Here is a 111,079-nt window from a genome sequence, read left to right on the forward strand (position 1 = left end):
GTGGGCGTCTTGAGGGCTGGGGGCCAGCACTACTGTGGGCTCGATCTGGTCAAACAACGTTTCCAGGTCGCGCTCGAGGTTTTCCCCTGTATAAAAGGCTCCTGGTGATTGGGTGCCGGGGTAGGGCACCCGGTTCACTCCGGTATGAGGAGCCGTAAAAGGCACATAATAATAGTCGAGAAAAAGCCGCAGAAGCCCCTGATCCGGATAGCCTAGAAAGTGCAGGTTGGCCTGGGGAATCCCCAGCACTCGGGCGGCCGCGCGGGCCTCGTTCATGCGCTGCTGGCCCAGCTCGAGCATGGCTTTATCGCCGGGGTCGGGGGTGCGGCGCAAGAGCACTGCGTCCCACTCAAACCCGTCGCCGCTGGTGAGCCAGATGATATAGACCTGGGCTCCGGCGGCCACAGCTTGTTGCAGCATCCCAGCGCAGCACAAGGTTTCGTCGTCGGGGTGGGGGGAGAGCAGGAGTACCCGGTCAGTTGAGCCGAATCCGGGTGCCCTGGGCAAAGCTGCAACATGTGGGGAGTAGTAGAGTCGGTAGCCCAGAGCGATTATGCCTGGTGCATTAATCCACAAGGCCAAAATCAACAACAGTAAAAAAAGGAGCAAGAAGCTTGTATGGCGTCGCCTAGGCCTGGGTTTCTTAATCATTACGGTTCTAGCGTTTGATCGTTTGAATGTGCAGAATGGATGGAGTAGTCGGCTTTACTTTAGCCTGCCCTAACCATTGTACCCCAATGTAGATCAGAGCAATGCTCAACAAGGCCCCCAGGGTGTGTCCTAGATTTAGGCAACTAGGCTGCAGTAGGGAAAGCGCCGTGTCGGACGGCGTGGAAAGGTGTGACGGGGCTGTAGGAGAAGAACCGCGAGCGGACCAGGGCCTTAGCGCTCGCTCCGGATTCGCTCCAGTGGGCCCCGGTGATCTTGAGTCTTTGGCCGATGACGTGCTTGTTGGCGCCTTCGATCTGACCTGAGCCGATGACCTCAATACCTTCCCGCTCGAAGCGGGGATAGTCGGTGTGGTCGAGGTGGGCCTGCTTTTGCAAGAAGCGGAGGGCTTGATGGGCCTCTGGGTTGATGGGCTGATCGCGGAGGTTGAGGTTGAGCCAGCGCTGGATACTTATCTCTCCCCGAAGCAGAGCCTGTCGCTGTTCTTGACGGTGAGCCTCGGAATAACCGAGTCCCGTCATCAGGGTGTCGAGGTAGGTGCTGGCGTGGTAGACATCCAAGATGTGTCGGTGAACCCCCAGTTCGCCAAAGAGTTCGGCGATCCAGGCCGCCCCGTCACTGAGGCCAATCAGGGAGTCGGATTGGCGAACGCCCGCATGGCGGAGCAGGCCATGCACCTGGGGGGCGAACGCTGTGGCGGTGGTTAGGGCACTCACGTAGTACCGCTGGCTTGGGCAGCGCATCGGGTACACTACCGCACTTTTGACCTCCCGCCACTCGATGCCGCCCTCCACCTGGGCCGCCACCAGACAGCCATCCACCTCCACACACCAGCGCCGGCCCCGTTCCCCCTCCCGCCCCCTCAAGGGCTGCTGCGCCAGTTGGGTTAGCCTTTCACGACTCAGCTCTTGCTCGTGCTGCTCCAGCCGAATCCCCAGCACCTGCAACGAACTCTTGCCCACCTTCACCCCCCACTCCCCCAACCACGCCTCAGCCTCTCGGTAGGACATCCGTAGGGTCGTCCCATGTATACGCCGGAGGCACTCCGGCAAGTAGCCGCTCTCATCCAGGCTCTCGTCGCGATACCCCTGGCCCTGATGACCACACCCGCAGCGATACCGATACCGCTGCACCTCCACCTCTCCCCACAGGCTCCCTACCTTCACCCGATGGCTTCGGCTACCCCTCAGCTCCTTCCCGCATCCTCCGCACGTTTTTTTTTGACCCCTTTGCCCTCTCCTCCGCTTCCTGTACCCCGCTCTCCCTTTTCCACCATCTCCTGCATCATCAGCCGCTGGATCTGTTTGCCAAACTCAATCACCAGCAACTCCTGCTCGGCTATACTCTTCCCCTCTCCCAGCCGCTCGTACTCATCCACCAACTGATGCATCCGTTCCCGTATTTCGCTCATTCCAACAGTTTAGGCTGTTTGCCTATTTTTAGGACACACCCCCCAACCAGGGGTTGCTTTTTGGCGCCGAGTGGCTTCTTGTAAAATGGTGTCTAAAGTCACGTCCTCATAGCCCTTGCTCGAGGCGGGAACTACCCCTGGGTGCTCGAGCATCCACAACGCCACTGCATAGGTGGGGTTGATATGTCCTTCTTTAACCATAGCGGGTACAGGTCCCCCGATGGCTTCTGCATCAAAGGCTTTTAGGGTTATCGAGCCCAGCGGATAAAACTTCTCGGCCCAAGTGAAAAGTGCACCGTAGCCCTGCCAGGTGATGTACTGCTCTGGCTTAGGCACCGAACCTACTGCATTAAGGGTGCCGTTGGGGATGGTTTTGATGAACAAGGTTACCCGCCAGATATCCTCAACGGTGAGACGGTTGCCAAAGTTCTCCATCAACGCTCCCGGTATTCCTCGCAGGATACGCCAGTAATAGGCTCCTGGACTGGTATCGGAGCCGTGAGTTTGGTCATCGGCCACATTGAACCCGGGGGGCTGGGGGTTTGCAAAACGGGCTGCAGGGCCCTTGCCATCTCCTTGGGGACCGTGGCAGCCGGTGCACATCTGCAAGAAGAGTGCTTTGCCTCGCAAGAGGTTCTGCTCATTAACCGGCAAAGGGTTTTCATGGAACCAGTAGCCTCGCTCCATGGTCATAAGGTTGTGGATGGCCCCTGGTGTAGGGCCATTCCCAGGAACCCCCGCGGATCCCCGGTTACCCCCCGGTAGATTCCCCACAGCCACGTTGAGGGCCTTCATGTTCTGCTGGTGCAACCTGCGAGCGGCGGCAGCTTTTCCGCCCAGCTCCTGCATAAAGGCGGTTAGGTCGGCCACCTCACCCACGCTCAAAAACTTGAACTGTGGCATCAGCGAGGGAGGGTTGGCGTACCGGGGGTTCCAGAAGTGAACATAATGCCAGTCATCGGGGTGCAGACCTCCTTCTTGCGAGAGATCAGGTCCAGTGCGTACAGTGCCGAACAGGTTGGGTGTCCATTTCTCACCGGGCCAGTCACCTGCTTCAGAGATACGGTTATAGACGTAGTACTGGCCCACCTCATAATCCTGAGGCCGGGAGAAGCCAGAGTGGCAAAGGAAACAACCGTTTCTCTGGAAAATTTGCTTACCCCGCCACGCTCCTAATCCGATACCCCCAACCCTCAGAGGCCGGGAAGACCTCACCTACATCCGTGAGCGCACCGAATACCGGGCCAGACCCGGCTAGGTAAGAAAACTGCCTGGCAGAGGAGCCGGTGGGGCTCCGCCCGGTTGCAGGCCCTTGTTGCCCACAAAGCCTCGATTTATGGCTCGATCACCGCCTGGGTGGACGCGCACTACACCAGCCAGTGCCGACCCCGATGCAGACACGGCACCAGGGCCAACCGTTCGGGTGCTGGCTCTTGTTCGTGAGCGAGGGGTTCATGCTGATCTCGTTTCGGCTAGAAACGTTCCTTTGAGAATGCTCCTCATCCGGCAGAACTGGATAAACACAGGGTTCCGCTCAGCCACCCCCGATGTTCGAGGCATGTACCCGAGCGCAGCTACCGCGGACGAAGAAGCCAAAGCCAGAGGCCTGTAAAGGTATCTGGAACTGCGGTGCAGTCTATAGGCTAGTCCCCGCCGGACTGCGTCGGTATGGTGGGGGGTAGTTGATGAAATCCCCTTAGCATAAGTATCCCCGGGATGTGTAGATGCAGGCTTTGAGATTCACCTTTCCACCGTCTTCCCACACAAAGGGACTACCCTTGTGGACGCCCCTGGGGATGGAAGACCCCAAGGGGCAAAGGAGGAAATATGAAGAAGCAGATGCTCCACTTTCTGACCGCCTCGGCGCTCTTGGCCCTTCCGGTGTTGGCCCAGCCTGCTCCTCCACCCCCTGGTGGCCCGGGGATGGCTCCGCCCCCAACGACCATGCCTTACGGCTACCGCGAGGCGGAGAAGGCCCAGCGGGAGATCAGCCGGGCGCAGTACCTGGCTGGCATCGTGGGCCAGGCGCCCCTCAAGGGGGAGGCCGACGCCCTGTTGCGGCGGGCCCAGCAGGAGTACCAGGCCCAGGCCTACTTCCGCGCCAAGGAGCTGGCCAAAGCCGCCGGGGGAATCTACGAAGCCCTGCGCTTCCAGGAGGTGGCCCCCCGGCAAGCGGCCCCCTATGGCCCTAAGGATCGGAAGAAGGCTTACGAGGCCCCTTACCGCGCCCAGGAGGCCATCGCCCGCGCGGAGTACGAGGCCAGCTACTACCGGGTGAACCAGCCCTTGTTGGGCAGGTTGCTGAGCGAAGCCAAGCGCTTGCTGGCCTCGGGGAGCGACCTGGCGCGGGCGGAGGCGGCCCACCGCCTGGCGCGTGCGACCCAACACCTTATTAAGGCCGAACGCGGGTTCTAGTCCTCTGGCCTCGAGGGGGGGATTCCCCCCCTCGCTTTTTTGGGAGGTCTTATGCGCAAGTTTCTGCTCTTGGGAACGGGGATCTTTGCTCTGGCAGCCTGCGTGCCCTATCCTGACCCCAAACCCCGGTTCTGGGGACCCAAGGAAGCGGAGTTTCTCGCCCACACCCTGGAGGCCCTGCTCCTCCTCGGCCTGGTGGTCGGCCTGGGGGTGCTTGCCGCCTGGTGGCTGGTGGGCCGTGGCCGCCAGGGGAGGGCCGGGGGCACGCTTGGCCTGCCCTCGCGCAAGGAAGGTCTCTTGGCGTCGCGGCTTGTGGCCCTGCGGCAGCAGGCCAGCACCCTGCCCGCGGAAAAGGCCGAACGGGTGATGGCCTTGGTGGTGGAGGCCTGGGAGGCCTGGGGCCAGGGAGAGGTGGCGCGGGCGGAAGCCCTGGCCGCCCGGGCCGAGGCGCTGGTGGACCTGCTACGCGAGGACGCCTAAAATGCCGGGTATGGTGCTTGCCCTCCTCCTCCTCTCCGCCTGGGCCTGGGGGCAAGCGCCCCGCCCCCTCAGCCCCGAAGAGGCCTTCGGTGTGGTCAGGGCGTACCTGGGCCAGGGCAACTTGGAGCAAATCTACAAGTTTGAGTACGGCCTGAAGAAGAAAGAGGGGTGGCTGGTCTACGAGTTTCAACTGGCCGGGGTGGAGGTCTGGCTGGAGGCTGGTAGCCGGCGGGTGGTGCTGTACCGGCCCAAGAAGCCGCCCAAGCACCTGGCCGAGCCCCACATCCCCTTTCCCAAGGCCCTGGGGCTGGTGCGGGCCCGGTACGGGGAGCCCTGGAAGCTGGAGCTGAAGCCCAAGCCCAAGGAGGGGCTCCTGGTCTGGGAGGCCAAGGGGCCTTTCGGCGAGGCCTGGCTGGAGGCGGCCACGGGAAAGGAGGTGTTCCGGCGGTGAGGCTCCTCCTGGTGGAGGACGAGCCGGAGGTGCTCCGCCTCTTGCGGGAGGTCCTGGAGGAAGCGGGCTGGGCCGTGGACGAGGCCACCGGGGTCGCCGAGGCCTTGGGGCTTCTGGAAGCCTTTCCCTACGACCTTCTGATACTGGACCTGGCCCTGCCCGACGGGGACGGCCTCGAGGTCCTCCGCTCCGTCCGCCTGCGGAAGATGCCCCTGCCCGTGCTCATCCTCACCGCCCGGGACGCCCCGGAGGCCCGGGTCCTGGGGCTGGAACAGGGGGCCGACGACTACCTGGTCAAACCCTTCTACCCGCAGGAGGTGGTGGCCCGGGCTCGAGCCCTCCTGCGGCGAAGCCGGGGCCTGGCCGAGAACTGGCTGCGCCTGGGACGCCTGGAGCTGGACATCGAGGGGCGCCAGGCCTTCTGGCAGGGCCAGGAGGTGCGGCTATCCGCCCGCGAGTACGCCCTCCTGGAAGCCCTGGCCCTGCGGGGGGAGGGGTTTTGCCCCCGGGATTACCTGGTGGAAAAGGTCTGGAGCGGGGAGGAGAGCGTGGACCCGCGCACCGTGGACACCTACATCAAGTACCTTCGCCGCAAACTGACCCTCGACGCCATAGAGACCGTGCGCGGGCTGGGGTACCGCTTCCTGGGATGAGCCTGCGCACCCGCTTCGCCCTCTACGCTGCCCTCGCGGTAGCCCTGGCCCTGGGGGTATCGGCCCTGGCCCTGCGCGAGGGTTTGCGGGCCTTTCTCCTGAGCCAGGCCGACCGGGAGCTCAGGGCCCTGCTCCAGGCGGTGGTTCCGCGCCTGCTTCACGACGAGGAAGGGACGCTACGCCTGGACCTGGACGGGGGGCTTTTCTCCTCCCTGAAGCCGGACACCCTCGTGCTGGTGGTGGGCCCGGAGGGAATCCAGGACGCGGCAGGCTTGCTCCCTCCCCCGGCGGAGCTGGAGGCCTTAGCCCAGGGGAAGGCCGAGGGCTACCTCCTGCAGGAACAACCGGTGGGCGGGGTCCGGGTGTTGGCGGCGCTTCGGATGGAAGAGATGCGCCAGGTGGTGGCCCTCCTGGATCGGTTGCTGCCCTGGGTTCTGCTCTTAGGGGGCGGAGTGGCGATGCTCCTGGCCCTGGGGCTCGCCACCCGGGCCCTGGTCCCCCTGGCCCGGACCACCCGGGCCGCCCTGGCCCTGGCGAAAGAGCAAGCCTGGAGTCGCCGGCTGCCCATCCCCCCTAACCCGGACGAGGTGGGGAAGGTGGTGCAGGCCTTCAACCAGGTTCTGGAAGTTCTGGAACAAGCCCTGGCCTCCGAGCGGCGCTTTGCCCAGGAGGCCGCCCACGCCCTGCGCACCCCCCTGACCGTGCTCCTGGGCCACCTGGAGCGGGGGCGCCTGGAGGAGGCCCGAATCCAGGCCCAGCGTCTGCGGGAGCTGGTGGAACAGCTCCTCCTGCTGGCCCGGGCCGAGGTAGACGCCCTGGCGCGGGCCCAAGTAGAACTGGACACCCTGGTTTTTACTGAGGCCGAGGCCCTGCGCCCGGCCTTCCAGGCCAGGGGGTTGCGGCTGATCGTGGATCTCCCTGAAGAACCCACCGGTGTCCTGGCCAACGATCAGGCTCTCCGGGCGATGGTGGTGGCCTTGCTGGAAAACGCCCTGCGGCACACTGCCAAAGGGGGAACCGTGCGGATTGGAGTGAGGGGAACCCACCTTTGGGTATACAACGCACCCAGCCATCCCGAACCGGGCACGGGCCTTGGTCTGCGGTTAGCCAACACCCTGGCGCGGGCCCAGGGGGGGAGCTTACAAGCGGTGGAGGAGGGGAAGGGATTTTTTGTAACACTTCGCTTGGATGGGCCATAGGCCCCTTGGATGCCTGATGAGGAAGTTCCGCTCTAGGCGCTGGGTGCTTGACGGAGTTTTGCGCTCGCCCCCGCCAGTGGCATGGGGTCTACCATCGCTGACGACTTTCCGTTCTTCTAGATCAAGGAGTCGCCACCGCTAGATCACCCGCCAATGGCACACCCGCAAGACCACGATGGTGATTTTTTGATCCTGGATGGGGCAGATCGGGCGATAATCCCCTACCCGGTATTTCCAAAACCTGCCGAGTTCCGGCCCATGCAGCGCCTCCTCGATGCTGCGCGGGTCGTCCAGCACGGCCACAGACTCCTTGGGTAAGCGCAGCGCCAGCATTGATATGCAAGCATGGCAGCTCGAGGCCCTCCTAGCGGGAGAGTTCGTCCGGGGCCCAGGCTCGGTGCGTGAACCCTCGCAAAGCGCAGCCAGGAGTGCTTCAGACGCTTGGTGTTGCAAAAAATGCTCCTATCTAGGCGACCTGATTGGGTCTTATGTACCCACCAAGCCTCCCCTCACGGCCCCACGCCACAGCATTCATCCTTTTTGTTTGGAATGAGTTCCTACCGGTTCAAAGCGTTTGTTGGCAGCAGCCTGAGTAATTCAAAGTTTTCAGAAAAAACCTGTTGACAGAAACAATCAAATACAGTCATAATCAATCACAACCATGCTTGCCTCAGAGCGTCAACAGGCCTTACTGGCCCTGCTAAAGCAAAATGGGGCTTTCCGCACCAAGGATCTGGCCAGGGAGCTGGGTGCTTCTGAAGCCACGATCCGGCGAGATCTTAGAGTACTTTCCGAGCGCGGCGAGCTTCATCGAGAGCATGGAGGTGCTGTCGTTTTGGAGCAGGAACCGCCCTATTCAATCAAAATCGGAAAGAATCAAGCGGTTAAGGAGGCCATTGCCCGGAAGGCTCTTCAGTACGTGGAGGAGGGCATGACCCTGATCCTTGACTCCGGCACCACCACGCTCGCCCTGGCCCGTCTACTTGCAGGCTTGCGGGTACGGGTATTTGCCCTTGATTTGGTGGTGGCCCAAACCCTAGCCCAGGGCCATACCGAGGTATGGCTGCCTGGGGGTCTGGTTCGCAATGGCTTTTACAGCCTGACAAGTCAATGGGTCCTGGAAAGCCTGGCCCAGATCAAGGCCGACTTGTTTTTCCTTGGAGCAGATGCTTTTGATCTTTTCGAAGTCACCAATCACACCCTGGAGGAGGCCTTTGTAAAGAAAAAGGCGCTGGCTGTGGCCGATAGAACTGTATTGCTGGCGGATGGCAGCAAGTTTGGGCACAAAGCGGTGGCTCGAGTAACCCCACTCAGCGCCTTGTTTCGTATGGTGACAGATCTGGAGCATCCTGCGCTGGCCGAAGTCGTTCCTGTGGAGGTCGTCCGTGCATAAGTTTAAGGAGCTTTTTGGCTACAAACCCATTATTGCCATGGTGCATCTGGACGCCCTGCCGGGCACCCCTCTTTATCGAGGCAGCATGGAGGCCATTTTGAATGGAGCTAGGCAGGATCTGCAGATTTTGCAGGAAGCAGGAGTCGATGCCGTAATGTTTGGTAACGAAAATGACCGGCCTTACGAGCTTTCGGTTAATCCCGCCTCGGTGGCAGCCATGGCTTTTGTGATTGGGCGTTTGCGCGATGAGATTCGGGTGCCGTTTGGTGTCAATGTGCTTTGGGATCCCATGGCCAGCATGGCCCTTGCTGCCGCTACAGGGGCTCGATTTGTGCGCGAGGTGTTTACCGGTCTTTACGGCTCAGACATGGGTTTGTGGAGCGGGCGAGCGGCAGAAGCACTCCGTTACAGGCGTCTTTTAGGATGCGACGACGTGTTTTTGCTGTACAACGTGAGTGCAGAGTTCGCCTCGCCGCTGGATAATCGCAGCCTGGTCGAACGAGCCCGTAGTGCGGTCTTTTCCAGTTTGGCCGACGCCATATTGGTCTCTGGGCCCATGACCGGCGAAGGAGCTCGTCTGGAGCATCTACAAGCAGTTAAAGCAGCTTTACCCGACCTACCGGTGCTGGCCAACACGGGCGTGCGGCACGAGACGGTAGCAGACGTCCTCGAGGTGGCCGATGGAGCCATTGTGGGCACGGCCTTCAAACGCGATGGGCACACTTGGAACGAAGTGGATCGCGAGCGTGTTCAGCAATTCATGGCTATTGTGCGAAAGACCAGGGGGTCTTGATGGTCATTGGTTTGGACATTGGCACCAGCTCGGTCAAGGGTGTTCTGCTGGACGAGGCCGCACAGGTTATAGCCCAGTCTGAACATCTGCACCGCCTTCACCATCCGGCTTCCGGTTGGGCCGAGGAGGATCCTGAGGACTGGTGGGCGGGCACTCTGGCCGTCTTGCGACTGTTGAGAGAAGAAGCTCGAGGCGCCCCCATCGATGGGCTGGGCGTTTCTGGCATGGTACCGGCAATGGTGTTGCACGGGAGCAAGGGCCAGGTACTCAGGCCCTCCATCCAGCAAAACGACGCCAGGGCAGTAAGAGAAATTGCGCTTCTTAGAGAATTTTTTGCCGATGAGGCCCTATTTGCTCGTACCGGGGCAACCTGGAACCAGCAGGTCGTAGCTCCCAAACTGCTTTGGATCAAGCGCAACGAGCCCGAAGTGTGGAGCCATTTGGAATGGCTGAGCGGCTCCTATGAGCACATTGTCTACAAGCTGAGCGGATCTCGATACACGGAAGCCAACTGGGCACTAGAGTCCGGGCTATGGGATCCGTATAAGGCGGTCTGGCTAGAGGAGGTTCTGGATTACCTGGAGGTGCCTCCGGGTCTGCTGGCGCCGGTGCGTTTTCCCCAGGAGGTAGTGGGCTACCTTAGGCGAGAAGTAGCGGGGCTAACCGGCCTGCCGGAAGGGCTACCGATTATCGCTGGAAGTGCGGACCACATTGCAGCCGCCCTGGCCGCGGGCTTGCAGCAAGAAGGGCAGGCCGTTATTAAGCTGGGCAGTGCGGGCGACTTTTTGTATGTGAGCCCTACCTTTACCCCGCTGCGCGAACTTTACATTGATTACCACGACCTTCCAGGACTTTATGTGCTCAATGGCTGCATGGCCAGCTCGGGTACGCTGCTGGAGTGGTTTCGGCGCAACTTCCGCCCAGGCGCAAGCTTTTCCGAGTTGGATGCCGAGGCGGCTCGAGTGATCCCGGGGGCTGAAGGGCTGGTGGCGCTACCTTACTTTCTTGGCGAGAAGACGCCTTTCAGCGATCCACTAGCCCGCGGTAGCGTCCTGGGTCTTACTCTTCAACATACCCCTCCCCACCTCTACCGGGCTTTGCTGGAAGCGGTAGCTTACGCATTCAAGCACCACGTGGAGGTGCTGGAGTCTTACGGCCATCGAGTGCACCGTTACACAGTGATGGATGGGGGTGCGCGAAGTCCGCTTTGGCGCAAAATCTTGGCCAGTGTTCTAGGTCAAGAGGTTCATTTTCTGGCCCAGAGTGTGCAAGGTAGCGCTTTCGGTGTGGGGTTTCTGACCGGCATGGCCCTGGGCCGGTGGGATCTGGAGAGCCTGCCGCTCGAGGTTGCTGGCAGCACCGCACCAGAGGAAAGCTGGGTTGATTTATACCAACCCATCTATCGGCTTTACCGAGAGGCCTACCCCAGTTTGCGGGGCTGGTTTGCTCAGTTGGGAGGAATACATGCCTAACGCCCTCGTAACCGGTGCAGGAAGCGGTATTGGTCAGGCCATTGCGGCCCGGCTGGTTCGGGAAGGATTTCGGGTCTGGGTAAGCGACCTCGAGCCCATACGGGCCGAGCAGGTGGGCAAGGCCCTGGGGATGCCCCATCTGGCCGTGGATGTGACCAGCCGGAGCGCCCTGGAGGAAGCTGCGAGGCATATTTTCGCTAGCGACCATCGGCTCGATGTTCTCGTGGCCAATGCCGGGGTCTCTACCATGAACCCCTTCCTGGAGCTGAGCGAAGAGGAGTGGGATTTTAACTTCGCAGTCAATGCGAAAGGCACCTTCCTCACCTTGCAGACCTTTGCCCGCCAGATGGCCCAACAACCCCTAATGACCGGGCGGGAAGTGCGCGGAAAACTCATCGCTACTGCCTCGATGGCTGCCCGCCAGGCCGCGCCCTTGCTGGCGCACTACTCGGCCAGCAAGTTTGCGGTCTTGGGTCTGGTACAGGCTATAGCGAAAGAGCTAGCGCCGCTGCAGCTAACGGTCAATGCGGTTAATCCAGGTTTTGTGCAGACCCAAATGCAGGAAAGAGAGGTGGCCTGGGAGGCCCGCCTGCGTGGGCTTAGTCCCCAAGCAGTATTGAAAGACTATGTGCGACAGACACCCTTGGGCCGTCTACAACGCCCCGAGGACGTGGCGGCTGCTGTGGCTTTTCTGGTGGGTCCCGACTCCGACTTTATTACCGGAGAGGCTATGGAGGTCAATGGTGGGGCCTGGATCTTCTAACCGCTGGCTGGCCCTTGTGGGTCATGTGGGTTTGTGGTTCTTTAGCCTGATCTTCCTTTTGCCTTTGGGCTGGGTGCTCCTGCGGGCGCTGTCCTCGGAAGGGCAGCCCTTCAGCCTGGCCAGCATGACCTTTGATAATTTTGCCAGACTGATTCAAGGGCCCTTCGGCTTGGGTTTGCGCAACAGCTTATGGGTTGGAGCTGGGGTGGTGGCCCTGGGTCTGCCCCTGGCTGCGCCTTTGGGCTATGCCCTGGCGCGTTATAACCTGGGGGGACATGCCTTGCGCTTTGGGGTGCTGGCTACCCAGATGCTGCCGCCTATTGTGCTGGCTCTTCCGCTATTTGCCCTCTTTCGGGCGGTGGGTCTAAGCGGAAGCTTAGGGGGGCTGATAATTGCCTATCTGGCATTCGCCCTGCCCTTTATGACCTGGCTGCTGATGGGCTTCTTCCGAACATTTCCGCGTGAGCTGGAAGAGGCTGCGCGGGTAGACGGAGCCGGTTTTCTCTACATCTTCACTCGCATTGTGTTGCCCCTTTCCGCACCGGGCCTGTTTGCTGCAGGGGTGATGGGTTTTTTGCTTTCTTGGAACGAGTTTCTTTTGGCGCTTTTGCTTAGCGGACGTGAATCGCAGACTGTTCCCGTAGCGCTCTCCACCTTTATCACCCAGCGCGGGGTGCTATTCGCACAGGTGGCTGCTGGGGTCGTGCTGGCGGTGCTTCCGGTGGCCTTACTGGCCAGGATCATAGATCGCTACCTGGTGGAAGGACTGACCCTGGGGGCGGTGAAGTAAAGGAGGTTGGCATGAAGTGGTTGTTGGCTTTAGGTGCGGTGTTCGGCTTAGCAGTGGCCCAAGGGGTTACCCTCCAGGCTTTGATGGAGGATGTTCCCGAAACCCAGATGATCGAAAAACTTTTGCCCGAGTTCGAGCAGAAAACCGGCATCAAGGTGGTCTTCGAGAAGGTGCAGTACGGGGCCATGCACGACAAGCTGGTATCGCAGCTTTTGTCCCCCCAAAGCAGCTACGATTTCCTCCAGGTAGACTTTCTATGGGCGGGGGAGTTCCCCGCTGCCGGTTGGCTGGAGCCGCTCGAGCCCTATGTGCGCAAGAGCAACTTCGATCTCTCGGTCTATTACCCCTCCATGCTCGATCTGGTGGGCTACTACCAGAAGACCCTGTATATGATACCCATGTACAACTATGCCATGGGCCTTATCTACCGAAAGGATCTGCTGGCCCGCAAAGACCTGCAGGACAAGTTTAGGGCCCAGTTCAAAGTGCCGCTGGCGCTACCCAAAAATCTCGATGCATATGCTCAGATCGCAGGCTTTATGCACAAGAATGCAGGGCTTTCAGGGGTAGCCATGCAGGGCCAGCGCGGTGATCCCAACTTCATGGAGTTTTCCAACTACCTCTTTGCGGCAGGCGGACGCTACCTTGACGATAAGAACCGCGTTGTTCTCAACAACCCCATGGGCCAGAAGGCCTTGCAGACCTATGTCCAGATGATTCGCAACTTTGCCCCCCGAGGGGCCCTCAATTTTAACCTTGACGACACCTTCCGGGTTATGTGCCAGGGCCAGGCCTTCAGTATGGTCACCTACTGGTGGATGCTGCCGCAGCTAGATAACCCCCAGCAATGCCCAAAGGTGGCCGGTAAGGTAGCCCTGGCCCCGATGCCGGGCGGAAAGGGTGTCAACGGGGGCTGGGGCTGGGCCATCCCCAAGAACTCTGCAAACAAAGAGGCAGCCTGGCAGTTTATTAGCTGGGTGGAATCAAAGGAAGTGGTGCTCAAGCGGGCGCTGGCCGGGCATGCTCCTACCCGAAGCGACGTATTCCAAAATGCTGAAGTTTTAAGCAAATATCCCTACTACAAGGAAGCTCAGGTCATTATCTCAGGCGCGCAAAAGGTACCCATCTTCGCCTTCACTGCTGAGATGGAAGACGTGGTGGGTCGCGAAATTAGCCTTGCCGCAGGGGGCCAAAAGAGCACTGCAGCCGCTTTGCAGGATGCTGCCAAGGGCCTCGAGGCGCTGCTGCGCAAAGCCGGCCTGCGTTAGGAGATTTGTTTGAAGCGTGTAGAAGGGGTTCTGCTTGGCTTTCCCGGACTGCTGGTGCTAGCCGGAGTGGTTGGCGTGCCGCTCTTCTACACCCTGGGAATCTCACTAACGAACTATACTTTTTTGCGCCCTGGTTGGGAATGGGTGGGCCTCGAGAACTACCTCGAACTGGCTCGAGACGTCTATTTTATTCACGCTTTAGCGCTAAGCGTGCTCTACGTAGTCCTCACAGTGGGCCTTTCCCTGGGGCTGGGGCTGCTGCTAGCTGTGTTACTGCAACAGCCCGTACCTCTTCGAGGCTTTCATTACTTTGCGGTAAGTTTGCCGATGCTCATCGCACCGGTAGGGGTGGGCCTCATTTGGAAAATGTTGCTTCATCCTGAGCTCGGCCCGCTGGGGCGTCTGACCGGTTTGGACTTTCTGGGTGATGTCCGGCTGGCTTTATTAACCTTGATTTGTATTGATGTCTGGCAGCAGGTTTCGCTGGTGGCGCTGATTCTTCTGGCAGGCTTGCGCAGCCTGCCCAAAGAGCCCCTCGAGGCTGCCGTTGTGGATGGGGCTACCCCCTTCCAACGCTTCCGCTACGTTACCCTGCCCCTGTTGCAGCCGGTGTTGGTCATCCTGGTAATCCTGCAGACCGTTGCGGAACTCCGCACCTATGACCTGGTTTATGTGCTCACGCGGGGAGGGCCAGGGAGCGCTACCGAGCTTGTGAGTTACTTTATTTACCGCAAGGCCTTCTTAGGTCTGGATCTTTCGGCTGCTAGCGCCATGGCCTTCGTTCTTTTATTGGCCAGCCTGGGTTTGGTAGCCCTGTATTACCGCTGGCTGATACGCTTGTGACAAAAGGGGTGAAAAGTCTTAGTGGTGGAGCTTCGTACAGTAACCAAGTACTTCGGACGTGCCCTGGCAGTGGATAGGGTAAGCCTCGAGGTTCGAGAAGGGGAGTTCTTCAGCCTCCTGGGGCCTTCGGGTTGTGGTAAAACCACCACCCTCCGCCTCATTGCTGGATTTGAGCGGCCGGAGAAGGGAGAGGTGTTCCTGGCGGGAGAGCTGGTGAACCAACTGCCGCCTGAGCGACGGCCCATCGGCATGGTTTTTCAAAACTACGCCCTCTTCCCAAATATGACTGTCTTTGGCAACGTGGCCTTTCCCATGAAGCTAAAGCGCTTGCCCGACGAGAAGGTAAAAAAGCGGGTGCTGGAACTGCTGGAAATGGTGCATCTTACGGGGCTAGGGGGCCGCTACCCGAGGGAACTCTCTGGAGGACAACAACAGCGGGTAGCCCTGGCCCGGGCCCTGGCTCGGGAGCCCAAGATGCTCCTGCTGGATGAACCCCTCTCGGCTCTGGACGCCAAGATTCGGGAGGAACTCCGGGGCGAGTTCAAGCGCTTACAACGGGAGACGGGCCTTACCACCCTATATGTTACCCACGACCAGGAGGAGGCCCTGGCCCTCTCCGACCGCGTGGCGGTAATGCGGGAGGGCCGGGTAGAGCAGGTGGATACCCCTGAGGGGATCTACGCCCTGCCCAAGACCGCTTTCGTGGCCCGCTTTGTAGGCCAGGGGGTGCTGGTGCCTGGGGAGGCGCAGGGTGGTTTTTTCCATCGAAATCGTCCCTGGCCTGTGCAGGTGGAAGGAGAGGGCAGGGGCCACCTGCTTCTGCGCCCTGAAGCCTTAGCGGTCTCCGAGAAGGGCTTTCTGGATGGAACAGTGCGCCTGGCCACCTACCTGGGAAGCCTGGTGCGACTGGAGGTAGAGGTGGAAGGCGAAGGTCTCTTACTTAAGGTGGACGTGCCCCCAGTGGGGGCCCCTCCCATGGGTGAGCGGGTGCGGCTTTGCTTGCCCGAAAAGGCCCCATTTGTAAAGGAGAAGGTATGACCCTGGGCTTCCGTCCCCCCAAGGATCCCACGAGTTTCCTTGACTACGCCGAGAGGCTCGAGGGACGCTACGGCTTCATAGAGATTCCGGGAAGTGCGGTGGAGAGCTTGGCGCAGGTGTCCCTCGAGGCCCGCGCCATGGGCTACGACCTGACCCTACACGCCCGCTACCAGGATATCTACCCCGCCTCCCCCGAGCCCACCATCCGTGAAACCTCCCTCCGGATACTGGAAGAGGATCTGATTAGAGCGGCCCGTATGGGGGCTATGCTCGTTAATGTCCACGCAGGCAACATCCCCTGGACGGACTATCCTCCCTCAGGCCTCTCCCCGGCCCACCAGGCGCTGAGGGAGGCAGAACAAAAGATGCGGGAGGAGGCCCTAGAGCGCGCACTGGAGGGCTTTTCCCGCCTCACCAAGCTTGCCTCGAGCTTAGGAGTGCGTCTCGCTTTGGAAAACCTTCCTGCCCCGCAGGAGTTCCCGCGTACCCCGGGGGAGATGACCCAGTTTCTGGAGGTGCCAGATCTCTATTTTTGCTTAGACCTAGGCCATGCCCGAATGGCAGGAGAACCCACGGAGGGTTTCCTCGAGGCCCTGGGTGAAAGGCTCGTCCATGTGCATGCTCACACCAACGATGGATACTTCGATCTCCACCTGCCCCCCGCTTCCGAGGAGGTAGTCCCCTTTGCGGGGCGCCACTGTACCCTGCTGGTGGAGCTACCCCCACGGGGCGTAGAGGAGTATCTAGAGCTATACCAGAACTGGGCCTTAGCGGGGCTTGTCCCCGAGGCAATAGGAGGTAAAGTAAGATGAAGAAAACCTGGACGCGTTACGCAGCAACCGCCTTGGCAGTTTTTGCTCTCGGTGCTGGCATTAGGGGATGGGAGGGCTTGGCCCAAGGCACGGCCCAGCTTCCTCCGGAGCTGAACAACGCCTACATTCGCGATCTGGCGGCCAAAGCCCGGGCCGAGGGCGGGGTCATCAACACCTACGGGATGCCCAACGACTGGGCCAACTACGGGGAAATCTTCGCCGAGTTCCAGCGCCTCTTCGGTATCCGCCAGCAGGACATTGACATGGGGAGTGCCGTGGTTCTGGCCCGAATGCGTGAAGAGAAGGCCAGTAAGAACGACATCGCCGACCTCAAGCCTGCCTTTGCCATGAAGCTGGCCGAAGAGGGTCTCACCCTGCCCTACCGGGTCACTTCCTGGGTGGCCATCCCCCAAAGCCAGAAGGGTGAAGGAAAGGATAGCTCCACCTGGTATGCGGGCTACAAGGGTACCCTGGGTTGGATCGTGAACACCCGACTGGTGAAGAAGGTGCCCAAAACCTGGAGGGAACTGGAAAATGCGGAATACAAGGGTCTCATCCAGTATCAGGATCCACGAGCTACGGGTACCGGGGTGGCCACCATTATGACTGCGAGCTACGCCCTCAGTGGGGATCCTTATGGCAAAGCAGGTGTAGACTACTTTGCCCGGCTCCACAAGCTGGGCGTGATTGGTGCAGTAGAGCCTAAGGTGACCACGGCCAAATTTGAACGGGGCGAGGTGGGTATTCTCATTAACTATGACTACAACCTTCTGGCCTGGAAGGAACGCTTTCCCTTTCCCACCGAAGTGGTGATTCCCCAAGACGGCAGCCTGGCCAACGGCGGGGGTATCATCGCCGCCCGCAACGCTCCGCACCCCAACACCGCCAAACTCTTCCTGGAGTTCCTCTTTTCCAAATACGGCCAGGGCCTCTTCGCTAAGGCCTTCGTCTCCCCGGTTCGACCCGATGTAGAGCTTCCCAAAGAGGTGGCCGCTAAGTTCCCGCCAAAGAGCGCCTATGCCAAGGTGAAGTTCGTGGACTACCAGAAAGAGGAGGCCGCCTCCGAGACCCTGCAGAAGTACTACGCAGAGACCATCCGCTAGAATCCCTAGGGGCGGGGATTCCCCTGCCCCTTTTTATCTTATGCGCGGTGAACGTTTCCTCGTACTTCCAGGGTTCCTCTTCTTGGCCCTTTTTTTCGCCTACCCCCTGTGGGCCATCCTGGAGCGCAGTGTCTCGGGCCTCGAGGGGCTGACCCTGGCCCGCTACCTCAAGGCCCTAACGGCCCCCGCTTACCTCGAGGCCTGGCGCAACTCCCTCGTCTTTGCTACCGCCTCTACCCTTATAGCTGCCTTTGGTGGGGTCTTCGTTGCTTACTGGACGGCGGGGTTGCCCCTGAGACCCAAGCGCTTCCTTCTTTCCCTCTATGCTATCCCCATCTCCCTCTCAGGGTTGGTGGTGGCTTTTGGCTTTATCGTACTTCTGGGGCGCAACGGCGTGGTGAACCAGCTTTTCGCGGCTGTGGGCCTTCCGCGCTTTGAACTGTACAGTTGGATAGGGCTTCTTTTGGTCTTTCCCTTCTACAATATTCCCCTGTTTGCCCTTGCCCTCATCCCCCTTTTAGAGAGTCTAGGGCGGGATCTTTTAGAGGCCGCCCGGGCTTCGGGGGCCACGCCCTTGCAGGCCTGGGTGCGGGTGCTTCTCCCGAACCTTATGCCCGGGGTGTTAGCAGGGAGCGCTATCGTCTTTGCGGGAATGATGGGGGCCTTCGGTACCGCCTTGGCCCTCACTGGCTTTGCCAAGAACCTCCTCTCGTTGCAGATCTACAGCCTGGTAGCCGAGAGCACCTTTGATCTGCCCCAAGCTGCGGCCCTGGCAGCGTTGCTTATGGCCAGCACAGGAATTGGGCTGTACCTCCTATCCCTCTGGGAAAGGCGGGTGCGGCGATGAGGCTTTTGGGTTGGTTTTTCTTCACCTTCTTTCTGCTCTACCTGGTGCTGCCCATGCTGGCCACGGTGGTCTACTCCTTCAGCCAGATGTGGCTGGCCATCCTGCCCGAAGGCTTTACCCTGGCCTGGTATCGCAAGATCTTTACCGACCCCAAGTACCTCGAGGGGGCCCTCCTCTCGCTGCGCATTGCACTTCTGGCCGTGGCCCTCAATGTGCTGGTGGGGGTACCCACGGCCTACGCTACCTACACCTGGGCAGGTCGGCTGGGAGATGGGCTCAGGCGACTCGTCCAGATCCTGCCCCTCCTGGTGCCCCCCCTCATTGTAGGCCTGGGCTTCCTCTTGGCCTTTAATCGTCCGCCCCTGGCCTTCTCAGGAACCTTCTGGATCGTAGTTTTTGGTCACGCGGCCTTGGGCTTTCCTTTCTTCTTCCGCACAGTGTATGCAGGTCTTTCGGGCCTCGAGGTGCGGCTTCTAATGGAGGCTGCCCAAGCCTCGGGGGCGGGGCTTTGGGCGCGGATGCGGTATGTCCTTCTCCCCAATCTCCTCCCGGCAGTTCTCTCGGGGGGCTTGGTGGCTTTTGCTATTTCCATGGGGGAGTTCGAGATCACCAGCATGGTGGCGGGCTTCGGCACCGTAACCCTGCCGCTTCTCCTCTTCCAAAGCCTGCGCGAGGACTTTCGGGCAGCTAGCGCCGTGGCGAGCGTGCTACTCTACACCACGCTTCTGGCCCTCATGGGCCTCACCCTACTCCGGCGGCGCTAGGGGCGGTTTATTCTCCCGCCGGGTAGTCGGGTGTGTTGTGTTTCACCAAAACGGGGCCAACCGGTGTGGATAGGGGAGGCAGGGAAGGTGGCCGCCACGTAATACCACGCGCCCGCCCCTCACCGGGCAGGGAAGCCCCTGGAGGTAAACCCCGCTCTCCTGGCGCCTGATAATACCGGATTCAAAAGACAGTTCAAAAACCAAAAACCCATAGGTTGTCTTTTTGAATCCTAGAGCACACCCCTCCCGAACGGTTGGCGAAGAAAGCGTCTCCCTTCCAAAGGGGCTTACGCCCTCCGCTACGCGGATAACTTCCAAGGGGCGGTATCGCCCTCCGCTACGCGGATAACTTCGGCCCTGTTAGTTCGGCGCCGGATGGCGGCGAACTAACCGAATCTGGTATCAGAGGGTAGGCTCGAGCCTCTCCTTACCAAAATAGGGCTGCACGGCTTTCGGCACGTTAACGGTGCCGTCCTCGTTCTGGTGGTTTTCCAGAAGCATCACCAAGATGCGGGGGGTGGCCAGGGCGGTGTTGTTGAGGGTGTAGGCATAGCGCACCTTGCCGTTTTCGTCGCGGTAGCGAAGGTTGGCCCGCCGGGCCTGCCAGTCCAGGAGGGCCGAGCAGGAGTGGGTCTCGCGGTAGCGGTTTTCGCTGGGAACCCAGGTTTCCAGGTCTACCTGTTGGTACTTGCCCAGGCCCATATCGCCCGTGGATACCTCCAGTACCCGGTAAGGCAGCTCGAGGGCTTGCAGGATGCCCTCCGAGATGGAAAGCATGGTGTCGAACCACTTCTTCGACTCTTCCAGGTCGGCCTTACAGAGCACATACTGCTCTACCTTGTTGAACTGGTGCACGCGCATCAGGCCGCGCACATCCTTGCCTGCCGAGCCGGCCTCACTGCGAAAACAGGGGGAAAGGGCGCAGTAAGTTTTGGGTAACTCGCTCTCGGGCAGAATCTCTCCGGCGTGCAGGTAGTTGAGCAGCACCTCGGCCGTGCCAGCCAGGAAGGCATCCTCGCCATCTACCGAGTACACCTGGTCGCGGGCAGTGGGGAACTGCCCGTGCCCATACAGCACCTCTTCTTTGGTCAGGCTGGGCACGCTCATGGGGGTGAAGCCGGCCTGGATCATCCGGTCGAGGGCAAAACGCAGCAGGGCTTGCTCGTAGACCATCAGATCACCCCTCAGGATGTATGAGCGAGAGCCCGAGACCTTGGCGGCCCGTTCAAAATCGCCCCAGCCGTTTTTCTCGATGAGCGTTACATGGTCGAGGGGCTCGAACAGGAAGATGCGGGGGTTGCCGTGGACGCGGGTCTCCACATTAAACGAGTCGTCAGGGCCAACCGGCGCACCCTCCCAGGGAATGGTAGGTGTTAGATAGAGCAGGTTCTTCAGCTTGGCCTCGAGGTCACGTAGCTGGGGCTCGAGAAGGGCGAGCTGCCGCCCAATCTCCTTGCCCTTTTCAATCATGGCCGCGCGCTCCTCGGGCCGGGCCTTGCTGGCGGCTTTGGCGTTGGCGTTGCGCTCGGCCTGGAGAGCCTCGGTTTTTCGTTTGAGCTCCTGCACCTGTGCGTCCAGGGCCAGCAACTCGTCGAGGTCGAGGGTAACGGCTTTCTTTTCGATGGCCTTGCGGACGATTTCGGGGTTTTCACGGATGAATTTGATGTCTAGCATATCGGCGCTCGGGGTCGAGGGCTGGGGCCAGGGCTCGAGGTTTGGAACTCTTGATTCCAGACCCCAGGTGCTCGAGGTTATTCAATGACCCTTGGTACTTTGAACTGGCCTTCTTCCTGTTCGATGGCTACCGACAGGGCTTCCGATTGGCTCAAGGAAGGCCGGATTTCATCAGCCCGCAAGCGGTTGGTAATTTCTACCGGGCGGGCCATTTCGGGTAGGTTTTCGGTATCCAGCTCGCCCAGCTTTTCAAAAAAAACCACAATCGAACGAAGCTCACCCTCGAGCTTCGCCTCTTCTTCCCGGGTGAGCGCCAGCCGTGAAAGCTTGCCCAGATTTTTGACCAGTTCAGGCGTAATCTCCATGGATGCCATTCTAACCCTGGTTGGCCTCTGAACTCCCCATGCTGCAAGTCCTGGGCTTTGGTAGGCTATTTTCATGTCGCCGGAAGAGTTTAAGCGTTTGGGCTACCAACTGATTGACTTCATTGCCGAATACCGTGCCAGCCTCGAGGCCCAGCCGGTGATGGCGCAGGTCCAGCCGGGGGCCATCAAAGCCTTGTTTTCTTCGGCTCCCCCTCAACAAGCACAGGGGTTGGAAGGGGTGCAGGAAGACCTGAAAGCGCTTTTCCCCGGCCTGACCCACTGGCAAAGCCCCAATTTCTTCGCCTGGTTTCCATCGAACGCGCCGCTCTCCTCGGTGCTGGCTGATCTTGTGGCCACCGGGCTGGGTCAGACCGGCATCACCTGGCAGGCCAGCCCGGCCCTGACCGAGGTAGAAGAGGTAATGACCGACTGGTTGCGCCAGATGCTGGGCCTGCCGGTGCAGTTTCAGGGGGTTATTCAAGACACTGCCTCCACCGGTACGCTGGTGGCCCTGCTCACTGCGCGCGAATGGGCCACAGGCCAGTCCCAGGATCGGGGTGGGCTCCAGGCCGAGGCCCGTCCCCTCACGGTGTATGTGTCCGACCAGGCCCACAGCTCGGTGCCCAAAGCCGCACTGCTGGCCGGTTTTGGCCGCGAAAACCTGCGCCTGATCGAAACCGACGAGGCCCACGCCATGCGGCTGGATGCGCTCGAGGCCGCCCTCAAGCGCGACCTGGTCGAAGGGCGCAAGCCCTGCGCGGTGGTGGCTGCCGTGGGCACCACGGCCACCACGGCCATTGACCCGGTGCGAAAAATTGCCGAGCTATGCCAAGAACACGGCATCTGGCTACATGTGGACGCGGCCATGGCCGGTTCGGCCATGATTTTGCCGGAGTGCCGGTGGATGTGGGACGGTATCGAGCAAGCCGACTCCATCGTCTTCAATCCCCACAAGTGGCTGGGGGTGGCCATGGACTGCTCGCTCTACTACGTGCGCGAGCCCGAACACCTGATCCGGGCCATGTCCACCAACCCTTCCTACCTCCACTCGGCTGCCGATGGGCAGGTCAAGAACTACAAAGACTGGGGCATCCCGCTGGGCCGTCGCTTTCGAGCGCTTAAGATCTGGTTCACGCTGCGCGAGCTGGGCGTGGAAGGCTTGCAGACGCGACTGCGACGCGACCTGGCCAACGCGAAGTGGCTCGAGGCCCAGGTCAAGCAGACCCCCGGCTGGGAGCTGCTGGCGCCGGTGCCTTTGCAAACGGTGTGTGTACGCTACAACCCCGGGGGCCTGAGCCCGGAGCAACTCGACCGGCACACCCAGGACTGGGTAGCCCGTATCAACCGCACGGGCCGGGCTTTCTTGACCGCAGCCCTGCTCAAAGGACGCTGGATGGTGCGGGTCTCTATTGGCGCGGAGGCCACCGAACGCCCACATGTGGAAGCGCTGTGGGCCCGCATGCAACAAGAAGCCCAGAGGGTGGAAATTGGCACCTGAGCGTTCCGACATTTACCAGCGGCTACAGACAGAGGACGGCTCACCCACACTGGTGCATCCGGTATTCGGCGAGGCCTATAGCTCCCGGCATGGGGCCTGGATGCAGGCCAATGAGCTCTACCTGAAGCTCACCCAGACCCATCGGCACCCATCCCCCAGGGTGCTGGAGGTAGGCTTTGGGCTGGGGGTTAATTTCCGGGCGACCCTGGAAAACTGCCTGCGACGCGGGGTGTTTTTTGAATACCTCAGCTACGAGGGCTATCCGGTCTCGAGGATGATACTGGCGTCGGTTGGGGTTCCGCTTTCGCCTGCTGCCGAGCAGGTATGGATGGATTTGCTGGCTATTTGGCCTGCCCATCCGCGGGCCCCTTTACGGCTGGAGGGTTTTTGGGGCAGGCTCGAGGTGCGCTTTGAAGATGTTGTCGCGGCCACCATGCCTTCTGGCTGGGCCACAGCCCTTTACTTTGACCCCTTTAGCCCGCAAGTGAACCCCGAGCCCTGGCAACCCGGTGTGCTGCAAAAGCTGTTCAGGGCGGCTGGTGCGGGTGCACGGCTGGCCACCTACTCGGTGGCGGGCCGCTTTCGCCGCAACCTGGCCGCGGCAGGGTTTGCCGTCAGCAGGGTGCCAGGTGTAGGTAAGAAGGCCTGGACGCTGGCCGAACACGCAGGTGAGTAGGGGTTTCAATCGGGCCCGGTCTCGGCGAGCTGGGGGTTTTCGGGTTCCTCTACCAGGTTGAGGCCCAGGGCACGCTCAGCCAGACGCTCTCCGGCCTCGGCGAAGGGATGCGAGATGAGCGTGGCGCCTGCTTCCGCCAGGAGGGGGTCTTCCTCGCGGTGATAGCTGGTGGCAGCGATGAGGCCCGTAAAACCCCGCTGTTTGAGGCCGCGGGCCGCCCGCAGCTTGGCCTCGAGGTCGGGCAGGGTGAGCAGCACCCCGCGCAAGCCGGTGAGATCGAGGCGCTCCCAGAGCTCAGGGTCTTCAGCATCGGCGTAGCGCACCTGTCGTTTTTTGGCCCGGTGAAACTCGAGCTTGCCCTCGTCGGCGTCGAGGCCCAGTACGCGGTAGCCCTGACCGGCCAGCATCTTGTAGGCAGCGCCTCCGGTGCGGCCCATGCCCACCACCAGCCATTCGGCCCCGCCTATGCTGGTCGGCTCGTCGTCGGTGTGGCGCCCTTTGCGCTCGAAGCGCAGCAGGTAGGGCTCGAGCTGCTGGTAGAGGTTGTGCACCGAGCGGTTGAGGGGGGCGGCCAGCGCCAGCGAGACCGCTACTACCAGGCTGACCAGCTGCCCATACGCGGCCGGTACAAGGTTGCCCTCCACCGCGGCCAGGCTTGTAATCAGGGCAAACTCGCTGTAGCTCAAGAGCGAAACACTGGTTACAAAAGCCGTGCGGGCCCGCAGGCCAAAAGCGATAAAGAGTGCAAAGAAGAGTACACCCTTGAGGGGCAGCAAGGCCAGCAACCCCAGAGCCAGTCCCAGGCCATCGCCATTTGGCAGGCCCATCATACCTATTTGCAAAAAGAAGCCCACCAGAAAGGCTTCTTTGAGCCCCCACAGCGTGCGCGAGAGCTCGGAAACCTGGGGGTGTCCGGCCAGCGCGGCGCCCATGAGCAAAGCTCCCAGCTCGGGCGAGACCCCCAGGGTTCGGGCCAGGCTGGCCCCGCCCAGGGCCAGCCCCAGGCCATAAAGCAACAAAAGCTCGTCGTGGCCGCTTTTCTCGAGGATGCGCCCCACCACAGGCCGCAGCATCGGCAGGCCCAGCAGCAGCAAGGCCCAGGGGGTGGGATTCTTGACCCCGGCATAGGCCATCAGGCCAATGGCTACCAGGTCTTGCAAAATCAGAATTCCGACTGCAAGCCTACCGTGAAAGGTGGATAGTTCACGCCGGTCATCCAGAAGCTTGACGGCCAGCACGGTGCTCGAAAAGGCTAGGCCAATCCCCAGGTACAAAGCCGCCTGGGTGCTGAGCCCGGCCCAGAACACCACTGCTCCCAGCAGCAAAGCAAACAAGATCAGGTGCAGCCCCCCCACCCCCAGGACTTCGGGGCGCAACAGGCTGCTAAAGCGCAGTTTTAGCCCAACCGTAAACAGCAGGAGCAAGACGCCAATATCGGCCAGGTTCTCCAGCAGGTTGTTGGGCTGTTGCTGCAGGCCCCACAACACAAAGCCAGCCGCCAGATACCCCACCAAAGGCGGCCAGCCGAATCGATTGGCCAGCCAGCCCAGCCCGTATGCCATGCCTACCCAGAGCCACTCCATGTCTTCATATTAGAGGCCACTGAGGCTTTCTCGAGCCCTTCCGGGCAGCCATCACACCAAAAGGTGGCGTGCCCAGGCGGCGTGCGAGCCGTGGCATAACCACCAGGTCGGGGTTGTGCAGCCAGGCGGCATCCAGCAGGGCCTGGGCGAGCTGGCCGGCATTGCGGTAGCGCCGGAGCGGCACTTTTAGGGCCTCGCGTTCCTTACCAATCAAAACAAGCTGCAGTCCGCCGGCCAGAATGTCACGCAGCCCGTCTGCCGCCTCCAGCCCCTCCAGGGGGTATTCCTGCCAGCGCCCAAAGCTTTGCAGGCGCAAGCAACGGGGGGTGACCTCGAGGCCCGAGAGCCAGCCCTCGTCCACCCCCAGGAATACCATGTAAACCCCCAACAGCCCAAACAAAATGACCGACCAGCGCGGTTCGACGCCTTGAAACCAGGCTGCGAAACACAAGGTTGTCAGGGCCAGGCCCATTACCATCAGCCCCACAGCCACGATATAAGTCTGGGTGCTGCGTTTTGAAACGATCCCGCGAAGCTCCGCCATGGCGGCAAGTCTACGGGGGTGCGGGGGCGGCGCACAAGGGCAGGTCGCTATTTCCCCACGCAAAAGTTGCGAAAGACCCGGTCAATCACTTCTTCTGAAACGTCCTTGCCCAGAATTTCTGCGAGTGCATCCAGGGCCATTTCAATCGAGACCCCGGCTAGGTCTTCGGGGGCCACTAGGGCCTCCAATGCGTGGGTTTTCGCGCGGCGCAGGGCCTCCACGTGGCGCTCGTTGCTGATCCATATTTCGCCTTCGGGGGCCTCCCCCAGCAGCCGGTGATGGATTTGCTGGCGCAAGGCCTCCAGGCCCAGGCCGGTCTGGCTCGAGACCCTCAGAAACGAATGCTCCGTCCAGGCGGGCGGCAGGTCGGCTTTGGTAGCAACCATCAGGGTACGTGCCCAGGGCAACGGGGGCGGGGTAGGGCGGGGCTGGCTCTGGTCGGCCAGGTAGAGCACCAGGTCGGCCTCCTGAGCAATCTGCAAGGCCCGCTCCACCCCGCTTTTCTCGATGAGGTCCTCGGTCTCGCGAACGCCGGCGGTGTCTACGGCCACGATGGGCACCCCGGCTATTTCCAGGGGGGCTTCCAGGTAGTCGCGGGTGGTTCCGGGAATAGGGGTTACGATGGCCCGCTCGTAGCCCAGCAACGCATTGAGCAGGCTGGACTTGCCGGCATTGGGGGCGCCGACCAGGGCGATGCGGGCGCCCTTCTGGGCGATGCGTCCGGCGGGGGCGGTGGCCAGCAGGTGCTCCATCTCGAGCAAAACGGGCTTTAGGGTCTCTTGAATCCGGGCCGGCTCGACCCCTTCCTCGGGGTAGTCCAGCCAGGCCTGGATGTGGGCCAGCAGGGTAAAGAGTTCCTCGGAGATGTGGGCAATCTTCTGCGAAAGCCCCGCACTCAAGCCCCGCAGGGCCTGCCGTCGGGCGGCGTCCGACTCGGCCTCTACCAGGCTCAGCACCGACTCGGCCTGGGCCAGGTCCATTTTGCCGCTGAGGTAAGCCCTTAGGGTGAACTCGCCGGGCTGGGCGGGGCGGGCCCCTTGCTCAAAGAGCGCCTGCAAAACCCGGCGCAGTACTGCCGGGGAGCCGTGGGTATGCAGCTCGGCGCTGTCCTGGCCGGTGTAGGAGTGGGGTTTGCGAAAAACCAGCAAGAGTGCCTCGTCCAGAATTTCCTGGGTCTTCGGATCGGAGATTTTGCCGTAGGTGAACCGTCCCCCCGCGAGCTGGCAGGGGTTCTTGCCCTGCCAGAGCCTCGAGACCAGCTCCAGGCTACCCTCGCCCGAGACCCGCACGATCCCTACCGCCCCTTTGCCCGGGGGGGTGGCGATGGCGGCAATTACGTCTTTGAGTGAAGGCAGGCCCACAGGGATTTAGTTTATGCGTGGCAGAATCCAGTCAATGAGCACCAGGGCAGTTTTGCTGCGGGTGAGGGGGTCGCTGGCAAAGAGTCCGGTCATTAGCTCGAAGTGGGGGAGGGGGGCCTCGAGCTGGGTGATGTGCGCCAGAACCGCCCCAGCGGGGGGCAGGGGCTTGTGGTTAGCCGCCCACAGGCCCTCCAGGATTTTCCAGCCCTGGATGCTGGCCAGGTAGCCCATTTTGAGCTGGGCTTGCTCGCTCAGGGCAGTCTGGAGCTTGCGCCGGGCATTTTCCAGCCAGTAGGCCAGGGCTTTGCGTTCAGCCTCGGGCATCTCGTGGGCCTCGAAAAGCTGCTGGGCCTCCGCCCGCAGCTCGGCCAGCTTGCCTTCGGGGTCGAAGAGGATTTTGCCATCCAGGTGGCTGTAGAGCTCCATGGCGTGGCGGCGCATCTTGTCGCGGGCTTGCACCAGGTTGCGAAAATGCATCTCCACCAGGTAACCCTGCTGCTCCTCGCTGCGGAACCGGCGCTCGTTAACTCCGCTCAGAAGCACCCAGAAGTCGAAGTCGGAGCCTGGGGTGGCGTCGCCCCGGGCGCGCGAGCCCGTGAGCAGAATCCCCATCACCTTGGGGTCGGACTTGAGCAGCTCTAAAATCTGGGCAATTACGTGGTCCATCAGTTGGGCTTTCCAGTCTGATATCGAGTACAAAGTGCTTCGGCCAGCAAATGGGCGGCTTGTTTGTCCAGAAACTGGTTGCCGTTGCCGCACTTGGGAGACAGGATGCAACGCGGACAGCCCGCTTCGCAAGGGCAGCGCTGGAGCAGGTCTCGCGCCGCCATGATCCAGCGGGGGAACTGCCGCGCAGCCGCTCGAGCATACCCTACCCCGCCGGGGTAGCCGTCGTAGATGAAGATGGTCGGGCCGCTACCGGAGGCCAGGGGCCGGGGATAAAAAGGGTACGAAACCCCCCCAATGTCCTGTCGCTCGGCCAGCACAAAGAGGGGCAGGAGGCCAATCAGGGTGTGCTCGAGGGCGTGGATTGCCGAGGGCACCAGGGCTTCGGTCAGAAAAGTTTGGTCGGGCCAGCGCGCTTCGATGGGATCCGTGCTATCCAGGGTGGGCAGTACCGCCAGCCCCGCGCAGGGGTGAAACCAGACTGCCTCGGTCTGGAAGGTGAGTTCGGGCATCAGGAGGGCCACTTCTTCCAGAACCGTCTCGCTCACAAAGCGCTTTTTAACATAGCCTGTGACCCGCTCCCGCAGCACCACCGGCCCCACCCAGATACCGTTCAGGATTTCCTCTCCCTGCAGCACCTCGATTTCGGTCTCGGCCCGGGGCTGGGTGTAGTAGTCCTCGAGGCCCGGCAGCAGCACGATCTCGCGCTGCTGGGGGTCAAGGTTGCGTACCAGATAACTCTCGCCCTGGTGCAAATACACCGCCCCTGGATGGGCCTCCCAGTAGGCCTGCCGCTCGTCCAGGGTGCCCAAAAGCGTACCGGTGTTGTCGCGCAGGCTATAGCTCCGACCGAACCCCCGCAGCACCAGGGCCTGGTGGGGTTGGCGCAGCGGGGTGTAAAGCCGCTTGTATCGCTCGACCAGGGGTGGCTGGATATTTTGCCAGGGCTTATAAAAGGGGTCGAGGAGCGGGGTATCGGGGCTGGAAGCGGTCTGTACGTCAGGTAGGGCAATGGGCAGCTCTCTTGCAGCGCAGTGGGCGTGCAGGGGGAAAAGCACGGGGTTCTCGGGGTCGGCCATGGCCGACTCGGGGGCGCTGGACAGGAGCAGTTCGGGATGTTCCTCGAAAAAGGCATCCATGGGGTCTTCCCGCGGAATCCACAGCACCAGCGAGCGCCGCCCGGCCCGCCCGGCCCGCCCGGCCCGCTGCCAGAATGAACTAACCGAGCCCGGATAACCCAGCAGAATGACCGCGTCTAGCCCGCCAATATCTACCCCCAGCTCGAGCGCACTGGTGCTCACCAGCACCCGAACCTCGCCCTCCTGCAAGGCCTGCTCCAGTTTTCTGCGCTCTTTTGCTGTATAGCCCGCGCGGTAGGGCCGCACCCGCTCGTCGGCGGCATACCGCGCGACCAGCTCGGCGGTGCGGCGGGCGTTGGTGAAAATCAGGGTTCGCAGGCCCTGTTCGGCGGCGTGGCGGGCCAGCAGGGCCGCCTCGAGGTTGGGGCTGCGGCGGTGTTTGCCTTCCTTATCGAGGGCCTTGGGTACCCAGACCGCAAACTCCCGCTCGGCCCTCGAGGGGTTGGCCGTCAGCAGGGAAAACTGCAAACCGGTCAGGCTCTGGGCGTGCTCGGCGGGGTTGGCAATGGTGGCGCTGGCTGCGATCACCTGGGGGGTGGCCCCATAGTGCCAGGCCAGCCGTAGCAATCGTTGCAAGATTAGGGCAGTATGGGTGCCGAACACCCCTCGGTAAGCGTGCAGCTCATCCAGTACCAGGTAGCGCAGTTTGGATAGGAACTCCGCCCAGTCGGCGTGGCGGGGCAACAAGCCAAAGTGCAACATGTCCGGGTTGGTCAGCAAAGCGCGGCCTTGTTGCCGGGCTTTTTGCCGCTGGGCCTCGGGAGTGTCGCCATCGTAGGTGTAGATGTGCTCTTCGATTTCGAGCACCCGGCCCATCTGCCGCAGCCGGCCGAGCTGGTCGTGGGCCAGGGCCTTGGTGGGGTAGAGCAATAACGAAGTTCCGCCCTCGAGGGCGGCTTTGAGCACCGGCACCTGGAAGACCAGGCTTTTGCCCGAGGCCGTGGAGGTAGCCAGGACAAGGTGCTGTCCCTGCGCCATTTGATCGAAGGCTTCGGCCTGAAAGCTGAAGGGCTGCAACCCCAGGGCCATCAGAACGCCCGAGAAAAGTCCGTTGTAGGTTGTTTTTTGTGGCGGTCGTGCGGGCAGCTCCCGCACAAAGGCCAGTTGGCCGGCATACCCTTCAAGGTCGCGCAGCCATTCGGCATAGGTCTGGTAGGGGCGTAGTTCTTTGGGTAAAGCCATGGGCAGTGTCGAGGCGTTGTTTAGCGGTAGTCTCCGGGTTTTGGCTCCTGCACCCGCAAAACTTGATAAAGCGGAACCAGTACCAGCAGGGCGCCCACAAAGCCCAGTGTACGCAGGTCGAACCCTTCTACCACAAGCCCCCCCAGGATGGGCAGGCTCATGCCTGCCGCGTTCGACCAGAGCTCGAGCACCCCAATGGCCTGGCCCCGGCGGGTAGCGGGGGTGACATCGGCCAGCATGGTGTTGGCGCTCAGAAAGGCACCCGACCAGCCCAGCCCCACCAGAAAGGTGCCGGCGGTAATCACCCAGTAACCCTGCCCCATACCCACCAGCAAAGCCCCCAGCCCGGCCACCGCCAGCCCGGCCAGAATAACCGGCTTGCGGCCCAAACGGTCGGCCAGCCGGCCTATCGGCCAGGAGAAGGCAAACATGCCCATTACGTGCAGCGCCACCGAAAAGGATATTTGCGACAGGCTACAGTCGAGGGCCTTGAGGGCCAGGGCGGTCATGGCCATCATCATGACCATCTGGCCCTGAACGGTTACCGCCGAAAGGATGGCTGCAACCCGGACGCGGGCCAGGTCGGCTTTCTCTATGTTTTCGAAAGCCTGGGGGTTGCCGCTGAGTGCGCTGGCCGGGTAGTAACGTCCGAGCTCGAGGGCCATCTGCTTGGGGTCGGGCCGAATGCTTCTGACCAGCCAAAAGCCTGGTAGTATCAGAAGCGGCACCAAGAGCCAGGCCAGGGCAATTTGGTTCAAACCCAAAGCCAGGCCCAGCCGCTCGGCCACAAAGACCAGCACAGGGGAGGCAAACGCGCCCAAGAGCGAGCCCATCGCCACCAGGCTAAGCCCTTCAGCCCTTCGGCTGGAGGGGTACATATCGGCGGCCGCCACGCGCATCTGCTGCACGGCCCCCACCCCACTGCCAAAGACCAGCGCCCCTACACAAAAAAGAGCAAGCGAACCCCATAGGGTTGCGGTGCCAATCAGCAAGGCCCCCACCATAGCCAGCCACAACCCCAGGTATAGCCCGGCTTTTCTGCCGCGTCGGTCGGTCATTTCTCCCACGAAATAGGACGTCATGACCCGGGCCAGACCCATCAGGCTGGTCGCCAGACCGGCAAAAGTGGCATTGCCCAATAACATCACTACTTGAATGGCTCCGAAGGTGGGTACAAGCTGCATCCCGGCCCCGTTGATGGCCTGGGTAATGGCCAGCAGCCAGGTATTTTTCTTGACTTGGGTTGGAATCGGAACTTCTGAGGGGGCATGGGTATGGGGCCGGGCGGACACAAAGGCAGTATAAGCCGGTTTTCTATTTGTGTACGCCCGCTTCGGAGGCTCGGAACTGGAGTGCAAAGTAAGCCTCTCCCAACGGGGGAGGCCAGGTGGAGGCTTCATACCCAGCCAGGTCGCCCACCTGCGAGCATTTTTTGCAACACCAACCGTCTAAAGCGCTCCTGGTTGAGGTTTGCGAGGGTTCCACACACCGAACTTGTTCGGAGTCTGTGAACATTTGTCGCAGGCCAACCCTGCTAGACTTAAAAGGATGCAAGCTTCTGCTAGACGACTCTCCCCAGCATGGCAAATAGGTTTTGTGGTGCTGATCGTGGTTGGTTTGATTCTGCTGGCCCTGCTTTCAACACCGCCCCAAAGAGCCGGCGATTTGCCCCAGACCCAGTTGGTGCGCCTGGATGGTCGCAGCGAACTGCTGCAAAGCGGCAAGCCCACCGTGGTAACGGTCTGGGCTACCTGGTGCACTTACTGCCAGCGGCAGTTGCCCGAGTTCGAGCAGATGGCCCGCCAACGTTCGGATGTGCGGTTTGCTTTTGTAAACGATGGGGAGCCGGCCCAGCTGGTGCGCCAGTTTCACGATACCCGTGGTTTTTCTAGCGCTGTTGTCTACCAGGATGCTCTGCGCACGTTCTCGAGCGCCCTGCGGGTCAACGGCTACCCCTCCAATTTTTTCTATAACTCCAGGGGTAAGCTGGTAGGCGAAGTGCGCGGTTACATGAGCCCAGAGCAACTTCAGGCAGCCCTGGCGCAACTAAACTAGATTCCAGAGGGTAATGGCGGCTTCTCGCCTGCACTGAAATAACGCCATCGTGTGGGGTATATTCGGGAGGGTGCCATCGTGACCCCGTACTTTTCGCCGGAGCTGTTTCAGTTTTTGATAGAACTTCGCTTCAACAACCACCGAACCTGGTTTCAGTCCAATAAAAGGCGCTACGAACAGCACGTGCGCGCGCCCTTTCTACGCTTTATCGAAGATTTTTCCCCGCGCCTGCACCGCATCAGCCCCGATTATCTGGCCGGCTCCCGCAGCCTCTTTAGAATCAACCGCGACACCCGCTTTAGTATGAACAAAGCCCCCTATAAGACGCATGCCGCTGCGCAGTTTCGCCACCGGCTGGGTCAGGATGTCCACCTGCCCGGGTTTTACATTCACCTCGAGCCCGATAACTGCTTTTTGGGAGCCGGCATATGGATGCCCGAGCCGGAAAACCTGAGGCGCATCCGGGCTGCCATCGCCCGGCAGGATGCCCGCTGGCTGCGCCTGCGCAAGAAGCTCGAGCTAGACGGAGAAGGCAAGCTCGTTCGCCCGCCCAAGGGCTACAGCGCCGATCATCCGCTAATCGAAGACCTCAAGCAGAGGAGTTTTACCGTTTCCTACAGCCTGGATGAAAACGAAGTGCTTTCCGTTCGGTTCCCTGAAACGGTAGAAAAGGCTTTTCGTAAGCTGCTGCCGCTCAACCGGTTTTTGAGCGAGGTGTTGCTGCTGGGGGCAGGGGCGTAACCATGTTGCGGATTCCGCAGGACTGCCTCGAGCAAACCCTGGGCCACCTCCAGGCTGTGTTGCCGCTCGAAGGGGTGGGGCTGTGGGTAGGCAAGCGAGGCCAGGTGAGGCAGGTCTGGCCGTTGGAAAATGTTCATCCCATGCCCCAAAAACGCTACCAGGCCGATCCGCAGGCCCTGACCATGTTGCTTTTACGCATCGAGCGGGAAGGCCTCGAGCTCGTAGCCATCTACCACTCACACCCTGTGGGCCCGGCCCGGCCCAGCGAAACCGACCGCTCACAAGCCTTTTGGCGCGTTCCCTACGTGATATTTGACATGCAGACGGGTGAGGTGCGGGCCTACAGACTGCCCGAAGGTGACGAGGTGGTCATTCAGCTCGAGGGGTCAACACGTAATACCGGATTCAAAAAGATAGTCATTTAAACCAAAAAACCAGAGGCTATCTTTTTGAATCCTAGAGCGCTCCCTTCGGTCGGGTTAGTTCGCCGCCATTCGGCGCCGAACTAACCGAATCTGGTATAAGGTATGAGCAGGGCTGTTTAAGCTGTTCGAGGATGCCATGTGGACCAAAGAAGAACTGGATCGCTACGCCCGGCACATTGTGCTTCCGGGGGTGGGAGGGGCCGGTCAGGCCAGACTGAAGCAAAGCGCGGTACTGGTGGTGGGGGCTGGAGGCCTGGGTTCGCCGGTCCTGATGTATCTGGCAGCCGCCGGGGTGGGCCGCCTGGGGATTGTAGAAATGGATGCCGTGGACCTTTCCAACCTCCAGCGGCAGGTTTTGTTTGATAGTGAGGCCCTTGGGCAGCCTAAAGCTGAGATGGCCAAAGTTCGCTTGAACAAGCTCAATCCCCACGTACGCGTGGATACCTACGCCCATAAACTTGATTCACAAAACACACTTTCCATTCTGGAGTCCTACGACCTGATCATCGATTGCACCGATAACCTTCCGACCCGCTACCTGGTGAACGATGCGTGTGTATTGCTTGATAAGCCACTGGTGTACGGCGCAATACACCAGTTCGAAGGGCAGCTTTCGGTCTTTCACCACCAGGGCGGGCCCTGTTACCGTTGTTTGTTCCCTCAACCGCCCAAACCCGGCACGGTTCCGAGCTGCGCTGAAGCGGGGGTTTTTGGGGTTCTGCCGGGGGTAATTGGTAGCCTGATGGCCGCCGAAGCGCTCAAGATTCTGCTGGGGCAGGGCGAAACCCTCTCGGGCAAGCTACTGCTCTATGATGGGTTGCAGGCGCACTTTCGAACGATCCGGTTTCCTCGGCGCACCGACTGCCCGGCTTGTGGTGACTACCCGAGTGTAACTACACTGCAAGATTATGAGCTGTTCTGCGGTATTTCGGTGTAGGAACACGATACAATACACAGGCTGAAGCCGACATCCGTCGGAAAAGTTAGAGGAGAAACCATGAGTGCAACCGTGACGATTGCCAGAGGTCTGGAAGACGTAATTTTCACCGAAAGCAGCCTGTGTTTCATCGATGGAGACCAGGGCCGTTTGTACTATGTTGGCTACAAAATTCAAGACCTCGCCGAGTACGCTACCTTCGAGGAAGTGACCTACCTACTTTTGCACGGTCAGCTGCCCAACAGAGCCGAGCTAAAGGCTTTCAGCACCAAGCTGGCCTCCCTGCGGGCGCTACCAGCCTCGATCATCAAACAGATCAAGCAGTTCCCCCGCAGCGCCCACCCTATGTCCATGCTCCGCACGGCCGTGAGCGAACTCGGCATGGTAGACCCCACCGAGGGTGATGTCTCGCCCGAGGCGTTGTACGAGAAATCGCTCTCGCTGATTGCCAAGTTTGCCACCATTGTGGCCGCTACCAAGCGCCACCGTGAAGGACAAAAAATTCTTGCCCCTCGCAAAGGCCTGTCCCATGCTGCCAATTTCCTCTACATGTCGAATGGCAAAGTTCCCAGTAAAGAGGAAACCAAGCTGATGGACGTAGCCCTCATCTTGCAGGCCGAACATGGCTTTAACGCTTCTACCTTCACCGCTATTGCTGCTTATTCGACCCAGGCTGACATCTACAGCTCGATTGTGGCGGCGGTGGGTGCGCTCAAAGGACCCCGCCATGGCGGCGCCAACGAAGCCGTGATGAAGATGATTGCCGAGATCGGTTCCCCCGAGAAGGTCTCGGGTTGGCTGGCTGAACTGCAGGCTAAAAAAGGTCGCGTGATGGGCATGGGCCATCGTGTCTACAAATCCTACGACCCCAGGGCCGGTGTGCTCGACAAGTACGCGGGCGAGGTTGCCGCCAAGCACGGGCATAGCAAGGAATATGCCATCCTGAAGGAGCTCGAGCGTCAAGCCGGCGCCATTTACAACCCCAAAGGTATCTACCCCAACGTGGATTTCTACTCGGGGGTGGTGTACTCCGACCTGGGCTATCCCCTCGAGTTCTTCACACCCATCTTTGCGGTGGCCCGTATCTCGGGCTGGTGTGCCCACATCCTCGAGTACACCCGGATTGACAACCGCCTGCTGCGCCCCGACTCCCACTACACCGGAAAACTCGACCTGCCGTACAAGCCCCTGTCCAAACGCTAGGTTCGTGCCGAGCGAGAGAGGCCCATGGCCTCAAAATCACGCAGGGCTTCTGTGGCGTTGGCATAGCGTTTGTGCAAGTCCTTGGCGATGAGCCGGTCTAAGTAGGCCTGAAGCTCTGCGCTAACGGATAAACCGGTATCAGGAGCGGCGACCAGTGGTGGAGGCGGCTGGTTGAGGTGTGCGCCCATCACCTCAACCGGCTCTCCCACAAACGGTAGCTCGCCCGCAACAGCCCAGTAAAGCAAAATGCCCGCCGAGTAGATGTCCGAAGCAGGCGTAGGTGACTGGCCGCGGATTTGCTCTGGGGCTATGTAGGCCAGCGTTCCAAGCCGCACCTTCTGGCTAAAACGCTCGCTTTGGGGGCCGGAGAGGTCGAAATCTACCAGACGGGCCTCCCCGGTGCCATCCACAACGAGATTATCCGGCTTTACGTCGCGGTGAACGAGATTCTGGCTATGCATGTGAGCAAGGGCCTCGAGAAGGTGCTTGAAAACCTCCAAAACCTTTCCAGGGTTGTCCTTGCGCCATTCAGAAAAACGGCTGCCCGGAGCAAAAGCCAGCAAAACCGCAGGATTCTCGCTACCGTCGTGCGGCACGCTAAAGCGCGCGAGCACCGGGTTGATGTGTGGATGCTTGAGCTGACTCCCTACCTTCCACTCGCGGTCGGCCCGCCCTTCAAAACCTTTAGGGAACACCTTGAGTGCATAGGGTGTACCGTGTATGTCGAAGGCTAAATACACTGTTGCCAGGGCCCCTCGGGCAATGGGTCGGATGACCTTGTAGCGGCCCTCAATGGTAATTCCGGCTAGCCCCACATTCATCACTATACCGATTTTTTGACCTGCGCTTGGGGCATTTCTCATCTGCTCTACCATGCTCCCCGATTAGCCTGTCCAAACCGGCAGCGAGGTGCTGTGCCGGCAGAACCAAGGGCTGCCGACCGGCGCCGAACTAACCGAATCTGGTATTAGAATTGCCGCGGTGCTGTGAAGCCCAAGGAGGTTGCTGCGTGCGCGGTCTGGTGTTGTCGGGTGGGGGGGCCAGGGGGCTAGCCCACATCGGGGTACTGGAAGTACTCGAGGCCCAGGGGTTCGAGGCCGAGGTGGTGGCTGGAACCAGCATGGGCGCGGTGGTGGGGGCCTTGTACGCTTCCGGCAAAAAACCGGCCGAGATCCTCGAGATTTCCCGTTCAACCCCCTGGCTGCGCCTGCTGGATTTGGTCCCAAGGCCTGGGCTCATCTCCCAGCGCGGCCTGCGTGACTTTTTGGCCAGGTACCTTCCAGCCCGATTCGAGCAGCTCTCCAAAAAGTTGGTGGTAACGGCGGTGGACCTCGAGGCGGGCAAGCTGGCCTATTTCTCGGAGGGAGACCTGCCGGGCGCGATACTGGCCTCTGCGGCTTATCCAGGGCTAGTAGCGCCGGTGGTGTATGAAGGCCGAACCTATGTGGATGGGGGTGTGCTGGACAACCTGCCGGTGGATGCTGCTCGGTTCATGCGGGCCAAGTATGTGCTGGCCGTAGACGTTACCCCCGAAATGCGACTGCGGGGGGTTCCTCGATCTTCTATCGGGCAAATACGACGGGCCATAGACATCATGCAAAACCACCTAACCGCCGCCAGGCGTTCGCTCTACCCTCCCGAACTCTACATACGCCCCGAGCTTCCAGGGGTTGGAATCGAGCAGTTTGGTCGGCTAGAGGAAATAGTCGAGGCGGGCCGCAGGGCGGCCTCGCAAGCCCAGCACAAGTTTTTGGGTTGATTTGCCTGGCTCATGTGCTCATGCAGGGTATGCGCAATAATCCGGAGGGCTGCTCGGCAGGACGCCGGTGTGCGTTATGCTATGGGCCGGGCTTTAGCCAAGACGAAGGGGACTTTATACGATGCGTAACTTTTTGGACTATCTCTTCAAGGAATGGTTTCGCCAGGTGGGCGAGGCGCTTTTACTGGCGTTCCTGGTCACCACGTTTGTCTTCACCACCGTGGGCGTGGTGGGCAGCTCCATGAACCCCACCCTGCTCAATGGTGAGCGGGTGTTTGTGCCCAAATATGAGACCTGGTTGGTGCGCTTTGGCCTGATGCAGTGGCAACGGGGCGAGGTGGCCATTGTCAAGCCACCCGAGGGCACGCCCAACGCGGTGGCCCAATTTCCTGTCCTGGGCTTCCAGTTTCGCGCTTTTTTTATCAAGCGCATTGTTGGGCTGCCGGGTGACGAGGTAAGCCTGCGAGAAGGCGTGGTTTACGTCAATGGAAAGCCCCTCAACGAAATCCACATAACGGCTTCGCTTACACCTTACCCCGATAGCTACCCGGTGGTTTGTTATGACAATGAGAAACTCACCGCCCTCATTACCCAGCAGCAGGTGCGCTTTGCCCCAGATCAGCTTCCCGAATACCTTAAACCTACCCTGGAAATGCTCGCCCCACCCAGTGCCGAGGATTTGCAACTGAGCCGAAGTGGGGAGCACTGTTTTACCAGTGCACTGAAGCTCAAACCTGGCTATTACTTTGTGATGGGCGACAATCGAACCTTTGGTGGTTCAGAGGACTCGCGCACCTTTGGGCCGGTTCCCACCGCCTCAATTGCGGGCCGGGCCAGTGCGGTCTGGTGGCCTCTAAACCGCATTCGGGCCTTGCCAATTCCGGAAGGCTTCAAGGGGCTCTAAATCATCCGCGAATCTGTTTGAGCGCTCTTCACATATTTAGAGCCAGCCGGCTTTGAGTAAAGATTTATCCTGGACAGAACCCTGGCCTGGGAACTCGAAAACATTGGTCTGAGCTCAGGCGCATTCGCGTTTTTGTGGGCGGCAAGGTCTGTGAAGGTTACGATATTGCGACCCGCGCTGGTTTTGCTGCCAATCCCAGCGAAAAATGAGTCTGGCGCAGCTTGCAGCACCTGGTAATTGTTGGGTTCTTTTCGAAAACCACTCTAGTGCACAGGCAATACCAGATTCGGTTAGTTCGGCGCCGGATGGCGGCGAACTAACAGGGCCGAAGTTATCCGCGTAGCGGAGGGCGATACCGCATCTTGGAAGGGAGACGCTTTCTTCGCCGATCGTTCGGGAGGGGTGTGCTCTAGGATTCAAAAAGATAACCTCTGGGGGATCTTTAGTTTGGATGATTATCTTTTTGAATCCGGTACAACTTGATTTACGGCACGTTTTGAAGCACGTTGATTGCCCATAATTGCGATGTTTGGCTAATTTGGGAGTCACTGATGTGCATACTGAATTCTTGCTTACCAGACCGTGTAGGATATTGAGTTGCACCAGACACACTCCGTCAGGGGAACTGTTGTAATGGTTGCTTACATATGGCAGTTCCCGAAGGGTCGATGGTTGGGCCATCGCTAAGGGGACATACGGTAACCACGCAGCCATGCCGGGTAGCGAATGCCTTCGTTGCATGCTGCGCTTGTAGCAACTAGCAAACTACAAGCAAATGACTCATCTAAAGAATTCGGTTGAGTAACGAAGTGGTGTGATGATGGGTAAAAACCAACATTTTGGCGAGGATTGGTTTGAAAACCGTTGCCAAGCAGAGAGGGAATGTTGTATTGGACGGTGACGAGTACGGTAAAGGGCAATCTGCAGCCAGTCCTTAGCTCTAGGAATAGACCGGATGTTTCTACGTTTTTGCCGTCGCCACAGCCTGCCATTCCCCACTTCGGCGGTGTTGTTGGTTTTGGGGAGCCGGGGTTCAAGCCAGTAACTTCTGACCTGATTCCAAGCCCGCATGAGCGGTTCCAGACAGCCCTTCCAGCGGGGCAGCAGCACTTGCCAGAAATAGGCTTCCGCCTCCCCCAAGGTCTTCATCTCCAACAGCACTTGCAGTTCCAGCTGCAGCCGATTCCTTTGATCTCGGGGGGTCTTGCCCAGGATATCCCTGCTCAGGTGGAACCAGCACCTGACCTGTTGCACTTTAGACCCCAGCCAGTGCAAAGCCTCGGCGATCTCGGGCGCCCCATCGGAAACCACATAATCAAGCAACCCATCGCTGAGCAAATCCCGTACCCGTTCAAACCCCCGCTCCTCGGCCAGATCAGCCGATACAGGACAGCCGCTCTGGGCTTCCCAGACCCCATAACCCTGGCCCCGGCTATCCCGTCCATACACCCAGTCATCCACACAAACCGTGCGGATAAGCCCTTTGATCTGTGCGTTCTCTGCTTTGAGCAAGGTCTGTCCCCGGTCACCACCGCTTTGGGCCCAATCCAGTCGGGTGGCCAGCACAATCGGATAACCCAGCAAGGCAGCGATATCCGCTTTAACCGCCTCGGTAACCCGATAGCTGTCAAGGATGGCAAATAAACCCTGCACCAGGCGGCTATACCAGCGATAACGTTGGCATTCTGGGGTATATTCCACCCTTATCTGCCGTTTGCACCCAGCACAGCGCAGGCGTTTGAGTCGGGTTTCTTCTATGCCATTCAGGGTTCGCAGCTTCCGCTTGCGATAGCCGCCACACTCGACTTTCACACTTCCGCAGTTCCGGCAAGCTACACTGTCTTTGGGCTTCTCTGGGTTATTCACAAATCCAGTTTAGAAGCCCCTTTCTTTGCTCAACCGAATTTTTTGTATGACTCAAGCAAATGACGGTATTGCAAAAATGAGCAAGGTGTGATATCGTTTTTTCTTGCCCGGCGGCGCAGCGCTTCGGCTACTTCTACAATTATCGTGGAGAATAAAAACTAAAAACCGAGTGCACATATCCCCGGGTACCACCCCTACAAATCGTCGATAACAGGCGGCAGGCAAGCTAAGCGAGCGATTCCCTGAAAAAATCGTGGTCTGTGAGCCCTGGGCTCCTTCTACCCTGCTGGGGCAGGAGCGTGGCCCTGAGGTGGGCGAAGTCCCTTGCATGTGAGGTGTTGCCGTGTCCTTCAATACCAGCCGAAAAAGCCATAGTGATACCGAGATCCTCACCTACGAAGCTGGCCGTGGCTTTGCCCCTTCTGCCGCTACGGAACTCTTGCTGTTGGTAACGGGCAGCCTATTCTCCGGCGACACCTTTTACGAGTGGGACGCACAGCGAAATGAGCGCTTGGCCCGCCTGGCCGAGCTAGTGACCCAGGCTGATCCCGATTTTGTGGCAGCTTTGGCTGTATATAGCCGCCAGGGGCTCGGTTTACGCTCGGGGCCCAGCGCTTTGCTGGCGCACCTGTTCTGGTGGGGCCCCACCGTGTTGGCGCGCGAGGTAGCCAAGGGGGTCTGGCTGCGCGGGGACGAACACCTCGAGACCTTGGCTTATACCAAAGCCCAGGGCTGGAAACTACGCAAAGCCTTGAAGCAGGCCGTAGCCGAGCGCCTCAACACCATGAGCCCAGCGGCGTTGTTGAAATACCGCCGCAGAGGGCGTAGCTTCAGTCAGAAAGACGCCCTGATCCTATGCCACCCTCAACCCAAAGACCGCGACCACGCGCTGGTGTATGAGTACCTCATCCGTGGGCCTCAGGCCCTTCCGGAGGCCCAGGCTTATGCCAAGGCCCTTCTCGAGGAGCGCCCTACCTGGGAGCGCATCCTCTCAGAGCAGGGCAGCACGCCCCAGGCCTGGCAAAAAGCGCTGCCCCATCTGCAGGGCCTTTCCTTGGTGCGTAACCTCAAAAACCTCCACGAAGCAGGGCTTTTGCAAGACCCCGAGGCCCGTCGTTATATACTCCAAAAGCTCACCCGCCCGGAGGAGGTGCGCCGCTGGCGTCTGTTCCCCTACCAGTGGTTGCTGGCCATTTTTCAGCTCGAGGCCCTGTCTACTTCCATAGAAGAGCTACCGGCTTCCCGAGCCCTATCGGAGGTGAAGGCCGCCTTGGAGCTTGCCCTGGAAGCCACCCTGCCCCCTCTTCCCTTGCAGGGCCCGAGCCTGGTGCTGGTAGACCTTTCGGGCTCGATGTTCTCAAACCTTAGCCAGCACAGCGAGGCCAGCTACGCCCTGGCCGCAGCCAGCCTGGGGGCGGTGCTGTACCGCCGCACGGGAGGCCGTCTATATGGCTTTGACGATGACCTGATCGAGCTGCCCTACGGCCCGGAGGCTTCGGTAGCACCGATGGTTCGCCACCTCCTGGACCGGGGGGGTGGGGGCACCTGCCTGGGCCATGCCCTGCAGCAAAGCCTGGCCGGCTTCCAGGGGCAAAGGGTGGTGATCTTCACCGATGAGCAGGTCCACGACTACGCCGAAACCCCCCTTCGCCGCTGGGTTCGCGCAGGCCAGGGCCGCATGGCCTATGTGGTGAACGTGGCTGGGTATGCCCCGCTGGCTTTCCCCGAGCAGGGGGTGGTGCGCGTGGGGGGCTTTAGCGAACGATTGCTGGCCTTGTTGCCGCTCCTGGAATCGCACGATCCCCTGGCCTGGGTGCGCACGGGGGCGTGGAGGGCGCTGGCGTAGGGGGCGGCTTTTGGGTGAGTGCGGAACCGACTCGTCATGCGCGGTAAAGCTGCTCTTGCGGATGGGTGAGGTCTCGAGGGTTTTACAGCCGGGTGCTAGCGGAACCGCCCATCTATGCCATTTTGCCAAGCGCACAACCGCACCGTTCTGCCTGCGGCGATCCAGTGGAGGCCATTCGTGAATAACTCAGTGAGGACCGACACGACAGTAGATGTCGCTCCGGGGGAGCAAGATAAAGCGCTAAAGGAGGTAGCTCTATGATCTTGAACCAAGTTCAACCCTTCAATCGCTCGATGTTGCAAGAAGTGCTGGACACCTTCGATCTCCACTACCTGGTGGACAAAGACGGAGACTTTGTGGTCCTTATTCGGCAGGAGGGTCTGAGCGGGCTGGCCATCCTCCATTTCGTGGTTTCGGGGGTGTGGAGCGAAGTGTTCTCGATAATGGCTCATTTGGAAAACCTGCCCCCTTTCCCCGAGCAGGAATTGTTACAGAAAGTTAACACATGGAACGCGAAGCACCGTTGGCCCCGAGCTTTTGTGAAGGAGGGAAGGGTCTACCTGGATTTCCACGTGGACCTCGAGGCGGGCATCCATCCTGGGCTGTTACGGGACATGGTAGGCCGGGTGGTGGCCGGGGTGGGTCAGTTTGCGGCCTGGATGGAAGGAAAAGATCTGGATGAGCTTTTTTTGCACCTGCTTAGGTCATTTAACCCAGGGGAAGAGTCGCTAGTGTGCTAAAAACACTCCAAGGAGGTCAAAATGCCCCTCAAGTACAACCCCTATACCCAGCGCTATGAGTACGCGGAAGAGGACATGGAGCCTACCTACAACGAATACGAAGGGCGATACGAGTACGGCAAGTCGGAGGATTTGAGCTACTCCCCCTTTACTCGGGGCTATAGCAAGAAGGGAAACAAGCTGGTGGACAAGTTCAACCCCTACACCGGCTGCTACGAGCAAGTACCGGAGGATTGGGAGATCGAGCAAAACCCTTTCACCGGCAAGTATGAGTTCGCGCCGAAGAAGTGACGACTACCCGTTCTGAAAAACGGGGAGTCGTCACCGCTATGCAAGGTTAAGGTATCAACGGTTCGACTATGGCCCACTCCTTATCCGAAAGATCGCTCGGGTAGTAGCTTTCTCTAATGCTCATACTTAAATGAATTGTCTGGGAGGGCTTTAAGACAGCCTCTCAGGACTCTTTACGGCCCTTACGGTCGCGGTAGACCTGGCTGGAGAGGGTCTTGCGGGTGCGGGTGGGCGAGGCCTCCAGATCCAGGAGCGCCAGCCTGAGTTCTTCGGCTTCGGTAGCCAGCGCCGGGCCGTGTTCGGCGACCCTGGAAGTGGCCCGTAGGAGCGAGGTCCGCGCGGTCCAGAGATCGCCTTGGGCCAGGGCCTCCATGGCCTGTTGGCGCGCGCGGGTAGCCTCGAGCTTAGCAACCATCGCGGACACCTCGGGGTGGGTAGGCAGCCGTTCAAGCTCGACGTCTTCCAGCACGGGCAGGCGTAGGGTGGCCTCGAGCTGCTCCTGCGCGCCGCTGGGGGTTTCCCAGGTGAGCGAGAGCCTCAGTGGTACCTCGGCAGCCGCCGGAGCCCCCAGTGCCAGCAAGAATTCCAGGGGCATACCAGCAATGAGGTTGGGCAGCACGTAGGCGCCGGAAAGGTCTTGCTCGAGGTCGTTGCAGAGCCGGACCGTGCCCCCCGCGGCGGGGGTGAGCCGCAACCGCACCCGCGTGCCCAGCGTCCCGGCCAGGCCGGAGAGCTCCTGGGCGAAGATGCGGGGCAGGTCAGCGGGGCTTTCGACGAAGTAGTAGTTGCCCTCCCCAGCGTCGGCCATGGCGCTCATCAGATCCTCGTTGTAATCGAGGCCGACCCCCAGGGTACTGGTGCTCACGCCCCGCTGGGCCAGGCCCCGAACCTGGCTGGCGATAACCTGGGGATGGGTCTCGCCCTGGTTGGCCAGGCCGTCGGAGAGCAGGATCACCCGGTTTGTCCGCCCGGCCTCCTGGAAGGCCGCTACCTGGGTCGCGCCCTCCAGCCAGCCCGCGTGCAGCGCGGTGCTGCCCCCCGGACGGAGGCTGCGGATGCGCGCGGCGATGGCGGGGCGATCAGCAGCAGGGGTGCTGGGCACCAAGACCTGCACCTCATTGTCGTAGGCCACGACCGCTACCCGATCCTCGGGCAGCAGGCTATGTACGGCGTAGATAGCAGCCTCCTTGGCATAGTCGAGTTTCTGGCCGCTCATGGAGCCGGAGCGGTCGAGGACGAGCGCGAGGTTCATGAGCGGGCGGTGGGGCCGGGCCTCGAGCTCGGGGGCATGCACGCGCAACAGCACCTCGAGGTAGGTGGGGCGGGTTGCGCTCACCCCTGGCTTGAGGGGGATGAGCTCGAGATAGGGCTTCTTAGGGTTGGGTTTGGACTCGCTGTGCATGATATACCTCCTGGGGGGTTCCGCGCGGCTTCAGCGGCGGCGCGGCTTGAGGGCCTCGAGCCGTTGGCGTAGGCGCTGCATGAGCGCATCGTCCTCGCTGGGGGTTTTGGGAAAGCGGAAGTCTTCGCGCACGTGCAGTTCCAGGCCAGGAGCCACCTCCAGGCGGTGCCAGCGCAGCTCGGGGATGGGGTCTGGGGTGAGCGCCTCGAAGAGGGGGGTAGGGGAAGCCGTCCGGTACTGCTCCCGCAGCGCGGATAGGTAGTTCAGGGCAGAGGATGGCGCATTAGCGGTCAGGGCCACCCCCCCTTCGAGCATCGCCAGAAGCTCCGCGTCGCTCTTGCGGCGGGCCAAATCGCCGAGGGCGCTGGCCCCATGGCCTTCGGCCATCAGCCGCCGCACCAGCAAAAGCTGCAGCAGGTGCCGCGCCGAATAGCGGGCCTCCCGCCCGGCCCGCAAGGGCTCATCGAGCATGCCCAACCCCGTATAATGGCGCACCAGACGTGCGGTGACGGCCTCGCGGACCCGCAGGCTGCCGGGATCCTGGGGCAGATAACGGGGTAGGCGGGCGTTGGCTTCGCGCACCAAGCTCTCCAAGTCCCACTCTGCGCCACGGTGCAGCAAGACCTCGAGGTCTTCCATATCCGGAGGATAACTTTTACAATCAAAATTGTCAATGTCATATCAAATGTTAATTTGTGGCGCTAGCTAAAACGTAGACGCTGGTACCTGGCACCCGCGAGCTAGGCTTTTATCATATGCAGTATGAACGAGCCAAGAGAAGCGAAAGGTATACCCAGCCCAATACCGTACTTGATGGAAGTACCCGACTTGAGAGCACATAACCGTAGGTATGACTGGCGAATGCTGTTCATGCTGGTGCTGATGGGTTTGGGGAGTGGTCGAACGAATATTCTGGCCATAGCCCAGTGGATCGAAGATCAACGGGACTGGCTGCTGGTGATGGGATTTGGTCGAGGAAAAACAGGCCGGGCACTGCCCGCTCAGGCGACTCTTTATCGGTTCTTGTGGGCCTTGGAGAAAGAAGCAGAGGCTTTGGAAAGGGCCTTGAAGGCCTGGGTAAAGGATGTGTTGAAGGTGTTGGGTCAAGGCGGTGGGCTCAAAGAGTTGGGTTTGTTGGAGATCAGCCTGGATGGTAAACACCTCAAGGGCAGTGCCAGGGGCGGGGTGGGGGATAAGGCCATCGTATTGGTCTCAGCCTATCTGAGCCGGTTGGGTCTAAGCCTGTTGCAAAGCAAAGCTGTGGGAGATGAGGCGGTAGCCGGACAGCAGTTGATGATGCAGTTGGGGGCTGACTTGTCGGAGATCAGCATCCCTTGGGTGTTGACGGGGGATGCCGCCCATACGGAGAGCCAGACCGCCAAAGCCATCTTGCAAAAGGGGGGCACTACTTCCTCGCGCTCAAGAATAACCAGGCCGAGTTGAAGGATTGGGCTGAACACCATGAGTTCGGAGGTATACCCGTACCGAACCCCTGGTGAGGCGATGTGGCAGGTAGTCGAGGCCATCCGCAAGAATGGCAATGGTTATAGCCTCGCAGGCGTGGTGTTCGACAACCAGTTTGCGGGTAAGGCTTACCTCGCCAAGCTCTACCAGCACAACATACCTTTCGTAGCTCGGGCCAGACTGAATCAAAAGGTCGAACATGCAGGAAACCAACGATCTATCCGAGAACTGGGTGAGCACTATCCACCCGGTAAAGCCCGCTATTACAAGCGTTTTGGCTGGTATGTCAAACGCATCAAGATCACCTTGGCCGAGGTGGGTCAACTGGATATGCTGCTGATTTGGCTACCCCAGCCAGCAGGTTTCAAGCTGATGGCTCTCTTCTCCACCCTGGATGCGGGCATTCAAGAAGTCCTTGCCGCCTGGAAAGCTCGTTGGGATCTGGAGCGGGTGCATCGCCTGCTCAAACAGAACCTGGGTTTATCCAAATGCCTCTCTTTTGATGCGATACCCCGTTGACGATGAACACGCGTACCATCAGGTACGCAGTGGCTCGCTGTGGGTTTGGCGGGTCCGCTCCACCGCTCAAATCCCGGTCGAGAAAGATTTATCCTTTCCTGGTCTACAACAAATCGTTCAAATCTATCGCCACAAGACCCACAAACGCACCGGTGCCATCTCCGAAGAGACTCACCTTGCCGTCACCAACCTAAGCCCTACTCAAGCGGATGCCGCTACCCTGGCCCTCATCAGCCGTAACCATTGGGCTATCGAGAACAAGCTCCACCACAAACGGGACTCCGTCCTTGCTGAAGATGCTTGTCGCACCCGCAAAGCTGCCCAAGCCCTGGCGGCTTTGCGCAACCTCCTCCTGGGCTTCCTTCACCAACTCAGCAGACCCGTCCTTCGCAGCGTTCGCAGCTTTTCCGTCCAACCCATGCTACTGTTTCGCTGGCTCAATGGTTGTATATGATAAAAGCCTGCCCGCGAGCAGGATTTGGCTTTGGAGTCTGTTGGGAATCTTATGCTAGGGATACGATGAACTCCTACCGAAAGCCCTGCCCCACGACTTTCCTCCCTGGCGGGTGATCTGTGCATAGACCCGATGCTGGATTGAGCACCTTTCCTTTGAGAACATCGCGCACGACCTGTGAGCAATCCTGAGATGGCAGATGGAGTAAACGGGCTTAACCCAGCAGAGGCGATGCTGCGCACCCCGGAGAGCGGGCATCCCTTCTCATACCAGATTCACCGTGCGGCGCTAGATTCCGATGGAATGGGAATGCACGGCACTACCATCGTGGCAGTACGTCGAGACGGTGTCACGGCAATCGCGGGCGATGGGCAGGTCACCCTGGGACAGACCATTATGAAGACCGGAGCCGTCAAAGTGCGCCGTCTGGAACAGGGAGGCGGCATCCTGGTGGGCTTTGCGGGCGCGGTGGCCGACGCCCTGACCCTTCTGGAGAAGTTCGAAGGGGCGCTGTCGGGGGCCAAGGGCAACTTGCAACGGGCGGCCATCGAGACGGCCAAACTGTGGCGCACCGACCGCGTACTCAGGAACCTCGAGGCCATGCTGGTACTGGCCGACCGCGACACCCTGCTCTTGCTCTCCGGGAATGGCGAGGTACTGAGCCCGGATGAGCCTGTCATTGCCGTGGGCTCGGGAGGCCCCTACGCCCTTGCAGCCGCTAAAGCGCTGCTGCGACACTCCAGCCTCCCGGCCCCCGAGATTGCCGAACAGGCCATCCGATTAGCAGGAGAAATCGATCTTTACACCAGTGGACAGCCCACCCAGGTTTTGAGTGTAGGGGGTGCTCCATGAACCTGACCCCAGCCGAGATTGTCCGTGAGCTGGACAAACATATCGTGGGCCAGGCCGCGGCCAAGCGGGCTGTGGCTGTAGCCCTGCGCAACCGGGTGCGACGAAAGAAGCTCCCGCCCGAACTGGCCCGTGAGGTCATGCCCAAGAACATTCTGATGATTGGCCCCACCGGGGTGGGCAAGACCGAGATTGCCCGGCGGCTGGCCCGGCTGGCAGGGGCCCCATTCCTCAAAGTCGAGGCCACCAAATTCACCGAGGTAGGTTATGTGGGGCGCGATGTAGATTCCATTGTGCGCGATCTGGCCGAGGCTTCGTACCAACTGGTCATGCAAGAGATGAAGGCCAAGGTCGAGGGGCGGGCCCAGAGCATGGCCGAAGAGGAGGTGGCTTCGCTGCTACGGGTGCAGCCCTTTGAGTTGCGGTCAGGCCGCTACAACGACCAACTGGTGGAGATCGAGGTGGCCGAGGAAGCCAGGCTCCCGATGGTCGGCATGTTTGGCGGTGAGCAGATGCAGGGCCTGCAAGACATGCTCAAAGGCTTGATGCCCCAGCGCAAGGTGCGGCGCAAGGTGCGGGTCAAGGAGGCCCTGGAAATCCTTAAGAATCAAGAGGCTGAGCGCCTGGTGGACAAAGAAGAAGCCAACCAGGAGGCCCTTCGCCGCGCCCAAGAAGAGGGCATTGTGTTCATTGACGAGATGGACAAAATCGCCAGGAGTAAAGGGGCCATGAGCGGCCCGGACGTTTCTGGAGAGGGCGTGCAACGGGATTTGCTCCCCATCGTGGAGGGTACGGTGGTCTCGACCCGCCTGGGGCCGGTCTCGACCGACCATGTGCTTTTCATTGCCGCCGGGGCTTTTCACGTTTCCAAGCCTTCCGACCTGATCCCCGAATTGCAGGGCCGGTTCCCCATCCGGGTAGAACTCGAGCCCCTGGGGCCGCAAGAGTTTGAGCGAATCCTGCGAGAACCAGAGAACTCGCTAATCAAACAATACAAAGCTTTGCTCGCAGCCGACGACACCGAGCTGCACTTCACCCCCGAGGCCATTCAGGCGGTGGCGCGGTACGCTCACCAAGCTAACCAAGAGTTGGAGGATATTGGCGCCAGGCGGCTTTCCACGGTTTTGGAGCGCCTGCTCGAAGAAGTCTCGTTCCAGACCAACCTGGGACGGGTTGAAGTGACCAAAGAATATGTGGAAGCAAGGCTCGAGAATGTGCTGGCTTCGCGCGACCTATCCCGCTATATTCTTTGATTCCGGAAGGTGTTATGAGCTTGAAGACAACAAATCGCGCCGAACCCCCCACCTGTGCAACCTTGCGGGTGCAGATTTATGATTTTCGACTAAACAGGTTGGGGTTTTTTGGAGGAAGATGATGCGTTTCTGGTTCTTTGTGATGGTGCTGGTAATGGGAAGTGTGTTGGGGCAACAAAACCCCGCCCAGCCGGCCCAGCCCTCACGACCCCAAACCCAGGCCAGCTTGTGCGCCCTGCTGTACGATGCCGGACGTCCCGAAGCAGCGCTGACGGCCTGTGAGCGGGCGGTCAAAGATGCCCCCAGTGCCGAAAACCTGTACCTGCTAGCGCGTGTGCAGTCGGAACTCAATCGCTTCACGGCGGCCATAGAAAACCTGCGCCGCTCGATTACCCTGAACAGCAGCTTCATTCAGTCCTACGTGGCGCTGGCCCAGGTGTATTTGCGGCAGTATCTGCTCTCGGAGAATCGAGACGCTGCCAAAAACCTACTGGATCAAGCTTTGAACGTACTGCGCGAGGCCGAGCGGGTCAATGCCAAATATGCCCCCATATATGCGACCCGCGGAACCATTCTGGCCTACCAGAACCGGCTCGACCAGGCGGTTGAGTCCATCAACCGTTCGCTGACCATCAAAGACGAGCCGGTGGTGCGGGCCTTGCTGGCCGATATCTACATTCGCCAGGGTAAGTGGGATGAGGCCCTCAAGAACTACGATGATGCGGTTAAGGCGGCGCCTAAGAATTCAAGTTTGCGGGTCAAGTACGGGAGCTTGCTGTTGCTTCGCGGGAATGTAGACCTGGCTATCGAGCATCTGGATCAGGCGGTGGTTCTGGCCCCCGGCAATGCGGAGGCCTGGTTGCGTCGGGGCGATGCCTACTACGAGAAAAAGGACTGGCAGCAGGCGGGTGTTTCCTATCAACAAACCGTAGCCCTCTCGCCGGTGCGCTTCCCCGATGCCTACATTGGCCTGGGCCAGGTGCTTATAGAGCTCAAAGATTTCCAGAAAGCGCGCTTTAACTTCACCAAGGCGGTGGCCCTGGAAAGCGATAACCCGGTTTACCGTTTCTGGCTATGTCGGGCTAACGAACTTTTGGGCGACAAAACCGGAGCCAAAGCCCAGTGTGAGCAGGCCCTCAAACTAAGGCCCGATTTCAAGGAGGCCCAGGAGGTTTTGAATCGCCTCAAGTAAGCCTGTTATAAACAGAAATTGAATCTTGTATTGCCTAAAAACATAATTTTTTCTATAATCACCCCATGCCATGGAAACTAGAAGCCTGGAACCCCGAGTATGCCCTGCCCGAACGAGTGGGGGGAGAAGATGAGGGGCGTGGCCTCGAGGAAGTCAAAACCCACTATGAAGGCCATTGGATAGCCCGTACCCCTGCAAAGGTGGAGCTCCATAGCTGGCCTATTGTGTATCTGGTAGATGGCCGCCAACGGATAGATGCCCAGATTGCCGATTCTAGGGGACGCCGTGCGCTGCTGGCGACCGTGATTGCTGGGGCGGTGCTGCGCGACGGGGCCGGGATTCGCCCGGTAGGGGAACCCCGGAAGGAACACATCCTGCTGCACAGCGCCGACCTCGAGGAACCCCTGCCTCCTGGCCTCGGCCACTACCGCCCCATCCAGACCTCCAGGTCTGACCCCGCCAGCCTGCGGGCCAGGGTGACCGAGCAGATGCGGCGCCTGGAAGCCAGCCTGGTGAACGAGCTCGAGGGGGGCCTGGTGATTGTGGACGGGCAGATATTCCCTGGAGAGCGCCAGCCTACAAAGCACCCGAGCGGATCCTGGGCTATACCAAGACCCAGGCCGCGACCTACCTGGGGCTCGAGGAACAGGCCTTGCTGCACAACCTGGAACCCCACCAGCGTACCCCGATTTTTTCGATTCCAGGCTATGCCCTGCGCCGCCCGCTGGATGTTTTTTCCTGGTACGTGCGCCTGCCCCTGGAGCCCAGCGCCCCCTTCTATAGCGGAGCTGCCCTGCTGCGGGTGGAAACCCCCACGTCGGAGCCCGCCGAGGCCAGCAAGCTGGCCGACTTATCGGTGAACCTCTTTTGTACGCTGGCTTCCTCGCCCGCCCGCGACCCCCGCGCGCCGCAGAACCTGATTCCCATTGGGGGCCTCGAGCAGTGGCTGGGCCGGCATCTGGGCCATGGTGAGGTAATCCGACGTAGAATCGTGCAGGCGCTATTTGCTTAGGCAGGAGGCAGGTGTGAGACAGGTGGGAATGGTACTGGGCAGCCGCGAAGCCGCTGCGCTGGATTTCTGGGTAGCGGTCGAGGAAGGGCAGTATTTGCGCCTCGACGACCTGGTGTATGTGGAGTTTCGCCACCCCGATCCACAAAAAGGTGACCCCAACGGCAACGTGCGCTACTACGGCATGGTGGATCAGGTCATCAAGCTCTACGAGGGGGCACAGTTCGATACAGATGTGTTTCTGGCCCGGCGCGACCTGCTGCCGGTGAGCCTCTCCTACGCTGCGCACGTTCAGGTGACCCGGCTCATGCCGGAAGAATACCTGCCCCCCGACCCCGGTTCGCGGGTCTATTTGGCCCAGGAGGAGGCCCTGGGGATGGCGCTCTACTACGACCGTATGCAAGACCAGCGGCTGCCTGTGGGCATCCTCAAGAACGGCGAGGTGGCCTACATCAACTTCGAGTTTCTCAACGGCTTCAAAGGCGGACACGTCAACATCTCGGGGGTCTCCGGTGTGGCGGCCAAGACCAGCTACGCCACTTTTTTGCTGCACAGCCTGTTTCAGTCGCCCGCCAACCGCCAGAAGGCCAACACCAAGGCCCTTATTTTCAACGTAAAAGGCGAAGACCTCTTCTACCTGGACAAAGACAACAACGGCCTGAACGATGAGGCGCGGGAAGCCTATCGCAAGCTGGGGCTGCCGGCCAGCGCCTTCCAGAGCGTGGCTTTCCTGGCCCCACCCCGCAAAACGCCGGGCGACATCCTGGCCGATGTGAGCCGCCCCGACGCCAGCGCCTACTACTGGGATCTGGTGCAGTTCTGCCGGGAGGGGCTGCTGCCTTTTTTGTTCACCGACCGGGGGGCCATGAGCAACTTGGGCTTCCTGATTGACCAGGTGAGTGAGCGCCTGCGCCGTCTGGTGGGGGATGAGCGGGACAGGGATAGCCAGAAAGGCCCCCACGTGGTGGTAGATGACTGGGCCGATGAGCTATCGGCCATGGAGGCCAATGTGAAGTTTGGTGAGCTGGGCAAAATCAGATTGACCACCTTTGCCCAGCTGGTGCGCTACATCGAGTTCAAGCTCCTGGGTCCCGAATCTGCCGAGGAGGACGAGAAACCGAAAGGTGACCCTCGCTGGACAGCCCGGCAGGCCAGGGGCACCCTCGAGGCCTTTGTGCGCCGGCTGCGGGCTTCTATCGGGAATGTGGAGCACCTGATTCGGGGGGACAAGCCCGGCTATCCCCCCAACCCGCTGGGCAGCCAGGCCCAGGTCAGCGTGGTGGATATACACCAGTTGTCGGCCCAGGGGCAGATGTTTGTGGTGGGCTCCATTCTGCGCGAGGTGTTTGGCCGTAAGGAGCGGGGCGATTACGCGGGGCGGGTGTTTGTGGTGCTGGACGAGCTAAACAAATACGCCCCGCGCGATGGCGAAAGCCCCATCAAGGACATCCTGCTCGACATCGCCGAGCGCGGGCGCAGCCTGGGGGTCATCCTGATTGGGGCCCAGCAGACCGCCTCGGAGGTGGAAAGCCGGGTAGTGGGCAACGCGGCCATCCGGGTGGTGGGCCGCCTGGATGCGGCCGAGGCCGAGCGCCCCGAGTACCGCTACCTGCCCGCTTCCTTCCGCCAGCGGGCCGTCATCTTGCCGCAGGGAACCATGATTCTCCACCAGCCCGAGGTGCCGGTTCCACTGGCCCTTACCTTCCCGCTGCCGGCCTGGGCCATGAAAAAAGACGAGGTTAGAGAAGATGTCTCGGCAGTGACCATATCCAAGCTGATTGATTAGGGTGTCGGTAGCCCTGGGTGTTTCAGGAAATAACCCTGGGGTGAGGCGAGTATGAACATCATCTGGGAGGCGAGGGGGTGGCCGTTAGGCCATAGCCGCTATGTGGCTGGGCTGGGTTTTCTAACCCCATATCCCTCATATCCCTCGGATCAAAGCGCAAACCGCCCCGAGTGGTCAGGTAACCAGGAAATCGGTATGCACGACGATCCCCTTAAATGAGCCGCACATCGCAAATATGAGCAATCAACGTGCTCCAAAATATGCCGCAAAACAAGTTAGCCGTGCACTAGACTGCTGGAAACGGTGAAAAAGTCTATAGCCAACTAGCTTATGGATCCTGGCCATATAGCCCTCAACCCTTGACCCCGACCTTTGTTTTGGATGTGGATAGGAAGAATTTACAGGCGGTGCTTCGAATGTATGCCCAGGGGTATTTCCCCCTCGGTATGGAGCAGGGGATTGGCTGGTTTGACCAGCGGGCCTACGGAACCCCCTACCGGGCCGTGATGCCCCTGGACGAGCGTTTTCATGTGCCGCGCAGCTTGCGGCGGGTGCTCAACGCCAGGCGCTTTGAGGTTCGCATCAACGCCGATTTTGCAGGCGTACTCGAGGGTTGCGCCACCCGCGGCGGTTCTTTCTCGAGCGAGACCTGGCTTACGCCTGAGGTAGCCCGGCTCTACCTGGGACTGCACCGCTACGGCTTTGCCCACAGCTTTGAAACCTGGCAGGGGGGCGTGCTGGCCGGAGGCATCCTGGGCGTGGTGCTTGGGGCGGCTTTTATCGGTGACAGCATGTTTTACCGCGTACCCGATGCCTCCAAGGTGGCGCTGGTACGGCTGGTGGAGCACCTGCGGGCCCGGGGCTTTGAACTATTCGATGTGCAGGTACAAAACCCCCACCTGGCCCGCTTTGGGGCTGTGGAGATGGATCCGCTCGAGTTCCGGCAAAGGCTCCAGGAAGCCATTGTGAAGCCTGTGCTGTTTGTGGACTGATACGGCGTGCCTGTCATCCCGAAGCCCCCTGCTTCACCCTGTGGGGCGTTAGGATAAGGCCCATGAACGCGACCTTGCCTGTCCATACCTTTTCGCTGGTAGCCCGCGACGAGCACACCGGTGACCTGGGTATCGCGGTGGCCAGCAAATTTTTAGCGGTCGGCTTTGTGGTGCCCTGGGCCAAAGCCGGGGTGGGTGCGGTGGCCACACAGTCTTACGTCAACCCCAGTTTTGGCCCCACCGGTTTGGCCCTGATGGAAGCAGGGGCTGGGCCCGGAGGACATCCTGGCGGTATTCGCGCGCAACGACCCCGACCTTGCCAGGCGGCAGTTTGGCTATGTGCTGGCCAGCGGCGAGAGCCTCTCTTACACCGGGCAGGAATGCCACGGCTGGGCTGGGGGGCGGTGGGGGCCGGGCTATGCCGCCCAGGGCAACCTGCTGACCGGCCCCGAGGTGGTGGAGGCCCTCGAGCGCACCTTTCTGAACCGAACCGACCTGCCCTTCCCCGAACGCCTCCTGGAGTCGCTGTTGCAGGCCGACCGGGCTGGGGGCGATAAACGCGGGCGCCAGTCGGCGGCCTTGCTGGTGGTGGGTGAAGGCAAGGGCTATGGCGGTATGGAGCGCTGGATCGACCTGCGGGCCGACGACCACCCCGACCCGGTGCTGGAGTTGCAGCGGCTCTTGAGGATTCACCGGCTGCTATTTGGCGCGGGTGAGCCTGCCCGCCCCCTGAACCCTGAAGAAATCAGCTGGATTCAGACACTCTTAAATCGCCAAGGACATTACACCGGCCCCATCAGCGGGGTGTGGGACGAGGCGACCGAGCGGGCCTTTGCCACACTCATTGGCATGGAGAACCTGGAAGAGCGGTATTCGGGTGGGGCGGCCCTGGATGAGGTGGCGCTGGCCTACTTGAAGGAGAAATTCGCGTGAAGACGCCGGTGCAAGGGGCGGGTGGGGTGCTTTTTAGCCCCGATGGAAAGGTTTTGCTGATCCGGGATCGGCTGGGCTACTGGTGTTTTCCCAAAGGGCATCTGGACGCGGGGGAGAGCCTCGAGCGAGCTGCTTTGCGCGAGGTAGAAGAAGAAACCGGCATCAAAGGCAAGGTCATACAGGCGCTCTCGACGACCCGGTACCAAAACAACAAAGGCATTGCTCGAGAAATTCACTGGTTCTTGATGGAGGGGCAGGGCCAGATACGCCTGGAGAAGGGGCTTGGTGGGGCCGGGTTTTTTGACCCGGAAGAGGCCCGCCGGCTGCTAGCTTTTCCCGAGGATGTGCGGCTCCTGGATGAAGCCATAAGCCATGTTCACGGCCAGAGTTCCGGCATAAACTAAGCAGCAGCGAAGGAGCGCATATGGCTGTTTATCGGCTGGACGAACACGTACCTCAGATTCACCCCAGCGCCTTTATTGCACCCACTGCCCTGGTTGTTGGTCAGGCTGAAATCGGCGAGAATGCCTCGGTCTGGTTTGGGGCGGTGGTGCGCTCGGACACCGAGAAGGTGGTAATCGGTGCGGGCAGCAACGTACAGGATGGTGCGATTCTGCATGCCGACCCCGGCGACCCCTGCATTCTAGGGAAAAATGTAACTGTGGGGCACCGGGCTGTGGTGCACGGGGCGCTGGTGGAAGACGGCGCCCTTATTGGGATTGGTGCGGTGGTTCTAAACCAGGCCCGGGTGGGCAAGGGGGCCATGGTGGGGGCCGGTGCGGTGGTGCCGCCGGGAATGGAAATTCCTGCGGGTATGCTGGCCATCGGCATCCCGGCCAAGGTGCGAGGGCCGGTAGAACCCACCCAGAACGCCGAGCGGTACGTAGAACTCTCACGCCACTATCTGGCCCACCTGGCCCCCATTGCGCCGATTGGACGCTATCAGGTGACCCTGCGCGGACAGGACGCACTTAACCCCTTCAGCGACCTGCATTTGCAACTCAAACGGGGCGAGCCGGAGGCGCTCCTGGCCCTCAAGGCCATTGTGGAAGGGCGCACAAGCGATGCCAAGGCCGAGGTGCTGCACGAACTGGTGCGCGAAGGTCTGATTCGGCCCATTTGAGGCCGTGTTTGGATGCCACAGGCTAAGCCAACAATTTCGTGTAGGGTGATCTGGAGGTGGCGGCCTGGGTTGTGAAACCAAAAACCCCCCAACCCTTTGCGGTGATGGGGTGGGCGACTTTGGTTTTGTGCGTCTCGCTGATGTTTGGCCTGCGTGGAATGGTGATGTTTCCCGCAGAGCCTGTCCAAATAGACCATCACCTACCAGCCCACAGCGATACCGACCAAAACCCCGACCACCAGGGGCACTGCCCATTGTGCTTCTTGCAGATGCTGTTGCCCTGGTTGGCGCCTGCGCTGGTGGCGGTGTATCTATTTTTCCTAAAGCTTCGGATAGGGACAGGGGAGTGCTGCGCCCGAGAGGAGTTCCTCGAGGTGATTGCGGCTCGAGGGCCGCCGATCTGACCTGCTGCTTGGTTGAGGTAGTCGGGATATACCTGAGCAATTCGATTGTTGCCATTGGAGCGCTGGCTCTGGCTCAGCACTTTATGGCTTCTCCTGAGGAAGATACGATGAAAAAAGCCCTTTTTGCCTTTGGGGTACTGCTTGGCCTGGCCTTAGCGCATGCCGAGTACAAAAGCTCCACCCCCTCGGCCAATGCAACCGTCCGCACGGCCCCCAGATCGGTGGTTATAAACTTTACCGCGGCCGTAGAAGTACGCCTCTCGACCTTCAAGGTCTACCCCCTCAATGCGCCCGAGGAGGCCTGGGGTAGCCCTACCCGGCTGCGCCGGCTGGCGCAGCCCCTGGTGCGCGAGGTGCTTCCCCTGCGGGGTGATGCGGCCCGGCGGGTAGATGCGGGCGTAACTACCTCGGCCCGCACAAGCAAAAGCGTGACCCTTGCGCTAAAACCGGGGCTTCAGCCCGGGGCCTATGTGGTGATGTGGAAGAACCTGGGTGTCGATGGCCACCCCGAGACCGATTTCTTCGTATTCATTTACAAGCCCTGAGCGGCCGCTAGGCCGAAGCCGGTGTTCTGAGTCCTGCCCCATGCTGGGGGATTATGCTGATCTGCAAAGAGTCTGTGCCTTTTGACCTGGCCTTACTTGACCCGAGCACTGCCATGCCACACGAACATGACAATACCCAGTCTGCTCTGAGGGCTGCGCTGTACATCGGGGTTTTCTTGCTTGTGGGGGCCGGGGTATTCGCCCGCTATGTGGGGCCCCAGGCCGCCAGGGCCCAGCGCTGGCGGGTGTGGTACCTGCTTTCGGGGGGCTTTTTGCTGGCTTTGGGGGCAACGGTTTATGGTGTCTACCACGTAGTCTGGATGTTGGGCGATACCGCACTGGTGGGTCGCTACCTGCTCGAGACCCATCAGGGCAACCTCCTGCTGGCTCGGCTTTTATTGCTGGTTGGCCTTCTGGGTCTATCCATGGGCTGGTTTCGCCTCGACCGCTGGGTATACCCCCCTTTGGCGCTGGGTCTGCTCCTAACCCTGAGCCTCACCGCCCATGCCGGGGCTGCCGGAGGGCTAGAACTCCTGGCCGACCTGTTGCACCTGGGCGCAGGGGTGGTCTGGGCAGGGGGGGTGCTGGCCCTGGCGGTGGTCTGGCCAGGCACACGCTACGAGGCCGTGCTCCAGGCCATCCGCGGTCTTTCGGCCCTGGGCCTGGCTTCGGTGGCAGGGCTAACCCTGTTGGGGCTATACCTTTCCTGGGCGCGGTTAGGCGAGTTTTCCAACCTTTGGAGCACCGCCTACGGCCAGCGCTTGCTGCTTAAGCTGGGGTTGGTGGCCCTGGTGGTGGGGGTGGCGGCGGCGAACCGGCTCTGGCTCTTGCCGCGGTTGCGGGCCAAGCAAGTCAGGGGGCTGCAAACCGTGAGCCTCGAGGCCGCCCTGATTGTGGGCGTGTTGCTGGCCAGTGGCCTGCTTGCCACCACCGAACCCCCCCCACCGCCCGGTCAGGCGGCTCCCCGCATCGTCAATATTTCGGAAACTTTTGGGAACCGGCGCTATGTGGGGCAGTTGTTCAGCCAGGCCGGCCTGATTCACCTGTACCTCGATTTACGCGATGCCGAGGGGAATCTGCTGGAGGGCGGGCCTGCCCTACGGGTACGGGCAGAGCGCGGGAGCGAGCTTTTAGAGGATATCCCGGTGCCCTTCTATAAGTCGCAGTACCACAGCGCTTTGCTGGCCAGGCAAGCCGGCGAGTGGCGGGTGGAGCTGGAGCTACCGGAGAAGACCCTCGAGTTCACCCTGGAAGTACAGCGTTGAGGGCTGTTTCACACGATTCTGCCAGTTGTTTTGATAACCTTATAGGTAAGGAGCAGTGCTAATGAAAGCATGGTTATTCCTCTTAACACTCGGCCTCGCAGGCGCTTTGGCTGCGCCGGTGGAGCTCAAAATCAACCTGCGGGTAGGCGACCAGCCCTTGCAGTTTGGCCAAACCTACCAGACCCCTCAGGGCCAGCGCTACCAGATTGAGCTGCTCAGGTTTTACATTTCCGAGGTGGCCCTGGTGCGGCCCGATGGCCGCGAGGTGCGGGCCGACGGGCTGGTGCTGGCCGAGTTCAAGCGTGAGGCCCCCACGCAGGGGGTCAGCGTGATAAAAATGGACGTGCCGGCAGGGCAGTACCGCGGTATTCGCTTCAACGTGGGGGTGCCGCGTGAGCTCAACCACCTCGACGCCGGCACCCAGCAGATGCCTTTGGGGGTAAACTCCGGCATGTACTGGGCCTGGAACCCCGGCTATATTTTTTACCGGCTCGAGGGGGTGGCCTTGCTGCCGGAAGGCAAGCAGAAGTGGATCATTCATATGGGCACCGATGCCTTTCGCATTCCGGTGCGCCTGCAAGACCTCCAGACCCGGCGGGTGCAGATCAACATTCCACCCGCTGGGGGTTCCATCACCCTAAACCTCGATGTGGCCAGAGCCTTTCAACCGGGACCGGGCGGGGCCTTTGTGGATTGGCGCAAGCAGTCCTTGCGCCAGTTGCACGGCCTGAGCCCCGAGACCAGCCTCCTGATGTCGGTGGTGTATTTCAACATGCAGACGGCTTTTTCGCTGGCAAACTAATGCTCTGGGTGGCGTATGCAAGGCTGGCGTGTGGGATGGTTGGGGCTGCTCCTCTTGGGGGCCGGACTGCTGGCCTTTTATTTCTGGCCCCGTCCAAAGCCAGCAGCGGCCCAGGCCGAGCCCGCACCCGCCGCCCATCCGACCAGTCCCCGCATTCTTTTTGCCGAGCGAACAGTACCGGTACCCGACGACAACCCCCAGACCCCTGCCAAGGTGGAACTGGGGCAGCGGCTCTTCTACGATCCCCGGCTTTCCAAAGACGGCAAGGTGGCCTGCGCAAGCTGTCACAAGCCCGAGTTTGCTTTTAGCGATGGGGGTAAGCCAGTGAGCACCGGTATTTTTGGCCGCCAGGGCAGCCGCAATGCGCCCTCCCTCACCAATGTGGCGTTTCGCAGACACCTGTTCTGGGAAGGGCGCTCGCCCCGGCTCGAGCTCCAGGCGGTAGGCCCCCTCACCGCCCACGACGAGATGGGCATGGAGCCCGAGGAACTTGCGCAAAGGCTAGGGGCCATCCCCGAGTACGCCAAAGCCTTCCAGGAGGTCTTTGGTGAGCCCCCCACCCTCAAGACCACCGCCTATGCCATAGCGGCCTTCGAACGTACCCTGCTTTCCTACAACAGCCCCTTCGACCGCTACCAGGCCGGCGACGACAAAGCCATGAGCGAGGCGGCTTTACGCGGAATGGAAATTTTTTTTAGCGAGAAGGGCGACTGCTTTCATTGCCATGTGGGCCCCGAATTCACCGACGACGAACCGCGCAATACGGCACTCTACACCGTGTACAAGGACATCGGGCTGGCCCGTGCAACCGGCAGGGACGAAGACGTGGGCAAGTTCAAAACCCCCACCCTGCGCAATGTGGCCCTCACTGCCCCCTACATGCACGACGGCTCCATCCAAACCCTGCGCGAGGCGGTGCAGCACTATAATCAGGGCGGCCAGCCCAACCTCAACGCCGATGCCCTCATCAGACCTTTGGGCCTGACCGAGGCCGAGGTGGACGATTTGGTGGCTTTTTTGAGGTCGCTGACCGATGAGAGTTTTGGCACCAACCCGGCCTTTTTGCCGCCTTAGGAGCGTATTTGCCATGAGATGGATACCCGGATGGCTCCTGGTGCTGGCCTTGACCAGCCTTGCCCTGGCCCACCCCTTCGAGGGCAGCGGAGGCTTCGTACAGGGCCAGGTAGACTTTGAGCCCAACGATGCTGTACCCGTTGCGGGCCGAGCCACGGTGGCCTGGATCGAATTCATCCGGGTAGGTAGCCTGCCCATCAACCCCCAGGACTGTTTTTGCACGCTGCTGTTTTACCAGGGCAAGGTAAGCGCTACGGCCCAGCCCGATGCCCAGGTACGTATGCAGTTCAACCCCCGCACCGGGCGAGTGGAAGGGGTGGTCAAGTTTCCCAAACCGGGCCCTTACTTTCTAGTGTTGCTCGGCAGGCCCATGCCCGGCAAAAAGGTGCCAGCCTTCATCATGAACAGCATTATCCAGGTGTTGCCTCGATAGGCTGCTTTCCCCAGCCCCTATAGTCCAGGATTGTGGCTGGGAGGGGCAGAATTTTATCAGCCCCGTAAATGGCCACACCTGGTCTCGGCTATTTGTTCCTGATCTGCCCCCGTTCAGTGTGAAGCACAGATTAATGCCAGATTTGGTCGGTTCGTTAGCATTTTGCTTGGAACCCCTGCAAACTGTAGACCTTCCTTCAGTCTGGGCCTGGATTTTGCGGCGTAATAAAGCTATGTTGCAACAACCCGGAGGGAGGACACGGTGAAACGGATGGTTTGGTTGATCTTGCTGGTGTTGCTGCTACCTGGGGCGCTGGCCCAGCAGCTCCGCGAGCAAATACGCAAATACACCCTGGACAATGGTTTGCGGGTGTTGATGGTGCCCGACAAGACCGCCCCGGTCATCCACTTTAACCTGATGTTTGATGTGGGGGGCGTGGACGAAGCGCCGGGTCTGGGGGGCATTGCCCACATGGTAGAGCACATGGCCTTCAAGGGCACCCCCACCATCGGCAGCCTGGACTGGACCAAAGAGAAAGCCGCTTTGGAGGCAGTTGACAAAGCCCGGGCCGACCTCGACCGGGCCATCGCCAGCCGGGCTGCGCAGGAGGAGATCCAGCGACTGACCGCTGCCTACAACCAGGCCCGCGAAGAGGCCAAGAAACTGGCCCTGCCCAACGCCATAGACCAGCTTTTTACCAACAACGGCGAGCAGGGTCTGAATGCCTCCACCGGCTACGACCGCACCGACTACCGGGTTTCGCTGCCCTCGAATCGCCTCGAGCTCTACCTGCGGGTCTACGCCGATGTGATGCTGAACGCGGTTTTCCGCAGCTTCTACGAAGAGGCCGATGTGGTGCTCGAGGAGCGCCGCCAGCGCAGCGAGAACGACCCCAACGGGGCTTTGAGCGAGGTTTTTTTGCGCACGGCCTTCCAGGTGCACCCCTATGGGCGGCCCCTGATTGGCAGCCGCGAGGAGATTCAGGGCTACCGGGTAGATAGAGCCATGGCGTTCTGGAAGACCCACTACCACCCCAACCGGGCGGTGCTGGTGCTTGTGGGCGATGTGGAGCCGGAGCGGGACATCCAGCTGGTGCGCCGCTACATGGGGGCGATTCCCCGGGGCCCCGCACGGCCCAACCTGAACATTCCCGCTGAGCCGCCCCAGGCCGCCGAGCGGCGGGCAACGCTCGAGTACAACGCCCAGCCCAGCCTGCTGATCGGCTTCCACAAGCCGACTTACCCGAACCGTGACGCCTACGTGATGGACATGATTGACTCCATCCTGACCGAGGGGCGCACCAGCCGCCTGTTCCGTCGCCTGGTAATCCAGGAACAGGCTGCGCTCAATGTAAGCTCGAGTTCGGCCTCGCCGGGCTTCCGCTATCCCAATATGTTTACCATCTCAGCCCAGCCCCGCGCCCCACGCACCACGGCGGATCTCGAGCGCTTCATTTACGAGGAGTTGGAGCGCCTCAAGAACGAGCCGGTCGGTTCGCAGGAGCTTCAGAAGGTGCGCAACCAGACCCGCGCAGCCTATCTGCGGGTTCTGCAGGGTGGGCCGGGCCTGGCCCAGACCCTGGCCTTCTACGAACTGTTTTTTGGCGGCTATCAGCGCATCTTTGAGGAAGAAGCCATCTATAACACCATTACCGCGGAGGAAATTCAGCAGGCTGCCCGCAGGTACTTCACCCCGCAAAACCGCACGGTGGCCACCCTCGTTACCCGGGGAGGTAGCCGATGAAAGCACTGTGGAGTTTACTGATTGGCCTTTTGACCCTGAGCCTGGCCCAAGGCGTGCCGGCCGACTGGCCCGACCCTTTCAAGATGCAGTTTCAGCGGATCCAGCCCAGCGCTATCCAGCCCACCCGGGTGCAGCTTTCCAATGGCCTGACCGTCCTGCTGATAGAAGACCGCACGCTGCCTTTTGTAAACGGGCGGATCTATCTGCGGGCCGGGGCCATCTTCGAGCCGGAAGATAAGGTGGGCCTGAGCGGCATCTTCTCCAGCGTGATGCGCACGGGCGGGGCCGGGGAGCGCACCCCCGACCAGATTGACGAAACCCTGGAAACCCTGGCCGCTTCTGTCAGCGTGAGCACCGACAACCTGTTTACCTCGGTGGCGTTTAGTACCCTGACCGAGAACCTTGACCCGGTGCTGCAAATCTGGGCCGACATCCTGGTGCGCCCGCGTTTTTCCCAAGAGCGTCTAGATCTGGAGAAAGGCCGGGCGCTGGAGGCCATCCGTCGGCGCAACGACCAGCCCACCCAGATTGCGGTGCGGGAGTTTGTGCGGCGTATCAACGAGGGCCATCCGGCGGGGCGTATTAGCAGTGTGGCCTCTGTTCAGTCCATCACCCGGGACGACCTGGTGGCCTTTCATCAGCGCTTCTTCAAGCCCAACGTAGCCGTGCTGGCCGTTACCGGCGACTTCAACACCCAGGAGATGGTAGCCAGGCTCGAGCGCGTTCTGCAAGGTTGGCAGCGTGGGGAAGTCACCCTGCCCAGCTTCCCTCCGCCGAGCCCCAAGCCCAGCATTTACTTTGTGCAAAAGGAGACCAACCAGAGCGTCATCTACATGGGCAACCCTACCGTGACCGCCTATGCACCGGGCTACAGCGAGCTCGACCTGGTCAGCCGGGTGCTGGGGGATGGCTTCAACAGCCGCCTGTTTACCGAGGTGCGTACCAAGCGGGGCCTGGCCTATGCCACCGGCGGGGCCCAGACGCAGGGCTTCGGCTGGCCGGGCTTCTTCTACGGGGCTTCTATCTCGAGGGTCGAGAAAACCGCCGAGGTGATAGAGCTGATGCTGGCCCAGTTCCGCGATCTGCGTGAGCGACCGGTTTCGCAGGAGGAGCTCGAGCTCTTCCGCAACAACATCCTGAACGCCGAGGTCTTCCGCTTTACCTCCCGTCAGGCCGTGGCCGAGCGCATCGCCCGCACCCAGATGCTGGGTCTGTCCGCCGACTACTACGAGCAATACGTGCGCCAGATTCAGGCCGCTACCCCCGCCGATTTGCAGCGGGTCATGCAGCAGTACGTGCGGCCGGAGCAGTTTGTGATCGTGGTGGTCGGCGACCGGCGGCAGTTCGACAAGCCGCTCTCGAGCCTCGGCAACCTGATTGAGGTGCCGCTCGAGTAGCCCCGAGCCCGTGCCTGGGGACTCGAGCTAGAAATTGGGTGGCTCAATGCCTGGCGCCCAAAGCTAAAAGCCGAAAGCTCACGGATACCAGCTTTACCATTAGGTATCTTTAGAGTCGTTCCCAGGCCCCCTCATTCGGCGACACCCCAGGTGTAGACAGGCGCGTTCCCATCACTGGTAAATATAGCGGTCAGCGTGTCGACACCTCCCGCCCAGAGAACGCAAGGGGTTCATGTGTATTCGGTATGACACCCGACCTGTGACACCGCCGCTGAATTTTCCTGTCAAGCTTCTTCTCCTCTGTTCAACCAACTATTGATAGCGTATTATCAGAAATTATGACCGCACCTGCGGTGGAAATGCATGCGTATTCGGTGCGCTTTGGGGAGTTCCAGGCGCTGCAAGAAGTAAACCTGAGTGTGCCCCAGGGGGCTTTCGTCGCCATAGTAGGACCCAATGGGGCGGGCAAGAGTACCCTGCTAAAAGCTTTACTGGGCCTGGAGCGGGGTTTGTTGCGCGAGGGTCCGACCCAGGTTTCGGGTACGGTGCGGGTGATGGGTCTACCGCCTCGGCAGGTGCCCCCGGGCTGGGTGGGGTATGTGCCGCAGGTCAAGGGCTTTGACCGTAGTTTTCCTGCGCTGGCCCTGGAAGTGGTGGTGTCGGGTTTGCGGCGCCGCTGGCCCTTTATCATTACCTCCCAGGAACGCAAAAAAGCCGAGGCCATGCTGGATAAGGTGGGGGCGCTGGCCCTGGCCAACCGTCGGCTGGGCCGCCTCTCGGGTGGGGAGCTTCAGCGGGTCTATCTGGCCCGGAGCCTCATCCGTGAGCCGCGGCTGCTCTTGCTGGACGAGCCCGCTACAGGCGTGGACGTGGTGGGAGAGGCCGACCTGTACCGGCACCTCGAGGCCTACCAGGCCGAGCGTGGGGCCACCGTACTCATGATTACCCACGACTGGGAAGCCGCTCAGCACCATGCCTCGGCGGTGCTGGTGTTGAACCGGCGGGTGGTGGGCTATGGCCCGCCCGAGCAGGTGCTCTGCCACGAGTGTCTGAGCCAGGCCTTTGGGCACGTGGGCCACGGACACAAGCTGGTGCTGGGGGGCCGCGCATGATGGAGGCACTGCAGCTTCCGTTTTTGCAACGGGCCCTGCTGGCGGGCCTGCTGGTGGGGGGGTTGGCCAGCTATCTGGGCGTGATGGTGGTACAGCGCCGCCTCTCGTTCCTGGGCGACGGGCTGGCCCATGCGGCCTTTGCGGGCGTAGCCCTGGGGCTGCTTCTGCACGAAGAGCCGCTCTGGGTGGCCATTCCCTTCGCGGTGGGGGTCTCGCTGGCCATCACCTGGGTGCGCGAACGCAGCAATCTGGGCGACGATACCGCCATCGGTATCTTCTTTGCGGTCTCGGTGGCGCTGGGGGTGCTGTTCATGTCCCTGCGCCAGGGTTTCGCCCCCGACGCTGTGGCCTATCTGTTTGGTTCCATCCTGACCGTGACCCAGACCGATTTGTGGGTGATGGGCGTGATTGCCCTGGGGGTTGCCCTCCTGGCGCCGGTCTGGAGCCACTGGGCCTATGCCACCTTCGACCGCGAGCTGGCCCTGGCCGACCGACAGCCGGTGCTGCTCTACGACTATCTGCTCGCGGGGCTCATTGCCCTGGTGGTGGTGGTTTCGGTCAAGGTGGTGGGTATAGTCTTGATTGCGGCTTTTATTGTGATTCCCGCCGCTACGGCCCGCTTGCTCAGCCGGACTTTTTCGGCCATGACAGTTATATCGGTTGCGATTGGCGTTTTTTCGGTCGTTCCAGGGCTGGCGGCCGCTTATTTATTCGATGTCCCGGCCGGTAGTGCGATAGTGCTGGTGCAGGCCCTGTTGTTTGCCCTGGCGCTGACCCTGCGCCGATGATGGACTCGTTAGAGGTGAATCGAAAAGGTGTAAACTCTACTTTTCCATACAGGATTTAGGGGTTTATACTTGGATTATGTGGGTCTCAACCAAAGCACAGTACGGGTTACGGGCCCTGGTAGAGATCGGCTTGCGCCAACCTAAGGCAGTTCCCCTCAAGGACGTAGCGGATGTGCAAGGGATCAGCCAGCACTACCTGGAGCAGATAGCAGCCCAACTGCGACGCTCCGGCTTCATCCGCAGCGTGCGGGGGGCCAAAGGGGGTTACAGGCTGGGCCGCCCGGTGGAGCGCATTACTGCTTTGGAGGTGGTGGAGGCCCTGGAGGGTAGCCTGGCGCCCGTGACCTGTCTTGAAGACCCCCAGTCCTGCTGGCAGACCGGCAACTGCTCTACCGAGATCCTGTGGAAAAAAGTGGACGATGCTATGCGGGGGGTGTTGCAACAAACTACCCTGAAGGATTTGATCGAGGAACGCAAGCAGATCGAGGCCCGCAAACTGGTGCAGCTCGAGCCCGCGCCGCCTGTGGTCTACAGCCGCTAGGCCATAGCGGCGTGTCTGTGGTCAATCGTCTGTAATCTGAAGTCCCCAACCGTTGGCAGGGCTTTCCACGAGTGACGTACCTGAGCCTTCGAAGGGCCATCTGCCAGGGCGCATTGGCTCTCTATCACGGAATACTTGTCGCATGATCTACCTCGACTACGCCGCCACCACCCCACTCGACCCCGAGGTAAAGGCCGCCGTGCAGGAGGTGCTATCGGTTTATGGCAACCCCAGCTCGGTGCATGGGGCAGGCCGCCGGGCGCGGCAGCTGTTGGAAGAGGGCCGGGAGCGTGTGGCCAGGGCGCTGGGGTGCAAACCCCGTGAGCTGGTGCTGACCAGCGGCGGCACCGAGTCCGATGCGTTGGCAATTTTTGGGGTGGCGCTGGCCCTTGGTCGGGGTCATCTGGTGAGTACGGAGCTCGAGCACTCCGCCGTCCTGACCGCGCTCAAGAACCTCCAGCACCTGGGTTTCGATGTCACCTTGCTGAAGCCCGACCACACCGGCATGATTTACCCTGAGCAAGTCGCCGAAGCCCTGCGCCCCGATACCTTCCTGGTCTCGCTGATGACCGTCAACAACGAAATCGGCACCCTGTATCCGGTCAAGGCGGTGGCTGAGCTTTGCCGGGCCAGGGGCGTCCTTTTCCACACCGACGCTGTGCAGGCCTTTGGCACGGTGCCCAGCCGGGTGGAAGACCTGGGGGCCGACCTCATCTCCATTGCCGCCCACAAGTTCTACGGCCCCAAAGGGGTGGGGGCGCTTTATGTGCGAAAGGGAATAGAACTTTTCCCCCTGATGCCCGGCAAACAGGAGCAGGGCTACCGGGGGGGCACCGAAAACCTGCCGGCCGTGTACGGGATGGGCCTGGCTGCCGAAAAAGCCATGACACTGTTGCGCCAGGAAATCCAAAAACTGCTGCACTTGCGGGAGCGTCTGGAATCTCAGCTTCTGGCCATTCCAGGGGTCGAGCTCAACGGCCACCCCACGCTGCGAAGCCCCAAGCATGTCAACGTGACGGCCAGAGGGGCCGACGGCGAAGGGCTCTTGCTCAACCTAGATCTGCTGGGTGTAGCGGCTTCAGCGGGCTCGGCCTGTGCGAGCGGGAGCCTCGAGCCCTCTCATGTACTCCTGGCCATTGGGCGGAGCAAGGCCGAGGCCAAAGCTTCGGTGCGGTTCAGCCTCGGGCGCTTCACCACCGAAGAAGAGATAGACAAAGCCGCAGCCGCTTTTGCCGAAGCGGTGGGGCGCTCGAGGGTACTTACTTAACTACCGACCTTCTGCCGCTCCTTGAGGGCAGCCTCGCGCAGTTCCCTTCGTAGTACCTTGCCCACCGCACTCTTGGGCAGTTCGCTGCGGAACTCGTAGATGCGCGGCACCTTGTAGGCAGCCAGGTTGTCGCGGCAATGTTTGTCCAGCTCCTCTTTGCTCAGGGTTACACCAGGTTTGGGAACCACAAAGGCTGCCACCGTCTCGCCCCGGTACTCATCGGGCAGACCCACCACCGCTGCTTCGGCCACGCCCGGATGGGCAAACAACACTTCCTCCACCTCGCGGGGATAGATGTTATAGCCGCCTGCAATGATCATGTCTTTCTTGCGATCCACAATGTAGAAGTAGCCGTCCTCGTCCATACGGGCCATATCGCCGGTGAGCAGCCAGTCAATCTTGATGGCCTTGTTGGTTTCCTCGGGGCGCTGCCAGTAGCCCAGCATGACGTTGGGACCGCGCAGGGCCAGCTCCCCCACCTCGCCCACAGGAACCTCGCGCAGGTTTTCGTCCAATACCTTGGCATCAATACCAGGCATGGGCAGCCCAATACTGCCAATCTTGCGCTCGCCGGTGAGGGGGTTGCAGTGGGTGCAGGGGGCAGCCTCGGTCAGGCCATAGCCCTCGACCAGCTTGCCGCCGGTCAACTGCTCGAATTTCTTGGTGACTTCGACGGGCAGGGCCGCGGAGCCGGAGATACAAACCTTGACCGTTCCAACCCTGCGTTTTTCGATGCCAGGAAAATTGTTGAAACCAATGTAAAGGGTGGGCACGCCAGGGAAATGGGTCACACCATGCTTTTCGATGGCCTCGATGCAGGGCTTGACCTCGGGGCGCGGCAGCAGCACAATCTTGTATCCTGCGGCAATGCCGTAGTTCATGGCCACGGTCATGCCGTAAACGTGAAAGAAGGGGATGGCACCCAGCATGACCCCTTTGCCTTCCAGGTCTTTGACCTCGTCGCCCCCCCAGGCCATGCTCTGATAAGTGTTGGCGACCAGATTGCGGTGCGAGAGCATGGCCCCCTTGGAAACGCCGGTTGTACCCCCAGTGTACTGCAATAGGGCCACCTCATCGGGCTTGGCGGGGTAGGGTTGTGCGATGGGGCTGGCCGCTTTAAGGGTCTTTTTGAAGTCCTGGCGCTTGGGGTGTTGGGGTAAGTTGACCCAGCGTTTTTCTCGGCGGGCTTTGATGGGGAAGAGCAGATTTTTGGGGAAAGGCAGATAGTCTTGAATACCGGTGGTGAACACCCGCTTGACCGGTACCTCCTGCTCGATCTCGGCATAGCGAGGCCAGAGCAAGTCCAGGATGACCAGGGTCTCGGCTCCTGCGTCGGAAAGCTGATGTCGGAGCTCGCGCGGGGTGTAAAGGGGGTTCACGTTCACGCACATCCCACCAGCCGCCAGTGTTCCATAAAAGGCAATTACAAACTGCGGGCAGTTGGGCAGCATGATGGCCACGCGGTCACCCGGCTGCACCCCCTGGGCCTGGAGGGCGCCTGCAAACTTGAGCACCGACTCCCAAAGGGTGCGGTAGCCCATCACGCTCCCCATAAACTCCAGGGCCACATGGTCTGGGTATTTTTGGGCGGTGTCGGAAAGCAGTTTCCAGAGGGGTACCTCGGGGTACTGAATATCCGCCGGGACGCCTTTGTCGTAATGGTTGAGCCAGGGTCGGGTCATGGTATAGCTCCTTAGGGTGGAGTCTTACTTAGCTTGACCCAAGTCTAGCAAATCATGTACCGAGTTCAAGGTGATAGGGCATTTTTGTCTCTGATATGGAAATAGAAGTAGAACTCGAGTTTCACCCGGCACACACACCAGGTGCTTCTCAGGTTTGCCACTGCATCTGGCTCGGTAAAAATCTGGGTATTGCGCACAGCCAGCAGACTCACCTCTAAGCCTCGAGAAGCCCAACTTGACGCAGCTTGCTCCACAGTTGACGGCCAGATGCTTGAGGTGTTTGACTAGGGCCTATGAACATTCGAGAAACCATCGCCGAGTTGACGCCCAGTCTGATCGAGATGCGCCGCGACTTTCACCGCCACCCCGAACTGGGGTTCCAGGAGGTGCGCACTAGCACCAAACTTGCCGAGTTTTTGCAAAGGCTGGGCCTCGAGGTCACAAGGGGGGTGGCCCAGACCGGGGTGGTGGCCAGCCTGAAGGGCGCCAAACCGGGCAAAACCGTGCTGGTGCGGGCCGACATCGATGCCCTGCCCATCCACGAAGACTCTGGCGTACCTTACAGCTCCCAGACCCCTGGCGTCATGCACGCCTGCGGCCACGATGGTCACGCGGCCATTGCCGCTCATGTGGCTGCGGTCCTGGCCCGCTTCAAAGAGCAAATCGTGGGTGAGGTGCGCTTTGCCTTCCAGCCTGCCGAAGAGATTGTTTCGGGGGCCCGCCCGATGGTGGAGGCCGGGGTACTGGAAGGGGTGGACCGTGTGGTGGGGCTGCACCTCTACAGCCTGATGCCGACAGGAAAAGTGGGGGTACGGCCCGGCCCCTCGATGGCCGCCGCTGACGCCTTCACCATCCACCTTCGGGGCAAAGGCGCCCATGCGGCCATGCCCCACGAGGGGGTAGACACCGTCCTGATCGCGGCGCAGATTATCGTGGCCCTGCAAAGCCTGGTCAGCCGTGAGACCGACCCGGTCAATACTTCGGTCGTCACCATTGCCACCGTTACGGCAGGCGAAGGGGCGCACAACATCATCCCCGAAACCGCCCTCCTCAAGGGCACCCTCCGCACTTTCGATGCCCAACTCCGGGAGAAGCTCATCCGCCGGATTGGCGAACTCAGCCAGGGGATTGCTGCTGCTATGGGAGGCAGCGCCGAGGTGAACTGGCTGCCGGGTTCGCCCGCCGTGGTCAACGACCCCGAGATGGTCGAGCGGTTCCGGCAGATAGCCCGGCAGGTAGTGGGGGAGGCAGCGGTGCTCGAGGTGCCGCCGGTGATGGGTGGCGACGACATGTCGGAGTTCTTGAACCGCTGTCCGGGGGTGTACTTCTGGCTGGGTGCGGGCGATCCCGACCCCAGCAAGAACCGCCCACACCACCACCCAGGCTTCTGGATAGACGACGAGCGTTCCCTGCCCCTGGGCACCGAACTGATTACCCGTACCGTGCTCGACTTTTTGCGCTAGAAGCTTTCTGATTTGCGCGTCAGCTTCCTGTGTCTGGGCTAGCGGTCTGGTAAGCAAGAATTCAGTATGAACTTCAGTGTAGCGTCGAATAGACCCCCATACACTGCCTATCCTCCCCTAGCAGGGGAGGCAAGGGTGGGGTTGCCATGGAAGGGCAAATCCCCAGGTATAGCCATCTCTACGACGCTGTATTCAGTGCCTCTCCATGAGCCGCACATCGCAATTTAGGTCAGTCAACGTCCTTCAACACGTACCGCAAAACAGGTTATCCGTGCATAAGGGAGGTTAGTAGGAATTACTACAAACTGTAGCACGCCAGAGGGTGCACACTAAGGCATGAAACCTGTTGTTGCCCTGGTTGTGCTATTCCTTTTGGGAGGTCAGGCCCAGCGCTTGCAGGACGTGCCCCCGCAAGACCGCGCAGCTATTCAAGCCATTATCAGTGCGCAGATCGAGGCTTTCAAAAAAGATGACGCTGTGCGGGCTTTCTCCTTTGCTTCCCCTGGTATTCGCCAGGTTTTCCAGACCCCCGAGCGCTTTATCGAGATGGTTCGGTCGGGCTACGCTCAGATTTACCGACCCCTCAAGGTGGAGTTTGGGCCCGCCAGCCGCTCTCTGGGAACTCTGCAACAGGTGCGCCAGGTTGTGAATTTAGTGGGCCTGGACGGTAAGAAAGCGGTGGCGTACTACCTGATGGAGCGCCAGGCAGACGGCAGTTGGAAGATTGCGGGGGTGCAGCTCGAGCTTATCCCCGACGACCAGACCATTTAGAGGCTCTTTAGAGTCCGAAGCTCGGTGCACAGTGGGCTCGCATTGAGCGAAATCTCTATGCCAGGAAAAACGCGAGTGTAGAAAAGCCGATATAAATGAGCAGTTGTGTATAAACAGCTGACCCCAAACAAGATGGATTTATACCAGATTCGGTTAGTTCGGCGCCGGATGGCGGCGAACTAACAGGGCCGAAGTTATCCCCGTAGCGGAGGGCGATACCGCCCCTTGGAAGTTATCCGCGTAGCGGAGGGCGTAAGCCCCTTTGGAACGGAGACGCTTTTTTTGCCGACCGTTCGGGAGGGGCGCGCTTTAGGATTCAAAAAGACAACCTCTGGGGTTTTTGGTTTTGTAAACTGTCTTTTTGAATCAGGTATAAAACCTTGTTCTAAGCCTTGGCCTTCTCCGAAAGCATGTTCTTCAGCACCGTTTGCAGAATACCCCCGTTCCTGTAGTAGTCCACCTCTACCGGGGTGTCGATACGGGCTTTCACCTGAAAGCTTACCTGGCTGCCGTCGGCGCGGGTGGCTACCACGGTAAGTTCTTTGCCGGGAGTAATATCCTCCAGGCCCAGGATATCGAACACCTCGTAGCCGGTAAGGCCCAGGCTGGCCGCGTTCTGGCCGGGCTGGAACTGCAAGGGGAGCACACCCATGCCCACCAGGTTGCTGCGGTGGATGCGCTCAAAGCTCTGGGCAATTACTGCCTTGATGCCCAGCAGATAGGTACCCTTGGCAGCCCAGTCGCGGCTGCTGCCGTTGCCGTACTCAATACCGCCCAGCACCACCAGCGGGGTGCCTTCGGCCTTGTACTGCATGGCCGCGTCGTAAACGAACATCTCCTCGCCTGAACCGGGCTCAGCGCCCCGGTCGGACTTGGGCAGTTTTTTGGTATAAGGGCCTTCTTTGCCGTCGAGCATCAGGTTGCGGATGCGGATGTTGGCGAAGGTGCCGCGCATCATCACCTCGTGGTTACCGCGCCGGGAGCCGTAGCTGTTGAAGTCGGCGGGCTCTACCCCATGGCCCATCAGGTAGCGGGCGGCGGGCGAGTTCTTGGCGATGTTGCCCGCAGGGGAGATGTGATCGGTGGTGATGGAGTCGCCCAGCACCAGCAAGGCCCGGGCTCCTTTTATATCGCCAATCTCGCGGGTGCCCATTAGGTCGTCGAAGAAGGGAGGGTTCTGGATGTAAGTACTGGCCGGGTCGAACTGATAAAGCTGGCCTGTAGGAGCGGGCAGGGCCTTCCAGCGCTCATCGCCCTCGAACACGGTGGCGTACTGGCGGCGGAACATCTCGGCATCCAGGGTCTGGTGCACGGCCTGCTTGATTTCCTCCTGGCTGGGCCAGATGTCCCTCAGGAAGATGGCCTTGCCGTTGGGGTCGTAGCCGATGGGCTCGCTGGTGAAGTCGATATCGATGCGGCCCGCCAGGGCGTAGGCCACCACCAGCATGGGGCTGGCCAGGTAGTTGGCCTTTACGTCGGGGTTGACCCGGCCCTCGAAGTTGCGATTACCCGAGAGCACAGCCGCCACCACCAGGTCGCCCTCCTTCACGCCCCTGGAGATTTCTTCGGGTAAGGGGCCCGAGTTGCCGATACAGGTGGTGCAGCCGTAGCCAACGGTGTGAAACTTAAGGGCTTCCAGGAAGGGTGTGAGGCCAGCGGCGTCGAGGTACTCGGTGACCACCTTGGAGCCGGGGGCCAGGCTGCTCTTGACCCAGGGCTGGGTGTCCAGGCCTGCTTCCACGGCTTTTTTGGCCAGCAGGCCCGCGCCCAGCATTACCGAGGGGTTGGAGGTGTTGGTGCAGCTGGTAATGGCGGCAATCACCACCGAGCCGTGCTGGAGTTCGAACTCCTCGAGGCCCCGTTTGACCGTGACTTTGGTGTTTAGCTTATCGGGGCTTAGACCAAAGCCGCGCTCTTTTACGTCCTTGGTGAGGTGCTCGAGGAAGCTTTGCTTCACGTCCGAGAGGTTCACCCGGTCCTGGGGGCGCTTGGGGCCGGCCAGGGCGGGCACCACGGTAGACAGGTCAAGCTCCAGGTGCTCGCTGTACACCGGGGTGGCCTCGTCGGTGCGCCAGAGGCCGGTGGCTTTGGCGTACTTTTCCACCAGGTCTACCAGTTCGTCGGGGCGGCCTGTGAGCCTGAGGTAGGCCAGGGTCTCTTCGTCAATGGGGAAGAAGCCCATGGTGGCCCCGTACTCGGGGCTCATGTTGGCAATGGTGGCGCGGTCCGCGAGCGGCAGCCTGGAGACCCCAGGGCCGTAGAACTCCACAAACTTACCCACCGCACCGTGCTTGCGGATCATCTCGGTCACGCGCAGCACCAGGTCGGTGGCGGTGGCCCCTTCGGGTAGCTCGCCCGACAGCTTGAAGCCGATGACCCTGGGGGCCAGCATGTAGTAGGGCTGGCCTAGCATGACGGCCTCGGCCTCGATGCCGCCCACCCCCCAGCCCAGCACGCCCAGGCCGTTGATCATGGTGGTGTGGGAGTCGGTGCCCACCAGCGAGTCGGGGAAAGCGTAGAGTTTGCCGTCCTCGCCTTTTTGGGTCATGACCACGCTGGCCAGATACTCGAGGTTGACCTGGTGCACGATGCCCGTGCCGGGGGGCACCGCCCGGAAGTTCTTGAGGGCGTTCTGGCCCCACTTGATGAGGCGGTAGCGCTCCTCGTTGCGCTTGTACTCGAGCTCCACGTTCTGCGCGAAGGCGTAAGAGGTGCCGAAGTAGTCCACCTGCACCGAGTGGTCAATCACCAGGTCTACCGGCACGCCGGGGTTGATCTGCTCGGGGTCACCGCCCAGTTTGGCAATGGCATCGCGCATGGCGGCCAGGTCCACCACCGCGGGTACGCCGGTGAAGTCTTGCAGAATCACCCGGGCCAGCATCAGGGGCACGTTCACCTCGCCGGGGTCGGGTTGCCAGTGGGCCAGGTTTATTACATCATCGCGCGATACCTTGTACTCGTCGTGGTTGCGCAAGAGGCTCTCGAGCATCACCCGGATGCTATAAGGCAGTTTGGACACGGGCGCGATGCCCTGGCGCTCGAGCTCCAGGATGTCGTAGTAGTAGACCTCGCCCATCTTGGTAGACAGGCTCTTGCGGGCTTTGAAGTCGTCTCGGTAGGCCATAGGTTCTCCTTTAGTGCAGCTGGTCTAATGATTCAGGCCCGACACCAGCACTTTTGACGAAGGTAGATAGCCAGATGATTCTTTTACAGGCTATTGCTGGCGGCTTGGGTTGCAAAAAACACTATAGCCCACGCCCCTCTATGGGAGCAAAATGGCTTGTGTGCAACGGGTAAGACCGCCTGAGTTTTGGGGCTGGTTTCGATGCCTGGGCGGGTGCGCCCTGCCTCAGACTTCTTTATGTTACCGTATCAAGGTCTTCCTGCAAATAAGCGCGGTTGCAATCCTGCGACCCACCCGGATGGGCGGAAATTTTCTTCGGACCTCAACCTACAACATGCCCGCCAAGAAACCCTGCTCCCGCACGACCCGAATCAGATCCATAACGGTGAGCTGATGGGGGTCGTATTCAACCTCGAGCTGGCCTGTATCGGCGGGCTGTACCCCCTGCACGCCCTCGAGGTTTTTGATGGCATTGGAAACTTTTTCGACCTGCTCGGGGCGTTCCATGCCCCGCACCGCTAACAACACCCGGTTCATATACCCTCGATTGTAGAGGATGCACCAGAGGTTGCGCGGTATTTAGTAAAGCGTCATAGAGATGGCTATACCTGGGGATTTCCCTTTCCATGGCAACCCCACCCTTGCCTCCCCTGCTAGGGGAGGATAGGCAGTGTATGGGGGTCTATTCGACGCTGCATTTAGCCTCAAGTTGCGGCAGCAGGCTGGGTTTCCAGCCGTTCGCGTGCAGCACGGTACTGGAAAAAGTAAAACTCCGCCGCCAGCACGAGCGCTGCGAGCAGCGCCAGCCAGGGTGCCAGTGGCACGCTGAGGGTGGGGGGGAGGGGTTGGTCGGGGCTGGGGCGAGGCAGCAGGGTTTCGGCAGGGGTCAGGAGGCCGCTGCGGAGTTCGCCCCTGGGCGAAATCAGGTTGTAATGCAGCACCGGAAAAGCCGGCAGGTTTTGCAGGCTTTCGGCGGGGGGCAGGTATAACCCGTTCGGGTGATACCAGGCCAGGGCCTGGCCGGTTTCGCTCACCGCCAGGGGTTGCCAGCTGGGCCCTTGCGGACGCGGAGGAATACGCAGGCTGTAGCCGACCAGCTCAACGCCGCGTAGATAGGGCAGGGTGCGCTCGACGTCAAAAACCAAAGCCTGTCCGCTGGCCTGGTTGGCAAAAAACACCGTGAAGCGGGTGGGTTCGCGGCGGGGGGTGCCGAACTCGAGGGCCACCTCGCCGGGGCTGCCCCGGCGGGTGCCCAGCAGGGCCAAAATACGCTCGAGGGCCGGTGAGCGGCCCGATAACTCCACCCGCACCAGCCGCCTGGAAAAACGGGCCTCATTGTCGAGGGCCAGGGCGTCGCTGCCTGCAATCCGGGCGGTGGGTGTGTCTGCGGGCACCTCGAGGCTGCTAAAGCCCCTGGCGGGTACCTCGAGGGAATAGGGCCGGCCATCCACCAGCACCTCGCCCCGCCACAAACCGGGCCCCGCATTGGCCACCGCTACAAAACCCGGGCCAATGGCGGTAATGCCCACGTTGGCGCCGTTGCCCGCCACATTCAGGTAGCCGTCGGTGCCTTCTGGAGCGGCCCGGTCGGCGATGGTCAGGACGCGGGCCCCAGGCAACAGGGCCTTGCCCCTGGCAATGGCAACCTCGAGATCGGCGCCGGCGGCGGTGGCCTGAAGCCCCTCGAGGTTACCCACCAGACTGCGCCCCGGGGCCGGGCCAAAGGTTCGAATCTGGCTCCCGGCCACCACCAAAACCGCCCTGGGCGAGGCCACCAGGCGTTCACGGGCCTTTTCCTTGGCCTGCTCAAGGCGGCTAGGACTCACGTCAGTGGCGGCCATCGAGGCCGAGACATCCAGCACCACCACCAGTTCGCCGGGGCGATAGAGCGAGACCCAGGGCGCGGAGAGCGCCAGCACCCCCAGCAAAGCAGAAAGCAATAGCAAAAACAGCCTTGCATCGAAGCGTCGGCGGGCGCTCCCCTTGCGAAGGGCTTTTTGCCAGAGCCACAGCCCAGCCACCTTGCGCTCAGGAGGCCGCCGCCGCCGATACCACCACCACACCAGCCCGAGCACCGGCGGCAGCAGCAGCAACACCCAGGGCAACCCAAACGCTACCTGCATCCCTACAGCATAGGGGCATTGCCTTCCTGGCAATGCGGATTGGTAAACCAAGTGACTGCGTAATCTTTGATAGAACGCTGAGCTTAACGTTCAGGCGTTAATCTCTGTGAAGCTCTGTCATATCCGTGTAAGCTGCGGTATACTCGCCCCGAGACCTTTTTATTCCAGTGGATTTACCTAATTCCATAAGTTTTCTGGGTCTCAGTGCTTTCCTCGAGGTTTCGTGCACATGACGCACGCGTCCCATTTGCCAACCCCCTCCATGAGCCCTACCCACTACCGCCTCTCGACCCGATTGGCCCGTCACCTTCGCAGCGCTGGTTGCTATCTATCCGAGCACGTTCTAGCAGAGCAGATCCTGGCTTCACCCAGCCTGCCCAAGGGTGCTTGGGCAGGCGATCTGCTAAAAAATCTCCTGGACGGTCGTTTTGAGCGGGGCGAGGCGGGGGTTGGCTTATGGGAATGGAAGTATCCTTTCCCCGTACCGGGCGAAGCCATTGTGGTGCTGGATATTGAAACCACGGGCCTTTCTCCTGATAACCATGAGATCATCGAACTGGCCATGGTTCGTCTGGAAAATGGTCACCGCACCGTATTTGAGCGGCTGGTTAATCCAGGTACGCCGATTCCGCCCTTTATTTCTCGGCTCACCGGAATTCGCAACCAAGATGTACTTTATGCAGCCGATATCCACACGGTGCTGGAGGAAGCGCTACCCCTGCTGGACAAGGCGACCCTGATTATTCAAAACGCTGGTTTTGACCTGGGGTTCTTGCAGCCTCGCTTCAGGCGACTGGGATACCGACTGGATAATCCGGTGGTGGACACGATACACTGGGCGCGCAAGGCTCTGCCGGGGCTGAGTAAGCGCGGCCTGGACGCCCTCGCTTGGGCTTTTGATTTGGGCCCCATTGCAGATCGTCACCGTGCTTTGGGAGACGTGGAAACCACGCTACAAGCTGCGCACGAAATGTACTACATGCTAACCGCTGGCAAGCCCACCTTGGCCCGACATCTTGCGGCAAGGCCCTACTAGGAAACCTATGACTGCGCGTTACGTCCTCACCAGTACCTGCCTTAGTAGCGGAACCATGAACCTTACCCAGTCGCTGCGGGTCTTCCTGCAGGGTAAAGACCGCGTAACCCTTCGTGACGAGGAGGGGGAAATCTATGATTGCAGCGTGAACTGGCGACAAAACCGTCTGGAGGGCCTGGCGCCCTACTATGCCAAGCGTCGACTGGGCGTTAACGACAAAATTGCGCTGCACCTCGAGGGCGACGAAGTTGGCTTGGAAGCCCTCACGCCTGCAGCCAAGCCAGCCAGGGCGCGATTTTCTGAGCCTGAACGTAAACCCCAGCCGGAAGCTGCGCCTGAGAAGCCCGAGAAGCGGGTCAAGGTCACGCCCTATCCCAAAGAAGTGATCTTTCCACACAAGCCCGTAGCCAGCGAAGTGCCTGCGTTCTCGGCAGACCTCGAGGCCCTGGGCTTTTCCCGCGAATCGGCCAGTGCGCCCTGGGTGTTCAGGGCTGCGATGGGCCGTCGAACCTTCCACCTGGCCCTGGCCAAGTTTGGGGAGATGGAAGCTAAGGAATTGTTGTCCTACCGTCAGCAAGGCCGGGTGCAGTATGCCGCCATTGTGGCCGGTGAGTCTTCCAAACCCGAAGCCCTGGCCGAGACTGCTACCGTGCGCCCCTCGGGGCTGGTACAGGTAGGCTTGGGCTATGTCTCCCCAGAAGCTTTGCAGCGCCTCGTCAAGCTGAAAAGCGCCTTTCCGCTTGGCCCCCTGGACATCGAGCGGCTGCTGCGGGAGGGCCGCATCGACCTGGAAGCTATCCAGGGCCTCGAGCAAGAAATTACGGGGGTTTTGCGCGATCGCAGCCACTTTTCGGCGGTTCTGACCCTGCTGGCCGACCAGCCCCCACAACAGGTTTTTTTGCTGGCCGACCTGATGCCTATGGCACGGGAGATGAACCTCGAGGCCGACCACCTGCAGAATGTGCTGGAGAGTCTCAGCAACCCCCCCTTCTTGCTCCTGAGGCGGCTTTCGCCGGGTGAGTTTTTGATGCGCCAGACGGTCGAGCAAGCTTTGGCCGACTGGGTAGAGTATGCCCAGGTCATGGCTCAGCGGCTGCGGGTGGTTCTGCAAGAGCGATAATCCCGTCTTTGGGTGACGGCCAGATGCACCACCCCTCGATCAACACAGACGGGTGGTTTACTTGAAGAGTGCCTTGACTCGAGCTTCGAGGGCTTCGGCGGCTTTCTGGCTGATGGTGAGCCGCAGCTTGAGAACTAGCTTCAGGCTCCATTCCTCCAGTTCGGACAGGCTCTGTTTCCCCTCTACCTCCGCTTGGTACTTTTTCGCCTTCTCGCCCAGCTCGGCCTCCAGAGCGGCCATAAGTTGGGCTTTGGTGGTGGCTAAGGGGTCGGTTGCCTTGGGCTCAGCGGTTGGTGCATTGGGAGTGCCCACGACGACTTCGATGAGGTTTTGCTCGAGTAAGTGAATAAGTATGCTCTGCAAAAAGTCGAGCGGAAGATTGGCCCGTTGAGCTAGCACCACGTCGCTGATTTCTTCACGGCAAAGCGAGTACACCAGCCGCTGCTCCCGGCTTAATAGAACGTCCAGTGCTTTTGCCGTTTGCTTGTAAACCCGCATTAGCCCTCGAGTGCGGCCAACACCGCCTGCACCAGCCGCAAAACCATAAAAACGAAAATCGCTCCAAGTAGCAGAATCAGCGACAGGATGACCAGAACGGTGTCGGGCGGGTAACTCCAGGTTAGAACCCCCACCGCCAGGTAACCCAGCGTAAAAAGCGCGATGAAAATATTGAGCTGTGAAAGGCGCTCACCGATGATGCCGCCCGGGGCCTTGTCTTTCAGCCCAAAACCCACATAGCTGTTGTACAGCATAAGAATCACCCCAATTGCCAAAAGAACCTGAATCATTGAGCCACCCCTTTCGTTGTTCTCTGTTTGGTTCCTGAGTTTGTTGTCATTATAGGGGAAAGTAGCCTGGCGCGATTTTTATCGGTCACAAAAGGAGTTTTGATTGTTCCAATTAGCGAACCCACAGGCTCGAGCCTGTGGGTTAGGCTTCCTTGGGGTAGGCTACATGTTCTCAACCAGAGCCTGGCCAAACTCACTGCACTTGAGCAGGGTGGCGCTGCGCCCTTCGGCTACCATCAGCCGGTGGAAGTCGTAGGTAACCCGCCCCTGGGCAATGGCCCTGGTCATGGCGTGGATAATCAGGTCGGCGGCTTCGGTCCAGCCCATATACCGCAGCATCATCTCGCCCGAGAGAATCACCGAGCTGGGGTTGACCTGGTCTTTGCCCGCATACTTGGGGGCGGTGCCGTGGGTAGCCTCGAAGACCGCATGCCCGGTGTAGTAGTTCACGTTGGAACCGGGGGCAATCCCAATACCCCCTACCTGGGCGGCCAGGGCATCGGAGATGTAGTCGCCGTTCAGGTTCAGGGTGGCGATGACGCTATACTCGGCCGGGCGCAGCAGAATTTGCTGTAGGAAGTTGTCGGCGATCATGTCCTTCACAACGATCTGCTTGCCGGTTTTGGGGTTGGTAAAAGTTTGCCAGGGGCCCCCGTCGAGGTCTACCGCACCATACTTGCTTTTGGCCAGGGCGTAGCCCCAGTCGCGGAAGGCCCCTTCGGTGAACTTCATAATGTTGCCCTTGTGTACCAGCGTGACCGAGGGCAGGTCGTTGTCAATGGCGTAGTTGAGCGCGGCTTCAACCAGGCGGTGGGTTCCTTCCTCCGAGACCGGCTTGATACCAATACCGGCGGTTTCGGGAAAGCGAATTTTGCTGTAGGGCTTGGGGAACTCGGCTTTGAACCACTCGAGAAACTTCTGCACCTCGGGGCTATCCTTGGGAAACTCGATGCCGGCGTAGATGTCCTCGGTGTTCTCGCGGAAAATCACCATGTTGACCAGCTCAGGGTGGCGCACCGGGCTGGGCACCCCCTCGAACCACTGCACCGGGCGCACGCAGGCATATAGGTCGAGTTCCTGGCGCAAGGCTACGTTGATGGAGCGAATCCCACCCCCCACCGGCGTGGTGAGCGGCCCTTTGATGGCTACCAGGTACTCCCGGATGAACTCGAGGGTTTCTTCCGGCAGCCAGATGACCTCGCCGTAAACCTGGTTCGCCTTTTCGCCGGCATAGATTTCGGCCCAGGCAATCTTGCGCTTGCCGCCATAGGCTTTGGCAACCGCCGCATCCAACACGGGCTGCGCGGCTCGCCAGATGTCGGGCCCGGTGCCGTCGCCTTCAATGAAGCCCACAATGGGGTGGTCGGGTACGTGTAGCTTGCCTTCGTGAATGGAAATCTTCTCGCCAGCCGGAACCTTGATTTTCTGGTACGCCATAGCTCTAAGAGCATAACAGAAGCGGAATGCCTGGAGCTTGCCGCCAGGGATGCACAATGGCTAAATGCGCATAGCCGAAGGCGAAAACTGAGCACCCCGCTACAGGGCCCGTTCGTGCTCACCTTGTTCCAGCAACTGGTAAAAGCCCCTGGCATTGTGAAGGTAATGGGCCAGTATGCCAGGAACCAGGCTTCCGGTGAGCAAATAGGCTGTGCCGAACATCAGGCCGCCACAAAAAATAAACAGCGTATAAGCCCAGGCTTTGCGGTCTGGGACCGGATGGAACAGCGTAAACACCAGGGCTTGCAGGAGCACCCCCAGCCAACCCCCCAGCAAGGCGTTTTGCAGTGCTCCACGAAAAAAAACCTCCTCGGCCAGACCCGAGGCCAGGGCCAGCAGCAAAGCCTGATGATAGCTGATGCCCTGGGAGCGCATCGCTGCCCCGAGCTGGCCGTGCAGGGCTTCGGCGGCCCGGAAGCTCTGTGGAAACAGGCGGGAGAACAAGAACTCGAGCCCCATCAGGGCAAAGTACAGCCCCAGGAAAGCCAAGCCATCGCGCAAAGGGTCGGGGCTCTCTATAGCGACATAGCCTGCCAGCGCCATCCAGACCAGGCCCACCAGCAACAGTCCTATCTGGAGTAGCATGAAAAAGCGAAACATGGACGTTACAGGCCTTCGCTGCCGATATTAAAGCCCTGCTCGAGCAATTTGCGTGAATAAGCTCTAAAGGCCAGCAGGGTTTGGGTACGTTCAATGCCCTTTAGCTTGCGCAAGCCCAGGGTGACGATATCGTCGAGCTGCTCGAAGTCCTTGAAGCGCAAAATGGCTACCAGATCCCACTCCCCCGTAACCGAATACACCTCGGCGACTCCGGGAATTTCGGCCACAGCCTCGGCGGTCTCGGCGGTAGATTCGCGGCTGGTCTGGATTAGAACAAACGCAGTAATCATGCCTGGATGATACTTCAGATGCCGCCAACAAACAGTCGGGAAGGCGAGGGTTCAAGGCTAGAGGTCGAATAGCCCTTCGACCTTAGAGCTTTAGCTATCGGCAGCATCCACCACGTGCGTCTGATGGGGGGTCTCGAGGATGAGCTGGGGCTTGAAGCGCACCACATCAGCGGAGACGAAATGCAAGGGGACGCCGTTCCAGCTTTTGGGAAGCCGCTCGGGGTCGGCCCCGTGCAGGTGCCCGTAGACCACACAGGTAGGCCGGTACTGTTCGATCAGCTCGGTAAAGCCGGTGGGGCCGCCGGTGGGGCCATAGGGTGGGTAGTGCATGGCCAGAACCAGGTATTCATAGTCGTGGCCCTGGATGGTTTTGAGCGAAAGGGCCAGGCGCTCCACCTCCCGTTTGTAGATTTTTTCGTCTTCGGGGGTGAAGTTGTAGCTGCCGGGGGTGTCCCAACCGCGGCTTCCGGCGATGGCCAGGTTGCCGATAACGAGCGAGTCGTGCTGCAAGGCGTGCATTCGAGGGGGCAACACCTGCCGCAAACGGCTAATCGAAGGCCACCAGTAGTCGTGATTGCCCCGCAGCAATACTTTGGTGCCTGGAAGCAGGGCCAGGTCGGCGAGGTCGAGCAGGGCCTCGGGCAGCTTCATGGCCCAGGAGATATCCCCCGCCACAATGACCAGGTCGTCCTCGCCCACGGTTTTGCGCCACTCCTCGAACACCGCCTCGGGATGCCCGTCCCATTCGGGCCCAAAGATGTTCATGGGCTTGGGGAAGGCCTTAGAGAGGTGGATGTCAGCAATGGCGAAGACGCGCATAAGTATTGGCATTGGCTTCTAAAGCTACCGGCGAAAGCCGCAAATAGCAGTGTTTAGTGTCTAGGGTTCGGGCCCAGGCGTCAAGGGTGGGGACCGCTAACTGCGCTCAACCTCGAGACATAATCTTAGAAGTGAAAGATGCCAGCCCCGACCAGGTGTTCTTGTACGCAGTGCGGCTTCTGGGGGCCCGGGCCTACCCGGAGGCGGCCCTGCGCCAGAAGCTGGCCCGAAAAGCCCCACTGGAGTTGGTGGAGGCGGTGATTCAGCGGGTCAAGGGCCTGGGCTATCTCGACGACCGGCAGTACGCCGAGGGCTACGCCCGGCTTTATGCAGGCCGTTGGGGTGCGGCCAAGCTGCGCAGGGCCCTGCTGGAAAAGGGCGTCCCGCGCGAGATTGTTGAAGAGGTGCTGACCGCACTGGCCGCCGAGCAAGACCCGGTTGCCGAAGGGGCGGCCTTGCTGCTGCGTTACCCGGGCCGCCACCGGGACGAGAAGCCCCGGGCCATTCGTTTTTTGCTAAACCGGGGCTATGCCTTTACCCACGCCCTGGCTGCCTGGGAGCTTTACCACGAGCAAGCCGAAAACCCGGAGGGCTAAACCCACTCTCCTGCCCGCATCAGCGCTTCGGACTGCCCGGACTCGGTGATGCCGTCCACGTCTATCTGGCTCGAGCCGATCATCCAGTCGATGTGAATCAGGCTGCTGTTGGCCCCTTTGGCCGCGAGTGCCTCGGGGCTGAGCTGGCTGCCGCCCTCGATACATTCGCTGTAGGCTTGCCCCAGCGCGATGTGGCTGGCCGCATTCTCGTCGAACAGGGTATTGTAGAACAGCACCCCGCTTTGGGCAATGGGCGAGGAGTGCGGCACCAGAGCCACCTCGCCCAGGCTGCGGGCCCCTTCGTCGGTCTGGAGAACCCGTTCCAGGACTTCGCCGCCACGCTTGGCTTTGGCTTCCACCACCTGCCCCTTTTCAAAGCGCACCTCAATTTCCTCGAGCAGGCTGCCCTGATAGGAAAGCGGCTTGGTGCTTCGGACATAGCCCTCGATGCGGTCTTTGTGGGGGGCGGTGAAGACTTCCTCTGTCGGGATGTTGGGGGTGCAGACTACGCCGTTTTTGGCCTGTACAGCGCCACCGGCCCATATGTGGTTGTCGGCCAGCCCCACCAGCAGGTCGGTGCCGGGGCCTTTGAAGTGGAGGGCGCTGTAGCGCTTGTGGTTCAGGTAGTTGACCCGCTCGCTCAAGTTCTGGTTGTGGGCTTGCCAGGTGGCCACGGGGTCGGGGGTGTCGAGCCTCGAGGCCTTCCAGATGGCCTCCCAGAGCTTTTGTACGGCTTCCTGCTCCGAAAGCTCTGGAAAAACCACCCGGGCCCAGGCCGGATGGGGGTAGGCCACGATCGTCCAGTTGATGTGGTGGGTGGTGATGAGTTCCATCACGGGCCGGTAGGCCACCGAGCGGGCGCGGTTGGCCCGGGCCACCGACTCCGGGTTCTGGCCCTGAAGCAGGTTGGGATCGTTGCCCGCGATATGCAAACGGGCGGCCCCGCTTTGGAAGGCAGCAGCCATCCCGTCAAAAAGCCATTTTGGGGTTTTGTCGAAGGCGCTTTCGGGGGCGTGCTGGAAACGCAATAGGGTGTTGGCCTCGTCGTCGTAGAGGACGGTAACCAGCGGACTGCCGGCCCGGTAGGCCTGCTCGGCAATCTTTCGGGCCAGGGGCGCTGCCTCGATGGGGGCTGTGATGACCAGTTCCTGCCCCTCCCGAAGCCCCAGACCTACATGTACCGCCACTTTTGCCAGTTGTTGGAGTTGGTGTGCAAAAGCTTCCATCCCTCAACTTTACCCCAACCTTGACGCAAACCCCAGGGCTTGCTACCCTTTGGTCAACATGCGGATTCGTACTCCCCGCAGCTACAAGTGGCACCACCAGCGCTGGTGGCGTGGGTAGGCTCGAGCGTACCTTCTAAGGCAGCGCTTGGGCTTTTCTCGAGGTGTTGGCCTCGAGTTTTTCTTTGTTAGCTAACGATAGTCCATAGTCGATAGTCCATAGTCGATAGTCCATAGTCCATAGTCGATAGTCCATAGTCCATAGTCGATAGTCCAACGACCATAAACCCCCTTTAGAAGAGGTATTCATGCAACTACCCAGCTACCCCCTGCCCGACGCCAGAGGCCGCTACGCCGACTTTGGCGGGCGCTATGTGCCCGAGACCCTGATGCCAGCCCTGGAAGAGCTCACCGAGGCCTACCTGCACTACAAACAAGACCCCGAGTTTTTAGCCGAGTATGACTACTACCTGCGCGAGTACGTGGGTCGCCCCTCGCCCTTGTACCTGGCCGAGAACCTCACCCGTCACCTGGGTGGGGCCAAAATCTACCTGAAGCGCGAGGATCTGAACCACACCGGGGCCCACAAAATCAACAACACCCTGGGCCAGGCCCTGCTGTGCAAGCGCATGGGCAAGAAGCGGGTGATTGCCGAGACCGGGGCCGGCCAGCACGGGGTGAGCGTGGCCACCGTGGCCGCCCTGATGGGCCTGGAGTGCGTGGTCTACCAGGGGGCCGAGGACGTGCGGCGGCAGGCTTTGAACGTGTTTCGCATGAAGCTTCTGGGGGCCGAGGTGCGCCCGGTGGAAAGCGGCACCCGCACCCTCAAGGACGCCACCAACGAGGCCATCCGCGACTGGGTAACCAACGTGCGCGATAGCTTCTATATCATCGGCTCGGTGGTGGGGCCGCACCCCTATCCCATGATGGCCCGCGACTTCCAGAGCATCGTGGGTGAGGAGATCAAGGCCCAGCTCCGGGAGAAGGAGGGGCGCGAGAACCCTGATGTGGTGATTGCCTGTGTGGGTGGGGGTTCCAACGCCATCGGGGTGTTTGCGCCCTTTGCTTACCAGGAAAACCGCCCGCGCCTGATGGGGGTGGAGGCCGCGGGCCACGGAGCAGCCTCGGGGCTGCACTCGCTCTCCATCGGAGCAGGCCGCAAAGGCGTGTTGCACGGGGCTAAGATGTTCCTGCTTTACGACGACGACGGCCAGATTCAGCCTGCGCACTCGGTCTCGGCGGGCCTGGACTACCCCGGGGTGGGCCCCGAGCACAGCTACTATGCCGAGGCGGGCCTAGCCGAATATGTGGGCATCACCGACGAGGAGGCCCTCGAGGGCTTTCAGCTCTTGTGCCGCCTGGAGGGGATTATCCCGGCCCTCGAGTCGGCCCATGCCATCGCCTACGCGGCTAAGCTGGCCCCGGAGATGGAGCCCGAACAGGTAATCGTAATCAACCTTTCGGGTCGGGGCGACAAGGACGTGGTGGAGGTGATGCGCGTTATGGGAGAGGGTCAAGGGTCAAGCGCCGAGGGTCTTGTGCAGGGGGGGCGGTCATGACCACCCGTGAAGCTTTTGCCAGGGCCAAAGCCGAAGGGCGCGCGGCGCTGATTCCCTACGTGATGGCCGGATACCCGAGCCGGGGCGCCGACCTGGAGCTGGTCAAGCAGGTGTTGCCTTACGCGGATTTGCTCGAGGTCGGGCTGCCCTACTCCGACCCCCTGGGCGACGGCCCGGTGATCCAGCGGGCCTCGGAACAGGCTCTGCGGCAAGGGATTCACGTGGCCGACGTAGCCGCCTTCGTGCGGGAAATTCGTGGCCTTACCGATAGGCCTCTTTTCCTCATGACCTATATCAACCCCGTGCTGGCGGTGGGGCCGGAACGCTTTTTCGGTATGTTCAAAGAGGCCGGGGTGAACGGGCTCATCCTGCCCGACCTGCCCCCGGACGAAGACCCCGCGCTGGTGAGCCTGGCGCAGAAGAAGGGCCTCGAGACCACCTTTCTGCTGGCCCCGACCTCCACCGAGACTCGCATCCAGACCGTGGCCCCCTACTGCAGCGGCTTTGTGTATACGGTCTCGGTAGCCGGGGTGACCGGGGCGCGCGACCGGCTGCCCGAGGGGCTGCCGGAGCTGGTTCAGCGCATCCGCCAGGTGACCGATGCCCCCGTAGCCATTGGCTTTGGTATCTCCAACCGGGCCACCGCCCAGCAGGCCGCCCAGGCCGCCGATGGGGCGGTGATTGCCAGCGCCCTGATTCGGGCCCACGAAGAGGGCAGAGGGCTGGCAGAGGTGCTGGGGGAGGTGCGGGCGGGCCTCGGCCTCGAGGGCGTACCCGGCCCGGTGCATTAGAATCAGGCCGATGAAGCGCATTGTGCAGGCTGAGTGTCTGGCGTACATCGCCACCCTGCCCGAGGCTGCTTTTCCCCTCATTTACCTGGATCCGCCGTTCAATACCCGCAAAACCCAGCAGCGCCGCCGTATTCGTGCGGTGGCCGACGCACAGGGGCCACGCAGGGGTTTTGCGGGCAGGCGTTATCGCACCGAGGAGCTTCCGGCCCCGGTCTATCCCGATCGCTACGACGACTTTGTGGCGTTTCTGCAGCCCCGGCTCGAGCAAGCCTACCGCCTGCTGACCCCCCAGGGCTCGCTTTTTGTGCACCTGGACTATCGCGAAGTGCACTACGTGAAGGTGCTGTTGGACCAGATTTTTGGTCGCAGGAGCTTTATCAACGAAATAATCTGGGCCTACGACTACGGTGGGCGCTCCAAAAACCGCTGGCCAGCCAAGCACGACACCCTCCTGTGGTACGCCAAAGACCCACGTCGGTACACCTTCAACTACGAGGCCATCGACCGCATCCCCTACCTGGCCCCCAAGATGGCCGGGCCAGAAAAGGCTGCTCGAGGCAAAACCCCCACCGATGTCTGGTGGATGACCATCGTGCCGACCTCATCCAGGGAAAAAACCGGCTACCCCACGCAAAAGCCCCTGCGCCTGTTGGAACGCATCGTGCGGGTTCACTCCAACCCCGGCGAGACAGTGCTGGACTTCTTTGCGGGCTCCGGCACTACCGGCGAGGCGGCTGCTTTGAATGGGCGGGGTTTTGTCCTGGTGGACCAAAGCCCTGGGGCGGTGGCCGTGATGCAGCGTAGACTGGCCCCCTTCAAACCTGAGATAATCAATCCCGATGCGCCCCATCCTGTACCACAAGCTCGGTAATTTCGAGCTCTGGTTTTTGAGCGACGGCGAGCTGTGGCTGGACGGCGGCTCGATGTTTGGTATCGTGCCCAGGCCCCTGTGGTCGAAACTTGCAATCCCAGACGAGCAAAACCGGGTCCGACTGGGGCTAAACCCCTTGCTGATTCGGGCCCGGAACCACCTGGTGCTCATCGAGACCGGCATAGACCGTAAGGCGGACGAAAAGTTCCGCCGAATCTACGGCCTGAGCGATACCAACCCCTTGCTGGGTCAGCTGGCGCTTTTGGGGGTGGAACCCCAGGACATTTCGCTGGTTGTTCACACCCACCTGCACTTCGATCATGCCGGGCTCAATACCCGCTGGGTGGAGGGACGGCTGCGGCCCACCTTCCCCAAAGCCCGCCACATCGTGCAAAAGCAAGAGCTTGAAGATGCCCTGCACCCCCACGAGCGCAGCCAGGCCAGCTACCGCCTCGAGAATGTCGAGCCTTTGCTGGAAGAGGGGTGCTTCGAGGTGGTCGAAGGCGAGGCTGAAATTCTTCCCGGCCTACAGGTCTTGCCGGCTCCGGGCCACACCCTGGGCATGCAGGTGGTGGAGCTGGCCTCCGAGGGGCAAAACCTGGCCTACACCGGCGATTTAGTAGCCCTCAGCGCGCAGGCCCCTCTGCTTTACATTCCCGCCTTTGACCTTTACCCCATGACCTCCCTACAGACCCGCAAACGCCTGTACGAGCGCTGGCTGGAGGGGCGCTACCTGCTGTGTTTTACCCACGAGCCGGGGCACCCTCTAGGCCGGCTGATGCGCACCGAGAAGGGTTACCAGGCCGAGCCCGTGTATCTGTAGAGGTTGTCCTATCGTGCTTTTCACAGACTGGGCCGTCCGCGAAAACGAGAAGGGACAAAGAGACCTGCCTCGCCGGGGTGACACCAACTTTACCTGGATGGTTATCTTTGAGCGCCGTTCCTATACCCCTTCATCCGGCTACACCCCAGGTGTAGAGAGTCGCGTTCCCATCACTGGTAAATAGCACGGTAGGGGTGTCGCCACCTTCCGCCCAGGGGAGAAGACAAGGGGTTCAAGTGGATTTGGGTTGATATATCCAAAACGTGGACCGGGCCTGGCCCAAGGGTGCTTGGGTTTTGGGTTTCCAGGCCAGTGTTTTGTTCGAGACAAAGGATTCTCAGGATGGCTGGTTTTTGTAAAGAGCGCTCTAGGCTTGCGCTGCCTTCTCCCTTCGCTCCACCAGGGTCAGGATGTCGTAAAGGGCCACAGTCTTGCCCTCCTGATTGGTAATCTCCACTGCCCAGGTCACCACCCCGGTAGGCCGCTCGCCGGGGCGGGGGTCTTTGGCGGTTTTCGACTTGACCGTGAGGCGGGCCTGGATGGTGTCGCCAATGCCCACCGGCTCAATAAAACGCAGGTTCTCGAGCCCGTAGTTGGCCAGCACCGGCCCCGGTGCTGGGCTCACGAACAGTCCTGCCGCCGCCGAGATCAGGAAGTAGCCGTGGGCCACCCGCTTGCCAAAGATGGAGTCCCTGGCCCCGAGTTCGTCTATGTGAGCATAGAAGTAATCGCCTGTAACGTTGGCGAAGTTCACGATGTCGGCCTCGGTAACGGTGCGGCGGTGGGTGAGGAGGCTCTCGCCAACCTCGAGGTCTTCAAAGTATTTGCGGAAAGGGTGGATGAGGTCTTCCTTGACCTGCGCCCCACGCACGTACTCTTCGCTCAAGACCATCAGGGTGGTGGGGTCGGCCTGCACGGCACAGCGCTGCAGGTAGTGCTTGATGCCCCGCACTCCGCCGAGTTCCTCGCCCGCTCCGGCCCGGCCCGGCCCCCCGTGCAACAGCAGGGGGAGGGGAGAGCCGTGGCCGGTGGACTCGCGGGCATTTTCGCGGTTCAGAATTAGCATACGCCCGTGGTGGGTGGCGCAGCCGAAGAAGAGGGTGCGGGCCTCTTGGCGGTTGTACGTGACAATGCTTCCTACCAGGCTCCCCTGGCCCCGACGGGCTAGGGCGATGGCCTCGTCCAGGTTTTCGTAGGGCATCAGGGTGGCCACCGGGCCGAAGGGCTCGAGGTCGTGCGCTGCACTCTCCCAGGGCCTGGGGCTATACAGTAAGGTGGGGGCCATGAAGCCGCCCTTCTCCCAGTCGCCGCCCAGAAGCGTGTGGGAGCCCTCATACGCTACCTCACAGCCCTGTGCTTTAAGCTGCTCGACCACGGCCAGCACGTCCTGGCGCTGCTGAGCCCCTACCAGCGGGCCCATGCCCACCTCCTGGCGGCTGGGGTCTCCCAGTACAACCTTCGCCAGTGCCTGCTGCAGGGCTTCCAGAACAGCTTCGCTTTTGTCTTTGGGGACGATAACCCGCCGAATGGCAGTGCACTTCTGGCCAGCTTTTACGGTCATCTCGCGTGCGACTTCTTTTACGAACAGCTCGAACTCGGGCTCGCCGGGCTCTACCGACTGCCCCAGTATGGCGCAGTTGAGGCTGTCGGCTTCCATGTTGAAGGGCACCGAACGAGCAACCAGGCTGGGATGCACCTTGAGCCTGCGTCCCGTGGCGGCTGAACCGGTGAAGGTGACGTTGTCCTGCTCGTTCAGGTGGTCAAACAGGTCGCCAATGCCCCCGCAAACTAGCTGAATGGCCCCCTCGGGCAGGATGTCCGACTCGAGCATGGCCCGGAAGACCGCCTCGGTCAGGTAGGCGGTCTGGGTAGCAGGTTTAACGATGGCCGGAACCCCGGCAATCAGGCCCGGGGCCAGCTTTTCCAGCATGCCCCAGACTGGGAAGTTAAAGGCGTTGATATGTACCGCCACCCCTTCCTTGGGCACCAGGATGTGCCGGCCCAGGAAAGTGCCCTGTTTGGAGAGCGTCAGGGCGTCGTCTTCGGCCAGGAAGCGCGCGTTGGGCAGCTCGCGCCGCGCCAGCGACGAATAGCTGAAGAAAGTCCCTATGCCCCCGTCTATATCGAACCAGCTATCGTATTGCGTGGCCCCGGTCTTGTAGGAGAGGGCATAGAACTGTTCTTTGCGCGCTTGTAAATACTGGGCTAGGGCCCGTAGCATGGCGGCCCGCTCGTGGAAGGTGTAGCGCCGGAGGTTGGGCCCCCCCACCTTGCGGGCGTACTCAACCATGGCCTTGAAGTTGAGCCCCTCGCTGCTGACCAGGGCCACCGGCTCTCCATACACGGCATCCCGTACCAGGGTTCCTTCGGCGGGGCTTTGGTACCAGGCCCCGGCGGCGTAGCTGCTTATTTTCATGCTAGGTATTCTAACAAACGCTTGTTTGTATGTAAGCAAATAGCTGATGGCGGCTGTGGCTAGCGCCTGAATGTTTTGTTGAGAAACCTATCCCTCCGGATTGGAAATCCGCACCCCCTATGCTCCGCCAACAACCTCTAGTACCAGATTCGGTCAGTTCGTCACCAAAGGGTGACGAACTAACCCGACCGAAGGGAGTGCTCTAGGATTCAAAAAGACAGCCTCTGGTGTTTTTGGCTTTGTGAACTGTCTTTTTGAATCCGGTATAGAAGCCCAGTTCGCGAGGCAGCATAAGCCTCCCCAATAGCGTAGGGGAGGTTGGAGGGGTGCCTGAAGGCGAACCGAGTATTTTGACCAGACGCAGACTAAAGCGGTTCTGCGAACTCAGTGGGTCAGTACCTTGCGCACCGCCTCGAGCACCCGTTTGGCGTCGGGGCGGTAGTGGTTTTCCACCGCGCTGAAGGGGGGGTAGGGGGCGTCCCAGCCTGCCACCCGCACGATGGGGGCTTGCAGGTAGTCCAGGGCCTCTTCGGCGATGCGGGCGGCAATCTCGGCCCCAAAGCCGCCGGTGCGCATGGCCTCGTAAACCACCACCGCACGGCCGGTTTTTTGTACCGAGGCCAGGAGGGTCTGGGTGTCGAGGGGTATCAGGGTCTCGAGGTCCACCACCTCCAGCTCCACCCCCTCACGGGCCGCCACCTCAGCGGCCTTCAAGCAGACCTCCACCATGCCCCCGTAGCAGAAGAGGCTGGCGGCGCTGCCTTCGCGCACCACTCGAGCCCTGCCCAGGGGCAGGGTATAGTAGCCCTCGGGTACCTCGCCCTTCACGCCGCGGTAGAGCTTGATGGCCTCCAAGAAGAACACCGGATCGGGGTCCTCGATGGCCGCGAGCAACAGCCCTTTGGTCCGCTCCGGCGAGGAGGGAATCACTACCTTAACCCCCGGCACATGCGTCAGGATGGCCTCCGGACTATCGGCGTGCTGTTCGGGGGTTTTTACCCCGCCGCCGTAGGGAGCCCGGATGACCATGGGGATGGTAAAGCGCCCTCGGGTGCGGTGGCGCATCCGGCCCAGGTGCGAAAGAATCTGATCCAGGGCCGGGTACAGGAAGCCCGCAAACTGAATCTCGGCCACAGGCCGTAGCCCAGCCATGGCCAGCCCGATGCCAAAGCCCACAATGCCGGACTCAGCCAGGGGGGTATCGAAGACCCGCCGCTCGCCGTACTTTTGCTGCAAGCCATCGGAGGCCCGGAAAACCCCGCCCATGGTGCCCACGTCCTCCCCAAAGACCACCACCCGGGGGTCTTGGGCCAGGGCCAGATCCAGGGCTTCGTTGATGGCCTGTACGTTGTTCAGAACGCGGGTTTGACGCTCGGCGATCATGCTTCCCCCCGTAGATAGTTCCAGGCGGCTTGCTGGTCGGGTTGCATCTCCTGGTACACCTGTTCCACAATCTCCCAGGGCTTGGGCTCGGGGGCCCGGTCGGCCTCCTCCACCGCCGATAGAAACTCGGCCTCGAGTTCCTCCGTGAGGAGGGCTTCCTGTGCCTCGCTCCAGAGCCCTAGGTGCAGGAGGCAGTTTTTCATGCGCAGAAGAGGGTCGCGTTTCAGCCAGCGCTCGGTTTCCTCCTCGGTGCGGTAACGGCTGGGGTCGTCGGAGGAGGTGTGCGGCGCAACCCGGTAGGTTAGGGCCTCGATCAGGGTCGGACCTTCGCCTCTGCGGGCCCTTTCCACGGCTTCCCTGGCCACGCTCCAGACCGCTACTAGGTCGTTGCCGTCCACCGTGATCCCTGGTATTCCGTAGCCCTGGGCCTTCTGGGCAATTCGTTGCACTTTCATTTGCTTCTGCGTGGGTACGCTAATGGCCCAGCCGTTGTTTTGTACTACCACCAGCAAAGGCGCATTGAACACCGAGGCAAAGTTGAGCCCCTCGTGGAAGTCGCCCTCGGAGGTGCCGCCATCGCCAATGAAGACCGCCGCTACGGCGTCTTTACCCAAAAGCCGTTGGGCATGGGCCACACCCGCTGCCTGGGGAATCTGGGTGGCGATGGGAATGTAAAACTGCACCATGTTCACGTTGGGGGGTGCGCCCCAGCCTGCCGGGTCGGCCCGCCAGCTCAGAATCAGCTTACTGATGGGCATACCAAAGGTGAGGGCGGCGGCGCTTTCGCGGTAGCTGGGCAGAAGCCAGTCGTGGTCGGCCTTCAAGCAAAGGGCCACCCCCACCTGCGCCGCCTCCTGGCCCCGGAAGGGGGGATACACCCCGAGCCGCCCCTGCCGCTGCAAGACCAGGGCCCGCTCGTCGAAGTGCCGGGCCCGGCGCAGGGCCCGGTAGCCTATGAGTAATGCCTCATTGCTTAGGGGTATGTCCCGCAACGGTTTACCGTGATCGTCGAGGTATTGCACTGTGTCCACGCTGCTCAGTTTAGCCGAACTCGAGTCAGCAGTATGGGTTTAATCTGCGATACATGCAGAAAAAATTAACAAGCATTGTATCGTGAAAATAAGTGCAATTCGGAAGTGTATTCTGTGCTGCGACCTGCGGCAGGGCACTGCACAGTATTGTTCTGAGAACAGGCTCAGGAGTGCACCTTTTTCAGATAGCCCTGGAGCCGCTCCAAAGCTTGCTGGATTTCCTCATCGGTCTTGCAAAAAGCAAAGCGAAATAGGCCCTTGGGTGCGGGGTTCTGGATGTAAAACGCCGACCCGGGAATTATCGCGACCCCAGCCTCGCGCACCAGGGTTTCGGCGTCGAGCTCGGGCAGTAGCGCCGTCAGGAAGTAGGTTCCAGCAGGGGAGAAAGTTTTGAGGCCCAGTGAGCGCAAGCCCTGCTCGAGCAAGTCCTTGCGGCGGCCATAGCTCTCGCGAAGCTGCTGGTAGAGTCCCTCTTGACGGGCGATGGGCAGGGCCTCGGCCACGGCGGCCTGAAGGGGGGCTGCCGAGCAAAAGCTGCTCCACTGCCGCATGCCGGCTACCTGTTGGGCCAGGCCGGGCGGGGTCACAATCCAGCCGATGCGCCAGCCGGTGGCCTCGAGGCGCTTGCCCGCCGAGCCCACCGTGAAGACCCGCTCGGGCGCAAGCTCGCGGAACCGAATGGGCGGCTCTACAAAGTAAAGCTCGTCGTAGACCTCATCGCTGATGATCCAGAGGTCGTGCTCGCGCGCCAGGGCCACAATCTGCTCGGCCTCGGTGCGGGAAAAGACTGAGCCGGTGGGGTTGTAGGGGTTGGTGAGCAGAAGGGCCTGGGTGCGAACCGTAATGGCCCGTTCCAGCGCCGGTAAATCCACTTCCCAGCGGTCGGTGAGGCGCATCGGCACCATAACCGGCTCTGCACCGGCAATGCGGGCCTGGGGGATGTAAACGTCGAAGTAGGGCTCGAGCATCACCACTTCATCCCCAGGGCCATACAACGATTCGGCCAGTGCGTGCAGGGCCTCGGTACCGCCTGCGGTGATAACCACGTCCTCGGGAGCAACGCCCAGGTCTGCGGCCACGGCCTCGCGCAAGCGGGGCAGGCCGATGGGCGGGGTGTACTGGTCAAAGGTGCCGATGGCCCGACGGGCCGCCGCCTGCAAAAACGCAGGCGGCGGATTGGAGGGAAAACCCTGTCCCAGGTTGATGGCCCCGTGCTGGGCAGCCAGGCGGCTCATGTGAGAAAAGACGCTCTCCTTAGAAAGCTGGGTGCGGGGGTGGAGGTTGGCCATGCAAAAAGAGTCTACCGTAAGGAACAGGTGCTCGATAAGAGCCCTCAGGCACGGGTGGGTTCGACCCGGTTGTCCGGAGGCTTTAGCGCATGGGCTTGCAGCCCTGGGCCAGAATCTTTCCAGTACGCTCGCTCATCAGGAAAGCCTCTTCAGAAGACCCGCTGCCTTTAGTCCACCAGGAAGCCCGACCGTCGGAATACTTGACCCCAGAGGCTGCCTCTACCTGGAACAAGGGCCCGTAGGTCTGGTTATTGAAGACCACCCCTACCCGGTCGAAGTTATTCTGATAGACGGCCCGTATTTGCACCCCGCCAGTGCAGCGGTAGGTTCGTTGCACCATATCTGCCGGCTGGGCCAAGCTATCAAAGCTCGCAAAGGAAGCAAGCAATACCCACAATATCCACACGCGCATAATCCCTCCCGTCAAGCCGTGAGCAGCTTAAGATAGTCCCCCAGCTTCAAGCTCGAACCCCCCACCAGTCCGCCGTCAATGTTGGGCTGGGAGAATAGGGCAGCGGCGTTCTCGGGCTTGACCGAGCCCCCGTAGAGGATACGCAACTGCTCGGCAAAACCCGAACCGTAGCGGGCTATCAGCCAGGCGCGAATGGTACGGTGCATGGCCTCGGCATCCTCGGGGGTGGCGGTTTTGCCGGTGCCGATGGCCCAGACCGGCTCGTAGGCAATCACCAGATGCGAGGCCGAGGGGGGCTGCACCCCCTGTAAGCTGCCCTCCAGTTGCTTGAGGGTGTACTCGACGTGATTGCCGGCTTCCCGTACTTCCAGGGGTTCGCCCACACAAAGAATCGGTGTGATGCCATGCTCAAGGAGGCGCTGGGCCTTTTGGGCGACCAGAGCATCGGACTCGGCATGGTAGCTGCGCCGCTCGGAGTGCCCCACAATGGCGTATTTGCAGGCCAGATCGGCCAGCATTTTGGCCGACACCTCGCCGGTGTAGGCCCCTTCGGTGTGGGCCGAGACGTCCTGCGCGCCCCAGGAGACCCCGTGGCCCTCCAGAACTTCCGAGGCATAAGGTAGATGAGTAAAAGGCACCAGCAGGGCCGGCTCAGCCTGGCTAGCGGGCAGTTGATCAATCAGCTCCCGAAACCAGTGGCGGGCCTCGGAGGGGGTTTTGTACATCTTCCAGTTTCCGGCTACGAGTCGTTGGCGCATAGACGCTTCAATCATACGTTACATCGGAACCCCCAAGTCCTGCGAGGCGTCAGGGGCCAGTTTTTGCAGCGCAACTTTTTTTCGAAATATGCCGGCCTGCAAATACTGAGTAGCCTGTGCTAATCATGTTCTTCGTTCTCTTCAAGTGCGTTGATGCCCAGGCTGAGAACCAACCCCTGTATCAAGGCCTCCTTCTCAGAGAGGGAAAGCCGGGCTTCAGGATGGGTTAGTAGATAGACTCGAGGGGGCATGCTTCCTTCTCGTATGACTTCGGGAATATCGTCTAGCTCCTGTTTGTCACTGCCCCACAGGGACAGATTGAGCTTGCTACGACCCTCCTCCACATCGCGCTGAACCAGCCAGGAGACGGGAGCGATGTGGCTGTACCAAGGCCAGCGGGTCTGGTTGCTGTGACAATCAGCACAGGCCCTAACAAAGAGCTCACGGGTCTGAGGGCTGTTCCAGGGAGGTTCGGCCACTATCGGCGGATTACGGTGGTCACGGCCATAGGGAACCAGTTGTATGGCCAGCAGCACCAGGGCCAGGGCCCCAAAAAACCACAGAATTATGCGTTTCACAGATAGAACCTCCATGCGGCTCGAGCAAGCCCGCCAGACCCACTCACGCCTCAAACCTTGGTGGCCAGGTAATTCTACAGACCCATCTGCTTAAAGCGATGCCCTCGAGTTTGAGGTTATAAGCCTGGTCGTGGGAGGATGCCAGCTCGTACAGGTTGGTGAGGGCATTCACCCACGCCCTGATGCCCACCACGTCTATATAGCTTTCGCCAAGACTCACATCATCAATTACGCCCTTGGCCCGATACTGAATTTCCACCGTACGCAAACAGATACGATCCCGGTTACGCTCCGCAGCACCCCCGCTGAAGGGATTCGACGGTTGAGCTTTCGCCATCCAGGGTGATGGTGGCCATACTGGCATCGATGGGCAAGCCCTGTAGCGTGAGTTGAGCTTCAGAGCCCTCCACGATGCCATTCATACAAACCACCTGCGAACTGGGTATCCCGGTGCCACAGGCCGCCAGGATCCCCCAGAAGGCCATGAGCCAGGATTCCAGCATACTTGGTTTTCATGGCTGTTCACCTCCATTTCCCAAGTTAGGCAAAGCGGGTAACAAAGAGGTAACAGGGTGTTGCTCTGGAAAGGTCTGCGAGGGGGTCATATGCGACGTGGTTCCGGCCCTTGCGCTTTTTGCACAAAACACGGACAGAACCACTCACCAGTAGCGAGATGCAACATTGCACTCTGGCCTGAATTGCTCGTCTGGACAGTTTTTGTTTATGGGAAGGGCTGTGCGCTTTTCCAGCGAATGCTTGAGCCCTGTGCCTCACCCCTTAGCAGATACCAGCCCTGGCCGGGAGGAGCTACAGGACTCAGGCCCGCAGGCAAGGCGATCCATCGCCCGTTGGAGCTGCGTGCGAGTAATAGCGGCTCGCTGCCAGGCGTAACCGACCGTAATGCAAACCGTTTTACAGCGCCAAACTCGCTAGCGCTGGTGTACCAGACCTCTATCCAGCCAGCACCCAGGCCCAGCAGTTCGCCGGGGCCCCTGTAGTAGCTGAAGAAAGTGGGGTGGGTCACCTCGAGGCTTCGAGCGTAGAAAATACCGTTCTCCCATCTGCCCTGGGCCTTGACCAACATCCTGGGGGCCAGGTAGGCCGCCCAGGGTGAGGTGGTTTCCAACCGACCCGCACTCAGGGCAACAATACCGTCTTTGGCAAGATTAATTTCGGCGTAGAGGGTATGGCCGCGTTCGTCCTGGCGCCGAGGCTCTGGCTTGCGATCTTTTTCATTGTCTTTCTCGCGCTCTCTATCGCTGCCTCTGCCCCCTTGAGCCCACGCGCTGGATGCAACAAGTAAGAGGGCCAGCACCTCGCGGCGGCCCAGCAACCTGTCCGGTTTCCTACCATTACTCGTCTCCTCGAGCCCGGTTTTTGCGGATACCGGCCCTGTAGGGTTGCGCAGGATGTGCGTGCGAATTGCTTCAGGCATGGAATCCTCCCGAAAAGACCAGGCTGGCTTCCAGACCGCCCTCGGGATGGTTGCGAATCTCCAGACGCCCCCCAAGGGCCTCCGCGACCTGGCGCACAAATGCCAGCCCCAGGCCCAGGCCGTCGCGTTGGTTATTGGGCCGGTAAAACGGTTCGCCCAGGCGCTCGAGGGCCTCTGCTGGAACCCCTGGCCCCTCATCCCGCACAATTAGACGCGGGGGATCGGAGGCCTCAAAACGTAGCCAGACTCGCCCGCTGCTATACTTGAGGGCATTGTCGAGCAGGTTGCCGATGGCCGCCTCGAGGGCTTCCTTGGGTGCTCGGAGGTTGGCAGGCTCAACCTCAAGATGAATTCGCTGTTGGGCTGCGGCCGGAAGGCGCTGCAATAGCTGTTGCAGGAAGTCCAGAACCTCTATCTGGGTTCGTTCTCCAGGCCCTCGCACCAGGGCCAGGAGACCCGTAAGGGTACGATCCAGGCGCTCGAGGTTTCTATCGAGCACGGGCAGCAACTCTTCTGGACGCATGGCCCCGTTGCGTACCGCCGAGGCAGTGGCCTTAAGGGTTGCCAGCGGGTTGCGCAGCTCGTGGGAGGCATACCGGGTAAAACTACGCTCACGCTCGAAGGCCAGACGAACCTTGTGAACCATGCGGTTGAAGCTGCGGGTTAGCCGACCAATCTCGTCGGGTTTGCCTTCGGGCAAAGGGTTTGGGAAACGCTGCTCGGCCAGGGACTCGCTTGCCCGCTCGAGGCGCTCCAGGGGACGGATCAACATGCCCCGCAGCAGCCAGGCCATGGCCACGGCCAGTACCCCAGATAGCAACAGGGTAAGCCATCCGGTGCGTAAATACTCCCGCAGGGCCCGGTTATGGTCAACCTGGTTGAGCGCTACGTCCAGTTCATATGCTCCGGGCAGTGGTTTGCGGTTGGTTAGCCAGGCCGGGTCGTTGTCGGGAAACGGGCCTCCACCCTCCAAAATCAGTCGATTACCTCTCAGGAGACGAAAACGACCCTGTAGCTCCGCAGAAATCGGTAAGTTGGCCGGGTTGAGGGTGGGTTCGGGGCCCTCGAGGTCAATGGCGCCTTCAACCAGCACCGCGTACTTCCCTAAGTCGCCCTGGAGGTCACGATCTAAGGAGGTGCGAAAACTCCAGTAACCCAGGGCCAACTGAAGCCCTGCTACAGCCAGGGCGAGCGTCAGCAAGGCCAAAAGCAGCTGTTCACGAAAGCCCAAGGCGATACCCTCCCGGTACAGTCACGATGACCTCAGGAGCCAACTTCTCCCGTATCCTTGAGACGTACATCCGCAGGGCGTGGTGTCCAGAGCTGGCGTCGGGAAAGACCCGGTCTAGAAGCTCGAGCACGGTGAACACCCGGTCTGGACTGAGGGCCAGAATCTCTAAAAGCGCAAATTCTTTCTCCGAAAGTATGACTTCCTGGTGATGCCAGTAAACCCTGCGGTTGGCAAAGTCGATGCGCAAGGGATCGCGCTCCAGAACACTCTGTTTGGTTTGCCCGTCTCGCCGTAGCAGGGCGCGTATCCTGGCCAAGAGCTCGGGCACATCGAAAGGTTTGGTCAGGTAATCATCGCCCCCCAGATCCAGACCCTGTACCCGATCCTCCAGGGTGTCGCGGGCAGTGAGGAAGAGAATGGGTCTTTGGTTGCCCATCTGGCGTAGCTCCTGGGCCAACTGAAAGCCCGCGTCCTCGCCCTCGGGCAGCATGATGTCCAAAACCAGCAAATCGGGTTCGGCATCCACCAGCTTATCGTAGGCTTCTTGAAGATTTCTGGCCCAATCGACCTGATAGCGCTTTTGCACCAGCAGCGCTTGCAGCGCTGCGGCCAGGTCTTCCTCGTCCTCTACCAGCAAAATGCGCATCATCTTCTACTATAGCCATGCAAACGGCGAAAAAAGTCCCATGCTCGAGCTGCGTGCCCTGCCAATACTTGTTCCCGGATAAGCGGGGCTGGAGCGCGCCGGGCACAGTGGGCCCTGTACCCGGCACAAACCAAGCGGCTTTAGTTACCCTTGCTCACCCGAGAGCGCTCGAGGGTGCGAATTTCTTTTCCTGAGCGGGTTTTCAGCTCTACCTTGTACACCACCTCCTGGCCTTGTTGGCTGCGCACCTTGACCTCTACATAACTGCCCACCACCGGACGCCCGTACTCGTACTGAACCCTGCTGGCCAGGGCCAGCTTCTGCCCATTGACCACCATGTACCCGGCTTGCCAGTTGATGGCTTCAACACGACCCTTCACTTCCTGGTAGGTTACCCCTTCATTCGGGGAGGCCCAGGCCAATGCCAGAAGAGAGCCGAACAGTAGAGAAAGACGCTTGAGACTTTTCATACGCATATCCTCCAAGGCACAGCTTGGAGGAGGCAGGTAACAAATTGCTAACAAGCAATAGGGATCAGGCTCTCATGTGTGTCATACCAGATTCGGTTAGTTCGGCGCCGGATGGCGGCGAACTAACAGGGCCGAAGGGAGTGCGCGCCGAGGCGGCTGGGGTTCATTTAGAAGTCAACACCAAGCCCCTCTCCATCTACGCCGACCCCAAGCGGATGCAGCAGGTGCTTCTTAACCTGCTGGAGAATGCCCTGCGCCACACCCCAAGGGGAGGTCGTATTACCGTAAAACTTCATTCCCAGGGAGAGAACGCTGTGCTCGAGGTCTGCGACACTGGACCAGGCATTGCGCCTGAGCACCTTCCCCATCTCTTTGAGCGTTTTTACCGAGCAGAGGCCTCGAGGGCCCGCGAGAGCGGCGGCTCGGACCTCGGACTGGCCATCGTCAAGGCCCTGGTAGAAGCCCACGGAGGCCGTGTTGGTGCCGATAATCAACCAGAAGGCGGGGCTCGTTTCTGGATTCATCCACCCCTGATAAGGCTCGCTGAGGGAGCATAATACCACGTGATATAGAAGAAGAAGGGCTGTGTTGCGCGCATGATATCTGACGGAATTACAACGTACCGACAAAAAAACGGTAGACTTTTGCCATGATTCAAAGTCACATCAGCCCCAAGGAGCGGGAGTCCTCTCCCTTTAAGCAGAACAAGGACGCCTGGGTGCGGCTTATGGCCGACTTTCACACCTCGCTCGAGCAGATTCGTCAGGGTGGGGGCGCAAAAGCTGTGGAGCGCCAGCATGCCAGAGGACGGCTGACTGCCCGTGAGCGCATCGCGGCGCTGATAGACCCGGATACCGAACCGGAGGAAATCCTTGGCTATGCCGGCTGGCAAATGTACGCCGACTGGGGAGGGGCGCCCGGGGGTGGGGTGGTTACGGCCATCGGCAAAATTGCCGGTCGGGACTGGATGATCATCGCCAACGACGCCACCGTGAAGGCGGGGGCTTTTTTCCCCATCACGGCTAAAAAGGTAATTAGGGCCCAGACCATTGCCCTAGAGAACCACCTGCCCACGGTGTACCTGGTGGACTCGGCGGGGGTTTTTTTGCCCTTGCAGGACGAGGTTTTCCCTGACCAGGACGACTTTGGCCGTATCTTTTACCTGAATGCCCGTATGAGCGGGATGGGCATTCCGCAAATCTCGGCCATTATGGGCAACTGTGTGGCCGGGGGGGCTTACCTGCCCCTGATGACCGATGCCCTCATCATGACCGAGGGCTCGGGGCTTTACCTGGCCGGCCCGGCCCTGGTCAAGGCCGCCATTGGACAGGAGGTGAGTTCGGAAGAGCTGGGCGGTGCGCGGATGCACGCCGAAGTCTCCGGAACCGTGGACTTCTACGAACCCGACGACGCCTCGGCCATTGCCCGGATACGCACGCTGGCGTCGCTATACGCCCGGCCGGCTTTGGCCCCCTGGGCAACCGAGCGCAAAAGCGAGTTGGAGCCTTTTCACCCGCCCGAAGACCTGTACGGTCTGGTTTCGCCGGATGGCACCAAACCCTACGACGTAAACGAGGTGATAGCCCGGTTGGTCGATGGCTCCGAGTTTCACGAGTACAAGGCCCACTATGGCCAGACCCTGGTTTGCGGGTATGCCCGGCTGGGGGGGTTCCCGGTGGGAATTGTGGCCAACCAGCGCCTGATTATCAAGAAGCCCGGAAAAATCGAGGTGGGTGGGGTTATCTACGCCGAGGCCGCCGACAAGGCCGCCCGGTTCATCCTGGAGGTCAACCAGCGCTTCATTCCCCTGTTGTTTCTGATGGACGTAACCGGCTTTATGGTGGGCAAGGAGTCCGAGCAGCAGGGCATCATCCGGCGGGGGGCCAAGCTGGTGAATGCAGTTTCCAACTCGGTGGTGCCCAAGATTACCCTTATTACCGGGGGCTCGTTTGGCGCAGGCAATTACGCCATGGCCGGCAAGGCATACGGCCCCCGTTTCATCTACGCCTGGCCCTCGGCTAAGTACGCTGTGATGAGCGGCAATGCAGCGGCCAAGACCCTGATGGAAATCGAGCTGGCCAAGCTCGAGCGCGAGGGGCGTAAGCCCACCGAGGAAGACCTGGTCGAACTCTACGAACGCATCAAGGGCCGCTACGAGGAAACCCTGGATCCGCGCTATGCGGCGGCCCGCCTGTGGGTCGACGAGATTATTTTCCCCCACGAGACCCGCGAGCGCTTGATCCGGAGCCTCGAGGTCTGCGCCTTGAACCCCACCCGGGAGCAGATGCGGGTGGGTGTATTCCAGGTCTGAAAGCGACTGCGTGCAGCCTGTTTTTCGAGCTCGATGCGCCCGGCGCTTTCTCGAGCGAACACAGTCTAAACCCGGCCTTACCGGGTGGCTGCCTGGGTTATTCGATAGGGATTAAGAAAAACCTTAATAATGCGCCCAAACATGCTAACACCGTTATACTTGGCACGGGTATCGACCCAAAAATAGAACCTGTGTCTGGAGGTCACTGGCTATGCATCTTCGTTTTATCTGGGTAATGTTCTTGGCTTTGCTGGCCGCTTGTGGAAACCCCACAGCTACAGAAAAACTGGCGCCGGTCCTGGGGCTCGATAACCCCAACGCCATTCAGGGGCAGTACATCGTTGTGTACAAAGACGATGCCAATGTACTGGCCTCGCTGCAGAGCCTGAAAGCCAGCCTGGGCGGGGGCGTTGGCGTGCAGCGGGAACTCCAGAGCCTCGGACTGCTCCCCGATGCCAGGGTACAGCAGGTTTACACCTCGGCATTGCAAGGGCTTGCTGCCAGCCTTTCGCCCGAGAATTTAGCTGCGCTACGTCAGGACCCTCGAGTAGCTTACATAGAGGCCGACCAGGTGATGCAGATAGATGCAACCCAGTCGGGTGCGACCTGGGGCCTGGACCGCATAGACCAGCGGGCCCTGCCCTTGAGCGGTACCTACACCTATAGCAACACCGGCAATGGGGTGCGTGCCTACATCATCGATACTGGCATCCGGGTGAGCCACAGCGAGTTCGGGGGTCGGGCTGTGGTAGCTTTCGATGCTATTGGCGATGGCCAAAACGGTAACGATTGCAACGGCCACGGCACCCATGTGGCCGGTACCGTAGGCGGCTCGGTGTATGGGGTCGCCAAGGGAGTGCGCCTGTATGCGGTGCGCGTTTTGAACTGCAGCGGCTCGGGTACTAACTCGGGGGTAATTGCCGGAGTGGACTGGGTGCGCCAAAACGCCCAGAAACCGGCCGTGGCTAACATGAGCCTGGGTGGAGGAGCCTCGAGCGCCCTCGACACGGCGGTCAATAATGCCATCAACGCTGGAATCACCTTTGCCCTGGCCGCAGGCAACAGCAACCGCGATGCCTGCAATTTCTCGCCCGCGCGAGTAGCGGCAGGAATTACTGTGGGGGCGACTACATCTACCGATGCCAGGGCCTCGTACTCCAACTACGGAAGCTGCTTAGACCTCTTTGCACCTGGTTCTTCCATTACCTCGGCCTGGATCAGCAGCGATACCTCGACCAACACCATCAGCGGCACCTCCATGGCGACGCCACACGTTGCTGGCGTGGCAGCTTTGTATCTGCAAAGCAACCCCACGGCCACCCCTGCCACGGTGCGCAACGCTATCGTGGGCAACGCGACTTCCGGGGTGGTAGGCAGTCCGGGCCGTCGCTCGCCCAACCTTTTGCTATTCACGAACTACTAACCCTGGCGCTCAATCCACCCTTTGCAGGAGCGATCTTGCAAAGGGTGGGCCTTTTTAATGCCAGATTTGCCCCGAACGAAGTTATCCGCGTAGCGGAGGGCGATACCGCCCCTTGGAAGTTATCCGCGTAGCGGAGGGCGATACCGCCCCTTGGAAGTTATCCGCGTAGCGGAGGGCGATACCGCCCCTTGGAAGTTATCCGCGTAGCGGAGGGCGATACCGCCCCTTGGAAAGGGAGACGTTTTTTTGCCGACCAACAGGGAAGAGTGTCCTCCAGGATTCAAAAAGACAACCTCTAAGGTTTTTGGCTTTGTAGACTGTTTTTGAATCCGGTATTACCTGACTTTTTCGCTGCGGCGCTGTATGTGGGCGAGTACCTCCACCAGCTGCTCGAGGCTGCTCAAGTTGTGGACTGGCAAAAAATCGTCGATGTGAGGCATGGCAGCCACCAAACCGCGGGTTAGGGGCTGGTAGCCAGGAGTGCCGATAAGCGGATTAAGCCAGATCAGGCGGTAGCAGAACTTCTGCAGGCGCTCCATCTCGAAGGCCAGGAGTTCGGGGTCGCCCTGATCCCAGCCGTCGGAGATGACCAGCACAATAGAGCCCCGCCCCAAAACCCGCTTGGCCCAGGTGTGGTTGAAGGTGCGTACGCAAGCCCCAATGCGTGTGCCGCCGGACCAGTCCTTGACCTGCTGGCCCACCTCGGCCAGGGCCTCGTCCACGCTGCGCTTCTTGAGCGTGCGGGTGATGCGGGTCAGGCGGGTGCCAAAGGTGAAGGTCTCAATCTGGCGCACGCCCTGCCGGGTCTGCTCGAGCGAAAAGGCATGCAAAAAATGCAGGAGCATGCGGGCGTAGCGCTCCATTGAGCCCGATACGTCGGCCAAAGCCACAATGGGGCGGGGTTTGTGCTTGCGCGAGCGTTGTTCTAACACCACCAGCTCGCCCTGGTGTTTGAGCGAGCGCCGGAAACTGCGGCGAAGGTCGAGTTGTTCCCTGCCGCTGGCCTTCAGGCGACGGCTGCGCCGCTCAGGTGGGTTCCAGACAAAGCCGTACAGCAGCTTGCGGGCGGCCTGTAGCTCCTGCTCGCTCATCTGGTCGAAGCGCTTCTGCTTGAGCACCTCGGTCTCCGAGAAAGTCAGGGCCCGATCGACGATGGGCTGGGGTTGATTGGAGGCGCGCTCTGAGGAAAGCGGTTCGCGCCCTACCTCGCCAGGACGGGCTTTCTGCTCTCTTTTGGGAGGGAGGGAGGTTTGGTTCAGTAGCTCGGCAGGAAAGCGCTCGAGGCCCAGGTTTTGCCAGAATTTGCGAAATACTTCGGCAAACTTGGCCTGGTCTTCCCGTCGGGTGAGCAGCGAGCTCTGGGCAGCGTAGAAAAACGCCACCGGGTCAAAGATCGGAATCTCACCCAGGGCTCGCGCAAAAGTAGCGGTCTGCCCGGGCGTAACCACAATCCCCTCGCCCCGCAGGTTTCGTACGAAGGCCACCACGTGGCTCAGCAACTGTTCGGTGGGGGCTGTCATAGCGCCGTGGGCATCTGGGCCCGGGCCAAAAGGTCGCGGGCCAGGTTCTTGGCCTTGACCACATCGTCCTGGTACTTGAGCAGCACCCCTAGGGTGGCTTCGATGACTTCAGGGGCTAGCGCGGTCTGGCCCAGGGCCATGAGTGAGGAGGCCCAGTCCAGGGTCTCGGCCACACCGGGGGCTTTGTAGAGGTCTTGCTTGCGCAACTCCTGCACAAAAGCCACCGCTTGCTGGGCCAGTTTTTCCGGTACACCAGGCACTTTCTCCTGCACAATTCTGTATTCCTTCTCGAAGCTGGGGTAGTCGATCCAGTAGTACATGCAGCGGCGCTTCAGGGCATCGTGGATTTCGCGGGTGCGGTTGGAGGTAATGACCACCACCGGCGGTTTTTCGGCCCTCAGGGTGCCCACCTCCGGCACGGTAATCTGCCAGTCGGAGAGGAACTCCAGCAGAAAAGCCTCAAACTCCTCATCGGCCCGGTCGAGTTCGTCAATCAGGAGCACCGGAGGCTTGCCGTCGGTGGATTCCAGGGCTTGCAGCAGCGGGCGCTTGAGCAGAAAGTCGGCGCTGAAGACCTCGTGGCGCACTTTGTCCTGGTCGCGTTCGCCGCTGGCCTCCAGCAGCCTTATTTGCATCATCTGGCGGGCATAGTCCCACTCGTACACCGCGCTGCTGATGTCCAGCCCTTCGTAGCACTGCAAGCGAATCAGGCGGGTGGAGAGCATCTGGGCCAGTACCTTCACAATTTCGGTCTTGCCCACGCCGGGCTCGCCTTCCAGCAGCAACGGGCGCCCCAGCTTGAGGGCCAGAAACACCGCAACCGAGAGGCCCTTGTCGGCGATGTAGTGGTGGGCCTCGAGGGCTTTTTGGGTCTCCTCGATAGAAGTTGGAAACATGGCAGTATCTTCACACAAGACAGAGGGGCCGAATTACCTCAGCCCCTCACAATTGCCGCCAGGCTAACTAGAGCCCTGCCGCCTGCATCAGAGCTCGCTTGGCCATCACGTCCACCAGGTGGGCGCGGTACTCCTTGGAAGCCACCAGGTCGTGGTTGAGGTGGTCGGGGGGCAAGAGTCCCTGACAGGCTGCGGTGATATTTTCTGCGGTCAGGGGTTTGCCAGCAAGGGCTTGCTCGAGTTTAGACAGCCGCATGGCGTGCTCGCCAGCGCCGGTTACCGCAGCCCGCACGGAGCCCCCATCCGCCACCACCGCAACCCCCACCACCGCATAGCGGCTGGCCGGGTGAGGAAACTTGGCATAGGCCATGCGGGCCCCGGCCCGCACCGGCACGTGCACTTCGGTAAGGATTTCTCCTTCCTGCATGGCCGTGCTAAACATACCGGTAAAAAAGTTGTCGGCGGCTATTACCCGGGCCCCGCCGGGCCCCTGTACCTTGATTTTGGCGTCCAGCGCCAGCATCGAGGCAGGTAGGTCGGCAGCCGGGTCGGCGTGGGCCAGCGAGCCGCCGATGGTGCCCTTGGCCCGCACCATCGGGTCACCGATCTGGTGTACGGCTTGGGGGATGATGGGGCAGTGCTGTTTGAGCAGATCCGAGGTTTCCAGCTCGTGGTAGGTGGTCATGGCCCCAATCACCAGATGGTCGCCCTCGAGCCGAATCCCCCGCAGCTCGGCCACCTTGGAGATGTCAATCAGGGCCGGGGGTGAGGCCAGCCGCAGTTTCATGGTCGGAATCAGGCTGTGGCCGCCGGCCAGCAACTTGGCGTCCGGGTGCTGCTGGAGGAGGCTGATGGCTTCGGAGATACTACCGGCTTTTTTGTACGTGAATTCGGCTGTGTACATGATTCCTCCGGGAAAAGGGGGTAGGGGTGGGGCGTGGGAAGAACCCAGAGCCTACCACCCCATCCCAACCCCTAGTCGGCAGCTTGAGACAGTGGTTTGGTTGCCTGAATGGCCCGCCAGACCTTTTCGGGGGTGTAGGGCATGTCCAGGTGCACAATCCCGAAGGGCCGCAGGGCGTCCATGACGGCGTTGGCTACCGCAGCGGTGGAGGCGATGGTGCCGGCCTCGCCGATGCCCTTGATGCCCAGGGGGTTGTGCGGGCAGGGGGTCACGGTGTGGTCGTGCTCGATCTGTACCATGTCGTCGGCGCGGGGCAGGGTGTACTCGAGGAAGTTCCCCGATAGAATCTGGCCCTCCTTGTCGTAGACGGCCTCTTCCAGCAGGGCCTGGCCCAGGCCCTGGGCAACGCCCCCGTGCACCTGTCCGTCGGCAATGAGCGGGTTAATCACCGGGCCGCAGTCGTCCACCGAGAGGTAGCGCAAGAGCTTGACCTTGCCGGTGTCGGGGTCTACCTCCACCACGGCGATGTGGGTGCCGAAGGGGAAGACGAAGTTTTTGGGGTCGTAGAAGTGGGTGGCCTCTAACCCAGGCTCGAGGTCGGCGGGGTAGTTGTGGGCCAGGTGGGCCATCAGGGCAATATCGAAGAAGGTCTTGGCCTTGTCGGGTACCCCCTTGACCATGAACTTGCCATCCTCGTGCACGATGTCGTCGGGGCTGGCCTCGAGCAGATGGGCGGCAATCTTCTTGGCCTTATCGATAATCTTGCGGGTAGCCAGCACAATGGCCGAAAGGCCGGTAGGGGCCGAACGGGAGCCATACGAACCCCAACCGTAGGGCATCCGCCCGGTGTCGCCGTGCACCAGCACCACATCCTCCACCGGAATCTGCAGCTCATCCGCCACCACCTGGGCAAAGGCCGTCTCGTGGCCCTGGCCGTGGCTGTGGGTACCGGTAAAGACTTCCACCTTGCCGGTGGGCATCACCCGCACCAGGGCGCTTTCCCACTGCCCCGCCTGGGCGCCCAGGCTGCCCACCAGGGCCGAGGGGGCCAGCCCGCAGGCCTCGATGAAGGTGATGACCCCGATGCCCATGTAGCGGCCCTGCTTGCGCCACTCTTCTTGCTGTTGACGCAAGGCCTTGTAGTTGACAAGCTCCAGGGCCTTGTCTAGGTTGGCTTCGTAGTTGCCGGAGTCGTACTGCAAAGCCACCGGGGTCTGGTAGGGGAAGGCATCCGGGGGAATCAGGTTCTTGCGGCGGAACTCCACCGGATCCATGCCCAGCTCGTGGGCCATCACGTCTACCAGCCGCTCCAGGAGGTAGGTCGCCTCGGGCCGCCCCGCCCCCCGGTAGGCATCTACCGGCGTGGTGTGGGTAAAAGGGGCGGTTACGTGGCAGTAGATGTGGGGGGTGGTGTAGGTGCCGGCCAACAGGCAGCCGTACAGGTAGGTGGGCACCGCCGGCGCAAAGGTGGTCAGGTAGGCCCCCATGTTGGCGATGGTGTCCACCCGTACGGCGGTAATCTTGCCGCTCTGGTCTACCGCCATCTCCGCCACGGTCTCGTGGTCGCGTCCGTGCGAGTCGGTCACAAAGCTCTCCGAGCGCCGGGCCGTCCACTTGACCGGGCGGTTTAGCTTCTTGGCCGCGTACAGCACGATGATTTCTTCGGGGTACTGATAGATTTTAGAACCAAAGCCCCCGCCCACATCCGGGGCAATCACCCGCAGCTTGTGTTCGGGGATGCCCATGATGAAAGCTGCAATCAAGAGGCGGTGGATGTGCGGGTTCTGGCTGGTCGTCCATAAGGTGTACTCGTCGCTGGCCTTGAGGTACTGGGCCAGCGAGGCCCGGGGTTCCATGGCGTTGGGCACCAGCCGGTTGTTGCGCAGGTTGAGCTTGACGGTCTTGTGGGCGCTGGCAAAAGCCGCAGTCCACGGCGGCCTTGTCGCCAATGCTCCAGGTGAAGCAGACGTTGTCGGGTACGTCGTCGTGCACCGCTGGCGCGCCCGGCTTCAGGGCGTCGCTCCCCAGGGCTACGGCCGGCAGCGGCTCGTAGTCCACTTCCACAAGCTCGGCGGCATCCTCGGCAATCTGGCGGGTCTCGGCGATGACCGCCGCCACAATGTCGCCTACGTGCCGGGCCTTGTCAAAGGTAATGGCGTAGTGGGGCGGGGTTTTGATGCCGGGGTGCAGCCAGCCAGTAGGAATGCCGTTGATCCCGGCGTCTTTCATTTCCTGGCCGAGTAATCACGGCCAGCACGCCGGGGTACGAACGGGCCTTGGATACATCAATTTTTTTGATGCGGGCATGGGCATAGGGCGAACGCACCATTGCCGCATGCACCATACCGGGCAGGGTCATGTCGTCGGTGTAGTTACCGGTGCCGGTGATAAAGCGGGGGTCTTCGACCCGCTTCATCGCCTTGCCAAAGAGTTTGTCGGCCATCATTTACTCCCTTCGAAATCTCTGGGTTAGGGGACGCCAGTGCCTGAGCAAAAATGCCGAACCCCGCGACCCAATCAATCGTCTGCCGCCGCGCCAATTTTGCCGGCCATCTTGTCGGCGGCGTACTGCACCGCCCGAACGATATTGTGGTAGCCGGTGCAGCGACACAGATTGCCCTCGAGGGCATGGCGGATTTCAGCCCTCGCTGGGCTGCGGGTTTTTGTTGAGCAAATCGACAGCCGCCATAATCATGCCGGGGGTACAGAAACCACACTGCAGGCCATGCATTTCCCAAAAGCCCTCCTGCACAGGATGCAGGTTGCCTGCGCTGCCCAGCCCTTCAATGGTGGTCAAGTTGCAGCCGTCGGCTTGAACCGCAAACATGGTGCAGGACTTTACCGCCTGACCGTCCACGATGTACCGTACAGGCCCCACACTGGCTGGTATCACAGCCCACATGGGTTCCGGTAAGACCCAGGGTTTCCCGCAGGTAGTGAACCAGCAATAGACGCGGTTCGACCTCGTTGTGGTGCTCGACCCCATTGACCGTAACCTTAATTTGTACTTTGTCTGGCATGCTTCCTCCTGTAGATTGAGCGGGTTATGCTGCTGAACGAATGCTGCGCAAGACGATACCAACGGGCGGGCCCTGGTCGCCCCCCCAAAACCCTGGCATGCTCGCGCTACTGCGAAGCCTGCGGCTTTACCATCGCCGAAGGGCCGCCCCACCAGGGGTACATGTATCTGCTTGGGTTCGGCAAGAAAGACGGACAGAACAAATCGCCACCTCGAGCTTCTGGCTACCCAAAAAACATTCCAACCAAGCCAAACCAACAAACTGGGTGCACCTGTAGCTGAAAAATCTTTAGACCATACTATATACCCCCTTAGATGAGAGTGACAAGAAGTGGTTCTTTTAGCAGATGCCCGGAAATGCGGCAAATGTGTTCTGCTGGCAAAGTTGGAGTAGCCTTGTGGGTGTAAGTTTGAAATAAGGGAAGAGCTTATGGCAAACGAGACACCCCTGCTGTTAGCTGCCCTCGAGGCTGCCTGGGCCGAGGGCAAAGAAACTGCTCTGGCCACCGTGGTGCGGGTGATTGGCTCGGCTTACCGCCGCGAAGGGGCCAAGATGCTGGTGCGCGAAGACGGCGGCTCGGCCTGCATGATCTCGGGGGGCTGCCTCGAGCAAGAGATGATCGAGATTGCCATGCAAATCCTGGCCCGGGGCCGGCCAGAGCGCACTATTTTCGACTACAACGAGGAAAAGACCTGGTGGCCGGGTTGTGGCGGCACGGTGGAGGTCTGGGTGGAGCCGGTGGGGCCGCAAAGTTTATTACACCGCTGGCTTCAGGAGACCACCGAGTCGGAACCCTCGGTGCTGGCCACGGTGGTGGCGGGGGGGGAGGGGAGGATCTGGCTCAAGCCCGATGGGGCCCTCGAGGGTCACATTTCCCCGCCCGAACTGCACGAGCAGGTGCTTCGAATTGCACGGCAGATGCAGGGCGGCACCTCCCGACCCACCACCCGCTACGTGCAAGAGGCCGAGGTGTTTTTTGATGTGAGCAGCCCCATCCCCGAGCTGGTTTTGTTCGGTGCGGGCCACGACGCCAAGCCCATGGCCAACCAGGCGCTGGTACTGGGTTTCAGGGTGACGGTGGTGGATGCCCGGCCCGAGCTGTTGCAGGGTTTTGAAGGCTGCCAGACCATTCAGGCTGCCCAAGATGAGTACGCCCAGAAGGTACAGCTCAGCCCTCGCCAGCACGTTATCGTGATGAACCACCACCTTGACAT

Annotated in this window: 111 protein-coding genes and 2 pseudogenes (2 of these 113 running past the window's edge); 66 read left to right on the plus strand and 47 right to left on the minus strand. The window is 60.8% G+C overall.

Annotation, left to right across the window (positions count from 1 at the left end; translation table 11 throughout):
* From Q0X23_RS12800 to Q0X23_RS12815, 4 genes are all read right to left on the minus strand, one after another.
* Window positions 1-651: the 5' portion of a PIG-L deacetylase family protein gene (locus Q0X23_RS12800; RefSeq protein WP_297860651.1), read on the minus strand. Its footprint begins 339 nt before the window's first position; the window shows 651 of its 990 coding nt (coding positions 1-651); its start codon is at window positions 649-651; its stop codon lies beyond the left edge, outside the window.
* 143 nt (window positions 652-794) lie between these two features.
* Complete coding sequence (locus Q0X23_RS12805) at window positions 795-1,679, minus strand: hypothetical protein (protein WP_297860001.1); 885 nt, start codon at window positions 1,677-1,679, stop codon at window positions 795-797.
* A gap of 176 nt (window positions 1,680-1,855) precedes the next feature.
* Window positions 1,856-2,080 carry a hypothetical protein gene (locus Q0X23_RS12810; RefSeq protein WP_119342520.1) on the minus strand — a complete coding sequence of 75 codons (225 nt, stop codon included), beginning with the start codon at window positions 2,078-2,080 and terminating at the stop codon, window positions 1,856-1,858.
* A 9-nt stretch (window positions 2,081-2,089) separates the two neighbouring features.
* Window positions 2,090-3,295 (minus strand): cbb3-type cytochrome c oxidase subunit II, encoded by a 1,206-nt coding sequence (locus Q0X23_RS12815; RefSeq protein WP_297860652.1) that lies wholly within the window; start codon window positions 3,293-3,295, stop codon window positions 2,090-2,092.
* Window positions 3,296-3,907: 612 nt separating this feature from the next.
* On the opposite strand from Q0X23_RS12815, the gene Q0X23_RS12820 reads away from it, so the two are divergent.
* The 5 genes from Q0X23_RS12820 to Q0X23_RS12840 are packed head-to-tail and all read left to right on the plus strand — an operon-like array spanning window position 3,908 to window position 7,278.
* Complete coding sequence (locus Q0X23_RS12820; protein WP_297860653.1) at window positions 3,908-4,495, plus strand: hypothetical protein; 588 nt, start codon at window positions 3,908-3,910, stop codon at window positions 4,493-4,495.
* A 51-nt stretch (window positions 4,496-4,546) separates the two neighbouring features.
* Window positions 4,547-4,975: a hypothetical protein gene (locus Q0X23_RS12825; RefSeq protein ID WP_297860654.1), complete on the plus strand. Its 429-nt coding sequence runs from the start codon at window positions 4,547-4,549 to the stop codon at window positions 4,973-4,975.
* Window positions 4,976-4,985: 10 nt separating this feature from the next.
* Window positions 4,986-5,426, plus strand: a complete 441-nt coding sequence (locus Q0X23_RS12830; protein ID WP_297860655.1) for a hypothetical protein — start codon at window positions 4,986-4,988, stop codon at window positions 5,424-5,426.
* A complete protein-coding gene (locus Q0X23_RS12835; protein ID WP_297860656.1) occupies window positions 5,423-6,079 on the plus strand; it encodes a response regulator transcription factor in 657 nt (218 codons plus the stop codon). Before Q0X23_RS12830 ends, Q0X23_RS12835 begins: the two co-directional genes overlap by 4 nt.
* Window positions 6,076-7,278 (plus strand): HAMP domain-containing sensor histidine kinase, encoded by a 1,203-nt coding sequence (locus Q0X23_RS12840; protein WP_297860657.1) that lies wholly within the window; start codon window positions 6,076-6,078, stop codon window positions 7,276-7,278. Before Q0X23_RS12835 ends, Q0X23_RS12840 begins: the two co-directional genes overlap by 4 nt.
* 138 nt (window positions 7,279-7,416) lie before the next feature.
* Here the strand turns inward: Q0X23_RS12840 and Q0X23_RS12845 are convergent, their stop codons facing one another.
* On the minus strand, window positions 7,417-7,611 hold the full coding sequence (locus tag Q0X23_RS12845) for a type II toxin-antitoxin system RelE/ParE family toxin (RefSeq protein WP_297860658.1): 195 nt from the start codon (window positions 7,609-7,611) through the stop codon (window positions 7,417-7,419).
* Between the two features lie 328 nt (window positions 7,612-7,939).
* On the opposite strand from Q0X23_RS12845, the gene Q0X23_RS12850 reads away from it, so the two are divergent.
* From Q0X23_RS12850 to Q0X23_RS12905, 12 genes are all read left to right on the plus strand, one after another.
* Window positions 7,940-8,671 carry a DeoR/GlpR family DNA-binding transcription regulator gene (locus Q0X23_RS12850; RefSeq protein WP_297860659.1) on the plus strand — a complete coding sequence of 244 codons (732 nt, stop codon included), beginning with the start codon at window positions 7,940-7,942 and terminating at the stop codon, window positions 8,669-8,671.
* Window positions 8,664-9,464 carry a BtpA/SgcQ family protein gene (locus tag Q0X23_RS12855; protein ID WP_297860660.1) on the plus strand — a complete coding sequence of 267 codons (801 nt, stop codon included), beginning with the start codon at window positions 8,664-8,666 and terminating at the stop codon, window positions 9,462-9,464. The genes Q0X23_RS12850 and Q0X23_RS12855 overlap by 8 nt, the downstream gene beginning before the upstream one ends.
* The gene (locus Q0X23_RS12860; RefSeq protein WP_297860661.1) at window positions 9,464-10,936 is read left to right on the plus strand and encodes an FGGY-family carbohydrate kinase; all 1,473 of its coding nucleotides are present in this window, start codon (window positions 9,464-9,466) and stop codon (window positions 10,934-10,936) included. The genes Q0X23_RS12855 and Q0X23_RS12860 overlap by 1 nt, the downstream gene beginning before the upstream one ends.
* Entirely contained in the window at window positions 10,929-11,699 is a 771-nt protein-coding gene (locus Q0X23_RS12865) for an SDR family NAD(P)-dependent oxidoreductase (RefSeq protein ID WP_297860662.1), read from the plus strand. The genes Q0X23_RS12860 and Q0X23_RS12865 overlap by 8 nt, the downstream gene beginning before the upstream one ends.
* Window positions 11,677-12,489 (plus strand): carbohydrate ABC transporter permease, encoded by an 813-nt coding sequence (locus Q0X23_RS12870; RefSeq protein ID WP_297860663.1) that lies wholly within the window; start codon window positions 11,677-11,679, stop codon window positions 12,487-12,489. Before Q0X23_RS12865 ends, Q0X23_RS12870 begins: the two co-directional genes overlap by 23 nt.
* Window positions 12,490-12,500: 11 nt before the next feature.
* Window positions 12,501-13,757 carry an extracellular solute-binding protein gene (locus Q0X23_RS12875; RefSeq protein ID WP_297860664.1) on the plus strand — a complete coding sequence of 419 codons (1,257 nt, stop codon included), beginning with the start codon at window positions 12,501-12,503 and terminating at the stop codon, window positions 13,755-13,757.
* A 9-nt stretch (window positions 13,758-13,766) separates the two neighbouring features.
* Entirely contained in the window at window positions 13,767-14,600 is an 834-nt protein-coding gene (locus Q0X23_RS12880) for a carbohydrate ABC transporter permease (RefSeq protein ID WP_297860665.1), read from the plus strand.
* A gap of 21 nt (window positions 14,601-14,621) precedes the next feature.
* Window positions 14,622-15,638 (plus strand): ABC transporter ATP-binding protein, encoded by a 1,017-nt coding sequence (locus Q0X23_RS12885; RefSeq protein WP_297860666.1) that lies wholly within the window; start codon window positions 14,622-14,624, stop codon window positions 15,636-15,638.
* Window positions 15,635-16,450: a sugar phosphate isomerase/epimerase gene (locus Q0X23_RS12890; RefSeq protein WP_297860667.1), complete on the plus strand. Its 816-nt coding sequence runs from the start codon at window positions 15,635-15,637 to the stop codon at window positions 16,448-16,450. Before Q0X23_RS12885 ends, Q0X23_RS12890 begins: the two co-directional genes overlap by 4 nt.
* Window positions 16,447-17,553, plus strand: coding sequence for an ABC transporter substrate-binding protein (locus tag Q0X23_RS12895; RefSeq protein WP_297860668.1), 1,107 nt, complete (start codon window positions 16,447-16,449; stop codon window positions 17,551-17,553). The genes Q0X23_RS12890 and Q0X23_RS12895 overlap by 4 nt, the downstream gene beginning before the upstream one ends.
* 82 nt (window positions 17,554-17,635) lie before the next feature.
* Window positions 17,636-18,400: an ABC transporter permease gene (locus Q0X23_RS12900; RefSeq protein ID WP_297860669.1), complete on the plus strand. Its 765-nt coding sequence runs from the start codon at window positions 17,636-17,638 to the stop codon at window positions 18,398-18,400.
* Window positions 18,397-19,164 (plus strand): ABC transporter permease, encoded by a 768-nt coding sequence (locus Q0X23_RS12905; RefSeq protein ID WP_297860670.1) that lies wholly within the window; start codon window positions 18,397-18,399, stop codon window positions 19,162-19,164. Before Q0X23_RS12900 ends, Q0X23_RS12905 begins: the two co-directional genes overlap by 4 nt.
* Before the next feature lie 402 nt (window positions 19,165-19,566).
* Here Q0X23_RS12905 and serS read toward each other — a convergent pair whose 3' ends face one another.
* Together serS and gatC are read right to left on the minus strand one after the other, a co-directional pair.
* Entirely contained in the window at window positions 19,567-20,838 is a 1,272-nt protein-coding gene (serS, locus tag Q0X23_RS12910; RefSeq protein WP_297860671.1) for a serine--tRNA ligase, read from the minus strand.
* A 77-nt stretch (window positions 20,839-20,915) separates the two neighbouring features.
* Window positions 20,916-21,203 carry an Asp-tRNA(Asn)/Glu-tRNA(Gln) amidotransferase subunit GatC gene (gatC, locus tag Q0X23_RS12915; protein WP_297860672.1) on the minus strand — a complete coding sequence of 96 codons (288 nt, stop codon included), beginning with the start codon at window positions 21,201-21,203 and terminating at the stop codon, window positions 20,916-20,918.
* Between the two features lie 73 nt (window positions 21,204-21,276).
* On the opposite strand from gatC, the gene Q0X23_RS12920 reads away from it, so the two are divergent.
* The gene (locus Q0X23_RS12920; protein ID WP_297860673.1) at window positions 21,277-22,701 is read left to right on the plus strand and encodes a pyridoxal-dependent decarboxylase; all 1,425 of its coding nucleotides are present in this window, start codon (window positions 21,277-21,279) and stop codon (window positions 22,699-22,701) included.
* Window positions 22,691-23,377: a tRNA (5-methylaminomethyl-2-thiouridine)(34)-methyltransferase MnmD gene (gene mnmD, locus Q0X23_RS12925; protein WP_297860674.1), complete on the plus strand. Its 687-nt coding sequence runs from the start codon at window positions 22,691-22,693 to the stop codon at window positions 23,375-23,377. Before Q0X23_RS12920 ends, mnmD begins: the two co-directional genes overlap by 11 nt.
* A gap of 5 nt (window positions 23,378-23,382) precedes the next feature.
* On the opposite strand, the gene Q0X23_RS12930 is transcribed toward mnmD, so the two are convergent.
* The 6 genes from Q0X23_RS12930 to Q0X23_RS12955 are packed head-to-tail and all read right to left on the minus strand — an operon-like array spanning window position 23,383 to window position 31,144.
* The gene (locus Q0X23_RS12930) at window positions 23,383-24,960 is read right to left on the minus strand and encodes a cation:proton antiporter family protein (protein ID WP_297860675.1); all 1,578 of its coding nucleotides are present in this window, start codon (window positions 24,958-24,960) and stop codon (window positions 23,383-23,385) included.
* 4 nt (window positions 24,961-24,964) lie between these two features.
* On the minus strand, window positions 24,965-25,504 hold the full coding sequence (locus Q0X23_RS12935; RefSeq protein ID WP_297860676.1) for an amino acid ABC transporter permease: 540 nt from the start codon (window positions 25,502-25,504) through the stop codon (window positions 24,965-24,967).
* A 47-nt stretch (window positions 25,505-25,551) separates the two neighbouring features.
* Window positions 25,552-26,865: a tRNA uridine-5-carboxymethylaminomethyl(34) synthesis GTPase MnmE gene (gene mnmE / locus Q0X23_RS12940; protein WP_297860677.1), complete on the minus strand. Its 1,314-nt coding sequence runs from the start codon at window positions 26,863-26,865 to the stop codon at window positions 25,552-25,554.
* Between the two features lie 6 nt (window positions 26,866-26,871).
* The gene (locus tag Q0X23_RS12945) at window positions 26,872-27,531 is read right to left on the minus strand and encodes a nucleotidyltransferase domain-containing protein (protein WP_297860678.1); all 660 of its coding nucleotides are present in this window, start codon (window positions 27,529-27,531) and stop codon (window positions 26,872-26,874) included.
* Entirely contained in the window at window positions 27,531-29,852 is a 2,322-nt protein-coding gene (locus Q0X23_RS12950; RefSeq protein ID WP_297860679.1) for a DEAD/DEAH box helicase, read from the minus strand. Before Q0X23_RS12950 ends, Q0X23_RS12945 begins: the two co-directional genes overlap by 1 nt.
* Before the next feature lie 20 nt (window positions 29,853-29,872).
* A complete protein-coding gene (locus tag Q0X23_RS12955; protein ID WP_297860680.1) occupies window positions 29,873-31,144 on the minus strand; it encodes an MFS transporter in 1,272 nt (423 codons plus the stop codon).
* Window positions 31,145-31,400: 256 nt separating this feature from the next.
* On the opposite strand from Q0X23_RS12955, the gene Q0X23_RS12960 reads away from it, so the two are divergent.
* The 5 genes from Q0X23_RS12960 (at window position 31,401) to Q0X23_RS12980 (ending at window position 35,213) form a co-directional block, all read left to right on the plus strand.
* Window positions 31,401-31,907, plus strand: a complete 507-nt coding sequence (locus tag Q0X23_RS12960) for a TlpA disulfide reductase family protein (protein ID WP_297860681.1) — start codon at window positions 31,401-31,403, stop codon at window positions 31,905-31,907.
* 78 nt (window positions 31,908-31,985) lie between these two features.
* Window positions 31,986-32,648, plus strand: a complete 663-nt coding sequence (locus tag Q0X23_RS12965) for a DUF2461 domain-containing protein (protein WP_297860682.1) — start codon at window positions 31,986-31,988, stop codon at window positions 32,646-32,648.
* A gap of 2 nt (window positions 32,649-32,650) precedes the next feature.
* Window positions 32,651-33,073 (plus strand): M67 family metallopeptidase, encoded by a 423-nt coding sequence (locus Q0X23_RS12970; protein ID WP_297860683.1) that lies wholly within the window; start codon window positions 32,651-32,653, stop codon window positions 33,071-33,073.
* A 136-nt stretch (window positions 33,074-33,209) separates the two neighbouring features.
* Window positions 33,210-34,010: a molybdopterin-synthase adenylyltransferase MoeB gene (locus Q0X23_RS12975; RefSeq protein ID WP_297860684.1), complete on the plus strand. Its 801-nt coding sequence runs from the start codon at window positions 33,210-33,212 to the stop codon at window positions 34,008-34,010.
* Between the two features lie 72 nt (window positions 34,011-34,082).
* Entirely contained in the window at window positions 34,083-35,213 is a 1,131-nt protein-coding gene (locus Q0X23_RS12980; protein WP_297861222.1) for a citrate synthase/methylcitrate synthase, read from the plus strand.
* On the opposite strand, the gene Q0X23_RS12985 is transcribed toward Q0X23_RS12980, so the two are convergent.
* Window positions 35,210-36,034, minus strand: coding sequence for a serine/threonine-protein kinase (locus Q0X23_RS12985; RefSeq protein WP_297861223.1), 825 nt, complete (start codon window positions 36,032-36,034; stop codon window positions 35,210-35,212). The genes Q0X23_RS12980 and Q0X23_RS12985 overlap by 4 nt on opposite strands.
* Before the next feature lie 188 nt (window positions 36,035-36,222).
* Between Q0X23_RS12985 and Q0X23_RS12990 the strand changes: the two genes are divergently transcribed.
* Both Q0X23_RS12990 and lepB read left to right on the plus strand, forming a co-directional pair.
* Complete coding sequence (locus tag Q0X23_RS12990; RefSeq protein ID WP_297860685.1) at window positions 36,223-36,972, plus strand: patatin-like phospholipase family protein; 750 nt, start codon at window positions 36,223-36,225, stop codon at window positions 36,970-36,972.
* A gap of 121 nt (window positions 36,973-37,093) precedes the next feature.
* Window positions 37,094-37,876, plus strand: coding sequence for a signal peptidase I (lepB, locus tag Q0X23_RS12995; RefSeq protein ID WP_297860686.1), 783 nt, complete (start codon window positions 37,094-37,096; stop codon window positions 37,874-37,876).
* Window positions 37,877-38,656: 780 nt separating this feature from the next.
* Here the strand turns inward: lepB and Q0X23_RS13000 are convergent.
* Window positions 38,657-39,688: a transposase gene (locus tag Q0X23_RS13000; protein ID WP_297860687.1), complete on the minus strand. Its 1,032-nt coding sequence runs from the start codon at window positions 39,686-39,688 to the stop codon at window positions 38,657-38,659.
* Between the two features lie 397 nt (window positions 39,689-40,085).
* Between Q0X23_RS13000 and Q0X23_RS13005 the strand changes: the two genes are divergently transcribed.
* The 3 genes from Q0X23_RS13005 to Q0X23_RS13015 all read left to right on the plus strand — a co-directional run bounded on the left by Q0X23_RS13005 (window position 40,086) and on the right by Q0X23_RS13015 (window position 42,619).
* Window positions 40,086-41,588, plus strand: coding sequence for a TROVE domain-containing protein (locus Q0X23_RS13005; protein ID WP_297860688.1), 1,503 nt, complete (start codon window positions 40,086-40,088; stop codon window positions 41,586-41,588).
* 257 nt (window positions 41,589-41,845) lie between these two features.
* Entirely contained in the window at window positions 41,846-42,328 is a 483-nt protein-coding gene (locus Q0X23_RS13010) for a YbjN domain-containing protein (RefSeq protein WP_297860689.1), read from the plus strand.
* 21 nt (window positions 42,329-42,349) lie between these two features.
* Window positions 42,350-42,619, plus strand: a complete 270-nt coding sequence (locus Q0X23_RS13015) for a hypothetical protein (protein WP_297860690.1) — start codon at window positions 42,350-42,352, stop codon at window positions 42,617-42,619.
* Window positions 42,620-42,782: 163 nt separating this feature from the next.
* Here the strand turns inward: Q0X23_RS13015 and Q0X23_RS13020 are convergent, their stop codons facing one another.
* Together Q0X23_RS13020 and Q0X23_RS13025 are read right to left on the minus strand one after the other, a co-directional pair.
* Window positions 42,783-44,021, minus strand: coding sequence for a VWA domain-containing protein (locus tag Q0X23_RS13020; protein WP_297860691.1), 1,239 nt, complete (start codon window positions 44,019-44,021; stop codon window positions 42,783-42,785).
* Window positions 44,022-44,051: 30 nt separating this feature from the next.
* Window positions 44,052-44,660 (minus strand): MerR family transcriptional regulator, encoded by a 609-nt coding sequence (locus Q0X23_RS13025; RefSeq protein ID WP_297860692.1) that lies wholly within the window; start codon window positions 44,658-44,660, stop codon window positions 44,052-44,054.
* Between the two features lie 174 nt (window positions 44,661-44,834).
* Between Q0X23_RS13025 and Q0X23_RS13030 the strand changes: the two genes are divergently transcribed.
* From Q0X23_RS13030 to Q0X23_RS13050, 6 genes are all read left to right on the plus strand, one after another.
* Window positions 44,835-45,464 carry a transposase family protein gene (locus Q0X23_RS13030; RefSeq protein WP_297860023.1) on the plus strand — a complete coding sequence of 210 codons (630 nt, stop codon included), beginning with the start codon at window positions 44,835-44,837 and terminating at the stop codon, window positions 45,462-45,464.
* A 60-nt stretch (window positions 45,465-45,524) separates the two neighbouring features.
* Complete coding sequence (locus Q0X23_RS13035; RefSeq protein ID WP_297860693.1) at window positions 45,525-46,004, plus strand: transposase; 480 nt, start codon at window positions 45,525-45,527, stop codon at window positions 46,002-46,004.
* A complete protein-coding gene (locus Q0X23_RS16170; protein ID WP_374707460.1) occupies window positions 45,988-46,458 on the plus strand; it encodes a transposase in 471 nt (156 codons plus the stop codon). The genes Q0X23_RS13035 and Q0X23_RS16170 overlap by 17 nt, the downstream gene beginning before the upstream one ends.
* Window positions 46,459-46,761: 303 nt before the next feature.
* Window positions 46,762-47,310 carry an ATP-dependent protease subunit HslV gene (gene hslV / locus Q0X23_RS13040; RefSeq protein ID WP_297861224.1) on the plus strand — a complete coding sequence of 183 codons (549 nt, stop codon included), beginning with the start codon at window positions 46,762-46,764 and terminating at the stop codon, window positions 47,308-47,310.
* A complete protein-coding gene (locus tag Q0X23_RS13045; protein ID WP_297860694.1) occupies window positions 47,307-48,560 on the plus strand; it encodes an ATP-dependent protease ATPase subunit HslU in 1,254 nt (417 codons plus the stop codon). Before hslV ends, Q0X23_RS13045 begins: the two co-directional genes overlap by 4 nt.
* A 118-nt stretch (window positions 48,561-48,678) precedes the next feature.
* Entirely contained in the window at window positions 48,679-49,752 is a 1,074-nt protein-coding gene (locus Q0X23_RS13050) for a lipopolysaccharide assembly protein LapB (protein ID WP_297860695.1), read from the plus strand.
* A 77-nt stretch (window positions 49,753-49,829) separates the two neighbouring features.
* Here Q0X23_RS13050 and Q0X23_RS13055 read toward each other — a convergent pair whose 3' ends face one another.
* Window positions 49,830-50,339, minus strand: coding sequence for a hypothetical protein (locus tag Q0X23_RS13055; RefSeq protein WP_297860696.1), 510 nt, complete (start codon window positions 50,337-50,339; stop codon window positions 49,830-49,832).
* 65 nt (window positions 50,340-50,404) lie between these two features.
* Between Q0X23_RS13055 and Q0X23_RS13060 the strand changes: the two genes are divergently transcribed.
* From Q0X23_RS13060 to Q0X23_RS13145, 18 genes and pseudogenes are all read left to right on the plus strand, one after another.
* Window positions 50,405-50,764, plus strand: coding sequence for a hypothetical protein (locus Q0X23_RS13060; protein WP_297860697.1), 360 nt, complete (start codon window positions 50,405-50,407; stop codon window positions 50,762-50,764).
* A 13-nt stretch (window positions 50,765-50,777) separates the two neighbouring features.
* The gene (locus tag Q0X23_RS13065; protein ID WP_297860698.1) at window positions 50,778-52,547 is read left to right on the plus strand and encodes an ATP-binding protein; all 1,770 of its coding nucleotides are present in this window, start codon (window positions 50,778-50,780) and stop codon (window positions 52,545-52,547) included.
* A 416-nt stretch (window positions 52,548-52,963) separates the two neighbouring features.
* Entirely contained in the window at window positions 52,964-53,539 is a 576-nt protein-coding gene (gene aat / locus Q0X23_RS13070) for a leucyl/phenylalanyl-tRNA--protein transferase (RefSeq protein WP_297861225.1), read from the plus strand.
* A gap of 62 nt (window positions 53,540-53,601) precedes the next feature.
* Window positions 53,602-54,472, plus strand: a pseudogene (locus Q0X23_RS13075) (DUF1028 domain-containing protein).
* On the plus strand, window positions 54,469-54,876 hold the full coding sequence (locus Q0X23_RS13080; protein WP_119340459.1) for an NUDIX hydrolase: 408 nt from the start codon (window positions 54,469-54,471) through the stop codon (window positions 54,874-54,876). Before Q0X23_RS13075 ends, Q0X23_RS13080 begins: the two are co-directional and overlap by 4 nt.
* A gap of 20 nt (window positions 54,877-54,896) precedes the next feature.
* On the plus strand, window positions 54,897-55,595 hold the full coding sequence (locus tag Q0X23_RS13085) for a gamma carbonic anhydrase family protein (RefSeq protein WP_119340458.1): 699 nt from the start codon (window positions 54,897-54,899) through the stop codon (window positions 55,593-55,595).
* A 71-nt stretch (window positions 55,596-55,666) separates the two neighbouring features.
* Entirely contained in the window at window positions 55,667-55,999 is a 333-nt protein-coding gene (locus Q0X23_RS13090) for a DUF2946 domain-containing protein (RefSeq protein WP_147075216.1), read from the plus strand.
* Window positions 56,000-56,106: 107 nt separating this feature from the next.
* Window positions 56,107-56,544, plus strand: coding sequence for a copper resistance CopC family protein (locus tag Q0X23_RS13095; protein WP_170148229.1), 438 nt, complete (start codon window positions 56,107-56,109; stop codon window positions 56,542-56,544).
* A 113-nt stretch (window positions 56,545-56,657) separates the two neighbouring features.
* A complete protein-coding gene (locus Q0X23_RS13100; protein ID WP_297860699.1) occupies window positions 56,658-57,809 on the plus strand; it encodes a CopD family protein in 1,152 nt (383 codons plus the stop codon).
* A 61-nt stretch (window positions 57,810-57,870) separates the two neighbouring features.
* Entirely contained in the window at window positions 57,871-58,611 is a 741-nt protein-coding gene (locus Q0X23_RS13105; protein ID WP_297860700.1) for an MbnP family protein, read from the plus strand.
* Between the two features lie 15 nt (window positions 58,612-58,626).
* Window positions 58,627-59,685, plus strand: a complete 1,059-nt coding sequence (locus tag Q0X23_RS13110) for a cytochrome-c peroxidase (RefSeq protein WP_297860701.1) — start codon at window positions 58,627-58,629, stop codon at window positions 59,683-59,685.
* Between the two features lie 13 nt (window positions 59,686-59,698).
* The gene (locus Q0X23_RS13115) at window positions 59,699-60,118 is read left to right on the plus strand and encodes a hypothetical protein (RefSeq protein ID WP_297860702.1); all 420 of its coding nucleotides are present in this window, start codon (window positions 59,699-59,701) and stop codon (window positions 60,116-60,118) included.
* A gap of 270 nt (window positions 60,119-60,388) precedes the next feature.
* Window positions 60,389-61,861, plus strand: coding sequence for a pitrilysin family protein (locus tag Q0X23_RS13120; RefSeq protein WP_297861226.1), 1,473 nt, complete (start codon window positions 60,389-60,391; stop codon window positions 61,859-61,861).
* Window positions 61,858-63,258 (plus strand): pitrilysin family protein, encoded by a 1,401-nt coding sequence (locus tag Q0X23_RS13125; protein ID WP_297860703.1) that lies wholly within the window; start codon window positions 61,858-61,860, stop codon window positions 63,256-63,258. Before Q0X23_RS13120 ends, Q0X23_RS13125 begins: the two co-directional genes overlap by 4 nt.
* 338 nt (window positions 63,259-63,596) lie before the next feature.
* Window positions 63,597-64,370 (plus strand): metal ABC transporter ATP-binding protein, encoded by a 774-nt coding sequence (locus Q0X23_RS13130; RefSeq protein WP_297860704.1) that lies wholly within the window; start codon window positions 63,597-63,599, stop codon window positions 64,368-64,370.
* Window positions 64,367-65,158 carry a metal ABC transporter permease gene (locus tag Q0X23_RS13135; protein WP_297860705.1) on the plus strand — a complete coding sequence of 264 codons (792 nt, stop codon included), beginning with the start codon at window positions 64,367-64,369 and terminating at the stop codon, window positions 65,156-65,158. The genes Q0X23_RS13130 and Q0X23_RS13135 overlap by 4 nt, the downstream gene beginning before the upstream one ends.
* 76 nt (window positions 65,159-65,234) lie before the next feature.
* A complete protein-coding gene (locus Q0X23_RS13140; protein ID WP_297860706.1) occupies window positions 65,235-65,699 on the plus strand; it encodes an Rrf2 family transcriptional regulator in 465 nt (154 codons plus the stop codon).
* Between the two features lie 142 nt (window positions 65,700-65,841).
* Entirely contained in the window at window positions 65,842-66,966 is a 1,125-nt protein-coding gene (locus tag Q0X23_RS13145) for a cysteine desulfurase family protein (protein WP_297860707.1), read from the plus strand.
* On the opposite strand, the gene Q0X23_RS13150 is transcribed toward Q0X23_RS13145, so the two are convergent.
* A complete protein-coding gene (locus Q0X23_RS13150) occupies window positions 66,963-68,648 on the minus strand; it encodes a long-chain fatty acid--CoA ligase (RefSeq protein WP_297860708.1) in 1,686 nt (561 codons plus the stop codon). The two genes, Q0X23_RS13145 and Q0X23_RS13150, sit on opposite strands and share 4 nt — an antisense overlap.
* A gap of 293 nt (window positions 68,649-68,941) precedes the next feature.
* Here Q0X23_RS13150 and Q0X23_RS13155 point away from each other — a divergent pair, with 293 nt between their 5' ends.
* A complete protein-coding gene (locus Q0X23_RS13155) occupies window positions 68,942-70,111 on the plus strand; it encodes a M20 family metallopeptidase (RefSeq protein ID WP_297860709.1) in 1,170 nt (389 codons plus the stop codon).
* A 336-nt stretch (window positions 70,112-70,447) separates the two neighbouring features.
* Window positions 70,448-70,882, plus strand: coding sequence for a DUF4864 domain-containing protein (locus Q0X23_RS13160; RefSeq protein ID WP_297860710.1), 435 nt, complete (start codon window positions 70,448-70,450; stop codon window positions 70,880-70,882).
* Window positions 70,883-71,267: 385 nt separating this feature from the next.
* On the opposite strand, the gene acnA is transcribed toward Q0X23_RS13160, so the two are convergent.
* From acnA to Q0X23_RS13175, 3 genes are all read right to left on the minus strand, one after another.
* Window positions 71,268-74,006: an aconitate hydratase AcnA gene (gene acnA, locus Q0X23_RS13165; protein WP_297860711.1), complete on the minus strand. Its 2,739-nt coding sequence runs from the start codon at window positions 74,004-74,006 to the stop codon at window positions 71,268-71,270.
* A 327-nt stretch (window positions 74,007-74,333) separates the two neighbouring features.
* Complete coding sequence (locus tag Q0X23_RS13170; protein ID WP_297860712.1) at window positions 74,334-74,543, minus strand: heavy-metal-associated domain-containing protein; 210 nt, start codon at window positions 74,541-74,543, stop codon at window positions 74,334-74,336.
* A 167-nt stretch (window positions 74,544-74,710) separates the two neighbouring features.
* Window positions 74,711-76,129, minus strand: a complete 1,419-nt coding sequence (locus tag Q0X23_RS13175; protein WP_297860713.1) for a VWA domain-containing protein — start codon at window positions 76,127-76,129, stop codon at window positions 74,711-74,713.
* 229 nt (window positions 76,130-76,358) lie between these two features.
* Here Q0X23_RS13175 and Q0X23_RS13180 point away from each other — a divergent pair, with 229 nt between their 5' ends.
* Together Q0X23_RS13180 and Q0X23_RS13185 are read left to right on the plus strand one after the other, a co-directional pair.
* On the plus strand, window positions 76,359-77,165 hold the full coding sequence (locus Q0X23_RS13180; protein WP_297860714.1) for a PolC-type DNA polymerase III: 807 nt from the start codon (window positions 76,359-76,361) through the stop codon (window positions 77,163-77,165).
* 7 nt (window positions 77,166-77,172) lie between these two features.
* A complete protein-coding gene (locus tag Q0X23_RS13185; RefSeq protein WP_297860715.1) occupies window positions 77,173-78,285 on the plus strand; it encodes a hypothetical protein in 1,113 nt (370 codons plus the stop codon).
* Window positions 78,286-78,342: 57 nt separating this feature from the next.
* Here Q0X23_RS13185 and Q0X23_RS13190 read toward each other — a convergent pair whose 3' ends face one another.
* The 6 genes from Q0X23_RS13190 to Q0X23_RS13215 all read right to left on the minus strand — a co-directional run bounded on the left by Q0X23_RS13190 (window position 78,343) and on the right by Q0X23_RS13215 (window position 82,279).
* Window positions 78,343-78,783: a hypothetical protein gene (locus tag Q0X23_RS13190; RefSeq protein ID WP_297860716.1), complete on the minus strand. Its 441-nt coding sequence runs from the start codon at window positions 78,781-78,783 to the stop codon at window positions 78,343-78,345.
* On the minus strand, window positions 78,783-79,073 hold the full coding sequence (locus Q0X23_RS13195) for a hypothetical protein (RefSeq protein WP_297860717.1): 291 nt from the start codon (window positions 79,071-79,073) through the stop codon (window positions 78,783-78,785). The genes Q0X23_RS13190 and Q0X23_RS13195 overlap by 1 nt, the downstream gene beginning before the upstream one ends.
* Window positions 79,074-79,235: 162 nt before the next feature.
* A complete protein-coding gene (icd, locus tag Q0X23_RS13200) occupies window positions 79,236-80,510 on the minus strand; it encodes an NADP-dependent isocitrate dehydrogenase (RefSeq protein ID WP_297860718.1) in 1,275 nt (424 codons plus the stop codon).
* 99 nt (window positions 80,511-80,609) lie between these two features.
* Window positions 80,610-81,170: a CPBP family intramembrane glutamic endopeptidase gene (locus Q0X23_RS13205; RefSeq protein WP_297860719.1), complete on the minus strand. Its 561-nt coding sequence runs from the start codon at window positions 81,168-81,170 to the stop codon at window positions 80,610-80,612.
* A 5-nt stretch (window positions 81,171-81,175) separates the two neighbouring features.
* Window positions 81,176-81,460, minus strand: a complete 285-nt coding sequence (locus Q0X23_RS13210) for an Lrp/AsnC ligand binding domain-containing protein (RefSeq protein WP_119340435.1) — start codon at window positions 81,458-81,460, stop codon at window positions 81,176-81,178.
* Window positions 81,461-81,550: 90 nt separating this feature from the next.
* A complete protein-coding gene (locus tag Q0X23_RS13215) occupies window positions 81,551-82,279 on the minus strand; it encodes a metallophosphoesterase (protein WP_297861227.1) in 729 nt (242 codons plus the stop codon).
* A gap of 131 nt (window positions 82,280-82,410) precedes the next feature.
* Between Q0X23_RS13215 and Q0X23_RS13220 the strand changes: the two genes are divergently transcribed.
* Complete coding sequence (locus Q0X23_RS13220; RefSeq protein WP_297860720.1) at window positions 82,411-82,875, plus strand: regulatory protein RecX; 465 nt, start codon at window positions 82,411-82,413, stop codon at window positions 82,873-82,875.
* Here Q0X23_RS13220 and Q0X23_RS13225 read toward each other — a convergent pair.
* Window positions 82,872-84,101: an aminopeptidase gene (locus Q0X23_RS13225; RefSeq protein ID WP_297860721.1), complete on the minus strand. Its 1,230-nt coding sequence runs from the start codon at window positions 84,099-84,101 to the stop codon at window positions 82,872-82,874. The genes Q0X23_RS13220 and Q0X23_RS13225 overlap by 4 nt on opposite strands.
* 305 nt (window positions 84,102-84,406) lie before the next feature.
* On the opposite strand from Q0X23_RS13225, the gene trpB reads away from it, so the two are divergent.
* The 4 genes from trpB to Q0X23_RS13245 are packed head-to-tail and all read left to right on the plus strand — an operon-like array spanning window position 84,407 to window position 88,142.
* Window positions 84,407-85,657, plus strand: a complete 1,251-nt coding sequence (trpB, locus tag Q0X23_RS13230) for a tryptophan synthase subunit beta (protein ID WP_297860722.1) — start codon at window positions 84,407-84,409, stop codon at window positions 85,655-85,657.
* Window positions 85,654-86,448 carry a tryptophan synthase subunit alpha gene (trpA, locus tag Q0X23_RS13235; RefSeq protein WP_119342252.1) on the plus strand — a complete coding sequence of 265 codons (795 nt, stop codon included), beginning with the start codon at window positions 85,654-85,656 and terminating at the stop codon, window positions 86,446-86,448. Before trpB ends, trpA begins: the two co-directional genes overlap by 4 nt.
* Before the next feature lie 10 nt (window positions 86,449-86,458).
* Complete coding sequence (locus tag Q0X23_RS13240) at window positions 86,459-87,319, plus strand: site-specific DNA-methyltransferase (protein ID WP_119342253.1); 861 nt, start codon at window positions 86,459-86,461, stop codon at window positions 87,317-87,319.
* Window positions 87,288-88,142, plus strand: a complete 855-nt coding sequence (locus tag Q0X23_RS13245; protein WP_119342254.1) for an MBL fold metallo-hydrolase — start codon at window positions 87,288-87,290, stop codon at window positions 88,140-88,142. Before Q0X23_RS13240 ends, Q0X23_RS13245 begins: the two co-directional genes overlap by 32 nt.
* Window positions 88,143-88,509: 367 nt before the next feature.
* Here Q0X23_RS13245 and paaZ read toward each other — a convergent pair whose 3' ends face one another.
* The 12 genes from paaZ to Q0X23_RS13305 form a co-directional block, all read right to left on the minus strand.
* Window positions 88,510-90,558 (minus strand): phenylacetic acid degradation bifunctional protein PaaZ, encoded by a 2,049-nt coding sequence (paaZ, locus tag Q0X23_RS13250; protein WP_119342255.1) that lies wholly within the window; start codon window positions 90,556-90,558, stop codon window positions 88,510-88,512.
* Window positions 90,559-90,942: 384 nt separating this feature from the next.
* Window positions 90,943-91,941 (minus strand): alpha-ketoacid dehydrogenase subunit beta, encoded by a 999-nt coding sequence (locus tag Q0X23_RS13255; RefSeq protein ID WP_297860723.1) that lies wholly within the window; start codon window positions 91,939-91,941, stop codon window positions 90,943-90,945.
* Window positions 91,938-92,972, minus strand: a complete 1,035-nt coding sequence (pdhA, locus tag Q0X23_RS13260; RefSeq protein ID WP_297860724.1) for a pyruvate dehydrogenase (acetyl-transferring) E1 component subunit alpha — start codon at window positions 92,970-92,972, stop codon at window positions 91,938-91,940. Before pdhA ends, Q0X23_RS13255 begins: the two co-directional genes overlap by 4 nt.
* A gap of 164 nt (window positions 92,973-93,136) precedes the next feature.
* Window positions 93,137-94,261, minus strand: coding sequence for a pyridoxal phosphate-dependent aminotransferase (locus tag Q0X23_RS13265; RefSeq protein WP_297860725.1), 1,125 nt, complete (start codon window positions 94,259-94,261; stop codon window positions 93,137-93,139).
* An 82-nt stretch (window positions 94,262-94,343) separates the two neighbouring features.
* Entirely contained in the window at window positions 94,344-94,673 is a 330-nt protein-coding gene (locus Q0X23_RS13270) for an MliC family protein (protein ID WP_297860726.1), read from the minus strand.
* Window positions 94,674-94,684: 11 nt separating this feature from the next.
* Window positions 94,685-95,431, minus strand: coding sequence for a triose-phosphate isomerase (tpiA, locus tag Q0X23_RS13275; protein WP_297860727.1), 747 nt, complete (start codon window positions 95,429-95,431; stop codon window positions 94,685-94,687).
* Between the two features lie 119 nt (window positions 95,432-95,550).
* Window positions 95,551-96,009: a heme-binding domain-containing protein gene (locus Q0X23_RS13280; RefSeq protein ID WP_297860728.1), complete on the minus strand. Its 459-nt coding sequence runs from the start codon at window positions 96,007-96,009 to the stop codon at window positions 95,551-95,553.
* A 284-nt stretch (window positions 96,010-96,293) separates the two neighbouring features.
* A complete protein-coding gene (locus Q0X23_RS13285; protein WP_297860729.1) occupies window positions 96,294-96,431 on the minus strand; it encodes a hypothetical protein in 138 nt (45 codons plus the stop codon).
* A 299-nt stretch (window positions 96,432-96,730) separates the two neighbouring features.
* On the minus strand, window positions 96,731-97,444 hold the full coding sequence (locus Q0X23_RS13290; RefSeq protein ID WP_297860730.1) for a hypothetical protein: 714 nt from the start codon (window positions 97,442-97,444) through the stop codon (window positions 96,731-96,733).
* Window positions 97,437-98,675 carry an ATP-binding protein gene (locus Q0X23_RS13295; protein WP_297860731.1) on the minus strand — a complete coding sequence of 413 codons (1,239 nt, stop codon included), beginning with the start codon at window positions 98,673-98,675 and terminating at the stop codon, window positions 97,437-97,439. Before Q0X23_RS13295 ends, Q0X23_RS13290 begins: the two co-directional genes overlap by 8 nt.
* Window positions 98,662-99,321 (minus strand): response regulator transcription factor, encoded by a 660-nt coding sequence (locus Q0X23_RS13300; protein ID WP_297861228.1) that lies wholly within the window; start codon window positions 99,319-99,321, stop codon window positions 98,662-98,664. The genes Q0X23_RS13295 and Q0X23_RS13300 overlap by 14 nt, the downstream gene beginning before the upstream one ends.
* Before the next feature lie 140 nt (window positions 99,322-99,461).
* Window positions 99,462-99,791, minus strand: a complete 330-nt coding sequence (locus Q0X23_RS13305; RefSeq protein WP_297860732.1) for a hypothetical protein — start codon at window positions 99,789-99,791, stop codon at window positions 99,462-99,464.
* A 140-nt stretch (window positions 99,792-99,931) separates the two neighbouring features.
* On the opposite strand from Q0X23_RS13305, the gene Q0X23_RS13310 reads away from it, so the two are divergent.
* From Q0X23_RS13310 to Q0X23_RS13320, 3 genes are all read left to right on the plus strand, one after another.
* Entirely contained in the window at window positions 99,932-100,348 is a 417-nt protein-coding gene (locus Q0X23_RS13310) for a cell wall metabolism sensor histidine kinase WalK (protein ID WP_297860733.1), read from the plus strand.
* A 92-nt stretch (window positions 100,349-100,440) separates the two neighbouring features.
* Window positions 100,441-102,102: an acyl-CoA carboxylase subunit beta gene (locus Q0X23_RS13315; protein WP_297860734.1), complete on the plus strand. Its 1,662-nt coding sequence runs from the start codon at window positions 100,441-100,443 to the stop codon at window positions 102,100-102,102.
* Between the two features lie 211 nt (window positions 102,103-102,313).
* Window positions 102,314-103,525, plus strand: a complete 1,212-nt coding sequence (locus Q0X23_RS13320; protein WP_297860735.1) for a S8 family peptidase — start codon at window positions 102,314-102,316, stop codon at window positions 103,523-103,525.
* A 335-nt stretch (window positions 103,526-103,860) separates the two neighbouring features.
* Here Q0X23_RS13320 and Q0X23_RS13325 read toward each other — a convergent pair whose 3' ends face one another.
* From Q0X23_RS13325 to Q0X23_RS16175, 6 genes and pseudogenes are all read right to left on the minus strand, one after another.
* Window positions 103,861-105,045, minus strand: a complete 1,185-nt coding sequence (locus Q0X23_RS13325; protein ID WP_297860736.1) for a VWA domain-containing protein — start codon at window positions 105,043-105,045, stop codon at window positions 103,861-103,863.
* Window positions 105,042-105,941 (minus strand): MoxR family ATPase, encoded by a 900-nt coding sequence (locus tag Q0X23_RS13330; RefSeq protein ID WP_297860737.1) that lies wholly within the window; start codon window positions 105,939-105,941, stop codon window positions 105,042-105,044. Before Q0X23_RS13330 ends, Q0X23_RS13325 begins: the two co-directional genes overlap by 4 nt.
* Window positions 105,942-106,008: 67 nt before the next feature.
* Window positions 106,009-106,845 (minus strand): xanthine dehydrogenase family protein subunit M, encoded by an 837-nt coding sequence (locus tag Q0X23_RS13335; protein ID WP_297860738.1) that lies wholly within the window; start codon window positions 106,843-106,845, stop codon window positions 106,009-106,011.
* Between the two features lie 71 nt (window positions 106,846-106,916).
* The gene (locus Q0X23_RS13340) at window positions 106,917-108,794 is read right to left on the minus strand and encodes a xanthine dehydrogenase family protein molybdopterin-binding subunit (RefSeq protein WP_297860739.1); all 1,878 of its coding nucleotides are present in this window, start codon (window positions 108,792-108,794) and stop codon (window positions 106,917-106,919) included.
* Window positions 108,795-108,988: 194 nt separating this feature from the next.
* Complete coding sequence (locus Q0X23_RS13345) at window positions 108,989-109,291, minus strand: hypothetical protein (RefSeq protein WP_297860740.1); 303 nt, start codon at window positions 109,289-109,291, stop codon at window positions 108,989-108,991.
* Between the two features lie 71 nt (window positions 109,292-109,362).
* Window positions 109,363-109,865, minus strand: a pseudogene (locus tag Q0X23_RS16175) ((2Fe-2S)-binding protein).
* A gap of 429 nt (window positions 109,866-110,294) precedes the next feature.
* On the opposite strand from Q0X23_RS16175, the gene Q0X23_RS13360 reads away from it, so the two are divergent.
* Window positions 110,295-111,079: the 5' portion of an XdhC family protein gene (locus Q0X23_RS13360; protein WP_297860743.1), read on the plus strand. The gene runs 304 nt beyond the window's last position; 785 of the gene's 1,089 nt are visible here — the first part of the coding sequence; it begins with the start codon at window positions 110,295-110,297; the stop codon falls past the right edge of the window.

It is taken from the genome of Meiothermus sp., assembly GCF_026004115.1.
GTDB lineage: Bacteria > Deinococcota > Deinococci > Deinococcales > Thermaceae > Meiothermus.

Coding starts and splice junctions, on each gene's coding strand:
- Q0X23_RS12805 (WP_297860001.1), bottom strand. CDS start 1,679: ATGTCCTACCGAGAGGCTGAGGCGTGGTTGGGGGAGTGGGGGGTGAAG.
- Q0X23_RS12810 (WP_119342520.1), bottom strand. CDS start 2,080: ATGAGCGAAATACGGGAACGGATGCATCAGTTGGTGGATGAGTACGAG.
- Q0X23_RS12820 (WP_297860653.1), top strand. CDS start 3,908: ATGAAGAAGCAGATGCTCCACTTTCTGACCGCCTCGGCGCTCTTGGCC.
- Q0X23_RS12825 (WP_297860654.1), top strand. CDS start 4,547: ATGCGCAAGTTTCTGCTCTTGGGAACGGGGATCTTTGCTCTGGCAGCC.
- Q0X23_RS12830 (WP_297860655.1), top strand. CDS start 4,986: ATGGTGCTTGCCCTCCTCCTCCTCTCCGCCTGGGCCTGGGGGCAAGCG.
- Q0X23_RS12840 (WP_297860657.1), top strand. CDS start 6,076: ATGAGCCTGCGCACCCGCTTCGCCCTCTACGCTGCCCTCGCGGTAGCC.
- Q0X23_RS12845 (WP_297860658.1), bottom strand. CDS start 7,611: ATGCTGGCGCTGCGCTTACCCAAGGAGTCTGTGGCCGTGCTGGACGAC.
- Q0X23_RS12850 (WP_297860659.1), top strand. CDS start 7,940: ATGCTTGCCTCAGAGCGTCAACAGGCCTTACTGGCCCTGCTAAAGCAA.
- Q0X23_RS12860 (WP_297860661.1), top strand. CDS start 9,464: ATGGTCATTGGTTTGGACATTGGCACCAGCTCGGTCAAGGGTGTTCTG.
- Q0X23_RS12865 (WP_297860662.1), top strand. CDS start 10,929: ATGCCTAACGCCCTCGTAACCGGTGCAGGAAGCGGTATTGGTCAGGCC.
- Q0X23_RS12870 (WP_297860663.1), top strand. CDS start 11,677: ATGGTGGGGCCTGGATCTTCTAACCGCTGGCTGGCCCTTGTGGGTCAT.
- Q0X23_RS12875 (WP_297860664.1), top strand. CDS start 12,501: ATGAAGTGGTTGTTGGCTTTAGGTGCGGTGTTCGGCTTAGCAGTGGCC.
- Q0X23_RS12890 (WP_297860667.1), top strand. CDS start 15,635: ATGACCCTGGGCTTCCGTCCCCCCAAGGATCCCACGAGTTTCCTTGAC.
- Q0X23_RS12895 (WP_297860668.1), top strand. CDS start 16,447: ATGAAGAAAACCTGGACGCGTTACGCAGCAACCGCCTTGGCAGTTTTT.
- Q0X23_RS12905 (WP_297860670.1), top strand. CDS start 18,397: ATGAGGCTTTTGGGTTGGTTTTTCTTCACCTTCTTTCTGCTCTACCTG.
- serS (WP_297860671.1), bottom strand. CDS start 20,838: ATGCTAGACATCAAATTCATCCGTGAAAACCCCGAAATCGTCCGCAAG.
- gatC (WP_297860672.1), bottom strand. CDS start 21,203: ATGGAGATTACGCCTGAACTGGTCAAAAATCTGGGCAAGCTTTCACGG.
- Q0X23_RS12920 (WP_297860673.1), top strand. CDS start 21,277: ATGTCGCCGGAAGAGTTTAAGCGTTTGGGCTACCAACTGATTGACTTC.
- Q0X23_RS12930 (WP_297860675.1), bottom strand. CDS start 24,960: ATGGAGTGGCTCTGGGTAGGCATGGCATACGGGCTGGGCTGGCTGGCC.
- Q0X23_RS12935 (WP_297860676.1), bottom strand. CDS start 25,504: ATGGCGGAGCTTCGCGGGATCGTTTCAAAACGCAGCACCCAGACTTAT.
- Q0X23_RS12945 (WP_297860678.1), bottom strand. CDS start 27,531: ATGGACCACGTAATTGCCCAGATTTTAGAGCTGCTCAAGTCCGACCCC.
- Q0X23_RS12950 (WP_297860679.1), bottom strand. CDS start 29,852: ATGGCTTTACCCAAAGAACTACGCCCCTACCAGACCTATGCCGAATGG.
- Q0X23_RS12960 (WP_297860681.1), top strand. CDS start 31,401: ATGCAAGCTTCTGCTAGACGACTCTCCCCAGCATGGCAAATAGGTTTT.
- Q0X23_RS12970 (WP_297860683.1), top strand. CDS start 32,651: ATGTTGCGGATTCCGCAGGACTGCCTCGAGCAAACCCTGGGCCACCTC.
- Q0X23_RS12975 (WP_297860684.1), top strand. CDS start 33,210: ATGTGGACCAAAGAAGAACTGGATCGCTACGCCCGGCACATTGTGCTT.
- Q0X23_RS12985 (WP_297861223.1), bottom strand. CDS start 36,034: ATGAATGTGGGGCTAGCCGGAATTACCATTGAGGGCCGCTACAAGGTC.
- lepB (WP_297860686.1), top strand. CDS start 37,094: ATGCGTAACTTTTTGGACTATCTCTTCAAGGAATGGTTTCGCCAGGTG.
- Q0X23_RS13010 (WP_297860689.1), top strand. CDS start 41,846: ATGATCTTGAACCAAGTTCAACCCTTCAATCGCTCGATGTTGCAAGAA.
- Q0X23_RS13015 (WP_297860690.1), top strand. CDS start 42,350: ATGCCCCTCAAGTACAACCCCTATACCCAGCGCTATGAGTACGCGGAA.
- Q0X23_RS13020 (WP_297860691.1), bottom strand. CDS start 44,021: ATGCACAGCGAGTCCAAACCCAACCCTAAGAAGCCCTATCTCGAGCTC.
- Q0X23_RS13025 (WP_297860692.1), bottom strand. CDS start 44,660: ATGGAAGACCTCGAGGTCTTGCTGCACCGTGGCGCAGAGTGGGACTTG.
- Q0X23_RS13030 (WP_297860023.1), top strand. CDS start 44,835: ATGGAAGTACCCGACTTGAGAGCACATAACCGTAGGTATGACTGGCGA.
- Q0X23_RS13035 (WP_297860693.1), top strand. CDS start 45,525: ATGTGGCAGGTAGTCGAGGCCATCCGCAAGAATGGCAATGGTTATAGC.
- Q0X23_RS16170 (WP_374707460.1), top strand. CDS start 45,988: ATGCGATACCCCGTTGACGATGAACACGCGTACCATCAGGTACGCAGT.
- hslV (WP_297861224.1), top strand. CDS start 46,762: ATGGGAATGCACGGCACTACCATCGTGGCAGTACGTCGAGACGGTGTC.
- Q0X23_RS13045 (WP_297860694.1), top strand. CDS start 47,307: ATGAACCTGACCCCAGCCGAGATTGTCCGTGAGCTGGACAAACATATC.
- Q0X23_RS13050 (WP_297860695.1), top strand. CDS start 48,679: ATGATGCGTTTCTGGTTCTTTGTGATGGTGCTGGTAATGGGAAGTGTG.
- aat (WP_297861225.1), top strand. CDS start 52,964: ATGTATGCCCAGGGGTATTTCCCCCTCGGTATGGAGCAGGGGATTGGC.
- Q0X23_RS13085 (WP_119340458.1), top strand. CDS start 54,897: ATGGCTGTTTATCGGCTGGACGAACACGTACCTCAGATTCACCCCAGC.
- Q0X23_RS13095 (WP_170148229.1), top strand. CDS start 56,107: ATGAAAAAAGCCCTTTTTGCCTTTGGGGTACTGCTTGGCCTGGCCTTA.
- Q0X23_RS13100 (WP_297860699.1), top strand. CDS start 56,658: ATGCCACACGAACATGACAATACCCAGTCTGCTCTGAGGGCTGCGCTG.
- Q0X23_RS13105 (WP_297860700.1), top strand. CDS start 57,871: ATGAAAGCATGGTTATTCCTCTTAACACTCGGCCTCGCAGGCGCTTTG.
- Q0X23_RS13110 (WP_297860701.1), top strand. CDS start 58,627: ATGCAAGGCTGGCGTGTGGGATGGTTGGGGCTGCTCCTCTTGGGGGCC.
- Q0X23_RS13115 (WP_297860702.1), top strand. CDS start 59,699: ATGAGATGGATACCCGGATGGCTCCTGGTGCTGGCCTTGACCAGCCTT.
- Q0X23_RS13120 (WP_297861226.1), top strand. CDS start 60,389: ATGGTTTGGTTGATCTTGCTGGTGTTGCTGCTACCTGGGGCGCTGGCC.
- Q0X23_RS13125 (WP_297860703.1), top strand. CDS start 61,858: ATGAAAGCACTGTGGAGTTTACTGATTGGCCTTTTGACCCTGAGCCTG.
- Q0X23_RS13130 (WP_297860704.1), top strand. CDS start 63,597: ATGACCGCACCTGCGGTGGAAATGCATGCGTATTCGGTGCGCTTTGGG.
- Q0X23_RS13135 (WP_297860705.1), top strand. CDS start 64,367: ATGATGGAGGCACTGCAGCTTCCGTTTTTGCAACGGGCCCTGCTGGCG.
- Q0X23_RS13140 (WP_297860706.1), top strand. CDS start 65,235: ATGTGGGTCTCAACCAAAGCACAGTACGGGTTACGGGCCCTGGTAGAG.
- Q0X23_RS13145 (WP_297860707.1), top strand. CDS start 65,842: ATGATCTACCTCGACTACGCCGCCACCACCCCACTCGACCCCGAGGTA.
- Q0X23_RS13150 (WP_297860708.1), bottom strand. CDS start 68,648: ATGACCCGACCCTGGCTCAACCATTACGACAAAGGCGTCCCGGCGGAT.
- Q0X23_RS13155 (WP_297860709.1), top strand. CDS start 68,942: ATGAACATTCGAGAAACCATCGCCGAGTTGACGCCCAGTCTGATCGAG.
- Q0X23_RS13160 (WP_297860710.1), top strand. CDS start 70,448: ATGAAACCTGTTGTTGCCCTGGTTGTGCTATTCCTTTTGGGAGGTCAG.
- acnA (WP_297860711.1), bottom strand. CDS start 74,006: ATGGCCTACCGAGACGACTTCAAAGCCCGCAAGAGCCTGTCTACCAAG.
- Q0X23_RS13170 (WP_297860712.1), bottom strand. CDS start 74,543: ATGAACCGGGTGTTGTTAGCGGTGCGGGGCATGGAACGCCCCGAGCAG.
- Q0X23_RS13175 (WP_297860713.1), bottom strand. CDS start 76,129: ATGCAGGTAGCGTTTGGGTTGCCCTGGGTGTTGCTGCTGCTGCCGCCG.
- Q0X23_RS13180 (WP_297860714.1), top strand. CDS start 76,359: ATGACGCACGCGTCCCATTTGCCAACCCCCTCCATGAGCCCTACCCAC.
- Q0X23_RS13185 (WP_297860715.1), top strand. CDS start 77,173: ATGACTGCGCGTTACGTCCTCACCAGTACCTGCCTTAGTAGCGGAACC.
- Q0X23_RS13190 (WP_297860716.1), bottom strand. CDS start 78,783: ATGCGGGTTTACAAGCAAACGGCAAAAGCACTGGACGTTCTATTAAGC.
- Q0X23_RS13195 (WP_297860717.1), bottom strand. CDS start 79,073: ATGATTCAGGTTCTTTTGGCAATTGGGGTGATTCTTATGCTGTACAAC.
- icd (WP_297860718.1), bottom strand. CDS start 80,510: ATGGCGTACCAGAAAATCAAGGTTCCGGCTGGCGAGAAGATTTCCATT.
- Q0X23_RS13205 (WP_297860719.1), bottom strand. CDS start 81,170: ATGTTTCGCTTTTTCATGCTACTCCAGATAGGACTGTTGCTGGTGGGC.
- Q0X23_RS13210 (WP_119340435.1), bottom strand. CDS start 81,460: ATGATTACTGCGTTTGTTCTAATCCAGACCAGCCGCGAATCTACCGCC.
- Q0X23_RS13215 (WP_297861227.1), bottom strand. CDS start 82,279: ATGCGCGTCTTCGCCATTGCTGACATCCACCTCTCTAAGGCCTTCCCC.
- Q0X23_RS13225 (WP_297860721.1), bottom strand. CDS start 84,101: ATGGAAGCTTTTGCACACCAACTCCAACAACTGGCAAAAGTGGCGGTA.
- trpB (WP_297860722.1), top strand. CDS start 84,407: ATGCAACTACCCAGCTACCCCCTGCCCGACGCCAGAGGCCGCTACGCC.
- trpA (WP_119342252.1), top strand. CDS start 85,654: ATGACCACCCGTGAAGCTTTTGCCAGGGCCAAAGCCGAAGGGCGCGCG.
- Q0X23_RS13240 (WP_119342253.1), top strand. CDS start 86,459: ATGAAGCGCATTGTGCAGGCTGAGTGTCTGGCGTACATCGCCACCCTG.
- Q0X23_RS13245 (WP_119342254.1), top strand. CDS start 87,288: ATGCGCCCCATCCTGTACCACAAGCTCGGTAATTTCGAGCTCTGGTTT.
- paaZ (WP_119342255.1), bottom strand. CDS start 90,558: ATGAAAATAAGCAGCTACGCCGCCGGGGCCTGGTACCAAAGCCCCGCC.
- Q0X23_RS13255 (WP_297860723.1), bottom strand. CDS start 91,941: ATGATCGCCGAGCGTCAAACCCGCGTTCTGAACAACGTACAGGCCATC.
- Q0X23_RS13265 (WP_297860725.1), bottom strand. CDS start 94,261: ATGGCCAACCTCCACCCCCGCACCCAGCTTTCTAAGGAGAGCGTCTTT.
- Q0X23_RS13270 (WP_297860726.1), bottom strand. CDS start 94,673: ATGCGCGTGTGGATATTGTGGGTATTGCTTGCTTCCTTTGCGAGCTTT.
- tpiA (WP_297860727.1), bottom strand. CDS start 95,431: ATGCGCCAACGACTCGTAGCCGGAAACTGGAAGATGTACAAAACCCCC.
- Q0X23_RS13285 (WP_297860729.1), bottom strand. CDS start 96,431: ATGAATGGCATCGTGGAGGGCTCTGAAGCTCAACTCACGCTACAGGGC.
- Q0X23_RS13290 (WP_297860730.1), bottom strand. CDS start 97,444: ATGCCTGAAGCAATTCGCACGCACATCCTGCGCAACCCTACAGGGCCG.
- Q0X23_RS13300 (WP_297861228.1), bottom strand. CDS start 99,321: ATGCGCATTTTGCTGGTAGAGGACGAGGAAGACCTGGCCGCAGCGCTG.
- Q0X23_RS13305 (WP_297860732.1), bottom strand. CDS start 99,791: ATGAAAAGTCTCAAGCGTCTTTCTCTACTGTTCGGCTCTCTTCTGGCA.
- Q0X23_RS13315 (WP_297860734.1), top strand. CDS start 100,441: ATGATTCAAAGTCACATCAGCCCCAAGGAGCGGGAGTCCTCTCCCTTT.
- Q0X23_RS13320 (WP_297860735.1), top strand. CDS start 102,314: ATGCATCTTCGTTTTATCTGGGTAATGTTCTTGGCTTTGCTGGCCGCT.
- Q0X23_RS13325 (WP_297860736.1), bottom strand. CDS start 105,045: ATGACAGCCCCCACCGAACAGTTGCTGAGCCACGTGGTGGCCTTCGTA.
- Q0X23_RS13330 (WP_297860737.1), bottom strand. CDS start 105,941: ATGTTTCCAACTTCTATCGAGGAGACCCAAAAAGCCCTCGAGGCCCAC.
- Q0X23_RS13335 (WP_297860738.1), bottom strand. CDS start 106,845: ATGTACACAGCCGAATTCACGTACAAAAAAGCCGGTAGTATCTCCGAA.
- Q0X23_RS13345 (WP_297860740.1), bottom strand. CDS start 109,291: ATGATGGCCGACAAACTCTTTGGCAAGGCGATGAAGCGGGTCGAAGAC.